At 73.5% G+C, this 113,798-nt stretch carries 96 protein-coding genes and 3 pseudogenes (1 of these 99 running past the window's edge); 61 read left to right on the forward strand and 38 right to left on the reverse strand.

The features are described 5' to 3' along the window. Positions 1-687 (forward strand): annotated as a pseudogene (locus tag AB0I68_RS15405) (RNA helicase); the annotation flags it as partial. A 138-nt stretch (positions 688-825) separates the two neighbouring features. Beyond that, positions 826-1,692, forward strand: coding sequence for a hypothetical protein (locus AB0I68_RS15410; protein WP_363177960.1), 867 nt, complete (start codon positions 826-828; stop codon positions 1,690-1,692). Between the two features lie 60 nt (positions 1,693-1,752). On the opposite strand, the gene AB0I68_RS15415 is transcribed toward AB0I68_RS15410, so the two are convergent. Further along, positions 1,753-3,024 carry a DUF1015 domain-containing protein gene (locus AB0I68_RS15415; protein WP_363177791.1) on the reverse strand — a complete coding sequence of 424 codons (1,272 nt, stop codon included), beginning with the start codon at positions 3,022-3,024 and terminating at the stop codon, positions 1,753-1,755. Positions 3,025-3,133: 109 nt separating this feature from the next. Here AB0I68_RS15415 and AB0I68_RS15420 point away from each other — a divergent pair, with 109 nt between their 5' ends. The 4 genes from AB0I68_RS15420 to AB0I68_RS15435 all read left to right on the forward strand — a co-directional run bounded on the left by AB0I68_RS15420 (position 3,134) and on the right by AB0I68_RS15435 (position 7,352). Next, entirely contained in the window at positions 3,134-4,165 is a 1,032-nt protein-coding gene (locus AB0I68_RS15420; protein ID WP_363177792.1) for an HAD-IIA family hydrolase, read from the forward strand. Positions 4,166-4,408: 243 nt separating this feature from the next. Then, positions 4,409-5,452 (forward strand): iron chelate uptake ABC transporter family permease subunit, encoded by a 1,044-nt coding sequence (locus AB0I68_RS15425; RefSeq protein WP_363177961.1) that lies wholly within the window; start codon positions 4,409-4,411, stop codon positions 5,450-5,452. Further along, positions 5,449-6,510, forward strand: coding sequence for an iron chelate uptake ABC transporter family permease subunit (locus AB0I68_RS15430; protein ID WP_363177793.1), 1,062 nt, complete (start codon positions 5,449-5,451; stop codon positions 6,508-6,510). Before AB0I68_RS15425 ends, AB0I68_RS15430 begins: the two co-directional genes overlap by 4 nt. Then, on the forward strand, positions 6,507-7,352 hold the full coding sequence (locus tag AB0I68_RS15435; RefSeq protein ID WP_363177794.1) for an ABC transporter ATP-binding protein: 846 nt from the start codon (positions 6,507-6,509) through the stop codon (positions 7,350-7,352). Before AB0I68_RS15430 ends, AB0I68_RS15435 begins: the two co-directional genes overlap by 4 nt. Before the next feature lie 124 nt (positions 7,353-7,476). Here the strand turns inward: AB0I68_RS15435 and AB0I68_RS15440 are convergent, their stop codons facing one another. After that, on the reverse strand, positions 7,477-7,824 hold the full coding sequence (locus tag AB0I68_RS15440) for an SCP2 sterol-binding domain-containing protein (protein WP_363177795.1): 348 nt from the start codon (positions 7,822-7,824) through the stop codon (positions 7,477-7,479). Positions 7,825-7,889: 65 nt separating this feature from the next. Here AB0I68_RS15440 and AB0I68_RS15445 point away from each other — a divergent pair, with 65 nt between their 5' ends. From AB0I68_RS15445 to AB0I68_RS15465, 5 genes are all read left to right on the forward strand, one after another. Further along, positions 7,890-8,237 (forward strand): hypothetical protein, encoded by a 348-nt coding sequence (locus AB0I68_RS15445; RefSeq protein WP_363177796.1) that lies wholly within the window; start codon positions 7,890-7,892, stop codon positions 8,235-8,237. Positions 8,238-8,244: 7 nt separating this feature from the next. Then, positions 8,245-9,060, forward strand: a complete 816-nt coding sequence (locus AB0I68_RS15450; protein WP_363177797.1) for a TlyA family RNA methyltransferase — start codon at positions 8,245-8,247, stop codon at positions 9,058-9,060. Beyond that, positions 9,057-10,004 (forward strand): NAD kinase, encoded by a 948-nt coding sequence (locus tag AB0I68_RS15455; protein WP_363177798.1) that lies wholly within the window; start codon positions 9,057-9,059, stop codon positions 10,002-10,004. Before AB0I68_RS15450 ends, AB0I68_RS15455 begins: the two co-directional genes overlap by 4 nt. An 82-nt stretch (positions 10,005-10,086) precedes the next feature. Beyond that, positions 10,087-11,805, forward strand: a complete 1,719-nt coding sequence (recN, locus tag AB0I68_RS15460) for a DNA repair protein RecN (RefSeq protein WP_363177962.1) — start codon at positions 10,087-10,089, stop codon at positions 11,803-11,805. A 247-nt stretch (positions 11,806-12,052) separates the two neighbouring features. Further along, entirely contained in the window at positions 12,053-13,183 is a 1,131-nt protein-coding gene (locus AB0I68_RS15465; protein ID WP_363177799.1) for a glycosyltransferase family 4 protein, read from the forward strand. Positions 13,184-13,328: 145 nt separating this feature from the next. Here the strand turns inward: AB0I68_RS15465 and AB0I68_RS15470 are convergent, their stop codons facing one another. Further along, positions 13,329-14,948, reverse strand: coding sequence for a PucR family transcriptional regulator (locus AB0I68_RS15470; protein ID WP_363177800.1), 1,620 nt, complete (start codon positions 14,946-14,948; stop codon positions 13,329-13,331). A 341-nt stretch (positions 14,949-15,289) separates the two neighbouring features. Between AB0I68_RS15470 and AB0I68_RS15475 the strand changes: the two genes are divergently transcribed. Both AB0I68_RS15475 and AB0I68_RS15480 read left to right on the forward strand, forming a co-directional pair. Then, positions 15,290-16,768 carry an APC family permease gene (locus tag AB0I68_RS15475; RefSeq protein ID WP_363177963.1) on the forward strand — a complete coding sequence of 493 codons (1,479 nt, stop codon included), beginning with the start codon at positions 15,290-15,292 and terminating at the stop codon, positions 16,766-16,768. A gap of 15 nt (positions 16,769-16,783) precedes the next feature. Then, entirely contained in the window at positions 16,784-18,415 is a 1,632-nt protein-coding gene (locus tag AB0I68_RS15480; RefSeq protein ID WP_363177802.1) for an NAD(P)/FAD-dependent oxidoreductase, read from the forward strand. A 7-nt stretch (positions 18,416-18,422) separates the two neighbouring features. Here AB0I68_RS15480 and AB0I68_RS15485 read toward each other — a convergent pair whose 3' ends face one another. After that, positions 18,423-19,805: an FAD-binding oxidoreductase gene (locus AB0I68_RS15485; protein ID WP_363177803.1), complete on the reverse strand. Its 1,383-nt coding sequence runs from the start codon at positions 19,803-19,805 to the stop codon at positions 18,423-18,425. 120 nt (positions 19,806-19,925) lie between these two features. Next, a complete protein-coding gene (locus AB0I68_RS15490) occupies positions 19,926-21,755 on the reverse strand; it encodes a glycoside hydrolase family 15 protein (RefSeq protein WP_363177804.1) in 1,830 nt (609 codons plus the stop codon). A 491-nt stretch (positions 21,756-22,246) separates the two neighbouring features. On the opposite strand from AB0I68_RS15490, the gene AB0I68_RS15495 reads away from it, so the two are divergent. From AB0I68_RS15495 to AB0I68_RS15560, 14 genes and pseudogenes are all read left to right on the forward strand, one after another. Further along, the gene (locus AB0I68_RS15495; protein ID WP_363177805.1) at positions 22,247-23,884 is read left to right on the forward strand and encodes a CTP synthase; all 1,638 of its coding nucleotides are present in this window, start codon (positions 22,247-22,249) and stop codon (positions 23,882-23,884) included. An 82-nt stretch (positions 23,885-23,966) separates the two neighbouring features. Continuing rightward, a complete protein-coding gene (locus AB0I68_RS15500; RefSeq protein ID WP_363177964.1) occupies positions 23,967-24,596 on the forward strand; it encodes an NUDIX hydrolase in 630 nt (209 codons plus the stop codon). 330 nt (positions 24,597-24,926) lie between these two features. Beyond that, positions 24,927-26,972 (forward strand): tetratricopeptide repeat protein, encoded by a 2,046-nt coding sequence (locus AB0I68_RS15505; protein ID WP_363177806.1) that lies wholly within the window; start codon positions 24,927-24,929, stop codon positions 26,970-26,972. Positions 26,973-27,123: 151 nt separating this feature from the next. Further along, positions 27,124-28,239 (forward strand): alanine dehydrogenase, encoded by a 1,116-nt coding sequence (gene ald, locus AB0I68_RS15510; protein ID WP_363177807.1) that lies wholly within the window; start codon positions 27,124-27,126, stop codon positions 28,237-28,239. A 326-nt stretch (positions 28,240-28,565) separates the two neighbouring features. Beyond that, positions 28,566-29,726 carry a ParA family protein gene (locus tag AB0I68_RS15515; protein WP_363177808.1) on the forward strand — a complete coding sequence of 387 codons (1,161 nt, stop codon included), beginning with the start codon at positions 28,566-28,568 and terminating at the stop codon, positions 29,724-29,726. Continuing rightward, on the forward strand, positions 29,711-30,202 hold the full coding sequence (locus AB0I68_RS15520; protein WP_363177809.1) for a hypothetical protein: 492 nt from the start codon (positions 29,711-29,713) through the stop codon (positions 30,200-30,202). The genes AB0I68_RS15515 and AB0I68_RS15520 overlap by 16 nt, the downstream gene beginning before the upstream one ends. Positions 30,203-30,968: 766 nt before the next feature. Beyond that, positions 30,969-32,024 carry a segregation/condensation protein A gene (locus AB0I68_RS15525; RefSeq protein ID WP_363177810.1) on the forward strand — a complete coding sequence of 352 codons (1,056 nt, stop codon included), beginning with the start codon at positions 30,969-30,971 and terminating at the stop codon, positions 32,022-32,024. Then, positions 32,021-32,641 (forward strand): SMC-Scp complex subunit ScpB, encoded by a 621-nt coding sequence (gene scpB, locus AB0I68_RS15530; protein ID WP_363177811.1) that lies wholly within the window; start codon positions 32,021-32,023, stop codon positions 32,639-32,641. The genes AB0I68_RS15525 and scpB overlap by 4 nt, the downstream gene beginning before the upstream one ends. After that, positions 32,641-33,960 (forward strand): pseudouridine synthase, encoded by a 1,320-nt coding sequence (locus AB0I68_RS15535; RefSeq protein ID WP_363177812.1) that lies wholly within the window; start codon positions 32,641-32,643, stop codon positions 33,958-33,960. Before scpB ends, AB0I68_RS15535 begins: the two co-directional genes overlap by 1 nt. 128 nt (positions 33,961-34,088) lie before the next feature. After that, positions 34,089-34,685: a nicotinamide riboside transporter PnuC gene (pnuC, locus tag AB0I68_RS15540; RefSeq protein ID WP_363177813.1), complete on the forward strand. Its 597-nt coding sequence runs from the start codon at positions 34,089-34,091 to the stop codon at positions 34,683-34,685. Beyond that, positions 34,682-35,770, forward strand: a complete 1,089-nt coding sequence (locus AB0I68_RS15545; protein WP_363177814.1) for an AAA family ATPase — start codon at positions 34,682-34,684, stop codon at positions 35,768-35,770. The genes pnuC and AB0I68_RS15545 overlap by 4 nt, the downstream gene beginning before the upstream one ends. Beyond that, positions 35,767-36,498, forward strand: coding sequence for an NUDIX domain-containing protein (locus AB0I68_RS15550; protein ID WP_363177815.1), 732 nt, complete (start codon positions 35,767-35,769; stop codon positions 36,496-36,498). The genes AB0I68_RS15545 and AB0I68_RS15550 overlap by 4 nt, the downstream gene beginning before the upstream one ends. After that, positions 36,495-37,517: an ADP-ribosylglycohydrolase family protein gene (locus AB0I68_RS15555; RefSeq protein WP_363177816.1), complete on the forward strand. Its 1,023-nt coding sequence runs from the start codon at positions 36,495-36,497 to the stop codon at positions 37,515-37,517. The genes AB0I68_RS15550 and AB0I68_RS15555 overlap by 4 nt, the downstream gene beginning before the upstream one ends. A 3-nt stretch (positions 37,518-37,520) precedes the next feature. Beyond that, positions 37,521-37,909, forward strand: a pseudogene (locus AB0I68_RS15560) (nucleotidyltransferase domain-containing protein). On the opposite strand, the gene AB0I68_RS15565 reads toward AB0I68_RS15560, so the two are convergent. The 3 genes from AB0I68_RS15565 to AB0I68_RS15575 form a co-directional block, all read right to left on the reverse strand. Next, the gene (locus AB0I68_RS15565) at positions 37,898-38,605 is read right to left on the reverse strand and encodes a nucleotidyltransferase domain-containing protein (protein ID WP_363177817.1); all 708 of its coding nucleotides are present in this window, start codon (positions 38,603-38,605) and stop codon (positions 37,898-37,900) included. The pseudogene AB0I68_RS15560 and the gene AB0I68_RS15565 overlap by 12 nt on opposite strands. 28 nt (positions 38,606-38,633) lie before the next feature. Next, positions 38,634-39,125: a Rieske (2Fe-2S) protein gene (locus AB0I68_RS15570; protein WP_363177818.1), complete on the reverse strand. Its 492-nt coding sequence runs from the start codon at positions 39,123-39,125 to the stop codon at positions 38,634-38,636. Positions 39,126-39,209: 84 nt separating this feature from the next. After that, the gene (locus AB0I68_RS15575) at positions 39,210-39,551 is read right to left on the reverse strand and encodes a DUF952 domain-containing protein (RefSeq protein WP_363177819.1); all 342 of its coding nucleotides are present in this window, start codon (positions 39,549-39,551) and stop codon (positions 39,210-39,212) included. 345 nt (positions 39,552-39,896) lie between these two features. On the opposite strand from AB0I68_RS15575, the gene AB0I68_RS15580 reads away from it, so the two are divergent. From AB0I68_RS15580 to der, 4 genes are all read left to right on the forward strand, one after another. Then, complete coding sequence (locus tag AB0I68_RS15580; RefSeq protein WP_363177820.1) at positions 39,897-40,985, forward strand: prephenate dehydrogenase; 1,089 nt, start codon at positions 39,897-39,899, stop codon at positions 40,983-40,985. A gap of 116 nt (positions 40,986-41,101) precedes the next feature. After that, complete coding sequence (cmk, locus tag AB0I68_RS15585) at positions 41,102-41,800, forward strand: (d)CMP kinase (protein ID WP_363177821.1); 699 nt, start codon at positions 41,102-41,104, stop codon at positions 41,798-41,800. A 56-nt stretch (positions 41,801-41,856) separates the two neighbouring features. Further along, complete coding sequence (locus tag AB0I68_RS15590) at positions 41,857-42,444, forward strand: lysophospholipid acyltransferase family protein (protein WP_363177966.1); 588 nt, start codon at positions 41,857-41,859, stop codon at positions 42,442-42,444. Between the two features lie 75 nt (positions 42,445-42,519). Further along, complete coding sequence (der, locus tag AB0I68_RS15595; protein ID WP_363177822.1) at positions 42,520-43,980, forward strand: ribosome biogenesis GTPase Der; 1,461 nt, start codon at positions 42,520-42,522, stop codon at positions 43,978-43,980. A 16-nt stretch (positions 43,981-43,996) separates the two neighbouring features. Here the strand turns inward: der and AB0I68_RS15600 are convergent, their stop codons facing one another. Further along, positions 43,997-44,428 carry a hypothetical protein gene (locus AB0I68_RS15600; RefSeq protein ID WP_363177823.1) on the reverse strand — a complete coding sequence of 144 codons (432 nt, stop codon included), beginning with the start codon at positions 44,426-44,428 and terminating at the stop codon, positions 43,997-43,999. A 234-nt stretch (positions 44,429-44,662) separates the two neighbouring features. Then, positions 44,663-45,472, reverse strand: coding sequence for a hypothetical protein (locus tag AB0I68_RS15605; RefSeq protein ID WP_363177824.1), 810 nt, complete (start codon positions 45,470-45,472; stop codon positions 44,663-44,665). Between the two features lie 295 nt (positions 45,473-45,767). Between AB0I68_RS15605 and AB0I68_RS15610 the strand changes: the two genes are divergently transcribed. Both AB0I68_RS15610 and AB0I68_RS15615 read left to right on the forward strand, forming a co-directional pair. Then, positions 45,768-46,625, forward strand: coding sequence for a transglycosylase family protein (locus AB0I68_RS15610; RefSeq protein ID WP_363177826.1), 858 nt, complete (start codon positions 45,768-45,770; stop codon positions 46,623-46,625). Between the two features lie 69 nt (positions 46,626-46,694). Beyond that, the gene (locus AB0I68_RS15615; RefSeq protein WP_363177827.1) at positions 46,695-47,660 is read left to right on the forward strand and encodes a YafY family protein; all 966 of its coding nucleotides are present in this window, start codon (positions 46,695-46,697) and stop codon (positions 47,658-47,660) included. 368 nt (positions 47,661-48,028) lie between these two features. On the opposite strand, the gene AB0I68_RS15620 is transcribed toward AB0I68_RS15615, so the two are convergent. Together AB0I68_RS15620 and AB0I68_RS15625 are read right to left on the reverse strand one after the other, a co-directional pair. After that, positions 48,029-49,105 (reverse strand): phosphatase PAP2 family protein, encoded by a 1,077-nt coding sequence (locus tag AB0I68_RS15620; RefSeq protein WP_363177828.1) that lies wholly within the window; start codon positions 49,103-49,105, stop codon positions 48,029-48,031. A gap of 258 nt (positions 49,106-49,363) precedes the next feature. Next, positions 49,364-50,473 carry a hypothetical protein gene (locus AB0I68_RS15625; protein ID WP_363177829.1) on the reverse strand — a complete coding sequence of 370 codons (1,110 nt, stop codon included), beginning with the start codon at positions 50,471-50,473 and terminating at the stop codon, positions 49,364-49,366. Positions 50,474-50,772: 299 nt separating this feature from the next. Here AB0I68_RS15625 and AB0I68_RS15630 point away from each other — a divergent pair, with 299 nt between their 5' ends. Both AB0I68_RS15630 and AB0I68_RS15635 read left to right on the forward strand, forming a co-directional pair. Beyond that, positions 50,773-52,431, forward strand: a complete 1,659-nt coding sequence (locus tag AB0I68_RS15630; RefSeq protein ID WP_363177830.1) for an MFS transporter — start codon at positions 50,773-50,775, stop codon at positions 52,429-52,431. A 93-nt stretch (positions 52,432-52,524) separates the two neighbouring features. Further along, positions 52,525-53,730, forward strand: a complete 1,206-nt coding sequence (locus tag AB0I68_RS15635; RefSeq protein ID WP_363177831.1) for an acyl-CoA dehydrogenase family protein — start codon at positions 52,525-52,527, stop codon at positions 53,728-53,730. A 60-nt stretch (positions 53,731-53,790) separates the two neighbouring features. On the opposite strand, the gene sepF is transcribed toward AB0I68_RS15635, so the two are convergent. Then, positions 53,791-54,240, reverse strand: a complete 450-nt coding sequence (gene sepF / locus AB0I68_RS15640) for a cell division protein SepF (protein ID WP_363177832.1) — start codon at positions 54,238-54,240, stop codon at positions 53,791-53,793. A gap of 282 nt (positions 54,241-54,522) precedes the next feature. On the opposite strand from sepF, the gene AB0I68_RS15645 reads away from it, so the two are divergent. The 5 genes and pseudogenes from AB0I68_RS15645 (at position 54,523) to AB0I68_RS15665 (ending at position 62,750) form a co-directional block, all read left to right on the forward strand. Next, positions 54,523-55,860 carry a DUF5685 family protein gene (locus tag AB0I68_RS15645; RefSeq protein WP_363177833.1) on the forward strand — a complete coding sequence of 446 codons (1,338 nt, stop codon included), beginning with the start codon at positions 54,523-54,525 and terminating at the stop codon, positions 55,858-55,860. Positions 55,861-55,974: 114 nt separating this feature from the next. Beyond that, a pseudogene (locus AB0I68_RS15650) lies at positions 55,975-56,803 on the forward strand (DUF1684 domain-containing protein); the annotation flags it as partial. A 166-nt stretch (positions 56,804-56,969) separates the two neighbouring features. Continuing rightward, complete coding sequence (locus AB0I68_RS15655; protein WP_363177835.1) at positions 56,970-57,845, forward strand: S1 family peptidase; 876 nt, start codon at positions 56,970-56,972, stop codon at positions 57,843-57,845. Positions 57,846-58,239: 394 nt separating this feature from the next. Beyond that, on the forward strand, positions 58,240-61,764 hold the full coding sequence (locus AB0I68_RS15660) for a DNA polymerase III subunit alpha (protein WP_363177836.1): 3,525 nt from the start codon (positions 58,240-58,242) through the stop codon (positions 61,762-61,764). Beyond that, positions 61,761-62,750, forward strand: coding sequence for a hypothetical protein (locus AB0I68_RS15665; protein WP_363177837.1), 990 nt, complete (start codon positions 61,761-61,763; stop codon positions 62,748-62,750). The genes AB0I68_RS15660 and AB0I68_RS15665 overlap by 4 nt, the downstream gene beginning before the upstream one ends. A 33-nt stretch (positions 62,751-62,783) precedes the next feature. On the opposite strand, the gene AB0I68_RS15670 is transcribed toward AB0I68_RS15665, so the two are convergent. Continuing rightward, positions 62,784-63,899, reverse strand: a complete 1,116-nt coding sequence (locus AB0I68_RS15670) for an acyl-CoA dehydrogenase family protein (protein WP_363177838.1) — start codon at positions 63,897-63,899, stop codon at positions 62,784-62,786. Positions 63,900-64,131: 232 nt separating this feature from the next. On the opposite strand from AB0I68_RS15670, the gene AB0I68_RS15675 reads away from it, so the two are divergent. Then, positions 64,132-64,998, forward strand: coding sequence for an alpha/beta fold hydrolase (locus AB0I68_RS15675; RefSeq protein WP_363177839.1), 867 nt, complete (start codon positions 64,132-64,134; stop codon positions 64,996-64,998). A 51-nt stretch (positions 64,999-65,049) separates the two neighbouring features. On the opposite strand, the gene AB0I68_RS15680 is transcribed toward AB0I68_RS15675, so the two are convergent. The 3 genes from AB0I68_RS15680 to AB0I68_RS15690 all read right to left on the reverse strand — a co-directional run bounded on the left by AB0I68_RS15680 (position 65,050) and on the right by AB0I68_RS15690 (position 67,245). Beyond that, positions 65,050-66,075 (reverse strand): lytic polysaccharide monooxygenase, encoded by a 1,026-nt coding sequence (locus AB0I68_RS15680; protein WP_363177840.1) that lies wholly within the window; start codon positions 66,073-66,075, stop codon positions 65,050-65,052. Positions 66,076-66,301: 226 nt separating this feature from the next. Then, complete coding sequence (locus tag AB0I68_RS15685; RefSeq protein ID WP_363177841.1) at positions 66,302-66,787, reverse strand: DUF402 domain-containing protein; 486 nt, start codon at positions 66,785-66,787, stop codon at positions 66,302-66,304. Continuing rightward, positions 66,784-67,245: a hypothetical protein gene (locus tag AB0I68_RS15690; protein ID WP_363177842.1), complete on the reverse strand. Its 462-nt coding sequence runs from the start codon at positions 67,243-67,245 to the stop codon at positions 66,784-66,786. Before AB0I68_RS15690 ends, AB0I68_RS15685 begins: the two co-directional genes overlap by 4 nt. Positions 67,246-67,317: 72 nt before the next feature. Between AB0I68_RS15690 and AB0I68_RS15695 the strand changes: the two genes are divergently transcribed. Continuing rightward, positions 67,318-67,704 carry a GntR family transcriptional regulator gene (locus AB0I68_RS15695; RefSeq protein WP_363177843.1) on the forward strand — a complete coding sequence of 129 codons (387 nt, stop codon included), beginning with the start codon at positions 67,318-67,320 and terminating at the stop codon, positions 67,702-67,704. 248 nt (positions 67,705-67,952) lie between these two features. On the opposite strand, the gene AB0I68_RS15700 is transcribed toward AB0I68_RS15695, so the two are convergent. Both AB0I68_RS15700 and AB0I68_RS15705 read right to left on the reverse strand, forming a co-directional pair. Next, a complete protein-coding gene (locus AB0I68_RS15700; RefSeq protein WP_363177844.1) occupies positions 67,953-68,495 on the reverse strand; it encodes an FABP family protein in 543 nt (180 codons plus the stop codon). Between the two features lie 96 nt (positions 68,496-68,591). After that, complete coding sequence (locus AB0I68_RS15705; RefSeq protein ID WP_363177846.1) at positions 68,592-69,701, reverse strand: DUF5925 domain-containing protein; 1,110 nt, start codon at positions 69,699-69,701, stop codon at positions 68,592-68,594. A gap of 197 nt (positions 69,702-69,898) precedes the next feature. On the opposite strand from AB0I68_RS15705, the gene AB0I68_RS15710 reads away from it, so the two are divergent. Further along, entirely contained in the window at positions 69,899-70,702 is an 804-nt protein-coding gene (locus tag AB0I68_RS15710; protein ID WP_363177967.1) for an SGNH/GDSL hydrolase family protein, read from the forward strand. Here AB0I68_RS15710 and AB0I68_RS15715 read toward each other — a convergent pair. Then, entirely contained in the window at positions 70,686-72,401 is a 1,716-nt protein-coding gene (locus AB0I68_RS15715) for a protein kinase (protein ID WP_363177968.1), read from the reverse strand. The two genes, AB0I68_RS15710 and AB0I68_RS15715, sit on opposite strands and share 17 nt — an antisense overlap. A gap of 366 nt (positions 72,402-72,767) precedes the next feature. Between AB0I68_RS15715 and AB0I68_RS15720 the strand changes: the two genes are divergently transcribed. Beyond that, positions 72,768-73,037, forward strand: a complete 270-nt coding sequence (locus AB0I68_RS15720) for a hypothetical protein (protein ID WP_172671376.1) — start codon at positions 72,768-72,770, stop codon at positions 73,035-73,037. 37 nt (positions 73,038-73,074) lie between these two features. On the opposite strand, the gene AB0I68_RS15725 is transcribed toward AB0I68_RS15720, so the two are convergent. The 3 genes from AB0I68_RS15725 to AB0I68_RS15735 all read right to left on the reverse strand — a co-directional run bounded on the left by AB0I68_RS15725 (position 73,075) and on the right by AB0I68_RS15735 (position 76,143). Beyond that, positions 73,075-74,298, reverse strand: coding sequence for a CaiB/BaiF CoA-transferase family protein (locus AB0I68_RS15725; RefSeq protein WP_363177847.1), 1,224 nt, complete (start codon positions 74,296-74,298; stop codon positions 73,075-73,077). A gap of 94 nt (positions 74,299-74,392) precedes the next feature. Further along, positions 74,393-75,181: an ABC transporter permease gene (locus AB0I68_RS15730; protein WP_363177848.1), complete on the reverse strand. Its 789-nt coding sequence runs from the start codon at positions 75,179-75,181 to the stop codon at positions 74,393-74,395. Then, positions 75,178-76,143: an ATP-binding cassette domain-containing protein gene (locus tag AB0I68_RS15735; protein ID WP_363177849.1), complete on the reverse strand. Its 966-nt coding sequence runs from the start codon at positions 76,141-76,143 to the stop codon at positions 75,178-75,180. Before AB0I68_RS15735 ends, AB0I68_RS15730 begins: the two co-directional genes overlap by 4 nt. A gap of 63 nt (positions 76,144-76,206) precedes the next feature. On the opposite strand from AB0I68_RS15735, the gene AB0I68_RS15740 reads away from it, so the two are divergent. Further along, complete coding sequence (locus AB0I68_RS15740; protein ID WP_363177850.1) at positions 76,207-76,941, forward strand: TetR/AcrR family transcriptional regulator C-terminal domain-containing protein; 735 nt, start codon at positions 76,207-76,209, stop codon at positions 76,939-76,941. 349 nt (positions 76,942-77,290) lie between these two features. On the opposite strand, the gene AB0I68_RS15745 is transcribed toward AB0I68_RS15740, so the two are convergent. Continuing rightward, complete coding sequence (locus AB0I68_RS15745; RefSeq protein WP_363177969.1) at positions 77,291-78,418, reverse strand: type ISP restriction/modification enzyme; 1,128 nt, start codon at positions 78,416-78,418, stop codon at positions 77,291-77,293. Positions 78,419-78,563: 145 nt separating this feature from the next. On the opposite strand from AB0I68_RS15745, the gene AB0I68_RS15750 reads away from it, so the two are divergent. Further along, positions 78,564-78,725, forward strand: coding sequence for a hypothetical protein (locus tag AB0I68_RS15750; protein WP_363177851.1), 162 nt, complete (start codon positions 78,564-78,566; stop codon positions 78,723-78,725). 111 nt (positions 78,726-78,836) lie between these two features. Here the strand turns inward: AB0I68_RS15750 and AB0I68_RS15755 are convergent, their stop codons facing one another. Continuing rightward, on the reverse strand, positions 78,837-79,586 hold the full coding sequence (locus tag AB0I68_RS15755; protein ID WP_030161804.1) for a GntR family transcriptional regulator: 750 nt from the start codon (positions 79,584-79,586) through the stop codon (positions 78,837-78,839). 50 nt (positions 79,587-79,636) lie between these two features. Next, positions 79,637-80,950, reverse strand: coding sequence for a homogentisate 1,2-dioxygenase (gene hmgA / locus AB0I68_RS15760; protein ID WP_363177852.1), 1,314 nt, complete (start codon positions 80,948-80,950; stop codon positions 79,637-79,639). Positions 80,951-81,181: 231 nt separating this feature from the next. On the opposite strand from hmgA, the gene AB0I68_RS15765 reads away from it, so the two are divergent. The 8 genes from AB0I68_RS15765 (at position 81,182) to AB0I68_RS15800 (ending at position 93,363) form a co-directional block, all read left to right on the forward strand. Further along, entirely contained in the window at positions 81,182-83,305 is a 2,124-nt protein-coding gene (locus AB0I68_RS15765) for a right-handed parallel beta-helix repeat-containing protein (RefSeq protein WP_363177853.1), read from the forward strand. Positions 83,306-83,378: 73 nt separating this feature from the next. Continuing rightward, on the forward strand, positions 83,379-84,305 hold the full coding sequence (locus AB0I68_RS15770; protein WP_363177854.1) for a hypothetical protein: 927 nt from the start codon (positions 83,379-83,381) through the stop codon (positions 84,303-84,305). A 145-nt stretch (positions 84,306-84,450) separates the two neighbouring features. Continuing rightward, complete coding sequence (locus tag AB0I68_RS15775) at positions 84,451-85,746, forward strand: hypothetical protein (protein ID WP_363177855.1); 1,296 nt, start codon at positions 84,451-84,453, stop codon at positions 85,744-85,746. Between the two features lie 35 nt (positions 85,747-85,781). Continuing rightward, entirely contained in the window at positions 85,782-86,402 is a 621-nt protein-coding gene (locus tag AB0I68_RS15780; RefSeq protein WP_363177970.1) for a TetR/AcrR family transcriptional regulator, read from the forward strand. 461 nt (positions 86,403-86,863) lie between these two features. Continuing rightward, on the forward strand, positions 86,864-89,119 hold the full coding sequence (locus AB0I68_RS15785) for a molybdopterin-dependent oxidoreductase (protein WP_363177856.1): 2,256 nt from the start codon (positions 86,864-86,866) through the stop codon (positions 89,117-89,119). A 73-nt stretch (positions 89,120-89,192) separates the two neighbouring features. Continuing rightward, a complete protein-coding gene (locus tag AB0I68_RS15790; RefSeq protein WP_363177857.1) occupies positions 89,193-90,704 on the forward strand; it encodes a citrate:proton symporter in 1,512 nt (503 codons plus the stop codon). Positions 90,705-90,806: 102 nt separating this feature from the next. Next, positions 90,807-92,219 (forward strand): aldehyde dehydrogenase family protein, encoded by a 1,413-nt coding sequence (locus AB0I68_RS15795; RefSeq protein ID WP_363177858.1) that lies wholly within the window; start codon positions 90,807-90,809, stop codon positions 92,217-92,219. Between the two features lie 58 nt (positions 92,220-92,277). After that, on the forward strand, positions 92,278-93,363 hold the full coding sequence (locus AB0I68_RS15800) for a Zn-dependent alcohol dehydrogenase (RefSeq protein WP_363177859.1): 1,086 nt from the start codon (positions 92,278-92,280) through the stop codon (positions 93,361-93,363). Between the two features lie 29 nt (positions 93,364-93,392). Here the strand turns inward: AB0I68_RS15800 and AB0I68_RS15805 are convergent, their stop codons facing one another. The 4 genes from AB0I68_RS15805 to AB0I68_RS15820 form a co-directional block, all read right to left on the reverse strand. Next, positions 93,393-94,640: an FAD-dependent monooxygenase gene (locus tag AB0I68_RS15805; RefSeq protein ID WP_363177860.1), complete on the reverse strand. Its 1,248-nt coding sequence runs from the start codon at positions 94,638-94,640 to the stop codon at positions 93,393-93,395. Positions 94,641-94,694: 54 nt separating this feature from the next. After that, on the reverse strand, positions 94,695-97,664 hold the full coding sequence (locus AB0I68_RS15810; RefSeq protein WP_363177861.1) for a BTAD domain-containing putative transcriptional regulator: 2,970 nt from the start codon (positions 97,662-97,664) through the stop codon (positions 94,695-94,697). A gap of 25 nt (positions 97,665-97,689) precedes the next feature. Further along, positions 97,690-98,460 (reverse strand): SDR family oxidoreductase, encoded by a 771-nt coding sequence (locus AB0I68_RS15815; protein ID WP_363177971.1) that lies wholly within the window; start codon positions 98,458-98,460, stop codon positions 97,690-97,692. Positions 98,461-98,780: 320 nt separating this feature from the next. Further along, entirely contained in the window at positions 98,781-99,425 is a 645-nt protein-coding gene (locus tag AB0I68_RS15820) for a TetR/AcrR family transcriptional regulator C-terminal domain-containing protein (protein WP_363177862.1), read from the reverse strand. 84 nt (positions 99,426-99,509) lie between these two features. On the opposite strand from AB0I68_RS15820, the gene AB0I68_RS15825 reads away from it, so the two are divergent. The 3 genes from AB0I68_RS15825 (at position 99,510) to AB0I68_RS15835 (ending at position 101,779) form a co-directional block, all read left to right on the forward strand. Beyond that, positions 99,510-100,661: an acyl-CoA dehydrogenase family protein gene (locus AB0I68_RS15825; protein ID WP_363177863.1), complete on the forward strand. Its 1,152-nt coding sequence runs from the start codon at positions 99,510-99,512 to the stop codon at positions 100,659-100,661. A gap of 70 nt (positions 100,662-100,731) precedes the next feature. Next, positions 100,732-101,022 carry a YiaA/YiaB family inner membrane protein gene (locus AB0I68_RS15830; RefSeq protein ID WP_352214464.1) on the forward strand — a complete coding sequence of 97 codons (291 nt, stop codon included), beginning with the start codon at positions 100,732-100,734 and terminating at the stop codon, positions 101,020-101,022. Positions 101,023-101,113: 91 nt separating this feature from the next. Continuing rightward, on the forward strand, positions 101,114-101,779 hold the full coding sequence (locus AB0I68_RS15835) for a TetR/AcrR family transcriptional regulator (protein ID WP_363177864.1): 666 nt from the start codon (positions 101,114-101,116) through the stop codon (positions 101,777-101,779). Here the strand turns inward: AB0I68_RS15835 and AB0I68_RS15840 are convergent. After that, positions 101,770-102,231, reverse strand: coding sequence for a MaoC family dehydratase (locus tag AB0I68_RS15840; RefSeq protein ID WP_363177865.1), 462 nt, complete (start codon positions 102,229-102,231; stop codon positions 101,770-101,772). The two genes, AB0I68_RS15835 and AB0I68_RS15840, sit on opposite strands and share 10 nt — an antisense overlap. A gap of 112 nt (positions 102,232-102,343) precedes the next feature. Here AB0I68_RS15840 and soxR point away from each other — a divergent pair, with 112 nt between their 5' ends. After that, complete coding sequence (gene soxR / locus AB0I68_RS15845; protein ID WP_363177866.1) at positions 102,344-102,787, forward strand: redox-sensitive transcriptional activator SoxR; 444 nt, start codon at positions 102,344-102,346, stop codon at positions 102,785-102,787. Here the strand turns inward: soxR and AB0I68_RS15850 are convergent. The 4 genes from AB0I68_RS15850 to AB0I68_RS15865 form a co-directional block, all read right to left on the reverse strand. Beyond that, positions 102,768-103,535 (reverse strand): 3-keto-5-aminohexanoate cleavage protein, encoded by a 768-nt coding sequence (locus tag AB0I68_RS15850; protein ID WP_363177867.1) that lies wholly within the window; start codon positions 103,533-103,535, stop codon positions 102,768-102,770. The genes soxR and AB0I68_RS15850 overlap by 20 nt on opposite strands. Further along, complete coding sequence (locus tag AB0I68_RS15855; RefSeq protein WP_363177868.1) at positions 103,532-104,158, reverse strand: hypothetical protein; 627 nt, start codon at positions 104,156-104,158, stop codon at positions 103,532-103,534. The genes AB0I68_RS15850 and AB0I68_RS15855 overlap by 4 nt, the downstream gene beginning before the upstream one ends. A gap of 151 nt (positions 104,159-104,309) precedes the next feature. Beyond that, positions 104,310-105,725 (reverse strand): serine-threonine protein kinase, encoded by a 1,416-nt coding sequence (locus AB0I68_RS15860; protein WP_363177870.1) that lies wholly within the window; start codon positions 105,723-105,725, stop codon positions 104,310-104,312. An 85-nt stretch (positions 105,726-105,810) separates the two neighbouring features. Beyond that, positions 105,811-107,079 (reverse strand): DUF1343 domain-containing protein, encoded by a 1,269-nt coding sequence (locus AB0I68_RS15865; RefSeq protein ID WP_363177871.1) that lies wholly within the window; start codon positions 107,077-107,079, stop codon positions 105,811-105,813. A 77-nt stretch (positions 107,080-107,156) separates the two neighbouring features. Between AB0I68_RS15865 and AB0I68_RS15870 the strand changes: the two genes are divergently transcribed. The 3 genes from AB0I68_RS15870 to AB0I68_RS15880 all read left to right on the forward strand — a co-directional run bounded on the left by AB0I68_RS15870 (position 107,157) and on the right by AB0I68_RS15880 (position 110,454). After that, positions 107,157-107,930 (forward strand): SDR family NAD(P)-dependent oxidoreductase, encoded by a 774-nt coding sequence (locus tag AB0I68_RS15870; protein ID WP_363177872.1) that lies wholly within the window; start codon positions 107,157-107,159, stop codon positions 107,928-107,930. Further along, the gene (locus AB0I68_RS15875; protein ID WP_363177873.1) at positions 107,927-109,771 is read left to right on the forward strand and encodes an AMP-binding protein; all 1,845 of its coding nucleotides are present in this window, start codon (positions 107,927-107,929) and stop codon (positions 109,769-109,771) included. Before AB0I68_RS15870 ends, AB0I68_RS15875 begins: the two co-directional genes overlap by 4 nt. A gap of 77 nt (positions 109,772-109,848) precedes the next feature. After that, positions 109,849-110,454, forward strand: coding sequence for a TetR/AcrR family transcriptional regulator (locus AB0I68_RS15880; protein WP_363177875.1), 606 nt, complete (start codon positions 109,849-109,851; stop codon positions 110,452-110,454). A gap of 116 nt (positions 110,455-110,570) precedes the next feature. On the opposite strand, the gene AB0I68_RS15885 is transcribed toward AB0I68_RS15880, so the two are convergent. The 3 genes from AB0I68_RS15885 to AB0I68_RS15895 all read right to left on the reverse strand — a co-directional run. After that, a complete protein-coding gene (locus AB0I68_RS15885) occupies positions 110,571-111,770 on the reverse strand; it encodes a S8 family serine peptidase (protein WP_363177876.1) in 1,200 nt (399 codons plus the stop codon). A gap of 189 nt (positions 111,771-111,959) precedes the next feature. Further along, positions 111,960-113,189, reverse strand: coding sequence for an acyl-CoA dehydrogenase family protein (locus AB0I68_RS15890; protein ID WP_363177877.1), 1,230 nt, complete (start codon positions 113,187-113,189; stop codon positions 111,960-111,962). A gap of 9 nt (positions 113,190-113,198) precedes the next feature. Continuing rightward, on the reverse strand, positions 113,199-113,798 hold the 3' portion of the coding sequence (locus tag AB0I68_RS15895) for a phosphotransferase family protein (protein WP_363177878.1). The gene runs 453 nt beyond the window's last position; 600 of the gene's 1,053 nt are visible here — the last part of the coding sequence; the start codon falls outside the window, past its right edge; the stop codon is at positions 113,199-113,201.

The following is a 113,798-nucleotide window of genomic DNA, read 5'->3' on the forward strand; positions in this document are numbered from 1 at the left end:
GAGCGTCCGTCGTACCCGCGTCGCGACGACGAGCGCGGTGGTTTCCGCGGCGGTCGTGACGACCGTGGCGGGGACCGCCCGTCCTACCCGCGCCGTGACGACCGCGGTGGCGACCGTCCCGCAGGCGGCGGCTTCCGTCGCGACGACCGCGGCGACCGCCCGACCGGCGGAGGCTTCCGCGGCCGCGAGGACCGGCCCTCCTACCCGCGTCGTGACGACCGTGGCGGGGACCGTCCGTCCTACCCGCGCCGTGACGACCGTGGTGGCGAGCGTCCCGCAGGCGGCGGCTTCCGTCGCGACGACCGGGGCGAGCGTCCGTCGTACCCGCGTCGCGACGACGAGCGCGGTGGTTTCCGCGGCGGTCGTGACGACCGTGGCGGGGACCGCCCGTCCTACCCGCGCCGCGACGACCGCGGTGGCGAGCGTCCGTCCTACCCGCGTCGTGACGACCGTGGTGGCGAGCGTCCCGCAGGCGGCGGCTTCCGCCGTGACGACCGTGGTGGCGAGCGTCCGTCGTACCCGCGTCGTGATGACGAGCGCGGTGGGCGTCCGTCGTACCCGCGTCGCGACGACGAGCGCGGTGGTTTCCGCGGCGGTCGTGACGACCGTGGCGGCGACCGCCCGAGCTACCCGCGCCGTGATGACCGCGGTGGCGACCGTGGCGGGTTCCGCGGCCGTGACGACCGTGGTGGCGACCGCGGCGGCTACCGTGGCGGCCGCGATGACCGCGGTGGCGACCGCGACTACCGTGCGGACCGCGACCGGGACCCGGTCAAGCGGCTTCCGATCGACGAGGACGTCACCGGTCTCGAGATCGACGCCGATGTGCGCCAGGAGCTCCTGAGCCTGCCCAAGGGGCTGGCCGAGGAGGTCTCCCGCAACCTGGTCATGGTGGCCCGGCTGATCGACGAGGACCCGGAGCAGGCGTACGCGTACTCGCGCATCGCCCTGCGGCTGGCCTCCCGTGTCGCCGCCGTGCGCGAGGCCGCCGGCTTCGCCGCGTACGCCACGCAGAAGTACAGCGAGGCGCTCGCGGAGTTCCGCGCCGCCAAGCGCATGACCGGATCCGTCGAGCTGTGGCCCGTCATGGCCGACTGCGAACGCGGCCTCGGCCGCCCCGAGCGCGCGCTGGCCATGGCAGGCGAGCCCGAGGTGCAGAAGCTGGACAAGGCCGGCCAGGTCGAGATGCGCCTGGTCGCCGCCGGTGCGCGGCGGGACATGGGGCAGCTCGAAGCCGCCATCGTGACCCTGCAGAGCCCGGAGCTGGCGTCCAACTCCGTCCAGCCGTGGACCGCGCGTCTGCGGTACGCCTACGCCGACGCCCTGCTGGCGGCCGGTCGTGAGGACGAGGCGCGCGAGTGGTTCGCCAAGACGGTCGAGGCGGACAAGGACGGCTCGATGGATGCCTCCGACCGGCTCGCCGAGCTGGACGGGGTCGAGTTCGTCGACGCGCTCGACGCCGATGAGGCGGACGAGATCGGCGACGAGGACGACGAGCAGGACGCCGCCGAGGTCGCCGCCGCCGAGCGTGCGTCCGACCAGGCCGAGTACTACGACGAGGACGACGAGGAGTACGAGCCGCTCGAGCGGTCCGAGGCGGACGTCGACGTCGACGTCACCGACGAGGTCGTTGTCGTCGAGGACGAGGACGACGAGGACGACGAGCGGGACCAGGCCCGCGACAAGGCCTGAGTGCTGAACTGAGAAAGGGCGGTACCCCTCCGGGGGTACCGCCCTTTTTCGCGTCCGCGGTCAGTCCAGGCTGCGCAGCACCAGTCCGGTCGCCGGCTTCGGGCCGAAGGAGGTGGACTTGCGGGGCATCGTGACGCCTTGGCGGGCCAGGTCCCGGACGACTTCCTCCCGTACGGGGTGCAGCAGGACCGCGGTGCCGCCGTGGCGCTCGGCCATGGCGGCGGTGGCCGCCGCGTCGTGGATGTACGTGATCTGGTCGGGGGTGTCGGGGATCTGCCACAAGGCGTCGAGCAGGGTCGCGTGCAGTACGGTCGCGTCCAGCCGGCGCCAGGCCTCGGGGCGGTCGTGGCGTACGGTGCGCTCGAGGAGGTCCAGGTCCGGGTCGGTGACCAGGTGGAAGGTCCCGTCGCCGGTCAGGAGGAAGGCGTTGCCCCGCTCCGCGGCGTCGGCGAGGGTCTCCAGGGCGAGCGGCAGCGGGCCGTCGACCGGGCGGACCCGGAAGTGGGCCCCGACGGAGGCCAGGGCGTCCGCGAGCGGGAGGCGGCGCAGCATCCTGTGGATGGCGCGGACCTGGAGCGGGTAGCGGGCGGTGTCGACGAGGAGGACCAGGCCGAAGTCCCATGCCGTGGGGGACTGGTGCTCCTCCTGGAGGCGCAGGTACGTCGCCCAGCGGTGGTGTCCGTCGGCGATGAGTGCCTGGCGGTGGCCGAGGTCGGCGGTGACGGCGGCCTGGTCGGCGGGGTCGGTGATGGCCCAGAGCCGGTGCCGGAAGCCGTCCTCGGTGGTGGTGGCCAGCAGGGGCGCCCGCCCGGCGGTCCGCTCGACGACCTCCGCCGCGCCGGTCCCGGGGTCATCGCCGCGGTAGGTGAGGAGGAGGGGCTCCAGGTTGGCCGAGGCCGCCCGCATCAGGCCGGCCCGGTCGGTGACCACGTCCGGCATGACGTCCTCGTGCGGGAGGACGATGCCGGCGTCGGGCTTCGAGAGGGCGAGGGCGCCGATGACGCCGCGCTGGAGCAGGCCGCCCTTGCGCTGCTCGTAGACGTAGAGCGCCGGGTCGGGGTCGGTGCTGAGGACGCCCTTGGCGAGCCAGTCGTGCAGGGTGCGCGCGGCCTGTTCGTTGCGCGCGGCGGGGGTGTCGGCCTGCGGAAGGATCAGACGGACGATGTTGTGCGGGTCGGCGGACTCGAGGTGGTCGACGCCATCGGGGCGTACGACCACGTCGTACGGCGGTGAGGTGACGGCGGCCAGACTGCCGACACGCTCCGGGACGTAGCGCAGTCCATGGAAGGGGATCAGGCGCAGCCCGTCGTCCGCGGTACCAGATGTGGTCATTGCTGCATGGTAAGACGCGTCTCGCGATGCGGGATGATCGGGTGAGCAAGAGCTCAGCGCACATGTGGTCGACACCGATCGAAGACCGAGCAGACAGGGAGCCGACAGGATGACCCGGCAGAGCAGGACGAGTCCGGCGGGCAGCGAGCGCAGCCTGCACCAGGCGTACGACACGGCCCTGCTGGACCTGGACGGCGTCGTGTACGCGGGCGGCGAGGCCATCGCGTACGCCGTGGATTCGCTGGCGGCGGCGCGGGCCGACGGGATGCACCTGGCGTACGTCACGAACAACGCGCTGCGGACTCCGGACGCGGTCGCCGAGCACCTGGGCGAGCTGGGGATCCCGACCGAGGCCGCCGAGGTGATCACTTCGGCGCAGGCCGTGGCGCGGCTGATCTCGGAGCAGGTGCAGCCGGGGTCGAAGGTGCTGGTGATCGGCGGCGAGGGGCTGCGGGTCGCGCTGCGCGAGCGGGGGCTGGTGCCGGTGGAGTCCGCCGACGAGGAGGGGCTCGCGGCGGTCGTGCAGGGGTACGGGGGCCCCGATCTGCCGTGGGCGCGGTTCGCGGAGGCTTCGTACGCGATCCAGCGCGGGGTGCCGTGGTACGCGTCGAACACCGATCTGACGATTCCGGGGGCGCGTGGGATCGGGCCCGGGAACGGGGCGGCGGTGGAGGTCGTACGGATCGCCACGGGCGCGCAGCCGCAGGTCGCGGGCAAGCCGCTGCCCCCGATGCACCGGGAGACGGTGCTGCGGACCGGGGCGGAGCGGCCGCTGGTGGTCGGGGACCGGCTGGACACGGACATCGAGGGCGCGTTCAACGGGGAGGTGGACTCGCTGCTGGTGCTGACCGGGGTGACGGACGCGGCGCAACTGCTGCGGGCCGAGCCGAGGCACCGGCCGACGTACGTGGACCGGGATCTGCGCGGGCTGCTGACGGGGCAGCCGGAGGTCGGGCCGGCCGGGGAGGGCTTCCGCTGCGGGGGCTGGACCGCGGTGGTGGCGGCGGACGTACTGGAGTTGCGGGGCGAGGGCGATCCGGTCGACGGGCTGCGGGCGCTGTGCGCGGCGGCCTGGACGCAGGCGGGGGACGGCTCCTGCACGCTGGACATGGGGAAGGCGCTGGCCCGGATCGGGCTGTAGGCCGGGCGGAGGTGCCGGCGGGGCCGCCCGTAGGGGTCCACGAGTCGGCCGGAGGGTCCCGTGAGGCACCTGGAGGGTTCCACGAGGCCACTTGGAGGGTCCGTGAGGTCACTTGGAGGGTCCGTGAGGCCGTCCGAGTCGGGTTCGCGGGCCGTCCGAGGCGGTTCGGGGGGCCGTTCACCGGCGGTCCGCGGGATCCGGAAGACAAGATCAGAAGCAGGGTAGGCTAACCTAACCTTCGTGTTGGTCGAGAGTCCCCCTGAACAGAGCGCGGCGCCGGTCGCCGCCATCCGCCCGCGCCATGCGGCGCGCGCCGCCGGTCTGCTCGGCGCCCTCGCTGTGCTGGCCCTGATCGTGGTGGCGAGCATCGCCGTGGGCGCCCGGCAGATGCCCCTCGACCAGGTCTGGCACGGCCTGTTCCACTACGCGGGGACGCCCTCCGACGTGGTGGTGCGCGATCTGCGGGTCCCGCGCACCCTCCTCGGGCTGATGGTCGGGCTCGGGCTCGGCCTGTCCGGTGCGGTGATGCAGGCGCTGACCCGCAATCCGCTGGCCGAGCCGGGCATCCTCGGCGTCAACGCGGGCGCCGCGGCCGCCGTGGTCTCGGCGATCACCTTCCTCGGGGCCTCCTCAATCGGCGAGTTCGTGTGGTGGGCCTTCCTCGGCGCCGCCGTCGTCTCCGTCGTGGTCTACGTGCTCGGCGGCAGCCGCAGCGCGACCCCGGTGCGCCTCGCGCTCGCCGGTACGGCGGCCAGCGCGGCCCTGGCCGGCTACATCAACGCCGTGCAGCTGATGGACAGCAAGGCGCTGGACAAGCTCCGCTTCTGGACCGTGGGCTCGCTGGCCTCCGCGAACATGGACACCGTCCGCCAGGTGGCGCCCTTCCTGCTGGTGGGCGCGGTGATCGCGCTGTCGCTGGGCCGGCCGCTCAATGCCATGGCCATGGGCGACGACACCGCGCGGGCCCTCGGCGCCCACCTGACGCGGACCCGGATCGGCGCCATGGCGGCCATCACGCTCCTGTGCGGGGCGGCGACCGCCGCCTGCGGGCCGATCGTCTTCATCGGGCTGATGATCCCGCACCTGGCGCGGCTCCTCACCGGTCCCGACATGCGGTGGGTGCTCGCCTACTCGGCGGTCCTCTCACCGGTGCTGCTGCTGGGCGCGGACGTCATCGGCCGGGTCGTCACCCGGCCCGCCGAGCTCCAGGTCGGCATCGTCACCGCGCTGATCGGCGGACCCGTCTTCATCCACCTCGTCCGGCGCAAGAGGATGGCCCAGCTGTGACCGTCGACCTTCGGGCGGACAAGCCCGGCTCCCGTGCCCTGCGCGGCCCCGGCGGGCTGTCCCTGCGGACGGAGCCGCGTGCCCTGGCGGTCGGGCTGCTGCTCGCCCTGGCCGCGGCGGTGATGGCCGTCGTGCTCATCGGCACCGGGGACTTCGAGATCGCGCCGTGGGACGTCGTACAGACCCTGCTCGGCAACGGGACGCCGGCGCACGACTTCATCGTCAACGACCTGCGGCTGCCGCGGGTGCTGGTCGCCCTGCTGGTGGGCGCCGCCCTCGGCATGTCCGGCGCGGTCTTCCAGTCCGTCTCCCGCAACCCGCTCGGCTCCCCGGACCTGCTCGGATTCGGGTACGGCTCGGCGGTCGGCGCGCTCACCGTGATCGTCCTGTTCAAGGGCGGCGCGACCGCGGTGGCGGCGGGCGCGCTGGTGGGCGGGCTGCTCGCCGGCATCCTCGTCTACCTGCTGTCGTACAAGCGCGGCATCCACGGCTACCGGCTGGTGCTGGTCGGCATCGGCACCTCCGCGATGCTCGTCGCGGTCATCAACTACCTGCTGACCAAGGCCCAGCTCGCCGAGGCCACCCGCGCGATGGTCTGGCTGACCGGCTCGCTCGCCGGCCGGGACTGGAACCAGGTCTGGCCCCTGCTGGGAACCTGCGCGGTGCTGTTCCCGCTGGTCCTCGGGCAGGGCCGGGCCCTGCGGATGATGGAGATGGGCGACGACGCCGCGTACGCCCTCGGGGTACGGGTGGAACGTACGCGGATGCTGCTGATGCCGGCGGCCGTTCTGCTGACCGCCGCGGCCACCGCGGCCGCCGGGCCCATCGCCTTCGTCGCCCTGGCCGCGCCCCAGCTGGCCCGGCGCCTGACCCGCTCGCCCGGATCGAACCTGCTCACCGGCGCGCTGATGGGCTCCGTCCTGCTGCTCGTGTCCGACTGGGCCTCGCAGCGCGCCTTCGGCGCCGACCAGCTGCCGGTGGGCGTGGTGACCGGGCTGGTCGGCGGTGTCTATCTGCTCTGGCTGCTCGTCACCGAGCGCAGGGCGGGACGTATATGAGCAACTCAAGGAGTACGCCCGTGCAGCGGCTGACCGCGCAGAACGTGACCCTCGGCTACGAGCAGCGGGTCATCGCCGAGAACCTGTCGGTGGAGATCCCCGACCACTCCTTCACGGTGATCGTCGGACCCAACGCCTGCGGCAAGTCCACGCTGCTGCGCGCCCTGTCGCGGATGCTGAAGCCGTCCGCCGGGCGGGTGCTGCTGGACGGGCACGCCATCGGGTCGCTGCCGGCCAAGAAGGTCGCCAAGACCCTGGGCCTGCTGCCGCAGTCCTCGATCGCGCCGGACGGGATCACCGTCGCCGACCTGGTCTCCCGGGGCCGGTACCCGCACCAGGGGCTGCTGCGGCAGTGGTCGCAGGAGGACGAGCGGATCGTCCTCGAGTCCATGGCCGCGACCGGGGTCGCCGAGCTCGCGGACCGGTCGGTGGACGAGCTGTCGGGCGGACAGCGCCAGCGCGTGTGGATCGCGATGGCGCTGGCGCAGCAGACGCCGCTGCTGCTGCTGGACGAGCCGACCACCTACCTGGACATCCAGCACCAGATCGACGTGCTGGACCTGTGCGCCGAACTGCACGAGAACCAGGGGCGGACCCTGGTCGCCGTGCTGCACGACCTCAACCACGCGGCCCGCTACGCCACGCACCTGATCGCCATGCGCGGCGGCCAGGTCGTCGCCGAAGGGCCGCCGGCCGAGGTGGTCACGGCGGAGCTGGTGGAGAAGGTGTTCGGGCTGCGCTGCCAGATCATCGACGACCCGGAGACGGGGACGCCGCTGGTGATCCCGGCCGCGCGCAAGCCACTGCCCGGGCGGTTGACGGATTCTGCCGCTGCGGGCTGACCCCCGGGTGTCCGTGAGGGGCCGTTGCGGGGGCCCTGACCCCGGGCCCCGCGCCTGGAACGCCGGCGGGGCCGGATCTGCCCCGGCGGCACCGGTTGTGCCGGCGGGGCTGGATTTGCCCCGGTTACAGGAGGTTTTTGAGGCGGAGCAGATCGCGGAAGCCGGCTTCCAGGCGGACTCGGCCGGAGGCCCAGGCCTTGGCGAACCTGAGCTCGCCCGCGACCATCGCCACCAGGTCGTCGCCGGTCATCGCGAGCCGGATCTCGGCCTTGGCGGCGGGCGGGCCGGGGGAGACCGTGTCCACCCGGATCCGGCCGCCGTCGAGGCGGCCGGTGAAGGTCTGGTCCAGGTCGGTGATGTGGCAGCTCAGGGAGCGGTCCAGCGCGGCAGCGCCGCGCACGCTGCCGTCGGCCTGCGCAAGGTTGCCGGAGAGTTGGTCGAGTGCGGCTCGGCACTCATCGATCGTAGCCATCGTGATCTCGACCGTACCGCAGAGCCGTGCGTGGCCGCCCGGGTGCTTCGGGGTAGCGTCGGGGCATGACCGACGACTTGGCCGACGCGGTGGCGGACGTACCGGATGTACCGGGCGGACCGGGTGTATCCGACGTGCCGGATGCGCCGGATGCGCCGGACGCAGTGGGCGCGCCGGGGGGAACGGCGCCGGAGCCCTCCGCCGGGCCCGCCGGGCCCGAGCCCCTCGGCCTCCTCCGTACGCCCACCGGCCATGCCGGGGTGGACGCGCACCTGGAGCGGCTGGCCGACGCCGACCACCTCACGGCGGACGGACACGTCGCGGTGTACGAGGATGTGCACAGGGGGTTGCGCGACGCGCTGACCGCGCTGGACGCACCGCCCGTCCCCGGACCGTACGAAAACAGGAGCTGAACCGAACGTGGCAGGAGTGGCACGCCGCCGCCTGGACGCCGAACTGGTACGCCGCAGCATGGCCCGCTCGCGCGAGCACGCCGCCCAGCTGATCGCCGCGGGCCGGGTGACCGTCGGCGGCGCCACCGCGACCAAGGCGGCCACCCAGGTCGAGACCAGCGCGGCCCTGGTGGTCCTCAAGGACGACAGCGACCCCGACTACGTCTCCCGGGGCGGCCACAAGCTGGCCGGCGCGCTGGCGGTCTTCCAGCCGCAGGGGCTGGCCGTCGAGGGCCGCCGGGCGCTGGACGCCGGTGCCTCCACCGGCGGTTTCACCGACGTGCTGCTGCGCGCGGGCGTGGCCCACGTCATGGCCGTCGACGTCGGGTACGGGCAGCTCGCCTGGTCGCTGCAGAGCGACGACCGGGTCACCGTCAAGGACCGTACGAACGTCCGCGAGCTGACGGTCGAACAGCTCGACGGCGTCCCCGTCGACCTCGTCGTCGGCGACCTGTCCTTCATCTCCATCGGCCTGGTGCTGCCCGCACTGGTGAGCTGCTGCGTGCCGGACGCGGACCTGGTGCTGATGGTCAAGCCGCAGTTCGAGGTCGGCAAGGACCGGCTCGGCAGCGGCGGCGTGGTGCGCAGCCCGGAGCTGCGGGCGGAGGCCGTGCGCGAGGTGGCGGCCCGGGCGGCGAAGCTGGGACTCGGCGTTCTCGGGGTGACCGCGAGCCCGCTGCCCGGTCCGTCGGGGAACGTGGAGTACTTTCTGTGGCTGCGGGCGGGGGCACCGGCACTCGACCCGGCGGATGTTGACCGTGCAGTGGCGGAGGGGCCGCAGTGACTGAATCAGCGGATAGGTCGGACAGCTCGGACACATCGTCTCCGACGGCGGGGCGGACCGTCTTCCTGCTCGCGCACACCGGGCGGCCGGCGGCCATCCGCAGCGCCGAGCTGGTCGTGCAGGGGCTGTTGAAGAGCGGGCTGGGCGTACGGGTCCTGGAGTACGAGGCGAGAGACCTGCCGCTGCCGCCCGAGGTGGAGCTGGTCGCCGAGTGCACCCCCGCGGTGCTCGAGGGCTGTGAGCTGCTGATCGTGCTGGGCGGCGACGGGACCCTGCTGCGCGGCGCGGAGTTCGCGCGCGGCTCGGGGGTGCCGATGCTGGGCGTGAACCTGGGCCGGGTCGGCTTCCTCGCGGAGGCCGAGCGGGACGACCTGGACAAGGTCGTGGACCGGGTCGTGACGCGTGCGTACGAGGTCGAGGAGCGGATGACCCTCGACGTGCTCGTACGGACGAACGGCGACGTGGTCCACCGGGACTGGGCGCTGAACGAGGCCGCGGTCCAGAAGGTGTCCCCCGAGCGGATGCTCGAGGTGGTCCTGGAGATCGACGGGCGTCCGGTGTCGGGCTTCGGCTGTGACGGGATCGTCTGCGCGACGCCGACGGGTTCGACGGCGTACGCCTTCTCCGCGGGCGGGCCGGTGGTCTGGCCGGAGGTGGAGGCGCTGCTGATGGTGCCGATCAGCGCCCACGCGCTCTTCGCGAAGCCGCTGGTGACCTCGCCGGACTCGGTGCTGGCGGTGGAGGTGCAGACGGGGGTCCCGCACGGGGTGCTGTGGTGCGACGGGCGCCGGATGCTGGAGCTGCCCGCCGGGGCCCGGGTGGAGGTCCGCAGGGGAGCGGTGCCGGTGCGGCTCGCCCGGCTGCACCACGCGTCGTTCACGGACCGGCTCGTCGCGAAGTTCGCGCTGCCGGTGTCGGGGTGGCGCGGAGCGCCCCATCAATAGCACATTCGTTCGGGAAGCTCTCGACGGGTGACGTCACATGGCACCGGTGAAACCTCGGTATCGTCGTCCCGTGCTTGAGGAGATGCGGATACGGTCGCTCGGGGTCATCGACGACGCGGTGGTCGAGCTGTCGCCCGGTTTCACCGCGGTGACCGGCGAGACCGGCGCGGGCAAGACGATGGTCGTCACCAGCCTCGGCCTGCTGCTCGGCGGGCGCGCCGACCCGGCCCTGGTGCGGATCGGGGCCAAGGCGGCGGTCGTGGAGGGCCGGATCGTCATGCGCCCCGACGCGCCTGCCGCCGTACGCGCGGAGGAGGCCGGGGCCGAGCTCGACGACGGCGCCCTGCTGATCAGCCGGACCGTGTCCGCCGAGGGGCGCTCACGCGCCCACGTCGGCGGCCGCTCCGTGCCCGTCGGCCTGCTGAGCGAGCTCGCGGACGACCTGGTCGCCGTACACGGGCAGACGGACCAGCAGGGGCTGCTGCGGCCGGCCCGGCAGCGGCAGGCCCTCGACCGGTACGCCGGCGACGCGGTCGCCGTCCCGCTCGAGAAGTACGGGGCCGCCTACCGGCGGCTGCGTGCGGTGGCCGTCGAACTCGACGAGATCACCACCCGGGCCCGGGAACGGGCCCAGGAGGCCGATCTGCTGCGCTTCGGCCTGGAGGAGATCGCGGCCGTGGAGCCGCTGGCCGGCGAGGACGTGGAGCTGGCGGCGGAGGCCGAACGGCTCGGCCACGCCGAGTCGCTGGCCTCCGCGGCGCAGATCGCGCACGCGGCGCTCGCAGGCGATGTCGAGGACCCGGAGGGCGTCGACGCGAACACGCTCGTCGCGGGCGCGCACCGGGCCCTGGAAGCCGTACGGTCGCACGACGCGGCACTCGGCGCGCTCGCGGAGCGGATCGGAGAGCTCGGGATCCTGCTGGCCGATGTGGCCGGTGAGCTGGCGGGGTACGCCGACGACCTCGACGCCGATCCGCTGCGGCTGGCCGCCGTGGAGGAGCGCCGGGCGGCCCTGACCCAGCTGACGCGCAAGTACGGCGACTCGATCGACTCCGTACTGGAGTGGGCCGAGCGGGGTTCGGCGCGGCTGCTGGAGCTGGACGGCGACGACGAGCGGATCACGGAGCTGACCGCCGAGCGGGACGGACTGCGGGCCGAACTGTCGCTGCTGGCACAGGCGCTGACGGACGCGCGGAGGGAGGCGGCGACGCGGTTCGGGTCGGCCGTCACGGAGGAGCTGGCGTCGCTGGCGATGCCGCACGCGCGGGTGACGATCGACATCCGGCAGGTGGAGGACCCCGAGGGGGTGGAAGTCGACGGCCGCCCCGTCGCCTACGGGCCCTCGGGCACGGACGAGGTCGAACTGCTGCTGGCCCCCCACCCGGGCGCCCAGCCGCGGCCGATCGCCAAGGGCGCCTCGGGCGGTGAGCTGTCGCGCGTGATGCTGGCGGTGGAGGTCGTGTTCGCGGGCTCCGACCCGGTGCCGACGTACCTCTTCGACGAGGTCGACGCGGGCGTCGGCGGCAAGGCGGCCGTCGAGGTCGGGCGGCGGCTCGCGAAGCTGGCCAGGTCGGCGCAGGTCGTGGTCGTCACGCACCTGCCGCAGGTGGCGGCCTTCGCGGACCGGCAGCTGCTGGTGGAGAAGACCAACGACGGGTCGGTGACGAGGAGCGGTGTCACCGTCCTGGAGGGCGAGGACCGCGTCCGCGAGCTCTCGCGCATGCTGGCGGGCCACGAGGATTCGGTGTCCGCGCGGGCGCACGCCGAGGAACTGCTGGCGGCGGCGCGCGCGGACGCATAGCTGTTGCGCGCGCGCTGCGGAGGCCCGGGACGGATGTCGGCCGGATGCCGTTCCGGGCCCCCGGCATGCGCCGCTGCACGGGCCCGGGGTGGTGCGCAGGGGTGACGGGCGCTACGCCGTGTGGGTGAGGCTCGGCGGTGTGTGGCGGTATCTCCTGCGGGATCCGCACCCGTATGGTCCCGGAACGCGCGTGCGGACTGGCATCCTGGGCGACGTCTCTGCCTCCCTCACCCTGGAGCTTCGGCCCGTGAGCAGCTCCCCGGTCTCGACCCCGGTCCCCGCGCAGCCGTACGGGCTGCCACCGCTTCGTACCGTCCAAGTACTCGGCGGCGCGGGCGCGGGCAGCAGCGCGCACGTACGGTCGCTCACGACCGGGCTCGCCGCGCGCGGGGTACGGGTCACGGTGTGCGCGTCCGTGGAAGCGGAGGGGGAGTACGACTTCACCGGCGCCGGGGCGCAGTTCACCCCGGACGCGGCGAGTGCGCTGCGGGCCGTGTGCGCCGGGGCGGACGTGGTGCACGCGCACGGAGTGCGGGCCGGGATGCGCGCCGCGCTGGCGCTGCGCGGGCGCCGGGTGCCGCTGGTGGTGACCTGGCAGAGCGGCGGGCCCGCGGCCGAGGGGCCCTTCGGGCGGCTGGGCCGGGTGCTGGAGCGGCATGTGGCGCGGGCCGCGGCGGTGGTGCTGGGCGCCTCCTCGGACCAGGTGGACCTGGCCCGGGAACGGGGCGCGCGGGACGCACGGCTGGCACCGGTGGCCGTGCCGATGGGCCCGGCGGGGCCGGCCGGCCCGGACGCCGGGGCGGACCCGGGCAAGGTGCGGGCGGAACTGGGGGCGATGGAGCGGCCGTTGCTGATCGCGGTCGGCAGCCTGGTGGAGCGCCGGGGGTACTCCGTACTGCTGGACGCGGCGCGGGCATGGCGGGTGCTGGAGCCGCTGCCGCTGGTGGTGATCGCGGGGGAGGGCCCGCAGCGGGCGGAGCTGGCCCGGCGGATCGAGGCCGAGGGACTGCCGGTGCGGTTGCTGGGGCGGCGCCGGGATGCTGCGCAGCTGCTGGCGGCGGCGGACGTGGCGGTGCTGCCGAGCCGGTGGGAGGCGCGGTCGCTGCTGGCGCAGGAGGCGCTGCGGGCGGGCGTCCCGCTGGTCGCGACGCCGGTCGGGGGCGTGCCGGAGCTGGTCGGGGACGCGGGCGTGCTCGTGCCGTACGGGGACGCGGCCGCGCTGGCATCGGCGGTGACGGACCTGCTGTCGGACCCGGCGCGGCGCGCTGCGCTGGCCGCGGCAGGACGGGCCCAGGCGGCGACGTGGCCGTCGGAGGACGACACCGTCGCGCAGATCCTGTCGGTGTACGACGAGCTGATGGACCGCCGCCGTCCCTGACCCCACCGGCTCCCGCGCCTCAACTGCCGGTGGGGCGGTTCGTCCCGGCCCCGGTCTGCCGGGCGGAGTCCGGCGCAGCGGGCCGAAGCCGGGGAGGCCCGCCGGGGCCGAGCCGTGCGAGGGGCGCGTCAAAAAGGGAGACGCGTCAGGACGGAGTGTGGCGGCGGGCGCGGAGGGCCAGGCTGAGGGAGAGGACCGTCTCCGGGTCGTCCAGGTCGGTGCCCAGGAGCTCCGAGATGCGGGCCAGGCGGTTGTACAGCGTCTGGCGGTTGAGGTGGAGCTCGCGCGCCGTCTCCGCCTTGCGGCCCGCGTGGGCCAGGTACGTCTCCAGGGTGGGCAGGAGCGGCGGGCGGGAGCTGGCGTCGTGTACGCGCAGTGGGCCGATCGCCCGGTCCACGAACGCCGCCAGGTCGGGGTGCTCGCGCAGCCGCCACAGCAGCAGGTCGATGTCCAGCCGCCGTGCGTCGTACCAGGGGCGGGCCGGCAGGCCGTGCGCCGCCGTGGCCGTCTCGGCGGCATGGCGCAGGCCCGAGGAGGCCGCCGCCCAGCCGCCCGCCACGCCCACGACCACCGCCGGAGGAGCCGCCGCGCGGTCCAGGCCGGCCCGCTCCACCCCCGCCCGCAGCGCCGCCGCGACCCGGTCCGCCACCGCCGGGCGTTCCGACTCGGCCCGGAGGGAGACGAGCAGCGGGACCCGGCCCTCCACGGGCCGCACGCCCAGCAGGACCGGTACGCCGACCGAGGACAGCTCCTCGAGGACCGCCCGGGCCAGTACCGCCCAGTTGCCGGAGGGACCCAGGTCGGACGACAGCCGCATGACGACCGGGAGCAGCGGACCCGCCCCCGGCTTGAAGCCCAGGACGCGCGCCTGCCCCGGGGCGTCGTCGGCGCTGATGCGGCCCTCCGCGAGGTCCGTCAGGAAGTCGCCGCGGCCGCGTGCCGCCAGTTCCTCCTCCTGGCGGGCCTGCATCAGGACCACGGCCAGTACGCCCGCCGTCCGTTCCGCCGCCATCCGGTGGACGGGGAGCAGCGGCGCCGAGACGCCCAGGAGGACCACCCGCGCGCGGACCGAGCCCGTGCCGTGGCCGCCGCCGGGGACGTCGATCAGCACCGCGTTGGCCGACGGCTCCGCCTCGCGCTGGCCCCGCAGCCCCTCCCAGACCTGGAGCGGGTCCGCCGCGGCCTCCCCGGAGACCGGGCCCGCCGCGTACAGGAGTTGGCCGTCGGGGGTCTCCAGGAACACCGGGTTCCCGGTGAAGTCGGCCAGGATGCGCAGCACCTGCGGGATCCCGCCGCCGCCCAGCAGCGCCTCGGTGCACCGCCGGTGGACCTCCTCGGCCCGCTGGAGCAGGGCGTAGTGGTGGTTGACGATCTCGGTGTGGATCTCCTCCGTCACCGCCACGAAGGGGACTTCGCGGTGGAGCTGGACGAGCGGGAGGCCGGCCGCCCGCGCCGTCTCGACCAGAGTGGCCGGGAGCCGGGTGAAGCGCGGGCCCAGTTCGACCACCAGCGCGGCGATCCCCCGGTCCGCGAGGCGGCGTACGAAGGCCCGCTGCTCGGCGGGCCGGGTGCCGAGGCCCAGCCCCGTGGTCAGCAGCAGCTCCCCGCCCTTGAGCAGGGACGCGATGTTCGGCACCTCGCCCGCGTGCACCCAGCGGACGGTGCGGCCGAGGCGGTCGGCGCAGGCCACCACCTCCGGCAGTCCGCTGCGCAGTCCGGGCAGCTCCAGTGCCCGCTGAACGGTGATCCCGCCCTGGTTGTCCATATCGCGGGACGCTACCGGCCGCTCCGTTCCCGGCACATCACCGGGCGGTTACAGAGCCCGATATGCCCCCGTCCGGCCCGACAACTCGTCGTCCCTGCAAGGAGATTATCGGACCTCGTGCCGGTTGTGGCGTGCGTCACGCAGGGGGAGAGTGGCGCCCCTCCCGACAGGAACCATGAACCAGGAACGAGGTCGCCATGAGCGCAGGTACCACCGGCGGAACCCCCGACGCCGCCCAAGCACCACAAGCACCACAAGAGCCACAGACCCCTCCGGGCTCTGGCGCCCCACAGGTCCAGCGGCTCAAGGCCAACTCCGTCGGCCTCGTCGGCGTCGTGTTCATGGCAGTCGCCACCGCCGCGCCCATCACCGCCATGACCGGCAACCTCCCCATCGCGGTCGGGTTCGGCAACGGCACCGGCGCCCCGGCCGGCTATCTCTTCGCCACCGTCGTCCTGACCGTCTTCGCCGTCGGCTACGTCGCCATGGCCAAGCGGATCACCGCCGCCGGCGCGTTCTACGGGTACGTCTCGCACGGCCTCGGCCGGATCGCCGGCATGGCCTCCGGCATGCTCGCCGTTCTCGCCTACATCGTCTTCGAGGCCTCGATCGTCGGCGTCTTCTCCTACTTCGCCAAGACCACCGTCCACGACCAACTCGGCGTCGACCTGCCCTGGATCGTCTACGCGGCCGGCATGCTCGCCGTCACCGCGGCCCTCGCGCACTTCGACATCAACCTCACCGCCAAGGCCCTCGGCGTGATGCTCGTCGCCGAGATCGCCGTCCTGTTCGCCGTCGCCACCGCCGTCCTGATCGCGGGCGGCGGCCCCGACGGGATCCCGCTCGAACCCGTCAACCCCCGGCACGCGTTCACCGGAACCTCCGCCGGGCTCGGGCTCTTCTTCGCCTTCTGGTCCTGGGTCGGCTTCGAGTCCACCGCGATGTACGGGGAGGAGTCCCGCAATCCGAAGCGGGTGATCCCCCGGGCCACCCTGATCTCCGTCGTCGGCGTCGGCCTCTTCTACATCTACGTCTCCTGGATGACCATCGCAGGCAACGGGCTCTCGAAGTCGGTGGAGCTGTCCGCCTCCACCAGCCCCCTCGACCTGTTCTTCGACCCGACCCGGACCTTCATCGGCGCCTGGGCCGTGGACGCCTTCCAGTGGCTGCTGCTCACCGGCTCCTTCGCCTGCGGCATGGCCTTCCACCAGTGCGCCGCCCGCTACCTGTACGCCATCGGCCGCGAGGGCTTCCTGCACCCGGGGCTCGGCCGCACGCACGCCAGGCACGGCTCCCCGTACGTCTCCTCCGTCGTGCAGACCGCCATCGCCACCGGCCTCGTCGCGCTGTTCTGGCTGACCGGGCAGGACCCGTACGTCCACCTGTACACGCTGCTCGCGATCCTCGGCACCATGGCGATCCTCATCGTCCAGACCCTGTGCTCCTTCGCGGTGATCGGCTACTTCCGCAAGAACCACCCGGAAGACCGGCACTGGTTCCGCACCTTCACGGCCCCGCTGCTCGGCGGGATCGGCATGACCGCCGTGGTCGTCCTCCTGCTGGTCAACATGCGGACCGCGGCCGGGCTCGCAGCCGACTCCTTCTTCTTCACGCTGATCCCGTGGATCGTCGGGGCCGTGTTCTTCGGCGGACTCGGACTCGGCCTCTGGCTGAAGTACAGGGCCCCCGAACGCTACGAGATCATCGGCCGCGTCGTCCTGGAGGACTCCGCCGAACGCACCGACGCCCCCGCTCCGACCCCTCCGGCCCCTCCGACCGCTCCGTCCGCGCCGCCCGCCCCGCCCGCCGCGAACGTCTGAGAAGGAGCCGCCGCCATGGCCCGTACCCCCCTGATGCACGCGCTCCGCACCCTGGCCGCCGAGCACGCCGCTGCCCGCCGGCTCGCCCTGCCGGTCGCCGAGGTCCGGGGCCTCGGCCGCCGGCAACTGCTCGGCCGCGCCGCCGCCCTCGGTCTCGGCCTCGGCGGCGCCCTGGCCTCCTCCCGGGCCGCACACGCCGCCGAAGCGGTCCCGGACAAGAAGCCCGTCGCCCCAGCCCGCGTCGCCGTCGTCGGCGCCGGCATCTCCGGGCTGACCGCAGCCCTCACCCTCCAGGACGCCGGAGTCGACTGCACGCTGTACGAAGCCAATCCGAGCCGGGTCGGCGGCCGCATGTGGTCCCAGCGCACGCACTGGGCGTACGGGCAGACCTCCGAGATCGGCGGCGAGCTGATCGACACCGGCCACAAGAAGATCCTGGAGCTGTGCCGCCGCTTCAGCCTGCCCACCGAGGACTTCCTCGGCGGCGGCCCGAACGGAGCCGAGGAAGTCCTGTGGTTCAACGGCACCTACTACCCGCGCGCCCAGGCCGACGAGGACTTCAAGGCCGTCTACCAGGCGCTGCGCCGCGACCTCCAGGAGGCCGGCGAGGTCTCCTGGAACTCCTCGACCCCGGCGGGCACCGCCCTCGACAACATGACGCTGTACGAGTGGATCGAGACCCGGATCCCCGGCGGCCACGGCTCGCGGCTCGGCCGCTTCATCGACGTCGCGTACAACGTCGAGTACGGGGCCGACACCGATCAGCAGTCCGCGCTCGCGCTGGTCCTGCTGATGGGGTACCAGCCCAACCCGGGCAACTTCAACGTCTGGGGCCTGTCCAACGAGCGCTACCACATCACCGGCGGCAACGACCTGCTGCCGAACGCCATCGCCCAGGCCCTGCCCGCCGGTTCGCTCGTGATGGGCCGCGAGCTCGTCGCCGTACGCGTCGGCTCCGACGGCACCCAGACGCTGACCTTCAACGACTCCGGAGCGACGCGCACGGTCGTCGCCGACCACACGGTCCTGTGCCTGCCGCTGCCGATCCTCCAGCGGATCGACCTCTCCGGCGCCGGCTTCGACCCGCTGATGAAGAACCTGCTGCGCGACGCCCGGATGGGCCACTGCACCAAGCTCAACATGCAGTTCACCGCCCGGCCCTGGCGCGGCACCGGACCCTGGCCGGGCATCTCCGCCGGGGACTGCTTCACCGACTCCGACGTCCAGCAGACCTGGGACACCACCAAGGTCCAGCCGGGCAACGGGGGCATCCTGCTCCAGTACGGCGGCGGCAGCCTGGCCGGGGCGCTCACCCCGGCCACGCCGTTCGCCACCGAGACCGACCCGTACGTCAGCACCCTCGCGGACCGGGTGCTGACGGGGGTCGACGCCTTCTTCCCGGGCACCAAGGCCGTCTGGAACGGGCGGGCGCAGCTGTCCGCCTGGCACCGCAACCCGTACTCGCTGGGCGCGTACTCGTACTGGCCGGTGGGCTATCTGCACCGGTACGCCAGGTACGAGGGCACCGCGCAGGGCCGGGTCCACATCGGCGGCGAGCACTGCAGCTACGACTTCCAGGGCTTCATGGAGGGCGGGGCGACCGAGGGGGAGCGGGCGGCGCGCGAGGTGATCGCCGCCCTCACCTGACCTACGGCTACGCCGGCTTGATGTTGTGGTTGAAGCGGAAGACGTTGTCCGGGTCGTACATCCGCTTCACCGCGGCCAGCCTGGCCAGGTTCTCCGCGCCGAGACCCGCCGCCACGCGCTCGGGCCCCTCGTCGCCGGTGAAGTTGAGGTAGACCGCGCCGGTGCTCCACGGCTGCACGTGGCCGCGTACGTCGTGGACCCACTGCCGGCAGCGGTCGTCCTCGGCCGGGTCCTCCCAGATGCCGAAGGGGTGCGCGGCCCACTGCGCGTCCCGGTACGGAACCGGGAACTCCGGGGGCCCGTCCGCGATGGCCCCGCCCAGCGGGAACAACACGTGCTGGGTTCCGCCCGGCGACGGCATCACGTCGCCGAGGGCGCAGAAGACGCTGACGAGCTCGTCCGGCAGGCCGGCCAGGTACTCCGCGGACCAGTAGTTCCGCAGGCCGGGCGGGTCGTCCATCATGCACTGGAAGTCCGCGTACGGGAGGGCGGTGAGCACCTCCACCTCGTGCGGCAGCGCGAGCAGCGGCCCGGCGAGCTCGCGCACCGCCTCCTCGCCGCCCGCGTACGTGAGCAGCGCGCCCGCCATCCGGGTTCCGACCAGGTGTTCCGGTACGAAGGGATCCGGCGGGGCGGTCAGGTAGAGCACGCCGCCGCCCGCCTCGACCGGGCCGTTCGCGAGGACCTCGCGGTAGGTGCGCACCACCTCGGGCCCGGCTTCCGGCGGGTACAGCAGCATGCAGATCGCGAACTCGGGCAGCTCGTGCAGGCGCAGGGTCACCGAGGTCGCGACCCCGAAGTTGCCGCCGCCGCCGTGCAGGGCCCAGAACAGCTCGGGGTTGTCCTCGGCGGTCGCCGTCATGATGCTGCCGTCGGAGGTGACCAGATCCACGCCGAGCAGGTTGTCGACGGCCAGCCCGAACTTCCGGTCCAGCCAGCCCGAGCCGCCGCCGAGCACGAAACCGGTGACTCCGGTGGTGGAGACCCGGCCGCCGGTGGTGGCGAGCCCGTACGGCTGGCAGGCGCGGTCCAGTACGCTCATCAGCGCGCCGCCCCCGACGCGTACGGCCTTCGCCGCGGGATGGACCGTGACCTCCTGCATCCGGCGCATGTCGACGACCACGCCGCCGTCGTTGAGGGACATCCCGGCGACGCTGTGGCCGCCGCCGCGCACCGCGACGGGCAGGTCCAGCTCACGGGCGAAACGGACGGTGGTGACCACGTCCGCCTCGCTCTCGCACCGGGCGATCACGGCGGGCCTGCGGTCGATCACCGAGTTGAAGATCGTGCGAGCCTCGCCGTATCCCGGATCGCCGGGCGCGAGGACCTCACCGGCCAGATCCTCACGGAGCACGGTCAGGGCCGTGCCCGCCTTGGAGAGGGGCGCCATGGCTCACCCCTCCTTTCGGAGGAGGCATAGGGCCACTCCAGCGTAGGCGGGCACGACGCGGAGGGCGCGGCGAGGCCGGAGGGCCGGCCGTGCGCATCCGGGCTCAGGCCGGGGCCGGCCTCACCCCCCGTACGCCCCACTGGCGGTGAGACGCAGGGCCGTGTCGATCAGGGGGACGTGGCTGAACGCCTGCGGGAAGTTGCCGACCTGGCGCTGGAGTCGCGGATCCCACTCCTCCGCCAGCAGCCCCAGGTCGTTGCGCAGCGCCAGCAGCCGCTCGAAGAGGTGGCGGGCCTCGTCGACCCGGCCGATCATCGCCAGGTCGTCGGCCATCCAGAACGAGCACGCGAGGAAGGCCCCCTCGTCGCCCTCGAGACCGTCCACGCCGGCCTCGTCGCCGGTCGTCGGGTAGCGCAGGATGAACCCGTCGGGCGTGGACAGCTCGCGCTGGATCGCCTCGATGGTGCCGATGACCCGCTTGTCGTCCGGCGGCAGGAAGCCCATCTGCGGAATCAGCAGCAGGGAGGCGTCCAGCTCCTTCGACCCGTACGACTGGGTGAAGGTGTTGCGCTCCTTGTCGTAGCCCTTCTCGCACACGTCCTCGTGGATCTCGTCGCGCAGCTCGCGCCACCGCTCCAGCGGGCCGTCCGCATCCCCGCTCTCGATCAGCTTGATCGTGCGGTCCACCGCCACCCAGGCCATCACCTTCGAGTGCACGAAGTGGCGGCGCGGGCCGCGGACTTCCCAGATTCCCTCGTCAGGCTGGTCCCAGTGGGTCTCCAGGTAGCGGATCAGCTTCAGCTGGAGCACCGAGGCGTAGTCGTTGCGCGCCAGGCCCGTCATGTGGCCCAGGTGCAGGGCCTCGGTGACCTCGCCGTACACGTCCAGCTGGAGCTGGTGCGCGGCGCCGTTGCCGACCCGGACCGGGCGGGAGTTCTCGTACCCGGGCAGCCAGTCCAGTTCGGTCTCGCCGAGTTCCCGCTCGCCCGCGATCCCGTACATGATCTGCAGGTTCTCCGGGTCGCCGGCGACCGCGCGCAGCAGCCACTCGCGCCAGGCCTGGGCCTCCTCGCGGTAGCCGGTGCGCAGCAGCGAGGAGAGGGTGATGGCGGCGTCGCGCAGCCACGTGTAGCGGTAGTCCCAGTTGCGGACGCCGCCGATCTCCTCCGGGAGGGAGGTGGTGGGCGCGGCGACGATGCCGCCGGTGGGGCCGTACGTGAGCGCCTTGAGGGTGATCAGGGAGCGGATCACGGCCTCGCGGTAGGGGCCGTGGTACGTGCAGTGGTCGACCCATTCGCGCCAGAACGCGGAGGTGGCCGCCAGGGCCTCCTGCGCGTCGGGGGCGTCCGGGGCGCCCTTGTGGGAGGGCTGCCAGCTGATGCAGAAGGCCTTCCGGTCGCCGGGGCCGACGGTGAAGTCGGAGTACGTCGTCAGGTCCTTGCCGTACGTCTGCGCGTCGGCGTCCAGCCAGACCGAGTCCGGGCCGGCGACGGCGACGGTGCGCCCGTCCACCTTGTGCACCCAGGGCACGACCCGCCCGTAGCTGAACCGCATGCGCAGTGCGGAGCTCATCGGGACGCGTCCGCTGACGCCCTCCACGATGCGCACCAGCTGCGGCGCGTGGTCCTCGCGGGGCGGCATGAAGTCGATCACGCGGACCGTGCCGCGCGGCGTGTCCCACTCCGATTCCAGGATCAGCGAGTCGCCCTGGTAGCGGCGCCGGGTCGCGGAAGGGGCCTCGGCGCCCCCCGGGAACGCCGGGCCGATGCGCCAGAAGCCGTGATCCTCGGTGCCGAGAATGCTCGCGAAGATGGCATGGGAGTCGAAACGTGGCAGACACAGCCAGTCCACCGATCCGTCCCGGCAGACCAGCGCGGCGGTCTGCATGTCCCCGATCAGTGCGTAATCCTCGATGCGCCCGGACACGTGCATCTCCAGTCGAACGGCCATGTCCGCCCCGAAGGGCGCTTGCATTGCGCGGTTGCGCGGTCTCCCGTGGGTGTGGATCCCCGCACTGAGCTCATGATTCCGGATGCGGCCGGGTTACGCCGTCTGCCGGACTGCTCGGCGGCGATGTGAAGCGATATCCGAGCAGGATATGACGGCACCCTAGTGATCTCGTGAAGTCCGGGGACAATGTGACTGGACCAAATGGGTGACCTGCGTGAACGGTGGCGTGACCGGCCACGGGACGGATGGTGGCGCTCGGTCGAGCGGCCGTAGCGGCGCGTGGCCGGAGGCGGACGGGGCTGGGCGCTGATAGGCTGGTACCCCGTGGACCGGTGGTCTGCCTGTGCGAATCAGGAGCCCCGAAACCGCAGCTTCGGCGCCCCCTGAGACCCTCCGGTTCGATGGTGGCCGGCGCCGGACGCACCTCACTTCGCGACCACGGGAGCCCCCTCTTGGCGACGCCGCCCGCTGCTTTTCGAAACAGCACAGCCATGACGACCAAGCACATCTTCGTCACCGGAGGTGTCGCTTCCTCCCTCGGCAAGGGCCTGACGGCCTCCAGCCTGGGTGCGCTGCTCAAGGCGCGCGGCCTGCGGGTCACGATGCAGAAGCTCGACCCGTACCTGAACGTCGACCCGGGCACGATGAACCCGTTCCAGCACGGCGAGGTGTTCGTCACCAACGACGGTGCCGAGACCGACCTGGACATCGGCCACTACGAGCGCTTCCTCGACGTCGACCTCGACGGCTCGGCCAACGTCACCACCGGCCAGGTCTACTCGCAGGTCATCGCCAAGGAGCGGCGCGGCGAGTACCTCGGTGACACCGTGCAGGTCATCCCGCACATCACCAACGAGATCAAGCACCGCATCCGCCGCATGGCGACCGAGGACGTCGACGTCGTCATCACCGAGGTCGGCGGCACCGTCGGCGACATCGAGTCGCTTCCGTTCCTGGAGACCGTCCGCCAGGTCCGCCACGAGGTCGGCCGCGACAACGTCTTCGTCGTGCACATCTCGCTGCTGCCCTACATCGGCCCCTCCGGCGAGCTGAAGACCAAGCCGACCCAGCACTCGGTCGCGGCCCTGCGCAACATCGGCATCCAGCCCGACGCGATCGTGCTGCGCGCCGACCGGGACGTCCCCACCTCCATCAAGCGCAAGATCTCGCTGATGTGCGACGTGGACGAGGCGGCCGTCGTCGCGGCGATCGACGCCAAGTCGATCTACGACATCCCGAAGGTGCTGCACACCGAGGGCCTCGACGCGTACGTCGTGCGCAAGCTCGACCTGCCGTTCCGCGACGTGGACTGGACGGTCTGGGAGGACCTGCTGGACCGCGTCCACAACCCCGACCACGAGGTCAAGGTCGCGCTCGTCGGCAAGTACATCGACCTGCCCGACGCGTACCTGTCGGTGACCGAGGCGCTGCGCGCCGGCGGCTTCGCCAACAAGGCCCGCGTCCAGATCAAGTGGGTCACCTCCGACGACTGCAAGACCCCGGCCGGTGCCGCGGCGCAGCTCGGCGACGTGGACGCGATCTGCGTGCCCGGCGGCTTCGGCGACCGCGGGGTCAACGGCAAGGTCGGCGCGATCACCTACGCCCGCGAGAACAAGATCCCGCTGCTCGGCCTGTGCCTGGGTCTGCAGTGCGTGGTCATCGAGGCGGCGCGGAACCTGGCGGGCATCGAGGACGCCAACTCCACCGAGTTCGACGCCTCCACCCCGCACCCGGTCATCTCCACGATGGAGGAGCAGCTGGCCTTCGTCGAGGGCGCGGGCGACCTGGGCGGCACCATGCGCCTGGGCATGTACCCGGCGAAGCTCGCCGAGGGTTCGATCGTGCGCGAGGTCTACGGCGACCAGGCGTACGTGGACGAGCGCCACCGCCACCGCTACGAGGTCAACAACGCGTACCGCGGCGAGCTGGAGAAGAAGGCGGGCATCGTCTTCTCCGGCACTTCCCCGGACAACAAGCTCGTCGAGTACGTCGAGTACCCGCGCGAGGTGCACCCCTACCTGGTGGCCACCCAGGCCCACCCGGAGCTGCGCTCGCGCCCGACGCGCCCGCACCCGCTCTTCGCCGGCCTGGTCAAGGCCGCGGTGGAGCGCCAGCAGTCGGCCAAGTGACGGCCTGAGCGCATAACGTAGACAGCCGGGGCAAGGATCTTGCCCCGGCTGTCGCGTTTTCGGAAAGGTACCGGGCATGACCATGGGCATTGCAGACACCGCCGAGTCGTGGGAGGTCGTCGCCTCCCGGACGCCGTTCGAGGGAGCGAAGACGGCGGTCCGCTCCGAGCAGGTACGCATGCCGGACCACGCGGTGGTGCGCCGGGACTACCAGGTGCACCCGGGATCGGTGTGCGTGCTGGCGCTCGACGAGGACGGCAGCGTGCTCGTGCTGCGCCAGTACCGGCACCCGGTACGGCACAAGCTGTGGGAGCTCCCGGCCGGGCTGCTCGACGTACCCGGTGAGAACCCGCTGCACGCGGCCCAGCGGGAGCTGTACGAGGAGGCGCACGTCAAGGCGGAGGACTGGCGGGTGCTCGCGGACTTCTTCGCGTCCCCCGGCGGGTCGGACGAGGCGATCCGGATCTTCCTCGCGCGGGGCCTCTCCGAGGCGGAGGGGGAGCGGTACAAGGTGTCGGAGGAGGAGGCGGACATGGAGGTCGCCCGCGTTCCGCTGGGGGACCTGGTCCGGGGGATCCTGGCGGGCCGGCTGGGCAATCCGGGCCTGGTGACGGGGGCGCTGGCGCTGTCCGCGGCACTCGCCGCCCCGGGCGGCGTCGACGCCCTCCGCCCGGCCCAGGCCCCGTGGCCGCCCCGCCCGTACGAGTCCTAGGGGTCCGGCCCGCCCGTGCGAGGCCTGGCCCTCGGGGTCCGGCCCGCGCGTGCGAGGCCTGGCCCTCGGGGGGCCGCTGCGCGGGGCCCTCTCCGGCAGGGGACGGGCCTGTGCAGCGGCCCCGCCGGCGAGCCGCCGGACCGGGGGAGGGCCCGCGCAGGGAGACCCCGACCGTGGGAAGCGGTCCGCGCAGGCGGTGGCGGCTTCCGGTGGCCGGGGCGGGCCCAACGGCCGGGCAGGAGCCCTGCCTCGGCGGGGGTGGCAGCGCGCTCGCGCAGGCGACCGCCGGGGCCGAGAGCTGGTGTGACCATCGGCTGATCCGATTGGGTGATGTGTCCGCCGCGCTCCACACGGGTCGTCGCTCTGCGTGAACTACGCTCGCAACCCGAAGGCAGGGAGAGGAGCGGATCCGTGACGGATTTCGTCGGGCGGCGGCGTGAGCTCAAGGAGCTGCGCGAGGACATCGCACGGACCGGGCTCGACACCCTCTCGGGGCGCAAGGCCAAGGCGCCCAGGGCGCGCGTGCTGCTCGTCGCCGGGCGCCCGGGGTCGGGGCGCACCGCCCTCGCCGAGGCGTTCGTCCGCGAGGTCGGCGACGACTACCCCGACGGGGTGATCAAGGTACGCCTCACCGCCCCCGGCGGGGAGACCGTGGCCACCGAGCGGGCGATCCGGACCCTGCTGGAGGGGCTGGGGGAGGCCACACCGCCCGGCGCCGCCGAGGACGAGCTCAGCTCCACCCTGCGCACCGCCCTCGCCGGGCGGCGGATGATCATCCTGGTCGACGACGCCGTCGACCCGTACCAGGTCGACGCCCTGCTGCCGGACACCCCCGAGTGCCTCGTCGTCATCACCGCCGAGGGGCCCCTCACCGGCATTCCGGATGTCCGTCCCTGCACCCTCGGCGGACTGGACACCCCCTCCGCCGTCGCCCTGCTCGCCCAGCGCATCGGGGACACCCGCGTCACCGCCGACCCCCGCGCCGCCGAGGCCCTCGCCGAGGAGTGCGGAGGCCAGCCCGCCGCGCTGGCCCTGGTCGGCGGCTGGCTCGCCGCGCGCCCCAAGGCCGCCGTCGCCGACGTGGCCAAGCAGCTCCACGACATGCCCCCCGGCACCAGCGGCCCGCTCGGCCGCGGCTTCCGGCTCGTCTACGAGTCCCTGCCGCAGCCCGCCCAGCGGACCCTCCGGTTGCTGCCGCTCGCCCCCGCCGGCATCGTCGACTCGCACACCGCTTCCGCCCTCGCCGGCTGCTCCGTGGCCGCCGCCCAGTCCACGCTGGAGGACTTCGCCGGGCTGGGCCTCGTCCGCCACGCCCCCAACGGGCTCTTCCTGCTGCCCGGCTGCCTCGCACCGCTGCTCCGGGCCCTGTTGGAGACCAAGGAGCGCGCCGCCGAGGTCCAGCTGGCCCGGGCCCGGATGCTGGAGCGCACCGTACGCCTGCTGCACTCCTGCCGGGTCATGGCGGAGACCGACGAGGGTGACGTACGGGAGAGGCTGGACGGGCTGCCGCGCGCGCTGCGGTTCCCCGACCGGCCGGCCGCCGCCACCTGGCTCGACACCCGGCTGCCCGCGCTGTCCGCGGCCGCCGCCCTGGCCGTGGCCGACGGCGGGCTGGACACCCTGGCCCGCCGGCTGGTCGCAGCCCTCGTACGGGCCCTCGCGGAGCACCGCGGCACCGCCGGGGCCGCCTCCGAGCTGTACGGGCTGCACCGCCTGGTCCTGGACGTGGCCGAGCGCCGGAGCCTGCACCGGGAGCAGGCCGCGGCCCTGCTGAACCTGGCCGACCTGGACGCCGAGACGGGCCGCACCCAGGAGGCGCTGGAGCGCTACCGGGCCGCGCTGGACGCGGGACGGGCCGCGAACGACCCGTACGCGACCGGCCGCGCGATGGAATCCGTAGGCGGCGCCTACCAGGAGCTCGCGGACTGGCACCGGGCCGCCGACTGGTTCGGCCGGGCGCTGTCGCAGGCCCTCGCGCGCGGGGAGCGGGCGGACGAGGCCCGGCTGTACGGACGGCTCGGCAATGTGCACATGTACGCGGGCCGCTACGGGGACGCGCTGCGCAGCTGGCGGGCCGCCGCCGCGGGGTACCGAAAACTGGCAGATGTGCCGGGCCAGGCAAAGGCGTTGAGCGAGATGGCGCGAATCCAGGAGTACGCCGGCCGGCCCGAGGAATCACTGCACACCTGCCGGGAGGCGGTGGAGCTCGCGCGCAAGGCCGCAGACCTGCGGCTTCAGGCCGCGCTCCAGGTGAGGCTGGCCGACACCCTCGACCGGCTGGGTGACCCGGCCGCCGCAAGGCTGCACCGCTCGGCGGCCGACAGATTGCTGGGAGACGACCCCGCAGCCTGCGAAATCCGTAGTGGTTCCGACTGAGATTATTGGTTTGCAAGGCTAGACAGCGCGTCGTCCTTCATTAGACTGGCTTCACCACGACATCCCGTGGTGCATCCCGTTGCGCGTTCTTGTGGGCGGGTATGTATGGAAGTGCCCCCGTTATCCCCTGAGCCAAGGACCGTGATCGACGATGAAGGTCGGCATCCCCCGCGAGGTCAAGAACAACGAGTTCCGGGTCGCCATCACGCCCGCCGGCGTGCATGAGCTGGTCCGAGGCGGCCACCAGGTCTTCATCGAGCAGAACGCCGGTGTCGGCTCCTCGATCACGGACGCGGAGTACGTCGCCGCCGGCGCCGAGATCCTCGGCACCGCCGACGAGGTCTGGGCGACCGCCGACCTGCTGCTGAAGGTCAAGGAGCCCATCGCGGAGGAGTACCACCGCCTCCGCAAGGACCAGACCCTCTTCACCTACCTGCACCTGGCGGCCTCCCGCGAGTGCACGGACGCCCTCCTGGAGTCCGGCACCACCGCCATCGCGTACGAGACGGTCGAGCTCGCCAACCGCGCGCTCCCGCTGCTCGCCCCGATGTCCGAGGTCGCGGGCCGCCTGGCCCCGCAGGTCGGCGCCTACCACCTGATGCGCTCGGCCGGCGGCCGCGGCGTGCTCCCCGGCGGCGTCCCCGGCACCCACGCCGGCGAGTGCGTGGTCATCGGCGGCGGCGTCTCCGGCTGGAACGCCGCGCAGATCGCCATCGGCATGGGCTTCCACGTGACCCTGCTCGACCGGGACATCAACAAGCTCCGCGAGGCCGACAAGGTCTTCGGCACGAGGATCAAGACGATCGTCTCCAACGCCTACGAGCTGGAGAAGGCCGTCGTCGAGGCCGACCTCGTCATCGGCGCGGTGCTGATCCCGGGTGCGAAGGCCCCGAAGCTGGTCACCAACGAGCTCGTCGCCAAGATGAAGCCCGGAAGTGTCCTTGTCGACATTGCGATCGACCAGGGCGGCTGCTTCGAGGACTCCCGTCCGACCACCCACGCCGAGCCGACCTTCCAGGTCCACAACTCGGTCTTCTACTGCGTCGCCAACATGCCGGGCGCGGTGCCGAACACCTCCACCTACGCGCTGACCAATGCCACGCTGCCCTACATCGTGCAGCTCGCGAACCTCGGCTGGGTCGAGGCGCTGCGTCGTGACCCCGCGCTCGCGCTGGGCCTCAACACCCATGACGGCCAGGTCGTTTACGGCCCGGTGGCCGAGGCCCACGGCCTCGAGACCCTCGAGCTGAGCACGCTGCTCGGCTGAAGCGTCAACGACTGACGTCAATCTCACGTATCCGGCCGGACCTTGCCCGCAAGGTCCGGCCGGACGCGTTTGCGGGGTACGGACCGGCACGGCTCAACTCGCCTCGAACGTAACCCTTTAACCCTTTCGCGCACCCGCGAAACTTCGCGGCGACAGCCCGGACGCCCTTGACAGAGTGGTGTTCGGTTGCCGACACATCGTTGCCGGTCCGACGGATTGTGTTGCCGCTGAGTGGTGACACGCCATAGAGTCGCCAACCGTCGGCATGGTGCCACGCTGACCTATCGATAAGTGTCCTGGTCACGTCCGAGGAGGTAAGACGACTTGTGAATGAGTCGACATTTGCTCCCGGAGGTGGTCGAGCAGGGACGCCTGACCGGGGCCAAGGACCCGCCGGGCTCGAAGCGGTCGGCTCCGTCGCAGTCCGCACCTTCGCAAACCACCAGCACATGACGACGCCCCAAAAGAGCATGGACGGCCTAGACGTGAACTCCAGGGCCGGCGACCTGAGCGGCGAAAAGCCCGCGGGTTTCGCCGACTACGACAATGTGCCCGAGGGGCACTTCTACGACCCGGACGCGGAGTACGAGCCCGACCCCGAGTACGCGGCCACCCTCGCCCCCGACGCTGCCCGCCAGCGCCGTGAGCGGATCGGCCCGACCGGACGGCCGCTGCCGTACTTCCCGATCCCGGGTCCGCTGACCGACCACGGTCCGGCGAAGATCATCGCGATGTGCAACCAGAAGGGCGGCGTGGGCAAGACCACGTCGACCATCAACCTGGGCGCCGCACTCGCCGAGTACGGGCGCCGCGTGCTGCTCGTCGACTTCGACCCGCAGGGCGCGCTGTCCGTGGGCCTCGGCGTGAATCCGATGGAACTCGACCTGACGGTCTACAACCTGCTCATGGAGCGGGGCATGTCGGCCGACGAGGTGCTGCTCAAGACGGCGGTCCCCAACATGGACCTGCTGCCGAGCAACATCGACCTGTCCGCTGCAGAGGTGCAGCTGGTCAGCGAGGTCGCGCGAGAGTCGACGCTGCAGCGGGCGCTGAAGCCCCTGATGGCCGACTACGACTACATCGTGATCGACTGTCAGCCCTCGCTCGGTCTGCTGACCGTGAACGCCCTGACGGCGGCTCACAAGGTCATCGTCCCGCTGGAGTGCGAGTTCTTCGCACTGCGCGGCGTGGCGCTGCTGACCGAGACCATCGAGAAGGTGCAGGAGCGGCTCAACCCCGAGCTGGAGCTCGACGGCATCCTCGCCACCATGTACGACTCCCGTACGGTGCACAGCCGTGAGGTGCTGGCGCGCGTCGTCGAGGCCTTCGACGACCACGTCTACCACACGGTCATCGGCCGGACGGTGCGCTTCCCGGAGACCACGGTCGCCGGCGAGCCGATCACCACGTACGCCTCCAACTCCGTCGGGGCCGCCGCCTATCGCCAGCTGGCCAGGGAGGTGCTCGCCCGGTGTCACGCCGAGTGAGTCTGCCCGGAGCCGACGAACTGTTCCGTACGACCGGGGGGATGGCGCTGCAGTCGTCCTCGCCGAGGCGGGGCCCGGAGGAGACGCCCGCCGGGGAGCACGCGGCGGCTTCGGCGGAGGGCACGGCGGGGGAGGGCCGCAGCCGGGAGGCCGCGGCCGGTACGGAGCCGGTGGTGGGTGCACCCCGGCGCTCGCAGGAAGGTTCGGTCAGTCCGGAACCCCGGCGGGGCAAGGGCCAGGGCCGCGGGGCGAACCGCCGGCCCAGCGGGCGTGAGCGGCACGACGAGAAGATCACGGTCTACGTCTCCGCCGAGGAGCTCATGGACCTGGAGCACGCGCGGCTGGTGCTGCGCGGGGAGCACGGGCTGGCGGTCGACCGCGGGCGCATCGTCCGCGAGGCGGTGGCCGTGGTCCTGGCGGACCTGGAGTCCCGCGGCGACGCGAGCATCCTGGTCCGCAGACTCCGCGGCCGCTGACCGTGCCCGGCCGCCCGGCCGACTCCGGCGGGGCTGCATCCGGTGCGTGGGTGGGCGGGGCGGTGGGGCGGCGGGTTTGCGGGCGTTGCCGATCCTGCTGGCGGATCGTTGCCGGGCCGGTGGCCCGTTGCCGCGGGGCGGTGATGGCGGTGGTTCCGGCGGGGCGGTGCCGGTGGGATGCGGGGCATGCCCCGCGGGCAGGCCCGCAGCCGCCCCTGCCCGCCGCGCCCGATGCCGGATGCGGCCTGCGGCCCGTCGTTCCCACAGCTCAAGACGCCCCCACCACCGTCCCGCCCCACATACCCGCCCACCCGTCACATCCATCCGCTGCCCGACGGCGGTAGTGACCGACACCCCGGTCGGCGGCTCGTCGTGACCGGTGTCGATGTCGACCGGATGGGGTTTTCCGGCCGGTGGGCCCTTGTGCCGGTTGTGACCGGTGTCGATGTCGGCCTGATGGGGTTTTCCGGCCGGTGGGCCCTCCTGCCCGTCGTGACCGGTGTCCCACTCGGCGTGAGGGCCCGTGACGAGCGGTCGGGAGGCGGGGAGGGCCGGCCACTGGGCCTGCCTTGACTGCATCCCCGGTGGGGATCTCGCGCTCCCGGCTGCTCGGCTTCCGCCCTCCCTCCCGGTGGGGCTGGTGCCCTCCCTCCCGGTGGGGGCGGTGGGCGGGTTCTGCGGGAGTGTGCCGGGGAAACCGTGGCAGCCTTGGGGCTGGCCCCGGCCGAACCTCCACTTCTTTCCTTACGCACCGCCTTGGACCGCAATGCCCCTTCCCGCCGAACCCGGCCGCCCCGCCCGCCGCAGCCTGGGCCGCGGACCGGGTGCCCAGGCCGCGCCTCCGTCCGTACCGGCGGACGGGCCCGGCCTCCGAGCCCCTCACGCGCCCCCTGAGGGGCCCGTGGCGGCCGGGCCGGACGTGGACCCCGCCGGGCCCACCGCGCCCGCTGACGCCCTCGTGGGGGCCCCGCAGGGGTCCGCGGAGGGCGGAGCGGGAGGACCCGCCGTCGTACCCGGCCCGGCCGGCGACGGGCGGTTCACCCTGCGGCTCGCCAACTTCGAGGGGCCCTTCGATCTGCTGCTCCAGCTGATCTCCCGGCACAAGCTCGACGTCACCGAGGTCGCCCTCTCCAAGGTCACCGACGAGTTCATGGCGCACATCCGCGCCATGGGACCCGACTGGGACCTCGACCAGACCACCGAGTTCCTCGTGGTCGCAGCCACCCTGCTCGACCTGAAGGCCGCCCGCCTGCTGCCCGCCGCCGAGGTCGAGGACGAGGCCGACCTCGCCCTGCTCGAAGCCCGCGACCTGCTCTTCGCCCGCCTGCTCCAGTACCGCGCGTACAAGCAGATCGCCGAGATCTTCGAGCAGCGTGCCGAGAGCGAGGGCCGCCGCCACCCCCGTACCGTCGGCCTCGAGGACCACCACGCCGAGCTGCTCCCCGAGGTCGTCATCAGCATCGGCGCCGAGGGGTTCGCCCGGCTGGCGGTCAAGGCCATGCAGCCCAAGGCCAAGCCCCAGGTCTACGTCGACCACATCCACGCACCGCTCGTCAGCGTGCGGGAGCAGGCCGCCGTGGTGGTCGCGCTGCTCAAGGCGCGCGGCGAGGCCACCTTCCAGGAACTCACCGAGGACGCCGACGACACCCTCACCGTCGTCGCGCGCTTCCTGGCCCTCCTGGAGCTCTACCGCGAGAAGGCGGTGGTCCTCGACCAGGAGGAGGCCCTGCGGACGCTCACCGTCCGCTGGAGCGGCGGGGACGGCGACGGGATGCCGAAGGTGACCGACGAGTTCGATCAGATCGTGGAGGCCAAGGAATGAGCGACGTGGCGGTGGCGGCGCTGAAGCCCGCCCTGGAGGCCGTCCTCATGGTCGTGGACGAACCCGCGACCGAGGCGCACCTGGCGAAGGTGCTCGACCGCAGCCCGCGCGAGGTCGCGGACGCCCTGCGCGAGCTGGCCGACGAGTACACCGTCCAGGGGCGGGGCTTCGAGCTGCGACTGGTCGCCGGCGGCTGGCGTTTCTACAGCCGGGCGGAGTACTCCGACGCCGTCGAGCGCTTCGTACTGGACGGTCAGCAGGCCCGGCTGACACAGGCCGCACTGGAGACCCTGGCGGTGGTCGCGTACCGCCAGCCGGTGAGCCGCTCGCGGGTCTCGGCGGTCCGCGGAGTGAACTGCGACGGGGTCATGCGGACCCTGCTCCAGCGCGGTCTGGTGGCCGAGGCGGGCACGGAACCCGAAACAGGTGCGATCCTGTACAGGACGACGAACTACTTTCTGGAGCGGATGGGCCTGCGCGGCCTGGACGAGCTCCCGGAGCTCGCGCCCTTCCTCCCCGAGGCGGACGCGATCGAAGCCGAGACGCAAGAGGGTGTTCCGTCGTTCGATCCGGACGCACCGGACACCGATGAAGACGACAAGACGACGGAACTTTGATGCGAAGCAGCGGCAACGGCAACGGCGGCGGCAACAGGAACAGCGGCGGCAGTGGTGGCGGGCGCGGTAACACCCGCGGCGGCTCCTCCTCCGGCGGCGGTGGCTACCGCGGAGGCAGCTCCTCGGGTGGAGGCGGCTACCGCGGAGGCAGCTCCTCGGGTGGGGGCGGCTACCGCGGTGGCTCCTCCTCCGGCGGCGGCTACCAGGGCGGCGGCTCCGACTCACGCGACCGTGACCGCGACCAGGGACCCCAGCGTCCCCGCAACCCCCGCCCCGAGGAGCGCCGCTACGACGTCGGCCCCGAAGGCGAGCGCAGCCGCGGTGGCGCCAAGGCCGGCGGCGGCGGTGCCCGCGGCGCGGGCGACGGCAACCGTGGCGGCGGTGCCCGCGGCGACGCGGCGCGCGGCGGCGCCAAGGGCGGACCCCGCACCTCCAAGACCCCCGGCATCGGCGGGGCCGGCGGCCCGCGCCGCGGCCCCGGCAGCCGCAGCGGCCAGTCCCGGCCCCGCGAGCTGGACGCGCGGATCGAGGAGCGCGTGCGCGACCGGTACGCCGACAAGCCCGTGATCAAGACCCCGAAGACCTTCCCGGGCGCCGAGCAGGAAGGCGAGCGCCTGCAGAAGGTGCTCGCCCGCGCCGGCATGGGCTCGCGCCGCGCGTGCGAGGAGCTCATCGAGCAGGCCCGCGTCGAGGTCAACGGCGAGATCGTGCTGGAGCAGGGCAAGCGCGTCCTGCCGAAGGACGAGATCAAGGTGGACGGCCTGACGGTCGCCACCCAGTCGTACCTGTTCTTCGCGCTGAACAAGCCCGCCGGTGTCGTCTCCACCATGGAGGACCCGGACGGCCGCCAGTGCCTCGGCGACTACGTCACCAACCGCGAGACCCGTCTCTTCCACGTCGGCCGGCTCGACACCGAGACCGAGGGCATCATCCTGCTCACCAACCACGGTGAGCTGGCCCACCGCCTCACGCACCCGAAGTACGGCGTGAAGAAGACGTACGTCGCCGCCATCACCGGCCCGCTGCCGCGTGAGATCGGCAAGCGGCTCAAGGACGGCATCGAGCTGGAGGACGGGTACGCCCGCGCCGACCACTTCCGCGTCGTCGACCAGGTCGGCAAGAACTACCTGGTCGAGGTGACCCTCCACGAGGGCCGCAAGCACATCGTCCGCCGCATGATGGCGGAGGCCGGCTTCCCGGTCGAGAAGCTCGTCCGGACCTCCTTCGGCCCGATCGAGCTGGGCGACCAGAAGTCCGGCTGGCTGCGCCGCCTGACGAACACCGAGGTCGGCATGCTCATGCGCGAGGTCGGTCTGTAAACCCTCCGCCCCAGGCTGGAACAAGCCCGCAGTGCCCCCGTGGCACTGCGGGCTTTTCGCTTGTCAGGGACCCGGCCTCCTGTTTATAGTCAATCTGACTATTAAAGAAACGAGGAGGGCCGGCCGTCATGAGCTGGACCGAAATACTGGGGTTCGCCACCGGAGCCCTGTGCGTCTGGCTCGTGGCCCGGCAGCACGTCGCGAACTGGCCCATCGGCATCGCCAACGACATCTTCTTCGTCGTGCTCTTCGCCCAGTCCGGCCTGTACGCCGACGCCGGGCTCCAGATCGTCTTCATCGCCCTCGCCGCGTACGGCTGGTGGTCCTGGACCCACGGGGGTGGACCAGGAACCGCGGAAGCCCTGCCGGTGCGCCGCACCACGCGCACCGAATGGGCCGTGCTGGCCGCGGCGGGGGCGGTGGGGGTGCTCGGGCTCACGCTCCTGCTCGGCCGGTTCAGCGACTCCACCGTCCCGTTCTGGGACGCGCTGACCACGGGGCTCTCGCTCATGGCAACGTACGGCCAGTGCCGCAAGCTCGTCGAGTCGTGGTGGCTGTGGATCGCCGCCGACCTCGTCTACATCCCGCTCTACGCCTACAAGGGCCTGTACCTGACCTCGGCCCTGTACGCCGGCTTCCTCGCGCTCTGCGTGGTCGGCCTGCTCGGCTGGCGGCGCACGCTGCCGGCGCGGGGCGCCCGTACGGTCGCGCAGGCGGCGGCGTGAGCGGCGCGAAGCGGTTCGGGCACGGGCTGGTGCTCGGGAAGTTCTACCCGCCGCACGCCGGGCACCACCACCTGGTGCGCACTGCCGAGGAGCAGTGCGAGCGGCTGACCGTGCTCGTGTGCGCGGCCTCGGTGGAGTCGGTGCCGCTCGCCGACCGGGTGGCCTGGATGCGCGAGGCCCACCCGGGGGCGGAGGTCGTCGGCGCGGTCGACGACGTCCCGGTCGACCTGCACGACCCGGCGGTCTGGGAGGCGCACATGGAGGTCTTCCGCGGCGCCGTGCCCGGGCCGGTCGAGGCCGTCTTCACCTCGGAGGAGTACGGGACGGAGCTCGCCCGGCGGTTCGGGGCCGAGGAGGTCTGCGTGGACCCGGGGCGGACCCGCTTCCCCGTCTCCGGCACGGTCGTACGGGCGGAGCCGGTCGGGAACTGGGAGTTCCTGGGGCCGGGCGTACGGGCCGCCCTGACCCGGCGGGTCGTCGTACTCGGCGCCGAGTCCACGGGCACGACCACGCTGTCGCAGGCACTGGCGGCCCACTACCGGGCGCGCGGCGGGGTCTGGGCCGGGACGGGCTGGGTCGCCGAGTACGGGCGCACGTACAGCGAGGAGAAGCTCGCGGCGGCGCGTGCGGCGGACCCGGCGGCGAGCTGGGAGGACGTGTCCTTCACCTCGGCGGAGTTCCCGGTGATCGCGCGGCGGCAGGACGCGGAGGAGGAGCGGGCGGCGCGCGCCGGATCCCCGGTGCTGTTCTGCGACACGGACTCCTTCGCCACCGGCATCTGGCACGAGCGGTACATGGGATCGCGGAGCGAGGAGGTCGAGAAGACCGCCGCCCTGACGCACCGGCACTTGTACCTGCTGACGGACCACGCGGACGTGCCCTTCGAGGACGACGGGCTGCGCGACGGACCGCAGCTGAGGCCCTGGATGACGGACCGCTTCCGGGAGGAACTCGACAGGACCGGGAAGCGTTTCCTGACCATGAGCGGGGACCGCGAGGCACGGCTGGCGGCGGCCGTCGCGGCGGTCGACGAACTGCTCGCCGAGGGATGGCACTTCGCGGACCCCCTCCCGGAGAACCGATGACGACGGCTTACGACCCGCACGCCTTCGAACCCTTCGCGGTGACGGTCGACCTGGCGGTGTTCACCGTACGGGGCGGGGCGCTGCACGTACTGCTGATCCGGCGCGGGCAGGAGCCGTACGAGGGGGCCTGGGCGCTCCCCGGCGGCTTCGTCCTGCCGAGGGAGGCCGCGGAGACGGCGGCCCGCCGGGAACTGGCCGAGGAGACCGGCCTGCCGGAGGCGGTCGTCGCCGCGCTCCACCTGGAGCAGCTGCGCACGTACAGCGAACCGGACCGCGATCCCCGGATGCGGGTCGTCTCGGTGGCCTTCACCGCCCTGGTCCCGGACATGCCGGAGCCGGCGGCGGACGGCGGCGGCGACGCGGACCGGGCGCGCTGGGTACCGGTGGGGGAGGCCGCGGACCTGGCCTTCGACCACGCGGTGATCCTGGCGGACGCCCGCTCCCGGGTCGGCGCGAAGCTGGAGTACAGCTGCCTGGCCACGGGGTTCTGCCCGCCCGAATTCACCCTCGGGGAGCTCCAGTCCGTCTACGAGACCGTCTGGGGCACCGCCCTGGACCGTCCCAACTTCCGCCGCAAGGTCCTGGCCACGCCCGGCTTCGTCGAGGCCGTGCCGGGAGCCGCCCGCCTGACCGGCGGCCGCGGCAAACCGGCCGCGCTGTACCGGGCGGGTCCGGCGACCGCCCTCCATCCCCCGCTGCTCCGCCCCACGGAAGGACACGCGAAATGACTGCGACGCCCACGAAACGCGCGGCGACGGGCGCCCTGCTCGGCTTGGCCCTCGGCGACGCGCTGGGCTTCCCGACGGAGTTCAACGACGTCCCGTCGATCCTGGCGAAGACCGGCCCGTGGCGGGAGATGGCCCTGCCCCGCCCGGCGATCGTCACGGACGACACCCAGATGACGCTGGCCCTGGCACGCGGCATGAGGACGGCCGCGGAGCGCGGGCCGGTGGACCCCGGGCTGCTCACGGGCCCGGTCCGTGACGAATTCGTGGACTGGTACCACTCCCCGGAGAACAACCGCGCCCCGGGCAACACCTGCCTGCGCGCGTGCCAGCTGTTGGATTCGCCGGAACGGGACTGGCGGGACGCGAGCCAGATCGGCTCGAAGGGCTGCGGGGCGAACATGAGGGTGGCCCCGGTGGGCCTGGTCCCCGGCTGGACGGAGGAGGAGCGCGCAGGTGCGGCCCAGCTCCAGTCGGCCCTGACCCACGGCCACCCGACGGCGCTCGCCGCCTCCGACCTGACGGCGCGGGCGGTGCATCTCCTGGCCCAGGGCACGGAGGTGACGGGCCTGGTCGGCCAACTCCGGTCGTACGCCCTGCACCACCGCACGCACTACCACGAGCGCTGGCTGGGCGACCTCTGGATGCGCACGGCGTCGGACGCCTCCCCGGAGTCCTTCATCGCCCGCGGCTGGGACGAATGCCTGGCCGTACTGGACCGCCTGTCGGCGGCCCTGCGCACCCCGTCCCCGGAAACGGACCCCTGCCTGACGACGGGCGACGGCTGGATCGCGGAGGAGGCCCTGGCGACGGCCCTCCAGTGCTTCCTCCTCTTCCCGGAGGACCCGTTGACGGCCCTGCGCCGCGCGGCCTGCACGAAGGGCGACTCGGACTCGATCGCCTGCCTGGCGGGTGCCTTCGCCGGAGCCCACCTCGGCGCGGACGTCTGGCCCCGCGACTGGGAGGGCCGCATCGAATACCGCGCGGAACTCCTCGCCTTCGGCACCCTCTGGGACGCGTGACCCGTGCTCGATGCCATGAGTGTCGACCTGTCCCCGGTCGTGGCGGACCAGCCGGATCCGCTGCTCTTCGCCACGGTCTCGGGCGCCCACCTCTACGGCTTCCCGTCCCGGACTCGGACATCGACCTGCGCGGTGCCCACCTCCTGCCGGCGTCGGCCCTGCTGGGCGACGTACGGGAGTCCCCGGCGTACCTGGCCGACCTGATCGAGGCCAAGGCCCCGGCCGAGCACGGCCCGGCCGCGGGCAAGGACCAATCCCGCGTCCAGCGGGACTTCGAGGCGCTGCACGCGGCCCTGGACGCGGCGCAGGCCGCGTCCGCGCTGCCCGCGCACGTATCGGCGTACGACGCTCTGGACGACCTCGTCGTCCGGCGCCGGAGCCTAGAAGGCTGACGCCCGGCGGGTGCGGGTCAGGAAGTCCTCCACGCGGGCGTGGTCCGGGGCGTCGGGGAGCGGGGTGGTGGCGAGGGCCGCCTCGGACTGGGCCGTCAGGCGGGTCATCCAGGCGTCGGCCTCGGACCAGGTGAGTTCGCCGCGCTTGACCGCCAGGAGGCGGTCGCGGTGCGGGGTGGCGTCGATCGTCAGGCGGCCCGTGCGCAGGAGGTCGCGGACGGACAGGAGCAGGCGCAGCAGGTGCATGGCGTGCTTCCAGCGCGGGGCGCCGTGGATGCGGACGTCCGCGATGAGTTTGGCGTGCTGGGACGCCGCATACCGGGTGAAGGTGGTGTGTGCCCGGCGGGAGAGGAAGGACTCCCGGAGGGAGAGGAGTTCCTCGCCCACCGGGGTCAGCCGTTCCACCAGTGGGGAGTGCAGGCACTCGAGGATGTTCGGGTTGGCGCGCAGGGCGAGTTCGCAGAAGCGTTCCAGCTCCCAGGAGAACTCCTCCTCCCGCGGGCCCTCCACGTGCGTCGGCGGCTTCTCGAAGCGCCAGAACAGCGGTGTCGGGGCGAGGTAGACGCCGCGCCGGTCGGTGTCGCTCGCCTCCGTCGCCAGGCCGAACGCCCGGGAGCCCATGACGCACGCGTAGACCGTGTGGTCGCGTACCAGGGTGAGGTTCAGGGCTTCCGCGTGCGTCGTCGGCTCGTTCATCCGGGGAGCGTAGGCGGACGCGGCTCCGCTACGCGAGCGAGATATTGCCGTCCGGGGCCACCGTGATCTGCTGCTCCGCCAGGGGTCGGGAGGCCGGGCCGTGGGCCACCGCGCCGTCCGCGATCTGGAACTTGCTGCCGTGGCAGGGGCAGTCGATGGTGCCGTTCTCCACCTTGGACACGATGCAGCCCTGGTGCGTGCACACCGCCGTGAAGCAGCGGAAGGACCCGGTCGTGGGCTGGGTGACCACCAGCTTGTCCTCCTTGAGGACCATGCCGCCGCCCACCGGTACCGCAGACGACTTCATCAGGACCTTCCCGGTCCCCGCCCCGGACGAGGGCGAGGAGGACGGCGTGGCCGCCGCCTCGGGGGACTGGGCCGTCTGCGGGGCGGAGGCGCTGCCCGGCTCGCTCTGCGACTTCTTCTCCGCGCCGCACGCGGTGAGCGTGCCGCCGGCCAGCGCGACGGCGGCTCCTGCCGCCAGTACCGTGCGGCGTGCGGTCGGCGTGCTGTCGCTCATGGGTTGCTCCTCGATCGGGTCCGGGATGGCGAGCAGCATCCTGGCGCGTCCCGGCCCGCAGGAGAAGCCCCCTCGCCGCCGGGATCAGGAGCCCTGCTCCCACGGGGCCAGCTCCGCCTGGCCGCCCGGTGGACGGACGACCTCCCAGACGTGAACCACGGCCGCCCGGTCCAGCGGGCCGTGGACGTGCGGGTAGCGGCCGCCGGATTCACCCTCGCGGCTGACCTCCGAGGTCAGGGCCCGTTCGTCGAGCTCGATCGCCAGCAGGGGACCCGGTACGTCGCGGTAGTGCGCGTCCGCGATCGCGAGCGCCGTCGGGCGGTCCGCCGAACAGTGCACGAATCCCTCCGAGTCGAGCGAGGAGGGGGCGTAGGGGAGTTCGGGCGCGGCGGTCCAGTCGGCGAGCGGCACGATGTGGAAGATCATGCCGATCGTTCTACCGCAGCGCCGGTCGACTGCCCGCACCAAGTGGCGGATTGAGACGGATTGGGTGACATTGTCCGTGTCTCGAAGCCGGGCGCGCCGCCGCAACGGAGCGGCGGACGCCCGGTACCCCATCGAAAGGCGCGGACCATGGCGGGCAACGGCCTCGGCTCCCCGGAGGACGCCATCAGGCAGCAGAGCCTCTAGGACCGCCCCGTACCCACCGCCGGCCAGGGCCCGGTCGCCGTCCCGCGGGAGGGCCGCCGGGCCCTCGTGCCGTGCGGCCGTCCCCGCTGGCTACCCTGACCCTGACTTGCCGTTAGACACCCGCATCCCCTGGAGCGCCCCGTGAGAACCGCCGTCGTCATCGGAACCGGACTGATCGGCACCTCGGCGGCGCTCGCCCTGGCCGGCCGCGGGATCACCGTCCACCTGGCCGACCACGATCCCGCGCAGGCCCGTACGGCCGCAGCGCTCGGCGCCGGCACGGACGAGGCCCCCGACGGCCAGGTCGACCTCGTGATCGTCGCCGTACCGCCCGCCCACGTGGCCGCGACCCTGGCCGAGGCGATCGGCCGCGGAGTGGCCCGGGCGTACGTGGACGTGGCCAGCGTCAAGGGCGGGCCGCGCCGGGAGCTGGCGGCCCTCGGCGTGGACGTCAGCGCGTACATCGGGACCCACCCGATGGCCGGCAAGGAGCAGTCGGGGCCGCTGGCCGCGACGGCCGACCTCTTCGAGGGCCGGCCCTGGGTGCTGACCCCGACCCGGGACACCGACCACGAGGTGCTCAACCTGGCGCTCGAGCTGGTGGCCCTGTGCAAGGCCGTACCGGTGGTCATGGACGCCGACGCGCACGACCGGGCGGTGGCGCTGGTCTCGCACACCCCCCAGCTCGTGTCCAGCATGGTCGCGGCGCGGCTCGAGGAGGCCGACGAGACGGCGGTACGGCTGTGCGGGCAGGGGATCCGGGACGTGACGCGGATCGCCGCCTCCGATCCGCGGATGTGGGTGGAGATCCTCTCGGCGAACCCGGGCCCGGTGGCGGACGTCCTGGCCGGGATCGCCTCCGACCTGGAGGCGACGGTCGACGCGCTGCGGGGGCTCCAGTCGGCGGACGTCGAGAAGCGGCGCGGGGGCGCGGCCGGCATCGAGGACGTGCTGAAGCGGGGCAACGCGGGCCGGGTCCGGGTGCCGGGCAAGCACGGCGCGGCGCCCATGGCGTACGAGACGGTCGCCGTACTGATCAGCGACCAGCCGGGCGAGCTCGCGCGGATCTTCGCCGACGCCGGGCGGGCCGGGGTCAACATCGAGGACGTGCGGATCGAGCACGCCACGGGCCAGCAGGCCGGTCTGGTCCAGCTGATGGTCGACCCGAGGGCGGCCGCCTCCCTCACCGCGGAGCTGCGCGAACGGGGCTGGGCGCTGCGCCAGCAGTAGTCCCGAGGGCCGCCTCGCCGGTACTGGGCGGCGCCCGCGCCGGGGGCCGGTAACCTTGGGGAGGGGCGCTTTGGCGCGCCCGGACACGTACGCGCAACCAGGAAGGTGCCCGCACCGTGGAAACCGCAGCTCCGTCCGCCGTGATCGTCGCCATCGACGGTCCCTCCGGCACGGGCAAGTCCAGCACCTCCAAGGCCGTGGCCGCCAAGCTCGGGCTGCGCTACCTGGACACCGGTGCCCAGTACCGGGCCATCACCTGGTGGATGATCACCAACGGGATCGACACCGACGACCCGCACGCCATCGCCGTGGCCGCCGGCAAGCCCGGCATCGTCTCCGGTACGGACCCGGCCGCGCCGACCATCACGGTCGACGGCCTGGACGCCTCCGGCCCGATCCGCACGCAGGAGGTCACCTCCAAGGTCAGCGCCGTCAGCGCCGTCCCCGAGGTGCGCACCCTGATCACCGAGCTCCAGCGCAGCATCGCCGCCGCGGCCGAGGGCGGGATCGTCGTCGAGGGGCGGGACATCGGCACCACCGTCCTGCCCGACGCCGACCTCAAGATCTTCCTCACCGCGTCCCCCGAGGCCCGCGCCGCGCGCCGCAGCGGTGAACTGCGCGGCAAGGAGGCCACGAACCTCGCGGCCACCAAGGAAGCCCTGATCAAGCGCGACGCCGCCGACTCGGGCCGCAAGACCTCCCCGCTGGCCAAGGCCGACGACGCCGTCGAGGTGGACACCACCGAGCTCACGCTCGACCAGGTGATCGAGTGCGTCGTGACCCTCGTCGAGGAGAAGCGGGCGGGGCGCAAGTGAGCGGAACGCCCTCCCTCAAGGGTGCGGCGGTCGGTCGGCGGATCGGCATAGGCCTCATGTACGGGCTGTGGAAGCCGCGCGTACTGGGCGCCTGGCGCGTGCCCGCCTCGGGGCCTGTCATCCTTGCCGTGAATCACGCACACAACATCGACGGGCCCATGGTCATGGGCACCGCCCCGCGGCCGCTGCACTTCCTCATCAAGAAGGAGGCGTACGTCGGCCCGCTCGGCCCGTTCCTGGACGGGATCGGGCAGGTCAAGGTCGACCGTGCGGGCACGGACCGGGGTGCGATCACGAAGGCGCTCGCGGTGCTCGAGAACGGCGGGGCCCTGGGGATCTTCCCCGAGGGCACCCGGGGCGGAGGCGACTTCGCCTCGCTGCGCGCCGGGCTCGCGTACTTCGCGGTCCGCAGCGGCGCGCCCGTCGTGCCCGTGGCCGTGCTGGGGAGCACCGAGCGCCAAGGGCGGCTGGTCCGCGGACTGCCGCCGTTCAAGAGCCGGGTCGACGTCGTCTTCGGCTCCGCATTCGACGCGGGCGACGGCACCGGCCGCCGCACGCGTACGGCCCTGGACGAGGCCACCGTACGCATCCAGAGCAGGCTGGCCGCCCATCTGGCCGATGCCAAGCGCCTCACCGGGCGCTGAGCGAGACTTGACCTAGTAGTGGAACCGCGCTGCGCGGGGACCACCGATCACCACGAACGACGAGGAACGGACTTCATGAACGACCAGCACGACCACGGAGCGCTCGGCGATGCCGAGTACGCGGAGTTCATGGAGCTCGCCGCGGAGGAAGGGTTCGACGTCGAGGACGTCGAAGGCGCGATCGCGGAGGCGGGCCACGGGCCGCTGCCCGTGCTCGCCGTCGTCGGCCGCCCCAACGTCGGCAAGTCGACCTTGGTGAACCGCATCATCGGCCGCCGCGAGGCGGTCGTCGAGGACAAGCCCGGCGTCACCCGCGACCGCGTCACGTACGAGGCCGAGTGGGCCGGCCGCCGGTTCAAGGTCGTCGACACCGGCGGCTGGGAGCAGGACGTCCTCGGCATCGACGCCTCCGTCGCCGCCCAGGCCGAGTACGCCATCGAGACCGCCGACGCGGTCGTCTTCGTGGTCGACGCCAAGGTCGGCGCCACCGACACCGACGAGGCCGTCGTCAAGCTGCTGCGCCGGGCCGGCAAGCCCGTCGTCCTGTGCGCGAACAAGGTCGACGGCCAGAGCGGCGAGTCCGACGCGGCCTCCCTGTGGTCCCTGGGCCTCGGCCTGCCGCACCCGGTCTCCTCGCTGCACGGCCGCGGTACGGGCGACATGCTCGACGCCGTCCTCGAGGCGCTGCCCGAGGCTCCCGAGCAGACCTTCGGCGGCGCCCCGGTGGGCGGGCCCCGGCGCATCGCCCTCATCGGGCGCCCGAACGTCGGCAAGTCCTCGCTGCTCAACAAGGTCGCGAAGGAGGACCGGGTCGTCGTCAACGAGCTGGCCGGCACCACCCGCGACCCGGTCGACGAGCTGATCGAGCTCGGCGGCGTCACCTGGAAGTTCGTGGACACCGCGGGCATCCGCAAGAAGGTGCACCTCCAGCAGGGCGCCGACTACTACGCCTCCCTGCGCACGGCCGCCGCCGTCGAGAAGGCGGAGGTCGCGGTCATCCTGATCGACACCACCGAGACGATCAGCGTCCAGGACCAGCGCATCATCACCATGGCCGTCGAGGCCGGGCGCGCGATCGTGATCGCGTACAACAAGTGGGACGAGCTCGACGAGGAGCGCCGCTACTACCTCGAGCGCGAGATCGAGACCGAGATGCAGCAGGTCGCCTGGGCGCCCCGCGTCAACGTCTCGGCGCTCACCGGCCGCCACATGGAGAAGCTGGTCCCGGCGATCGAGACGGCCCTCGCGGGCTGGGAGACGCGCGTTCCGACCGGCCGGCTGAACGCCTTCCTCGGCGAGGTCGTCGCGGCCCACCCGCACCCGATCCGCGGCGGCAAGCAGCCCCGCATCCTGTTCGGCACCCAGGCGGGGAGCAAGCCGCCGCGGTTCGTCCTCTTCGCCTCCGGCTTCCTGGAGCACGGCTACCGGCGCTTCATCGAGCGCCGCCTGCGCGAGGAGTTCGGCTTCGAGGGCACCCCGATCCACATCTCCGTGCGGGTGCGCGAGAAGCGCGGCGCGCAGTACAAGAAGAAGTAGCAGCGGCGGTCCGGGGTCAGTAGCCCCGGCGCGGAGCGGGCGGCAGGGCCGCCGGGATGTGGTGCATCCCGGCCTGGTGCTGCCGCCCGTTGGCGTATGCGGACCCGGTGCCGCCGTGGTCGCCGCTGCCGGCCGAGGAGGACCCGGCGTACGCGTACGAGGGCTGCGGCGCCGGGGCGTACGAGACCGGCCACGGGTCCGACTGCCACGCGGAACCGTTCCAGCCGCTCCCGTACGAGCCTCCTCCGTACGGGGAGTCGCCGCCGTACGCCGGGCCGCCCGTGTACGAGCCGCCGTACGAGAACGCCGTGAACCCGAGGTCCTCCTCGCCCGTGCGGTCGCCCGGCAGGGCCCGGAAGGCACGCAAGTACTCCGAGTACAGGGTGTCGTAGATCGGGGTGTGCGAGAGGGCGGCCGGAGCGCTGTCCCGGTCCCTTGCGGGGCGCATCGGGGAGACGGTGCTCGCGTGGGCATGGACGCGGGAGGGGTCGTATGAGTGCACGTAACAGCCAACGAACCCGGAGCCCTGCGGATGCGGGCGAGGGGGCGGAAAACGCAGATCGCCGGGGGGTGCGCGGGATGGACCGCACACCCCCCGGCCACCGCCGGGATCATCCCCCGCACACGGCTGCGCCGCCCCTGGTGAGGGGCGGCGCAGCCGTGTGCGGGATTCCTGCCGGCGTCAGGCGCCCGGGGTGCCGGCCAGCGGCATCGACGCCGCCACGAGCTTGCCGCCGGCGGCGGCCTTGTCCAGCGCGTCGCGGAGCAGGTCCTCGCGGGGCTGCTGGCCGATGGAGCCGACCGGGGCGGCGTAGACGAGGACGCGCTGGGTCTTGTTCACGGCGGCCCGCCAGCCGTCGGTGACCGACAGCGCCTGGTGCGCCTGCCACCAGGCGACCTGGCCGGCGCCCTCGGTGCCGGGCTGCAGTACGGCGTGCAGCTGGCCCGCGGCGAGCAGCACCGACCAGCCGGCGAGCGGGGAGGGCAGCTCGGCGGTGTCGGTGACCGGGATGAACCCCTGCTCGATGAGGAGCGGCAGGAAGTCGTCGCCGGGCCCGATGGTGCCGGGGCGGGCGATCGGCGCGGTCGGCTCGACGACGAGGGCGGGGTGCAGCTCGCCGCCGATCAGGATCAGGCCGCTGGTGATGCCGAGGACGGCCTGGCCGCCGGGCACGTTCTGCGGTGCGGCCTCGGCGGACCCGCCGCCGGCCGGGCTGTCGCCGGTGATGCTGCGGACCGCGCCCTGGAGCTGTTCCTCGGAGACGGTGACCACCTGCGAGGGGATGCAGCCGGCGTGGGCGAAGGCGAGGACGGCCGTCTCCTCGCCGACGAACAGCACCGTGCTGGTGCGGTCGGTCTCGGGGTCCCCGGGAGTGCGGCAGGAGGTGCAGTCGTAGCTGCGCGGTGCGTCGTCGCCGGTGAGCAGCCTCTCGGCTTCTTCGTCACCGATCTCGGCACGTACCTCATCACTGACGTCGAGCATGCGGGGCACGGGCTGGCTCCTCGGACTAGGCGAGCGGGGGCCGGGCGGTTCCCGGCTCGCCGGGCTCAACGGCTGAGTGGCTGCCGGGGTCACGCCATTGGAGGGAACGGAATCGAACCTGGCCCCCGGAGGGGTGAACGGTCGGACCGGGGCTTTGTTTTCGTGCCAACTGTTTTTTGGATGTGCGCAGTTGGTGGTCGGTCCTGGCCGTTTGGGGAGGGGGCGGATCGGCCGACCGGGTGGGGTGCGGAACGGGCCGCGTGGCGGGCCGGGCTGGCGGCGCGGGGCTGCGTAGCGTGACGCGATGCCCGACCTCCGGATCCGGCGGGCCGCCCCGGCGGCTGCTGCCGCTGCCGCGCTGGCTCTCGTCCTCGTACTCCCGTCGAGGGCCGGCGCGGCCCCGCCGCCCCCCGCGCCCGGGCCCGCGGGGGCGGGCCACCCCGGGTCGCCCGGGATCATCGGGAACGGGCCGGGGGACTGCGGGCCGGGCGGGCAATGGCCCTGGGACTGCGTGGCCGACTGCGAGAGCAGCGGGCGCTGGGCGGTCAACACCGGCAACGGCTTCTACGGGGGCCTGCAGTTCTGGCAGCCGACGTGGGAGGAGTACGGCGGGCCGGTGTTCGCGGCGCGGGCCGATCTGGCGAGCCGGGAGCAGCAGATCCGGGTGGCGGAGGACGTGTTGGGGTCCCAGGGGTGGGACGCGTGGCCGGTGTGCTCGAAGCGGTACGGGCTGGCGGGCCGGATGCACGTGGTCCGGAACGGGGACACGCTGGACCTGATCGCCCGGCGGTACCGGGTGAAGGGCGGCCGGCAGACGCTGTACGAGGCGAACCGGGCGGTGATCGGGCCGAAGCCGCAGGCGCTGGCGGTCGGCACGCTGCTGGCCTTGCCGGCCTCGGACCCGCCGCAGACGGCTCCGCCGACTCCGGTGGGCCCGACGGCTCCGGCGGCCAAGCCCCCGGCCCCGGCGGCCCGGCCTCCGGCTGCGGCGGCTCCGGCCGTCACCCCGGCGCCGGTGGCTACGGCCGCACCGCCGGCTGCGGCGGGGAAGCCCCCGGCTGCGACCAAGCCTGCGGCTGCGGCGGCCAAGCCTGCGGCTGCGGCGGGGAAGCGTCCGGCTCCGGCCTCCGCGCCGCGGCCAGCGCCGTCACCGGTTCCCTGACGGGGTTTCGGCTCAGCGGCCCGCGGGGGCGATTCGGAAGGCGGCCGGGCTACCGGCAGACTGCTCGGCATGCTGGAGACCTCCGCACGACTGCTGCGCCTGCTGTCCCTGTTGCAGGCCCACCGCGAATGGACCGGGGCCGATCTCGCGGAGCGCCTCGGCGTGACCCCGAGGACGGTGCGGCGCGATGTGGACCGGCTCCGGGAGCTCGGCTACCCGGTGAACGCCAGCCCCGGCACCGGCGGCGGGTACCAGCTGGGCGCCGGGGCCGAGCTGCCGCCGCTGCTGCTCGACGACGACGAGGCCGTCGCCGTCGCGGTGGGCCTGCGGACGGCCGCGGGCAACGGCGTCGAGGGCATCGGGGAGGCCTCCGTACGGGCGCTCGCCAAGCTCGAGCAGGTGCTGCCGGGGCGGCTGCGGCGGCGGGTGTCGGCGCTCAACGAGTTCACCGTGCCGATGCTGCGCGGGCCGTCCCGGGCCACCGTCGACCCGTCCGTGCTGACGGAGCTCGCCGCCGCGTGCCGGGACAGCGAGCGGCTGCGCTTCGGATACCGGGACCACGAGGGCAGCGCCAGCCGCCGCGTGGTGGAGCCGCACCGGCTGGTGTGCACCGAGCGGCGCTGGTACCTGGTCGCCTGGGACCTGGACCGGGAGGGCTGGCGGACCTTCCGCGCCGACCGGATCGAGCCCAGACCGCCGCACGGCCCGCGTTTCACCCCGCGTCCGGCGCCCGCCGAGGACCTCGCCGCGTACGTGTCGCGCGGCGTGGCGCAGGCTGCGTACGCGGCCAGGGCGGTGCTGAGGCTGAAGATGCCGGCGGAGGCCGCGGCCCGGATCGTGGGGCCGAGCGACGGGGCCCTGGAGCCGCTCGACGCCGAGAGCTGCCTGCTGCGCACCGGGGCCGTGAACCTCGACGTACTCGTCATTCACGTCATGCTGCTCGGCTGTGAGTTCGAGGTGCTCGAGCCGCCGGAGCTGACGGACCGGATCAGAGCGGCCCGGGACCTTCTCGGGCGAGCCGTGGAGAAGACGTAAGGAAACGGAGGAGTGTTCACCCGGCCGAACCGGGTGGGCTGTGGCAATCCCCGGGGAAATTCCGGGGCTCTCGGGCGGAATGCGAAACGGGTTGTGCGGAGGGCGTGTCGCGCGTCGGAAAAAGAATGGCGCGCACGCACTCCCGCGGCTCTTCGGATGAAGCCGGCTCCGTCAAAAAACTGTCGACATTCCGTGACACAAGCGTGACCCGGTACGGACGAACGTCCGGGCGCGGTGCTGACGTTCCGGACATCCGTACGGCGGGGACCACCGGAATGGCCGAGGCGGGCCGGGTGTGACCCGGCCCGCCTCGGTGGTGCGGGGTGAGGTGGTGCGTACCGTCCCGCGAAGTCCCGTACGGGGGTGGTTCAGCCGCCGGCGGCCGGACGGGCCGCGGTCCGTCCCGCGGCGGCGGGCCGCTCGGTGTGCGCCGGGCGGCGGCTGCCCGCCGGCGTGACCGGGGTCCGCTCGGACCGGATCAGGTGCGGCCGGCCGGACACGTGCGCGGCGGGCCGGGGCACCGGGGCGTGCACCGGACCGGAGGCCGCCTGCACGGTTGCCGGGGTGGTCGCGGCGGGGTCCTGCGGGCCGGCGGCCTCGGTGGTGAGCCGGAGCTGCCACTTGCCGCCCGCGGAGAGCATCGGGGTGAGCGCGGTGGCGACCGGTACGGGCACGCTTCCGGTCTCCAGCCGGCGGCGCAGCCGCTCCCGCAGCGCGAAGACCCGGGCCTCGGCCCCGGCGATCAGCGGCTCGAACCAGGGCAGCGCCAGCATGATCAGCAGACCTGCGGACCAGCCGAGCAGCACATCGCTGACCCAGTGGGTGCCGAGGTACACGGTGGTGGCGCCGACGCTCAGCGAGACGGTGGCGGACACCACGGACAGCACCCGCCGGGTGACCGTGGTCGAGGCCAGGTAGGCCAGGATCCCCCAGGTCACGACGGCATTGGCGGTGTGGCCGGAAGGAAATATATCGCCGCCGGCGAAGAGTTCGGCGGAGCCGATCTGCGTGGCGTAGTGCGGGCCGAGCCGGCCGAGGCCGAGCTTGACGGCGCCGACGGTGATGTTGAGCAGGAGCAGTGCCACGCCGAGGGTGATCAGCGGGCGGAGGGTGTGCTGCCGCCAGGAGCGCCAGCCGAGCCACGCGGCGACCATGACCGCGGTGGGGCCGCGCTGGCCCAGGACCACGAGGTAGTCGAGGAAGGCGTGCAGCTGCGGCCACTGCTCGTAGGGCCGGAAGAACATGACCTGCCAGTCCAGGCGGACGAGCCAGGACGTGGTCAGGACGGCCACCACGATCGCGAGGTAGAACGCGAGGGTCGACCCGAGGAGCACGATGCGGTGCCGGCTCATCTGCGGTGTCTGCAGATGAGCCGGTCGCTCTGGTTCCCGGTCCAGCCGGGCGAACACCCGCTCCAGACGGGTCAGGATTTGGTCGGTACGCACTCAATCGACGTTACCGCGCGCCGCTGGGCGGCCCGGTCGAATCACGGGCTTTGTGATGACCATGTGATGTGGAGTTGGTCTCACGCGGAGCTTAATTCCTCGGATTTAGACATTAGTTGGAGCCGCCTGAATCCATTGGCCTGGCCATTATTTCGCACACTTAGCCGGGCTTTATCGGCACGGCTCAATGACTTTGCTCAAAGATGGATCGGAATGATCCATTCCGTGATGCGCGCCTCCGGCGCGCCGCGCGAAGTCCTACGGTGGCCCGGAGCCGTTCAGCCAGAAGGCCCCGTACGCCGCCGAGGCCAGCGCCACCGCGCCGAGCACCGCGACCGCCCGCCCGGTCCGCCACCGGGCCAGTGCCACCGCCGCCGGCAGCAGCAGCGGGAACGCCGGCAGCAGCAACCGCGGCTTGGAGCCGAAGTACCCCGACGCGCACAGCGCCAGCGCCACGACGATCCCGCAGTACACCAGCAGCGCGGCCGGCTGCCGCTGCTTCACGCACAGCCGGTACAGCCACAGCACCAGCACGACGCCCGCGATCAGTCCGACCCCGGCCGGGGCGGCGGACGACGCCAGCTTCGCCCCGATGAACCGGGCGAAGGCCCATCCGCCGTCGAAGCCGTTGCCCCAGCCGCCCTGCACGTCCAGGTATCCGAGCAGCCCGTCGCCGGTGCGCGCCCCGACCCACAGCACGTACGCGGCCGCCCCCATCGGGGCCAGCGCCACCCCCGCCGCCATCCGCCAGGACCGCTCCCCGCTCCGCCAGGCCAGGGCGGCCGCCACCCACACCGCCGCCACCACCGCGGCGCCGACCGGGCGGGTCAGCCCCGCCCCGGCCGCGAGGAGGCCGGCGGTCAGCCACCGGCCGCGCAGGGCCCCGTACAGCGCCCAGGCGGCCAGCGCCGTGAACAGCGACTCGCTGTACGCCATCGACTGCACGATGCCCACGGGCAGCGCGGCCCAGACCCCGGCGGCGAACACCCCCGCCCGCCGGCCGTGGAGGAGGTCCGCGACCGCGAAGATCCCCCAGGCCGCCGCGAGCCCGGCCACCACCGAGACCACCAGGCCCGCGGAGCCGTACGACAGCCCGGTCGGCGCCGCGACCAGCCGCTCCAGCCAGGGCAGCAGCGGGAAGAAGGCCAGGTTCGAGTGCACGTCCCCGTTCGGGAGGGCCACCTCGTACCCGTAGCCCTCGGCGGCGATGCGGGCGTACCAGAGCGAGTCCCAGCGCGCCGACAGCAGCGTGTGCGGACTGCTGCCGACGGCCGAGCCCCAGGCCGCGAGCACGGCCAGCCCGAGGAGCCGGACCGCCGCGAAGACGGCCAGCGCGGGCGCGGCCCGACGAAATCCAAGATCTTCCACGGGCATGATTATCGATGGCGCCCGTGCCTGCCGTCGGCGCAGAACCACAGGTCGTGACCGCGCGTGTACGCGGTGGAGGGGCGAGGGGGAGGGCGGGGTGATCCGAGTGGCGCACACCACACCGCGGCCGCCGCCGCTGTGAGAGCTTGACCACGTGCCGGACAGGCGAACTCGCGTACGCTGACGCTTCACTCGCCTGTCGATGCCGGACCCCGTAGGACGCCGCACAGTGCACCGCCACCGCGGCTCCGCAGAACGCTGGTCCGCCGAGTGCGAGCGATCATCTGGGAGGTACATGCATGTCGGGGACGAACGCGGCCGCCTTCCGGCTGCGGCTGCGCGCAGCCTCCGGCGGCTCCAACCGCTGGCTCGTCCTCGCGGTCCTCTGCGTCAGCCTGGTCCTCGTCGCGCTCGACGCGACGATCCTGCACGTCGCCGTCCCCTCCGTCACCGCGGACCTGCGCCCCGGCTCGGTCGAGCTGCTGTGGATCGTCGACGCCTACCCGCTGGTCTGCGCCGCCCTGCTGATCCTCTTCGGCACCCTCGGCGACCGGGTCGGCCGCCGCCGGATACTCCTCCTCGGCTACGGGCTCTTCGGCGCGGCCTCCGCCCTGGCGGCCCTCGCGGACAGTGCCCAGATCCTGATCGCCGCCCGCGCCCTGCTGGGCGTCGGCGGCGCGATGATCATGCCCGCCACCCTGTCGATCCTGCGGCAGGTCTTCCCCGACCGGCGCGAGCGGGCCCTCGCCATCGGCATCTGGACCGCCGTCGCCGCCATCGGCGCGGCCAGCGGGCCGGTCCTCGGCGGCTTCCTGGTCCAGCACTTCTGGTGGGGCTCGGTCTTCCTGATCAACATCCCGCTGATGGCCCTGATCCTGCCGCTCGGGCGCTGGCTGCTGCCCGAGTCCAAGGGGTCCTGCGACGGCCCCTGGGACGTGCTCGGCGCGCTGACCGCCGCCGGCGGTGTGCTCGGCGTGGTCCTCGGGGTCAAGCGGATCGGCGCGGAGCGCGAGTTCCTCGACGCCCGGGCGCTGGTGCCGCTGGTGCTGGGCGCGGTGCTGCTGATCCTGTTCGTACGGCGGCAGAAGCGGCGCACGCACCCGCTCATCGACATGCGGATGTTCTCGCGCGCCGCCTTCTCGACGTCCGTCGGGTGCATCGTGCTCGCCATGCTGGCGCTGGTCGGGCTGGAGCTGATCGCGGTCCAGTACCTCCAGCTGGTGCTGCACCTCAGCCCGCTGGAGACCGGGCTGCGGCTGCTGCCGCTCACCTTCGCCGCGATGGCCGCCGGTGCCACCGGGTCGTACACGCTGGCCCGGATCGGGCCGCGCACGATGGTGTCGCTCGGCTTCGTGCTGACGGCCTTCGCCGTGCTGCTGCTGACGTTCATGGGGCAGCACGACCGGCCCACCCTGCTCACCGTCGGGTTCATCCTGCTCGGCTTCGGGCTGCAGACCACGCTGTTCGCGGCGTACGAGTCGATGCTCAGCGAGGCGCCCGCGGCCACGGCCGGCGGGGCGGCCTCCATAGGCGAGACCTCGTACCAGCTGGGCGCGGGGATGGGCATCGCGCTGCTCGGCAGTGTCATGAACGCGGCCTATGCGCCGGGACTGCTGCACGTGCCGGGGGTGTCGCCCTCGGACGCGGCGGACGCGGCGAACTCCCTGGGCGAGGCCTACCAGATCGCGGGATCCCTCGGGGGTGCTGCGGGTGAGTCGCTGTACGCGGCGGCGCGGCACTCGTTCGTGCACGGGCTGCACGTCACGCTCGTGGTCAGTGCCGGGCTGCTGTTGGCGGGTGCCGTGATGGCGCTGAAACTGCCGCGGGTCATGGAGTGCCAGGACTCCGCCGAGTGCGAGCCGGAGCCCGCACGCCTCCCGGCCCAGGCGGGCCCCGACGCCCCCCGCATCCCGGCCCCGGCGCAGCCGGACCGCGACACGGTCGTCCGGCCCGCCTGACGCCGGCGCCCCGCGCAGCGCCGCCCGCAGGGGCAGTCGGGGGTGGACCCGGGGCGGCGGCGGCGACAAACTAGCACCGCTAGCTACGCCCTCATGGCCGCCGGGAGGCCCTTCGTGTCCGCGTCGAGAACCCCCTTCGTACCCACCGATCCGCTCGGGCTCGACGAGCTCCTCGCCCCCGAGGACCTCGCCGTCCGCGACACCGTCCGCAACTGGGCCGCCGACCGCGTGCTCCCGCACATCGCCGACTGGTACGAGAGCGGCGAGCTGCCCGGGATCCGGGAGCTCGCCCGCGAGCTCGGCGCGCTGGGCGCGCTCGGGATGTCCCTCCAGGGGTACGGGTGCGCCGGCGCCAGCGCCGTGCAGTACGGGCTCGCCTGCCTCGAGCTGGAGGCCGCCGACTCCGGGATCCGGTCCCTCGTCTCCGTACAGGGCTCCCTCGCCATGTACGCGATCTGGAAGTACGGCTCCGAGGAGCAGAAGCAGCGCTGGCTCCCCGGCATGGCCGCCGGCGAGCTGATCGGCTGCTTCGGGCTGACCGAGCCCGACGTCGGCTCCGACCCGGCCGCCATGCGGACGTACGCGAAGCGCGACGGGACCGACTGGGTGCTGAACGGGCGCAAGATGTGGATCACCAACGGCAGCGTGGCGGCCGTGGCCGTCGTCTGGGCGCAGACCGACGAGGGGATCCGCGGCTTCGCCGTGCCCACCGATGCCGCCGGGTTCTCGGCGCCCGAGATCAAGCACAAGTGGTCGCTGCGCGCCTCCGTCACCAGCGAGCTGGTCATGGACGACGTACGCCTGCCCGCGGACGCGGTGCTTCCGGGCGTCACCGGGCTCAAGGGGCCGCTGGGCTGCCTCAGCCACGCGCGGTACGGGATCATCTGGGGAGCCATGGGCGCGGCGCGCGCCAGCTTCGAGGCCGCGCTCGACTACGCGCGGACGCGCGAGCAGTTCGGCAAGCCCATCGGCGGTTTCCAGCTCACCCAGGCGAAGCTCGCCGACATGGCGCTGGAACTCCACAAGGGCATCCTGCTCGCCCACCACCTGGGCCGGCGGATGGACGCGGGCACCCTGCGGCCGGAGCAGATCAGCTTCGGGAAGCTCAACAACGTCCGCGAGGCCATCGAGATCTGCCGCACCGCGCGGACCATCCTCGGCGCCAACGGGATCTCGCTCGAATACCCCGTCATGCGGCACGCCACGAACCTCGAGTCGGTGCTCACCTACGAGGGCACCGTCGAGATGCACCAGTTGGTGCTGGGCAAGGCGCTCACCGGGCTCGACGCCTTCCGGTGAGGATCCCCGGCCACCTCCCCCAGACTCCGTCCGGGGGTACCCCCAGAGGTGCCCCCGGGCTCAGCTCTGGTTGAAGAAGTCGCGCGAGCGGCCGGCGGACTCGCCGTTCACGATCTGGGTGTCGGCCGGGGTCAGCAGGAAGACCCTGGTCGCCACCCGCTCGATCGAGCCGCGCAGGCCGAAGGTCAGGCCGGCCGCGAAGTCGACCACGCGCTTGGCGTCGGCCGGGTCCATCGACGACAGGTTCACGATCACCGGGACGCCCTCGCGGAACAGCTCGCCGATGCCGCGCGCGTCACGGAAGCCGTCCGGGGTGACCGTCGCGATCCGCCGGCCCTGCTCGACGGCCGACTCCGACGCGACCTTGACCCGGGGGTCGGTGACCCACTGGTCCCCGGGGCCCGAGACGGAACCCTGCGCGGCCTCCGTGTAGTCGTCGTCGTAGTAACGCTCGTCGTCGTTGTCCTCCACGAGACCCAACCAGGCACTCGCCTTGCGTACCGAACCCATGGACGCCTCCTTTCACCGCGGTCAGTTGTCTTCTCTCCGCTGCCCCTATGGTCGTCCATGATGCTGACAACGCGCCAAGTGGATAGGCGCCGCGCAGGGGTTTCGTGACGGTACTGGTGCAGAACATCCGTTGCACCGTCAAGGATCCCGGTGGGTACCGCTGCTGTCTGAGTGAAAATACGACTGCCGCCGCCGTGTGGGTGACCGACAGGGGCGTACGAGTGAACGATCCGGCTCGATACGATGCGCATCACGCACGCGCATGACACACGGGGGACCGGTTTGTTCGGCATCGTCAGACCCTGCACGCACCGGCTCGGGGAGCGGTTCAAGACGGAGTGGATGGCCCATCTCTGCGGGCTGTGCCTGGCACTTCGCGGAGACCACGGCCAGTTCGCCCGGATCGTGACCAACTACGACGGGCTGCTCGTCTCCGTTCTGACGGAGGCTCAGTCGGGACCGGCGCCCGGCTCCCGGCGCACCGCCGGTCCCTGCCCGCTGCGCGGGATGCGCACCGCCGCGGTGGCCAACGGGGAGGGTGCGCGGCTCGCGGCCGCCGTCTCGCTCGTACTCGCCTCGGCGAAGGTACGGGACCACGTGGCGGACCGGGACGGGCTGTTGGCCCGCGCGCCGATCGCCGCCGCCGCGCGCAAGGTGGCCCGCGGCTGGGACCGGGCCGGCGCCCGCACCGGGGCCTCGCTCGGCTTCGACACGGCGGTCCTCGTCGACGCCGTGGACCGGCAGGCCGGCATCGAGACGCTGGCCGGCCTCGGCACGCCGGTGCTCGTGGTGACCGAGCCCACGGAGACCGCGACGGCCGCGGCCTTCGCCCATACCGCGCAGCTGGCCGGACGGCCAGGCAACGCCCCCGCGCTCGCCGAGGCGGGCCGCTACTTCGGGCGCCTCGCGCACCTGCTGGACGCCGTCGAGGACCAGGCCGCGGACACCGCCGCGGGCGCCTGGAACCCGCTGACGGCCACCGGGACCTCGCTCACCGAGGCCCGGCGGCTGGCCGACGACGCCCTGCACGGCATCAGGCTGGCCCTGCGCGAGGTCGAGTTCGCGGACGCCGGGCTGGCCCACCGGCTGCTCGTGCACGAGCTGAAGACCTCGGTGGACCGGGCCTTCGGGGTCACGGGCTGCGCGCACACGGGCGGGCGCGCAGACATGAACGCCGCGGGTCAGGGCGGCTACGGCGCGCCGCCGCAGGGCTACGGCCCGGGCCAGGGCGCCCCGTACGGCAGCGGCCCGTACGGCGGCACCCCGTACGGCGGCCAGGGCGGCACCCCGTACGGCGGGAATCCTTACGGCGGCGGCGGCGGCGCGGGCGGCCCCGGCGGCCCCTGGATACCCGGACCGCCCATGGGTCCCGGCGGCGGTCTTCCCCCGCAGAAGCCGCGCCGCGGGCTGCTCGCCGGCTGCGCGGTGGCCCTGGGGCTGTTCTGCACCTGCCAGCTGTGCTGCTCCGAGCACGAGGGCCCGTGGTCCCGCAAGAAGCGGGACGCGTGGTGCGATGACTGCGACTGCGGCGACTGCTGCCCCGACTGCAGCGGCTGCAGCGGCTGTGACTGCTGCAGCTGTGACGGCTGTGACTGCTGCTGTCCCTGCGACGGCTGCTGAGGCTGCGACGGCTGCTGGAGCTGCTGAGACTGCTGAGAACCCGTCAGACACGCACGGGGCCGGACGGCGTACAGGGAGATTCCCGTCCGGGCCCGTGTGGAAGGGGTGAGCGGCATGAGCGATGACGCAGATGATCCGAAGGCCGCCTGGCGCACATGGCACGAGCATCGGGTGGCTTCCGTGTCCGCCCCCTACGGCCCCCTCGCCCTCATCGGCAGCCTCCCCCGGACTCCGTCCGGGAGGACCCCCACGCGCTCCGACTACCCGGAAGGTCGAATTCCGGCCGTTCCGGGGCGCCGGCGCGCCACCGGGGGCGGGATGGCGCCGACCGCCTCCGCCGGGGACGGACTCGGCCTCGGCGGCGAGCCCTTCACCGGTGACGCCGTCCTGGCCGCCGGCGAGGCCCCGCCCGCGCACTCCCGGATCGCCGCCGCCCGGGACGTCCGGATCACCGCGATCCGGCGCGAGGGCGAGTGGGCGGTACGGGTGTTCGACCCCGCCTCCGCGGCGCGCCGGGCCTTCGCCGGCATCGAGGCCACCGCGTACGACCCGGACTTGGTGCCGCCGGGGCGCTTGCGGCCGTACGGCGAGGACCGGATCGTCCAGGTGGCGAACGCCGACGGGCGGGCGCGCGGGCTCGGCCTCGGCGGCGAGCCGGGCTTCGCCCACCGGAGTGCCGAGCACACCCTCCGGGCCGCCGTCGACGAGGACGACGCCAGTCTCCGGGCCGTCGTCGGCAATGCCACCGGGGAGCTCCGGCCACCGCTTCCGCTTCCTCGGGCCGGGTGCCCCGGATCCGGCGGACGGCTCGATCACCGTCGGCTTCAACCGGACCGTGCTGCCGCCCCGCGCCGTCGCGGACCACTTCATCCGCCCGTTCCCGCCACTCGGGAGCACCCTGCCCTCCGAGGTCGCGGCGGGCGAGCGGAGGCCGAAAGATGCCCTTGCCGCCCGAATCCGGCGCCGGGACACTCCCGACAGCGCCTTCCGGGGGCTTGTCAGGGGCACGACGAAATCCTGTGCGCCCGCCGTACCCCCGGCTGCGCCTCACGGGCTCCGGCGCCCCCCACTGTCCGCCGGGCCCCCGATCCCTCCCGGGAGGACGAGAAGTGAGGATCAAGAGCATCACGCGTACCCGGCTGCTCGCGGTGGCCGCCGGCCTGGCAGCCGTCGCCGGGCTCGCCGCCCCCACCGCGGCGAGCGCGGACACCGGCTTCAGCGCAGCGCGGCTCGCTGCGGCCGGAGCCTCCGTCCAGCGCGCCGACGTCGCCGGCACCGCCTGGTACACCGACCCCGCCAGCGGGACCCTCGTGGTCACCGCCGACTCCACCGTCACCGCCGCGGACCTCGCCAAGATCCGCACCGAGGCCGGAGCCGACGCCGCGGCCCTGCGCATCGAGCGCACCCCCGGCAAGCTGCGGAAGCTGATCTCCGGCGGCGATGCCATCTACACGTCCGGCTGGCGCTGCTCGCTCGGCTTCAACGTGCGCAGCGGGAGCACGTACTACGTCCTGACCGCCGGGCACTGCACCGACGGCGCCGGCACCTGGTGGACCGACTCCTCGCACAGCACCACGATCGGCGCGACCGTCGGCTCGAGCTTCCCGACCAACGACTACGGCCTCGTGCGCTACGACAACACCTCCCTGGCCCATGCGGGGACCGTCGGCAGCCAGGACATCACCAGCGCCGTCGACGCCACGGTCGGGATGTCCGTGACCCGGCGCGGCTCCACCACCGGCACCCACGGCGGCTCGGTGACCGGCCTCAACGCCACCGTCAACTACGGCGGCGGCGACATCGTCTACGGCATGATCCGCACCAACGTCTGCGCCGAGCCCGGCGACAGCGGCGGCCCGCTCTACTCCGGCACCCGCGCGGTCGGCCTCACCTCCGGTGGCAGCGGCGACTGCACCTCGGGCGGAACCACCTACTTCCAGCCCGTCGTCGAGGCCCTCAACGCCTACGGGGTGAGCGTCTACTGACGGCAACGGGCGGGTACGGCCCGCCCGAACGCGGCACAACCCTGTGCCTCCGCCCGAACTCACGGGCGGGGGCACAGGGTTGTGGAGTGGGGCGGCACGCATGAGCAATGCACCATCCGGCCGGGGCGGCCCCGTCTCCGATGCGCGGCGACGCGAGCCTGCCGGCCGTGCCGGCCGGCGCCGTGCCGGCCGCGCCCAGTACGCCCGTACGGTCCGGCCGATGCTGGGGTGGCGCTCCGAGTGCGTGGCGGGGGAGCTGCCGGGCGAGCGCCGCCAAGGCCGCGGATGGATGATCGAACAAACGTTTCGCACGGATATTCGAATTGCTCTATGGTGGAGACAGGGGAGGCCAAAGGAGTTCTAGAGGCGAATCGAGCGAAGCAGGAGGCCGCGGATGCCTGGTTTTACGCATCTGCACACCGTTTCGGGGTTCTCCATGCGCTACGGAGGCTCGCACCCCGAACGGCTGGCGGAGCGTGCCGCCGAGCGGGGCATGGATGCCCTCGCCCTGACCGACCGCGACACCCTCGCGGGCGCGGTGCGGTTCGCGAAGGCATGCGCGAAGGCCGGGATCCGGCCGCTGTTCGGGGCCGACCTGGCCGTGTCGCACGCCACTGCGCCTGTGGCGGGCACGGCCGGGCCCACCGGATCCGGGGAGGCGTCCTACCGGCGGCGGACCCCCGTCACGGGCGGCGCCTTCGTCGACGAGTCCATGCCCCGGGCCACCTTCCTGGCCCGCGACGGCGCCACCGGCTGGGCCGAACTGTGCCGGATGGTCACGGCGGCCCATGCGGGCGCCGGTGGCACCGCCCGGCCCGTCGTGCCCTGGGGAGAGCTGCGGGGCGAAGGGGTGTACGTACTGCTCGGGCCCGGGTCCGAAGTGGGGCGGGCACTGGCCGCCGGGCGGCCGGACCGGGCCGCGCGGCTGCTCGCGCCCTGGCGGGAGGTCTACGGCGGATCCCTCCGCCTGGAGGCCGTCCACCACGGCCGCACCGGCACCGGCCCCGGCTCGCTGCGCCTGGCCGCCCGTACGGTCGGCTTCGCCGCCGAGCAGGGCGTCCCGGCCGTGCTCACCAACGCCGTCCGGTACGCCGACCCCGGCCAGGGCCCGGTCGCCGACATCCTCGACGCGGCCCGCCGCCTCGTCCCCATAGACCCCCGCGGCCCCCTCGACAGCGGCGAACGCTGGCTCAAGGACCCCGCCGCCATGGCCGAGGCCGCCGACCGGATCGCCCGGGCCGCCGGCCTGCGTCCCGCCGACGCGCGCCGGCTGCTCGCGGAGACCCGGCGCACCGCCGAGGCCTGCTCGGTGGACCCCGAGGACGACCTCGGCATGGGCTCCGTGCACTTCCCCGAGGCCCACCTCGTCGGCGCGGCCCACCGCACCGCCCAGCGGGTCCTCACCTCCAGGGCCTCCGCCGGCATGGTGCTGCGCGGCTACGCCGACGACCGTGCGTACTGGGAGCGGATGCACCACGAGCTGGACATCATCGCCTACCACGGGTTCGCCTCGTACTTCCTGACAGTCGCCCAAGTCGTGGACGACGTACGTGCGATGGGCATCCGGGTGGCCGCCCGCGGCTCCGGCGCCGGCTCCCTCGTCAACCACCTCCTCGGCATCGCCCACGCCGACCCCGTCGAGCAGGGCCTGCTGATGGAGCGCTTCCTGTCCAAGCGCCGCCACGTCCTGCCCGACATCGACATCGACGTGGAGTCCGCCCGCAGGCTGGAGGTCTACCGGCGGATCATCGACCGCTTCGGCACCGAGCGCGTCGCCACCGTCTCCATGTCCGAGACCTACCGGGTCCGGCACGCCGTCCGCGACGTCGGCGCCGCCCTGTCCATGGACCCGGCCGTCGTCGACCGGCTCGCCAAGGCCTTCCCGCACATCCGGGCCCGCGACGCCCGCGCGGCCCTGGCCGAACTGCCGGAACTGCGCGACGTACGCGGGGAGGAGCACGGGCGGCTGTGGGAGCTCGTCGAGGCGCTGGACGCGCTGCCGCGCGGGATCGCCATGCACCCGTGCGGGGTGCTGCTCTCCGACGCCTCGCTGCTCGCCCGCACCCCCGTGGTGCCGACCAGCGGCGAAGTCCCCCTAGGCCCTGCGGGCCGGGGAGGTGCCCCCATCCCGATGTCCCAGTTCGACAAGGACGATGTGGAGGAGCTCGGGCTGCTCAAGCTCGACGTGCTGGGCGTGCGGATGCAGTCCGCGATGGCGCACGCCGTCGCGGAGATCCGGCGCGGTACGGGGGAGGAGCTCGACCTGGACGACCCGGCGCAGGTCCCGCCGGGCGACGGGGCGACGTACGAGCTCATCCGCTCGGCCGAGACGCTGGGCTGCTTCCAGATCGAGTCGCCGGGCCAGCGCGACCTGGTGGGGCGGCTCCAGCCGTCGACCTTCCACGACCTGGTCGTCGACATCTCGCTGTTCCGGCCCGGTCCGGTCGCCGCTGACATGGTGCGCCCGTTCATCGAGGCGCGGCACGGGCGGGCCCCGGTCCGCTTCCCGCACCCGGACCTGGCGGACGCGCTGCGCGAGACGTACGGGGTGGTGGTCTTCCACGAGCAGATCATCGAGATCGTGCACGTCATGACCGGCTGCGGGCGCGACGAGGCGGACCGGGTGCGGCGCGGGCTCTCCGACCCGGAGTCGCAGGCGCGGATCAAGGTGTGGTTCGCGGCGAAGGCGGGCGAACGGGGCTACTCGGCCGAGGTGATCGGCCGGACCTGGGAGATCGTGGAGGCGTTCGGCTCGTACGGCTTCTGCAAGGCGCACGCGGTGGCCTTCGCCGTGCCGACGTACCAGTCGGCGTGGCTGAAGGCGCACCATCCGGCCGCGTTCTACGCCGGGCTGCTCACGCACGACCCGGGGATGTACCCGAAGCGGCTGCTGCTGGCGGACGCGCGGCGGCGGGGTGTGCCGGTGCTGCCGCTGGACGTGAACCGGTCGGCGGTGACCCATCGCATCGAACTGGTGTCCGAGGCCGGGGCTCCTCCGGTGTGGGGGCTCCGGCTGGCCCTGGCCGACGTCCACGGCATCAGCGAGGCGGAGGCGCTCCGGATCGAGGACGGACAGCCGTACGGATCGCTGCGCGACTTCTGGGACCGGGCCCACCCGGGGCGGCCGGTCGCGGGGCGGCTCGCGCAGGTCGGGGCGCTGGACGCCTTCGGCGCCAACCGGCGCGACCTGCTGCTGCACGTGGCCGAACTGCACGGCGCGCAGCGCACGGCGGGGGCCCGGCCGGGCAGCGTCCAACTCCCGCTGGACGGCGGGCGGTCGACGGCCCCGGTCGGCCTGCCCGATCTGAACGAGGCGGAGCGGCTCAGCGCGGAGCTCGGCGTGCTCGGCATGGACGCCTCGCGGCACCTGATGGGGGACCACCACGCCTTCCTGGCGGAGCTGGGGGCGGTCCCGGCCCGCAGGCTGCGCGAGGTCGGGCACGGCCGGACGGTACTGGTCGCGGGGGCCAAGGCGGCCACCCAGACCCCGCCGATCCGGTCCGGGAAGAGGGTCATCTTCACGACGCTGGACGACGGGACGGGCCTGGTCGACCTGGCCTTCTTCGACGACAGCCACGAGGCGTGCGCGCACACCGTCTTCCACTCGTTCCTGCTGCTGGTACGGGGTGTCGTGCAGCGGCGCGGACCGCAGAGCCTGAGCGTGGTCGGCGCGGCGGCCTGGGACCTGGCGGAGCTGGTGGAACTGCGGGCGGCGGGCGGCCTGGACGCGGTCGCGGCCCGCCTGGCGGAGCCGCTGCCGTGTGCGGGGGCGCCGTCGGCGGACGCCGCCGGCTCCGGGCGCCGCATCCACCTGCCCACCGGGTACGAGATGAACCCGTGGGCCGACCTCCAGCCGGCCGGCGACCGCGCCGCGACCGGCCGCAAGCTGTGGCACTCCAGCCCGGGGAGCGCGGGATGACCCCGGCGAACGGCGTCCTGCACGTACGGTGCGCTCCGGCGGTGTCCGAGGAGGGGTACCGCGAAGTCCTCGAACTCCTGCGGGAGTTCTCCCCGACGGTCCAGGCCCTGCCGCCCCGGGCGGCGCTGGTGCACGTACGCGGCGCCCGGCGGTACTTCGGCGCGGACGCCCGCCGGATCGCCGAGCTGGTGCGGCTGCGCGCGGTCGCCCGGCTCGGCACGGACGTACGGATCGGGGTCGCCGGGACCTGGGCGGTGGCGGCGACGGCCTCCGCCCGGGTGCCCGGGCCCGGCGGCGTCCTGGTCGTGCCCGAGGGCGCGGCGGACGCCTTCCTGGGACCGCTTCCGGTGGAGGCCCTCCACGGCATCGGCCCCAAGCAGGCGGAGGCGCTGCGCGGGTACGGCCTGCACACGGTGGGCGCGGTCGCGGCCGTCTCCCCGGGCACCGTCGAACGGATCCTGGGGCAGCGGGCGGGCCGGCTGGCCGCGGAGCGCGCCCGCGGGATCGACCCGCGCCCCGTCACCCCGAAGGACCTGCCCGCATCGGCCGCCGTCCGCAGCGGCTTCACCCGGCACGAGCTCGACGGCCCGCACGCCCGGGCCGTGCTCCTCGGCCTGGTGGTCCGGCTGGGCACGGTGCTGCGCGGCCGCCGCCAGGCCGCCCGGGCCCTGTCGCTGACCCTGCAGTTCGCCGGCGGCACCCGCTGGGAGCGGACCCGGCGGCTCACGGAGGCGTCCGCGCACGACGAGGACCTGCGGGCGGCGGCGTACCGCCTGCTGGACGCGGCCGGACTGCAACGGGCCCGGCTGACCGGCATGGTGCTGCGCGCCGAGGACCTCACGGGCGCCGAGCGGGTGTCCCGGCAGATCTCGCTGGACCCGGTCCGCGAAGCCCGCCTGACGGTGGAGGCGGCGATCGACCGCGCGAACGCCCGCTTCGGCCCGGGCACGGTCCGCCCTGCCGCCACCTTCCACAGAGCGGCCTGAGGGGGTGTCCGGCCCCGATCCGCCGGACGCCCCCTACGGGGTGTTCCGCTCCTGCGGCCCGCCCAGCAGGAGCCGGGCCATTTCGGTGCGGAGCTGTGAGGTCTGGGCCTGGATCAGGTGGAACTGGGCCTCGCGGGCGAGGCGGCCGGCGGTGTTCCCGTACGACATCGCCCGGCCGCCCGTCGCGGCGACGCAGGCGGTGGCCGCCCGCACGCCCAGCTCCAGGGCGGCCGCCCGGAGCGCCAGCCGGTCCTCGACCCGTTCCTCCGGCGGGAGTTCGTCGCGCAGGGCGTAGGCCTCCGTGCGCAGCCGGGCCGCCTCCTGCGCCACCCGGTGGCCGAGCTCCTCGTACGCGGAGCCGGCGGCGGGGGCAGACCGTACGAGGAGATCGGCTGCGGCGCGCACATGGCCGAAGACGGCGGGGTGGGCGTTCGCGTTCTCGAGATCGTATGCACGGGCCCACTCCGCCCGGGGCCGTACGGAGATCACCGCGCTCCGCGGGACGAGGACATCGCGTACCTCCACCGCCACCGTGCGGGTGCCGTTCATCGCCCACAGCGGCGCCGGTCCGGCCGCGACCAGCCCCGGGTCGCCGTCCGGCCCGCAGGCCACCGCGGCGAACAGCACCCGGTCGTCCGGGGCGAGGGCGCCGAGGTACACCACGTCGGAGAGGCCCCAGCCGGTCATCCACGGCACCCGGCCGCGCAGCCGCCACCCGTCGGCGACCGGTTCGGCGGTGACGGGCGGCCGGGCGTGCCGCAGGAAGGCGAAACCGGCCGTGCCGCGCCGCTCTCCCGAGGCGAGGGCGGACGACCACTGTTCGCGCAGCGCGGCCGCTTCCGTCCCGGTGGCCGCGTGGAGCGCCTTCACCAGGGCGAAGTGCTGGGTGTGGACGAACCAGGTGGACGGATCCGCCGCCGACAGCAACTCATTGACCTCGCGGACCACTTGACGTGTGGTCAGCCCGCTCTCGGGGCGGGGCGTGTGGCCGAGGGCTCCGTACGCGCCGCAGCGGGCGAGGGCGTTGAGGTGCGAACGCGGCACGCCCTCCTGGGCGGTCTCCTCCACGACGGGCCCCAGCGTGCCCACGGCGACCTCGGTGACCGCGCGAACGAGCGGGTCGGCGGCCAGATCGGGTGGGGTGGCCAAGGCCGTTCCTGCACCGGGAGCCCACTGCATCTGAGCACTCACCTCACGCGGAGTAGGGGGCTCCATTGTCCCGGGGGCGTGCGGGGGCGGGGGGCGACACGCATTTTTTACTGACGCGTAACTTCCAAGTTTTGCTACTCGCCCGTAATTTGGCCGAAGCAGCACCCCCTTGTGATCCGGATCACGGGACGAACCCCCACGTCTTTCCCTGACCCAGCAAGGAGATCACTCGATGCTGCCCTGGCGACGCCTGCTCCGCCCGCTGGCCGTCCTCACCCTCGCCGCTGCCGCCCTCGTCGCCCCCACCGGCGCCGCGCAGGCCGCGTCCGCACCCAGCAGCGGCTGGAACGACTGGTCCTGCAAGCCCTCGGCCGCCCATCCCCGCCCCGTCGTTCTCGTACACGGCACGTTCGGGAACTCCGTGGACAACTGGCTCGGATTCGCTCCGTACCTCGTCCACCGCGGCTACTGCGTCTACTCGCTCGACTACGGGCAACTGCCCGGCGTGCCCTTCTTCAACGGGCTCGGCCCCATCGACAAGTCGGCCGGCCAGCTCGACGTCTTCGTGGACAGGGTGCTGGCCTCCACCGGAGCCGCGAAGACCGACATCGTCGGCCACTCGCAGGGCGGCATGATGCCGAACTACTACCTCAAGTTCCTCGGCGGAGGCCCCAAGGTCAACGCCCTGATCGGGCTCGCGCCCGACAACCACGGAACCACCCTGGACGGGCTCACCCAGCTGCTCCCGTACTTCCCCGGCGCCCAGGACCTGATCAGCTCCGCGACCCCGGGGCTGGCCGACCAGATCGCCGGATCCGCCTTCGTCACCAAGCTGAACGCGGGCGGGGACACCGTCCCCGGGGTCCAGTACACGGTCATCGCGACCAAGTACGACGAGGTCGTCACGCCGTACCGGACCGGGTTCCTCCAGGGGACGGGCTCCAACGTACGGAACGTCGTGCTCCAGGACCTGTGCCCCCTGGACCTCTCCGAGCACGTCGCCATCGGGCTCACCGACCGGATCGCCTGGCACGAGGCGCTCAACGCCCTCGACCCGGCGCACGCCAACCGGACCACCTGCGCATCGGTCTTCGAGTGACGGCGACGCACGGGCGGTCCGGACGGTGAACCGGTCGGACCGGCGGCCGGACTAGCGGCCGCGGCGGCCCGGCGCCGTCGCACGGCGTCGGGCCACAGCGAACAGCACGGCCGCACCGAGGGCCAGCACGCCCGCCCCGGCGATCGCGATCGCCGGGGTGGCGCCGCTGCCACCCGTCTCGGCCAGGTTGGTGGTGCCCACCGGGGACTCCGACGGGACCGGCGCGAGGGCGGTGCTGCCGTTCGTCCTCGGGTCGTTGTCGCCGTGGCCGTTGTGCTCCACCGTGGACTTGCTCTCGCCGTCGGCGATCTGCTGGTCCGTCGGGGCCTTGGGCACGTCCGAGGGGTGGCCGGCGGAAGGCTTGGCGCTCGGCTTCGCGCTCGGCTTCGTGCCCGGGGTGGTTCCGGTGCCGCCGCCGGTGCCTCCGCTCCCGCCGCCGTCCTTGCCGAACACCACATCCGAGCAGGTGTAGAAGGCCTCCGGGCTGTCCGAGCGCTGCCAGATGCTGTAGATCAGATGCCGCCCGGACTTGTTCGGCACGCTGCCGGAGAAGACGTAGTCCCCGTTCTGCATGCCCGGGTCGGTGGCCTTCGCGAACGGCGCCGGCTCCAGGTCGGACCACTTCAGCGGCTTCGTCGGGTCGTAGCCGTCCTTCGTGATGTACAGCTCGAAGGAGCCCTTGTGCGGGGCGGTCCCCTTGTACCGGAAGGTGTGCTCGCCCGCGGACATCGGGCCGGCCGGCCAGTCGGCGCGGGCCAGGTCCAGGCCCCGGTACTTGTCGTTGCCGGCGGAGCAGAGCTGGCCGTTCGGGATCAACGAGCGGTGGTTGCCGGCCGCGTTGGCGATGTTGACCGCGTTCCAGTCGTAGAACGGCTGCGTGCCACCGGCCGCCACCGCAGCCTTGCAGGCCGCCGACTTCGGAGACTCCGGCCCCTCCGCGTAGCAGGCCGCCACCCGGCTGACCGGGTCCGTCATCGAGCCGTGGGCGGCCGCCGGCGCGGCGGCGTACGCGGCCACCGCGAGCGGGGCGAGACCGACTGCGGCGATACGGGTCACGGTGCGGCGGCGTACGGGCATGGGTGGATCTCCTTCGGAGCGGCGATGCGGGCACCACGGTCGTGGGTGCGCCGGGAACCGGGCTGCGCGGCGCCGCCCCCCGTGGGATCCGACGCCGCCTCAGGCCTCCCTGGCCCCGCCAAGCTAGCCCCCCGCACCAGCGGTTCCACCCGTTTCGGAGCCCTCCCGAAGATCCTTAGGCTCCCCTTAAGGCAGCGGTAAGCGGCCCCTCAGGAACCGGGCGTGCTCAGGTGAGGAGGGCGGTCAGTCCGGCCGGCGCGTGGGCCTGGGCGGCCAGGGCGTCGAGGGCGCGGACGGCCTCGGCCGCCGCCTCCGGGTCGGTCTCCGCGAGGCCGCTCGCCGCGAACTCGTCCTCGTCCAGGCGCAGGACCGCGGTCCCGTCCGCCGAGACCCACAGGTCCAGGTCCAGGTCCTCGACGAGGATCTCGCCGCCCTGCACCACCGCCGGGCGCGTGACGTCGCAGTACCAGCCCTTGAGGACGCCCTCGCCCGTGCGCACCTCCTTGACCGCGTACCAGCGCGTCCGCCAGAAGTGCTCGGTGAACAGGTCGCCCGGTTCGAAGCGCACGAAGCCGAAGTCCCGTACGCCGTCGGCCGCCCAGGGAGCGCGTACGGAGATCCGGTCGCCCGTGTCGGCGACCAGGGCGGCGGGGTAGCGGATCTTGGTGCGGCCCGCCTTGGTGAGGGCGACGGTCAACTCGGTCCTGCTCATGACTGGTCCGGTCCCTTCAGCTGTTTCGCGTAGCGCGTCTCGGTCGCGCAGACCTCGTATCCGAACGACGTGTTGATGGCGAGCATCGGCTCGTTCCCGGTGTCGTTGCCCGTGAAGGCCTCGGTGCAGCCGGCGGCGCGGGCCCGGCGTGGGGAATCCGTCTTGGCGAGCCTGGCCAGGCCGCGGCCGCGGAAGGCGCGCCGGGTGCCGGTCATCGCCGAGCGTCCGGGCTCCGGGCTGTCGTACGCGAGGCCGGCCTCGGCGGTTCCCGCGACGAGGCCGTCCGCGGTCTCGGCGACGAGGAGGCGATGGCGCTTGGCCGCAGGGGCGGAGGACAGCTCGAAGGCAACGCCGTCGGTGGTGGCGATCATGAAGGGCAGCGCGGCGCGGCGCACCCGTACGACGGACTCCGCGTCCCAGGGGTCGCCCGGGCGGAGGTCGCGGATCGAAACGGTCATGGCACCGACCGTAGGCGCAGGGAGGTGGCGGATGCCTCCGAATTTTCCCGGGAGATGGGGGAGAATCGCCGGGTGACCTCGACGAACCTGAAGATCCGGATCGACGGCTCGGCCGGCGCGGCCGCCCCGTACGAGCAACTGCGCGCGCAGATCTCGCAGGCGGCGCGGGCGGGAGACCTGCCGGTCGGGTACAAGCTGCCGACGGTGCGCGGGCTCGCGGAGGAGCTGGGGCTGGCGGCGAACACGGTCGCGAAGGCCTACCGCGCCCTCGAGGGCGACGGGGTGATCGAGACCCGCGGCCGGAACGGGACCTTCGTCGCGGCGGCCGGCGACGGGGCCGCCCGGGAGGCGGCCACGGCCGCGCAGGCGTACGCAGAGCGCGCGAAGCGGCTGGGCCTGACCTTCGACGAGGCGACGGCGGCCGCCCTGGACGCCCTGCGCGCCCGGTACGGCCACTAGGGGGTGTCCGGGCGCCCGTTCTCAAACAGCGCTAGGGGGTGTCCGGCGGATCAGGGCCGGATAGTCCGGGTCGTCTGGTGCCGTGGATTGCAAGGCGGAGGAGGGAGCCACTGCGGTGGGGGCACCTCCCAGCGGTAGCTGGGGGATATTGGCGACCGACGACAACGCGGCAAGGCGCGGTGCCTGGGGGTCCCCCCGGACGGAGTCTGGGGGAGGCCCGGGCCCGGCCATGATCCGCCGGACACCCCCTAGTCCCGGTACGGGCGCAGCTGCGCCCGGAGGTGGTGCTGCATGGGCTGTCCCATCGCCGCCATGTCCTGCTCGATCGTCAGCTCCCCGTCGCGGAGGGTGTACCGGCGCCGCATGCCGGTGACCTCCTTGGCCCGGGGCGTGCACGCCACCGTGTCGGTCGCCATCTCGATCTCCGTGCCGGACACCCGGCCGACGTACGTCTCCACGATGCCGGTGGGGTGCGCGAGGACGACCTCCAGGGAGGCGTCGGGCAGGATCCGCCACCATCCGGACTCCCGCCCCGAGGGGCGCAGGGCCGTGCCGGACTCGTCGATGAGCCATGCGCGCGACTCGTAGCGCAGGAACGGCCGGCCGTCGTGGCTGAAGGTGATCTCCTGCTCGTACCGGAAGCCCTGCTCCAGGGTCGGGTACTCGCCGCGGCCCCGGCCGTGCCAGCGCCCGAGCAGGGACAGCACCGGCCGGAGCTGCGGGTGCGGCTCGGGGCCCTCGCCGAGGACGTGGCTGTCGGGGTACGGATTCTCCTGCGCCGGCTCGGGCACGTGCACGCTCCTGTTCGGTGTGTCCCCCGGGGGGCTTCGCCCGGGGGACACACGACATTGTCGTCGGCGCGCGGGTCCGGCCCGCGCACGCCCCGCCTACAGGTAAAGGCCCGCTTCCGCACCGTGCTGGCCCTGCGGCGGCAGCAGCGACGCGGGGCCCGTGCCCCGCCGCAGCGCGAACAGTTCGGCCAGCGTGGCGCCCTCGCGCGGAACGCCCTCGTCCGTGCCCAGCCAGTCCACCGCCTCGCCGTGCGTCAGACGGCCGACCTCGATCCGGGCCAGGCAGCGGCCCGGCCGGACCACCGCCGGATGGAGCCGTTCCAGGTCCTCGTTCGTGGTCACGCCGACCAGTACGTTGCGGCCCTGCCCCAGCAGCCCGTCCGTCAGGTTCAGCAGCCGCGACAGCGCCTGGCCCGCCGTGTGCCGGGCCTCGCCGCGGATCAGCTCGTCGCAGTCCTCCAGCAGCAGCAGCCGCCACCGGCCCTTCGCCGTGCCCTCGTCCTCGCCGATCGCGATGTCCATCAGGTAGCCCACGTCGTTGAACAACCGCTCAGGGTCCAGGACGCAGTCCACCTGGCACCAGTCCCGCCACGACCGGGCCAGCGTCCGCAGCGCCGAGGTCTTGCCGGTGCCGGGCGGGCCGTGCAGCAGGAGCAGCCGCCCCGCGATGTCGTCCGGGGTCACCTTCATCAGCCGGTCCATCGCCCCGGCCACCGGCGCCGTGTAGTTGGGCCGCACCTCCGGCCAGGTCCCGGCCGCGATCTGGCGGGTCGTCCGGTACGGGCCGCGCCGCGGGGAGACGTACCAGAACCCCATCGTGACGTTCTCCGGCTGCGGTTCGGGCTCGTCCTGCACCCCCTCCGTGGCCTCGCTGAGCACGCTGGAGGCGAGTTCGTCGCTGACCGCCGTCACCGTCACGTCCGCGCCCCGGCTCCAGCGCGAGACGAGCATCGTCCAGCCCTCGCCCTCCGCGAGGGTGGCGCTTCGGTCGGAGTCGCGCGCCGAACGCAGCACGGTGGCCTCGGGCGGCAGCAGGGTCGCCTCCGCCTTCACCCGCTCGATCGTCACGCTGTGCGAGTACGGCTGCTCGCCGGACGCGAACCGGCCGAGGAACAGCGCGTCCACGACATCCGACGGTGAATCGCTGTCGTCGACGTTGAGCCGGATCGGCAGCGCGTCATGCGGGTTGGCTGGCATGGCGCCCATGATCCGGCACGAAGTGGCCTCGTGCACCCGTGTTTCGCTGGATCGGGTGCCCAAGCTCCCTCCTCAAACGCGCCGGTGGTGAAGATTCGGGTCGCAACTCTGCCCCGAAAATTCTTGGCATGAACACTTCCAACCAACCCCGGCTCCTTGTACCACGGACTCAGGAGTAACCCCCACAAGGAGCCGCACACATGAGCATGAAGATGTCGCGCTTCGCTGCCCTGACCTCCTCCCTGTTACTCGCCGCGGGCGCCGCCCTGTTCGGCGCGGGACAGGCGGCCGCCGCCACGGCCGACTTCGGCTACGTCGCCCTCGGCGACTCGTACTCCTCCGGCGTCGGCGCCGGCAACTACGACAGCGGGAGCGGCGACTGCAAGCGCACCTCCCGCGCCTATCCGGCCCTGTGGGCCGCCGCCCATTCCCCGCAGACCTTCTCCTTCACCGCCTGCTCGGGCGCTCGTACGGGTGACGTCCTCTCCGGCCAGCTCGGCCCGCTGAACTCCGGCACCGACCTGGTCAGCATCACCATCGGCGGCAACGACGCCGGATTCTCCGACGTCATGACGACCTGTGTGCTCCAGTCCGAGTCCACCTGCATCAGCCGCGTCAACCAGGCCAAGGCGTACGTCGACTCCACCCTCCCCGGCCGGCTCGACCAGGTCTACGACGCGATCCACGGCCGGGCGCCCGGCGCCCACGTCGTCGTCCTCGGCTATCCCCGCTTCTACCAGCTGAACGGCACCTGCGCCACCGGGCTCACGGAGGGCGAGCGCTCCGCCATCGACGGCGCGGCCGACTACCTGAACGCCGCGATCGCCAAACGCGCCGCCGACCACGGGTTCACCTTCGCCTCGGTCGCAGGCGCCTTCACCGGCCACGAGATCTGCTCCGGCGACACCTGGCTGCACAGCGTCAACTGGCTCAACATCGGCGAGTCCTACCACCCCACCGCCGCCGGACAGTCCGGCGGCTACCTGCCCGTCCTCACCAACGCCGCCTGACCGCGGCGGCTACGGAGCGGCGGCCTTTCGGCCCCGCTGACACCGGCTCCGCGGCCTCCGGCCCCGCAGACGCCGGCTCCGCAGTCTCCGGCCCCGCCGCCACAGGGGCCGGGGACACCGGGGCCGGCGAACCGCTCGCGCCGGGGGAGGGGGAGGTGGTCCCGCCCGTCGGGGTCTCCCCCTCCTCGCACGTCACGGAGAACTCCACCCACTCCGAGGCCCCCGGGGCGGGCCCCCGCACCTCCAGCCGGATCGCGTCGTCGAAGGTCGCGTTCGGGTAGTACGTGAGCTCGGTGTGGTCCAGCTGCCGGCTCCGGGGGCCGTCCGCCGCGTACGTGACGGACTGCCAGCGGGGATCGGAGGTGACCCCGCTGCGCGTCGCCCAGCGGTACTCCAGCACGGCGGGCGTACGGTCCGCCTCGACGGTCGCCGTGAAGGCGGGCGCCTGCGCGGCGGGCGGCGGGCAGGACCCGCGGTAGCCCGCCCGTACGGCGCGTACCGACACGGCGAACTGGGGCCCGGGCGTGGCCGGCGGCGAAGCGGACGGCGACGGGGAGGAGGACGCGGACGGCGACCCCGATCCGGACGGGCTCGCGGACGCCGCGGCCGAGGTGGCGGCCGGGCCCGTCGGGCCGGTACCCCCGCTCCCGCCCGGCTCCTTGCGGTCCTTGAGCAGCAGCCACCCCAGGGCGACCACCGCCAGCAGCAGCACCACGATCCCGGCGATCAGCACCAGCCCGGCCCGCCCCTCGCGCGGCGGCGCCCCGCCGCCCGCAGCCCCCACCGGGGCGGGACCCGGCACCGGCACCGGCGCGGGCATCGGCATCGGCATCGGCGGGGTGGGCCCGTCGTGGCGGCCCGGCCCCTCCTGGCGGCCCTGTCCGTGGTGCGCCGTGGCCGTCGGCGAGTCCGGACCCGACACCGCCCCGCCCGAGCCCCGTACGATCCCGCCCGCCCCGATGATCCGCAGCATCCGGGCCGCCTCCGCCGCGGGCAGCCGCTCCGCCGGGTCCTTGCGCAGCAGCCCCTCCAGTACGGGCGTCAGGGGCCCGGCCCGGCGCGGCGGCGGCAACTCCTCGTCCACCACCGCCCGCAGCGTGGACAGCGGGGTGTCCTGCCGGAAGGGCGAGACCCCCTCGACGGCGACGTACAGCATCACCCCGAGCGACCACAGGTCCGATTCGGGCCCCGGATCGCGCCCCAGCGCCCGCTCCGGCGCCAGGAACTCGGGGGAGCCCACCACCTCGCCCGTCATCGTGATCGCCGACGAGCCCTCCAGGCTGGCGATCCCGAAGTCGCTCAGCACCATCCGGCCGTCGTTGGCGATCAGCACGTTGGAGGGCTTGACGTCCCGGTGCAGCACCCCGGCCTCGTGCGCGGAGCGCAGCGCGGCCAGCACCTGCTCCCCGAGGTGCGCGGCCCGCTGCGGGGTGAGCGGCCCCTCGGCCTCCAGTACGTCGGCCAGGGAGAGCCCGCGGACCAGCTCCATCACGATCCAGGGCCGGCCGTCCTCGGAGGCCACGTCATAGACCGTGACGACCCCGCGGTGCGAGACCCGGGCCGCCGCCCAGGCCTCCCGCTCGAGCCGCCGGTACATCCGCCCGATCTCGGCGCCGTCCAGCCCGGTCGGCGGCCGTACCTCCTTGACGGCCACCTCGCGGCCCAGGACCTCGTCGCGGGCCCGCCACACGATGCCCATGCCGCCCCGGCCCAGCAGGTCGAGCAGCCGGTACCGGCCCGAGATGACACGGCCGGCGGCGGATTCCCCGCCCGCCTCACCGATGTTGTCACTCACGCGAGCCCCCAGGTGTGTCCGTGTGTCGGCGGGCGATCACTCCAAGTTAGCGCAGTGTGCGCGATGTGGCCCCGGTCCGGGCGGGACTCGCCCGGGGACCCGCCGAACGGCCACCTCCCCTGCGGAGAGTGACGGTCGACTCCATTGAGTGACCGTCAACTCCCCGTCGCTATAGGGGTAATTCACACCACCGGGATACCCGAGCACGACGCGGGGGCGATAGGGTTACCCTGCCCGGGCCGGGTGCCCTCGTACGGGTGGGGAGAGAACATGGAACAGATAGCAATGCGCAGCAGGCCGCCTCGCGTGCCTGCCATCACCTGCGGCAGCAGTGCGACCAGCTCGCGCCTCGACCGCCACCTCGCCGTGCTGGGCGGACCCGCCGTCCCGCACCGCGAGGCAGCCGAGGCGACGCTGCTGATGCGCGAACTCACTTCTCGCGACCACACGCACCGACTGCGGAGCCGGAGCGCGCGCGTCTCGCTCTTCGCGCCGCTGCGCCGTCTGCGTCGCACGCTCTTCGGCAGCCGCCGCTCGTAACAACCGTCCCCGACTCCTTCTGGTTTCGCCCCCGGCCCTACGCAACCACACCATCCCGGCGCAGTGTCGTGATCTGTGCGCCCGTCATCCCCAGGGCGCGCAGCAGGGCCCCGGTGTGTTCGCCGAGCGCGGGCACCGCACCCATGTGCGGTGCCGCGCCTCCCGGCAGTCCGATCGGCGGCAGCAAGGCCCGCAGCGGACCGGCCGGTGATCCCACTTCCCGCCAGCGGTCCCGTGCCGCCAGCTGCGGGTGCTGCGCGAGCCGGGCCACCGAGTTCAGCCGCGCACACGCGATGCCCGCCGCCTCCAGCCGCCCGATCGCCTCGTCCGCGCCCAGCCGGGCCAGCGCCTCGGCGACCACGGCGTCGGTCTTCTCCCGGCCCCGGGTGCGCGCCGTGTTCGTCGCGTACGCCGGATCCTCGGCCAACTCGGGCCGCTCCAGCACCTGTTCGGCGAGCCGCCGCCACTCGCGGTCGTTCTGCACCGACAGCAGCACCCGGTCCCCGTCGGCCGTCGGGTAGGCGTCGTACGGGGCGATGACGGCGTGCGCGAGGCCTGTGCGCACGGGCTGCTCCCCGCCGTGCATCGTGTGGTGCAGCGGATGCCCCATCCACTCGGCCAGCGCGTCGAGCATCGAAACCTCCACCCGGCCGCCGCGCCCGGTGGTCCCGCGGCGCAGCAGGGCCGCGAGAACCCCGGAGAAGGCGTACATGGCCGCCGCGATGTCAGCGGCCGGGATGCCCGCCTTGACGGGCTGCTCCGGGGTGCCGGTCACCGAGACCAGCCCCGCCTCGCACTGCACGAGCATGTCGTAGGCGCGCTTGTGGGCGTACGGGCCCTCGGCCCCGTACCCGGAGATGTCGACGGCGACCAGCCGCGGGTACCGCTCGCACAGCGAGGCCGAGTCGAGCCCGAGCCGGGCGGCGGCCCCCTGCGCGAGGTTCTGGACGAAGACGTCGGCCCCGTCGAGCAGCCCGTGCAGGACCTCCCGGCCGCGCGGGTCCTTCAGGTCGAGCGCGATGGACTCCTTGCCGCGGTTGGCCCAGACGAAATGCGAGGCCAGTCCGTGTGCCGCCGTGTCGTAGGCGCGCGCGAAGTCGCCGCCGTCGGGCCGTTCGACCTTGATCACCCGGGCTCCGAGGTCGGCGAGCTGGCGGGTGGCGAAGGGGGCCGAGACGGCCTGTTCGACGGCGACGACGGTGACGCCTTCGAGGGGCAGGGGTTCCACGGGGCGCGCGGGCGCGGGCGAGTCGGGTGTCATGACAGCCTGCCTACCGGCTGGGACCCCGGCCTGTCACCACACAGGGCGTCGACATCCTGTGCTTTGCGCGGTTCGTCTGTGTATGACGCCGGTCTCAGTCCCGGCCGCGCGCGAACCTGCGGGTGGCCGGCGGTGCGAAGACGGCCAGGAGGAGCAGCGACCAGGCGACGGCCCCCGCGACCGGGTGCGCCGCCGGCCAGGCGGCGCCCGCCGCGGCCTCGCCGCCCGCGTTTCCGCACAGCGCGCGCACCGCCGTGGCGACGGCGCTGATCGGGTTCCACTCGGCGGCCGTGCGCAGCCACCCGGGCAGTGGGGCGGTCGGCAGGTAGGCGCTGGACAGCATCGGCAGCACGAAGGTGGCGCTGCCGAGCTGGCCCGCCGCCTCCTCGCTCCGGCTCAGCAGGCCGAGGTACGTCCCCACCCACGCCGTGGCGAAGCGGAACAGCAGCAGCACGCCGAGCGCCCCCAGCGCGCCCGGGAGGCCGTTCTCGATCCGCCAGCCCATCGCGAGCCCCACCAGCATCACCGGCACCATGGAGGCCGCCGTGGTCAGCAGGTCGGCGGCGGTCTGCCCGAGCGGTACGGCCGCGCGGCTCATCGGCAGGGTGCGGAAGCGGTCCGTCACCCCGCGGTGGGCGTCCTGCGCGGCCGTGAACATGCCGGTCATCAGGCCGTTCGCGGCGGTGGCGGCGAGCAGCCCGGGTACCAGGAACTCGCGGTACTCGGAGCCCGGCATGGCGAGCGCGCTGCCGAAGACGTAGCCGAAGAAGAGCAGCAGCGCGATCGGCATGGTCTGGGTGAGGACCAGCAGCGCGGGCGCGTGCCGGGCCTTCTGCAGCTGGCGGGTGAGGACGGCGCCGCCGTCCGACAGCAGGGTGCTCATGCCGCGTGCTCCTTCGGGGTGGCGGTGCGGACCCGGGTGAGGCGCAGGAACACCTCGTCGAGGGTGGGCGGGCGCAGGCTCGCGTCGGTGACCGGAACCCCGGCGTGGTCGAGCGCGCGGATGATCCGGGGCAGGGTGAGCCCCTGGTCCAGGACCGTCGCCCCGGCGGTGAGGCGCTGCCGGTCGAGTACGGGCCGGCCGCCGGTCAGCTGGTCGAGTACGACGGCCGCGCCGGCGAGCGCCTCGGCCTCGGAGACGGTCACCTCCGCGTACGCGCCGATCCGGGACTTGAGCTCGGCCGGGGTGCCCGTGGCGGCGGCCCGGCCGCGGTCGACGACCACGATGTCGTCGGCGAGGCGGTCGGCCTCCTCGAGGTACTGGGTGGTGAGCAGGACCGTCGTGCCCTCCTCGGCGAGCGCCCGCACCGCCGTCCAGATCTGCTCGCGGGCCGCCGGATCGAGGCCCGTGGTGGGCTCGTCGAGGAAGAGCACCCGGGGCCGGGTGACCAGCCCGGCGGCCAGGTCGAGGCGCCTGCGCATCCCGCCGGACCAGGTGGCGGCCACCCGGTCGGCGGCCTCGCCCAGACCGAAGCGCTCCAGCAGCTCATCGGCGCGGGCCCGCCCGGCCGGCCCGCGCAGTCCGGCGAGGCGGGCGAACAGCCGCAGGTTCTCGCGGCCCGTCAGATCCCCGTCGACCGAGGCGTACTGGCCGGTGACCCCGATGGCGCGGCGGACGACGGCCGGATCGCGCGTGACGTCGTGGCCGGCGACGAGGGCACGGCCGCCGGTGGGCCGGGTGAGCGTGGTGAGGATCCGAACGGCCGTGGTCTTGCCCGCGCCGTTGGGGCCGAGGAGCCCGCAGACCGAGCCCTCCGGCACCGCCAGATCGAGGCCGCGCAGCGCATGCACCTCGCCGAAACGCTTCTCCAGGCCTTCACTAAGTACAGCGTACGTAGTTGTCATGCGGGGGACCCTACCTCACTGCGTACGCTGTACGTAACTAGGATGGCGGCGAGGTGATGAGTGATGGCAGCCAGCGGGCGACCTGCCCAACCCGAAGTGATCTGGGCCCGCCCGGGGCGCGCAGGCCGCGGTCCCCGGCCCGCGCACACCCGCGAGTCGATCGCGGCCGAGGCCGTGCGGATCGCGGACGCGGAGGGGATCGAGGCCGTCTCCATGCGGCGCGTGGCCGCCGGGATCGGCGCCGGGACGATGTCCCTGTACAACTACGTGCCGCGCAAGGAGGACCTGTACGAGCTGATGGTCGACGTGGTCAGCGGGGAGTACGAGCTGACCCCGCCGACCCGCGACTGGCGGGCCGACCTGCTCGCGCTCGCCCGCCAGACGCGGGAGCTGATGCACCGGCACCCGTGGCTGCCCCGGCTGCTGTCCCCGGTCCACGGCTTCAGCCCGAACGCCCTGCGCTACCTCGAGCACAGCCTGGACTGCCTGCTTCCGCTGGAGGTCTCCGGTCCGGAGAAGCTGGAGCTCGTCGCCGCGGTCAACGGCACGGTGGCCGCGTTCGTGGCGAGCGAGCTGGCCCTGGCCGAACGGGCCCGGTCGCTGCCGTGGAGCGAGGAGGCCGAGGAGGGCGTGCGGATGGCCTGGCTGGGCTCACGGCTGGCGACCGGGCAGTACCCGCTGCTGACGGCGGCGCTGGCCGGCGGGCATCCGGTGGCGGAGGCGGCGTCCGACCTGGGCGCGGTGTTCGACCGCTCGGTGTCCCGGCTGCTCGGGGCCTGGGAGCCCGCGGAGGGCTGACCCGGGGGCGGATTCGGGGCGGCCCTGGGTTGAGGTGTGGCTGACCCGGGGGTGGGGTGCGGCTGACCCCCGGGCTGACGCGGGGTTGCCCCTGGGGTGACGCGGTGGAGGCGGGGCCGAAGTGGTCCGACGCGGTCCGACGTGGGGCCGGCCGGGGCTGAGGCGGTCCGAGGCCCTGTCGGCCCGGGGGCAACCTGGGTCCGGGGCAGGGCGGATGCGGAGCCGGCCCGCGGTCTGCCGGGGCGGCCGGGGCTGCGGCGGTCCGAGGGCCTGCCGGTCCGGGGGCGAGGCGGGGCGGACGCGGGGCCGGCGCGGGGCTGAGTCGGATCGGCCGGGTCGGCCGGGTTGGTCAGAGCAGTGCGAACTGTCCGTCCGGGCCCTCCTCGTGGTGGTCCAGTACGGAGGCCGGGCGCCGGGCCCAGCGCGGCGGCGGCAGCACTCCTGCGGCCGTCAGCTCGGCGGCCGGCAGCAGCGGTCCGGGGGTGAACGCCGCCCGCTCCGGGGCCAGATCGGCCAGCAGCGCCAGGGTGGTCACCAGCGCCAGCAGCTCCGAGGTCCAGGCCTGCGGCCACTCGGCCGGCCCGAGCGACTCCAGCCCGTCGGCCTGCGGATCCCGGTGGGCGGTGCGGGCGGCGAACCAGGCCTCGAGCACCCGCGTACCGCCCTGCACCGCGTACTCCCAGGCGCCCGGCGGCACGGGGGAGACCGTCCCGGAGCCGAGGCTCAGGGTCTCGGTCTCCGGGTCGTACGCCAGCCCGTCCGGCCAGGCCGGGACCGCCGAGCGGACGTACGGGCGCCGCCCGCCCGGCAGCCGGGGCGGCTCGGCCCCGGGCCCGCCGCGCAGCTGGACGGTGAGCAGGCGGTGCCCCAGCTCCAGCCCGGCCCGCCAGCGCCCGGGGTCGCCGGGGAGCGGGACCTCGTACCCCCGGGGCCCGGGGCGGCCCGCCGCGAGGATCCAGCACAGCACGTCCTGCGGGGTGACCCGGCCGCCGTAGCGCTCGCCCAGCAGCGGCAGCAGGCCCGGCGCGAGATTGGGCTCGGCGCCGCCGGGGCGCCGGTGCAGCGGGCGGATCCGGCCCAGGCGGCCGGCCGGCAGGTGCGCGGTGACCAGCAGCTCGGGGGTCTCGACGGCGAAGAGCTGGTGCTCGTCGAGGACCCGCCACAGCTCCGGGCGGGCCATGTCGATGAGCCGTTGGTCGGGCAGCAGCCACTGCTCGTCGAAGGGATCGCGCAGCACCCGTACGGGGTCGGGGCAGGCGCCCGGCGCATCGGCGAAGCGGGCGGTCGACGGCGAGCGCCGGCCGGGCAGCGCGGCCGCCCCGGTGGTGGGCGTACGGGACCGGGTCGGGCGGAACAGCCGGTCCCGCTCGGCCCCTTCGGCGCCGGTCAGGGCCGCCCAGCGGGCGCGCAGGGCCGCGGGGTCGGGGGCCGCCACCCAGGCCCGGCCCAGGCGCAGGCCGCCCACGGCCCAGGGCATCAGATCGTCCAGCAGCGGTACGTCTTCGCTCACCCGGCAGATGGTAGCGACGGGAAGCGGGGGCCGGGGGTGCGGCCAGGCTGGGTACGGGCCGAAGAGATACGCTCCCTATGTATGGATATGTTCCGATGTCGAGGAGGCGGTCATGAGTCAGTACGACGAATACTCGACTCCGTCGCAGGCCGAGGGCGAGCGGCTCGACGAGGACATGGACGAGAAGGAGAAGATGCAGCGGCACCCGCAGACGATGCGGACCACGCCGTCGCAGGCGGAGGGTGAGCGCCGGCCGGACGAGGACGAGAAGTAGCGTCCTGCGGCCACAGGCGAGGCCGGGCCGGGTCAGGCCGGGCCGGGCGGGGTCAGGCCGGGCGGGGCCGGTCGGGCCGGGTCAGGTCAGGCCGGGCCGGGTCAGGCCGGGTCAGGTGGCGTCGACGGTCACCGTGAACGAGAACCTGTCACCCCGGTACCGGATCCGCGCCACGTCCACGACCCGGCCGTCCTCGTCGTACGTCACGCCCGTGTAGTGCAGGATCGGGCTGAGCAGCGGCACCTGGAGCAGCTCGGCCGTCTCCGGGTCGGCGAGGCGCGCCTCGACCGTGTCCGTGATCCGGCTGATCTTCACGCCCACCACGTCCCGCAGCACCTTGGTCATCGGCCAGCGCGCCAGATCGGCCAGGTCCACCGCCTCGGCGACCTCCGGGCGGACCGCGTTCTCCGCCCAGTTGGTCGGCTCGCCGCTCTCGCCGTCGTGGCGCAGCCGGCGGTACGTGACCACCTCGGCCGTGTCCGGGAAGTGCTCCAGCAGCTCCCCGGACACGGCCGTCCGCTCATGGCCGAGAATCGTCGTGCGGTCGCCCGACTGCTGCGCAACGATCGCGTCGACCGAACCCAGCAGCCGCACCGGGGCCCCGCGCCGCGCACCCGGCTCGATGAACGTGCCGCGCCGCCGGTGCCGGCTGATCAGCCCCTCGCCCTCCAGCTCCTTGAGCGCCTGGCGCATGGTCAGCACACTCACCCCGTAATGCTCGGCGAGCTGCTCCTCGGTGGGCAGGCGCAGCGAGGCGTCCGGGGTGCGCCCCAGTATCGAGGCGCGCAGCGACTGTGACACCTGGTACCAGAGCGGCAGCTTCCGGTTGAGCACCAGGGAGTCGGGGGCGAAGGCGGTCACGGGTGGTTCTCCGTATGGACGGGGCGTGGGGCGCGTGGCGCTTAGTGATACTAGGCGCGGAAGTGACGCTGGAGCCCCTGCCAGACGTCGTCGTATCCGCGCTGGAGGTGATCGGCGCCGGCTGCCTGGGTGGTGGTGGTGATCGGCCAGCGGGTCTCGAACATGAAGGCCAGGCCGTCGTCGATCTTCTGCGGCTTCAGCTCGGCGGCGCTCGCCCGGTCGAAGGTCTCCCGGTCCGGGCCGTGCGCGGACATCATGTTGTGCAGCGAGCCGCCGCCGGGCACGAAGCCTTCGGCCTTGGCGTCGTAGGCGCCCTCGATCAGGCCCATGTACTCGCTCATGACGTTGCGGTGGAAGTACGGCGGGCGGAAGGTGTCCTCGCCGACCAGCCAGCGCGGGGCGAAGACCACGAAGTCGACGCCCGCCAGCCCCGGGGTGTCGGAGGGCGAGGTCAGCACGGTGAAGATCGACGGGTCGGGGTGGTCGTAGCTGATCGAGCCCAGGACGTTGAAGCGGCGCAGGTCGTACACGTACGGGGTGTGCGTGCCGTACCAGGCGACCACGTCGAGCGGGGAGTGGTCGTAGGCGGCGGACCAGAGGTTGCCGCAGAACTTGTTGACCACCTCCGTCGGGCGCTCGCTGTCCTCGTACGCGGCCACCGGGGCCCGGAAGTCGCGTGCGGCGGCGAGGCCGTTGGCGCCGATGGGGCCCAGGTCCGGCAGCTCGAAGGGGCGGCCGTAGTTCTCGCAGACGTACCCGCGGGCGTCGTCGTCCAGGAGCTCCACGCGGAAGCGCACGCCGCGGGGGATCAGGGCGACCTCGCCGGGGCCGGCGCTGAGCAGGCCGAGCTCGGTGCGCAGCAGCAGGCCGCCGCGCTCGGGGACGATCAGCAGCTCGCCGTCGGAGTCGCTGAACACGCGGTCGGTCATGGAGGCGTTGGCGGCGTAGAGGTGGATGGCCATGCCGTTGCGCTGGCCGGCATCGCCGTTGCCGCCGAGGGTCCACAGGCCCGCCAGGAAGTCGGTGCCGGGGGCCGCGTCGGGGAGCGGGTTCCAGCGGAGCCGGTTGGGGTCCGCCGCGGCCTCGGTGAAGGGGGCGGAACGCAGGGCGCCGTTGTCGATCCGGGTGAAGGGCGGGTGGGCCGCCGAGGGGCGGATCCGGTAGAGCCAGGAGCGGCGGTTGTGCCCCCGCGGCTCGGTGAAGGCGCTGCCGCTGAGCTGCTCCGCGTACAGACCGAGGGGGGCGCGCTGGGGCGAGTTGCGGCCGGGCGGCAGGGCGCCGGGCACGGCCTCCGAGCTGTGCTCGTTGCCGAAGCCGGTGAGGTACTCCAGTGCCTCCGCCGTCTTCCTGGCCTGCTCGCTCATGGGTGCTCCCGCTCTCTCGAAGGAATCCTATGGTCGACAGTAGGATTCCCTGGACCGCACGTCAATGGCCCGCACGTCAATGGCCCGCCGGCCGCCTGGCCGCCTGGCCGCCTGGCCGCCTGGCCGGATCGGGCCGATGGGGGCGGGGGCGGGGGGCGCGGCCCCGCGCGATGCCGATTCGCGGCGTCGCGGGGGATCCAAAAAGATGAACATTGCTCTACTCTCACGCGCATGTCGTGGACCCGCAGGTTCCCTGCCGTGCCGGCGGCGCTCCTCGCCGCCCTCCTCGCTCTCCTGTCCCTCTTCGCCGCCGCGCCCGCCGCCCGCGCGCACGAGGAGCGCCCCGTGACCCTCCCGGACGGCTCCGGGTCCGTGCCGCAGTACCGGAAGGCCGAGCCCGACCTGCTGGTCTGCAAGACCGACCGGCCCGCCTTCGAACGCCGGATATCCGCCTTCCCGGATGAGCTGAAGCAGCGCAACCTCGCCCTGTACGAGCGGTGCGAGAAGAGCGGCTACCGGCACCTCCAGGAAGCCGTCGACGCCGTGGACCGGCCCGGAATGAACATCGCGATCCTCCCCGGCCTGTACGAGGAGGAGCCCTCGCTGCCGAAACCCACGGGGGAGTGCGCCGCGCTGAAGGCCCCCAACTCCGCGCTCGGCTACCAGATCCTGTCGTACGAGCAGCAGGTGCAGTGCCGGCACAACCAGAACCTCGTCGCCATCCTCGGCAAGACCGACCTGCAGATCGAGGGCACCGGCGCGAACCGGCTCGACGTCGTCATCGACGCCAAGTACCAGAAGCTGAACGCCATCCGCGCCGACAAGTCGAACGGCATCTACTTCCGCAACTTCACCGCGCAGCGCACCACCTTCAACTCGCTGTACGTGCTCGCGGGCGACGGGTTCGTCATCGACGACGTGCTGACCCGGTGGAACGACGAGTACGGCTTCCTGACCTTCGCCAGCGACCACGGCCTCTACAAGAACTGCGAGTCGTACGGGAACGGCGACTCCGGGATCTACCCGGGCAGCGCCTCCGACATCAACGACGGGCGCGGCTACGACGTCCCCCGCTACTCCATCGAGATCACCGGCTGCCACAGCCATCACAACATGGTCGGCTACTCCGGCACCGCGGGCGACTCGGTGTGGGTGCACGACAACGAGTTCGACCTGAACATGGGCGGCGCCTCGATGGACAGCGCCTTCCCCGGACACCCCGGACTCCCCCAGAACCACGCCAAGTTCGAGCGGAACCTGATCCACGACAACAACGCCGACTACTACCGGTACGTCGCCGACGGCACCTGCGCCAGGCCGCCGATCGAGCGCGGCTACGAGCAGGGGGTGGTCTGCCCGCAGATCTCCATGCCGCCGGGCACCGGCATCATCACCGCGGGCGGCAACTGGAACGTGTACGAGAACAACTGGGTGTACGGACACCGGCGCGCGGGCTTCTTCCTCTCGGCCGTGCCTGCCTACATCCGCGGCGAGGAGCAGTGGTCGAAGCAGGCGGACACCTCCCACCACAACCGCTACGCCGGGAACGTGCTCGGCAGGGACAAGTCCGGCGCCGCCCGCCCCAACGGCATGGACGTGTGGTGGGACGGCCAGGGCCGCGGGAACTGCTGGCAGTCCGGACCCGACGGCTCCACCCCGGGCACGCTCCCGGAGTGCGGCGAGCGCCGGGGCGCGGTGTCGGGCGGCTCGGCCCGCCTGGTGGGCGAACCGGTGAAACTCGCCCAGCTCCTGGTCTGCGCCGACTACAGCGTGCAGGCGCGCAAGCTCCCGGCCGGCTGCGACTGGTACGGCGCGCGCGGCCTGGAGCGGGTGGAGACCCAGATCGCACTGGCGGTGGCGGCGGTCCTGCTGCTCGTGGGCGGCGTGCTGTGGTGGCGCCGCCTGCGCGGCTCCCGCCTGGGCACGGCGGCCTCGCTGCTCGGCCTGGCCGGGCTGGCCCTGGACGTGGCCGGCTCCACGATGCCGCTCGCGGGCACCATGGTGCCGGCCCTGGCCCTGCTCCTGCTGGGCCTGTGGTGGACGGGCGCGGGCATCGCGCTGCGCCCCGGCCGCCCCTGGCTGGCGCGGCTGACCCTGCTGGTGGCGGCCCTCACCCTGCTGGACGCCTTCGACAAAGCCGTCCTGCTGATCCCCTGGATCCCCCTCGGCCCCTCCTGGCTCCGCGCCCTGCTGACCGTGCCCTGGGTCCTCTGGGCCACCATCGCCGCATCCCGCCCGGGCCCCGCCCCGGCCCGCCCCGCCGGCCCGGGCGGCGACCCCGCGCGCGACCGCGCCCCGGTCCCGGCGGGCCCGGCCCCGGCCCTGCACACCGAGGCCACCCCGGACCCGGCATGACCCCCCACCCCACCGGCCCCACCCGCCCCACGAACAAGCCCCTCGCGGCTGTGATGACCGAGGGAGGAATGCAATGAGCGACCGGACCCCAGACCCCATCAGGTGCGACGGCTGCGGGGTGCCGCCCGTCGGGGCGCGGCCCCGGCGGGGCGCCCGAACCGCGACCCTGCTCGCGCTCGTCCTCCTGCTCGTCGGCGGCGCGGCGACGGGCTGCGGAGGGCGGGCCACCACCCACCACAAGCCCGGCACCAGTCACGAGCAGGCCACCGGCGGCGTCGGCACCCTGCTCGATGCCCAGGACCCCACCGGCCACCGGCTCCGCGAGGTCCCGGCCGAGGGCGCGCCGGAGGTGCAGCTCGCCGCCCGCCCCGACTCCGAGGACGGCTGGAACCTCCAGCTGACGGTGAAGAACTTCCGCTTCACCCCCGACAGCACCGGCGGCGCCGCCCTCCCGGGCGCCGGCCACGCGCACCTGGAGCTCGACGGCCGCAAACTGGCCCGGCTGTACGGCCCCTGGTTCCACCTGCCCGCCGCGCAGGTCCCCGAGGGCGCGCACACCCTGACCGTCCGCCTCTACGCGGACGACCACACCGCCTGGGCCGTCGCCGGCAAGGCGATCGAGGGCACGCTCCAGCTCACCGCCACCGCCACCGCTCCGGGCCAGGCAGGCCACGGCCACACCCCGCCTTCGGCGTCGCCGCCGTCGTCGGGAACGCCACCGCCGTCGGAAGCGCAGGCCGACCGCACGGTCACCCTCACCGTCCGGGACGGCAAGGTAACCCCCGCCCCCGGCCGCACCGAGCTGCGGCGCGGCGAACGCGTCGCCCTGCGCGTTACCAGCGACCGCGCGGACACCCTGCACGTCCACGGCTACGACAAGGAACTCGCCCTGCCGGCAGGCCAGGAGGCCACCCTGGTCCTGACGGCCGACCGTACGGGCCTCTTCGAGGTCGAGACCCACGAGTCCCGCCTCGTCCTGACCCAGCTCCTCGTCCGGTGACCCCGCCCGCGCCCGCCCCGGCCCGGACCCACCCGGCCCCGCTCCCCTTCCGCGGCGGGGAACAAGGCCGCGCGGGCGGCCCGCGGTGACCCCGGTCGGGCCGGGTCCCGTCCCCGCCGCGGGCGGCGGTGGCGGGGGCCGGGGCGTGGTCCTTCACCCGGCCGATCCGCTCACCGTGCTCGCGCACGGGATCGGGTCCCAGCACGATCTGCCGATCTCTCCCTTCTACGCATTCGCCGGCGCCTTCGCCGCACTGTTCGTCTCCTTCCTCGCGCTCGGTCTCCTCTGGCCCTCCTCCCGTTTCCGCGGCAACCGGTCAGGCCTCGCCCTGCCCGACGCCCTCGAGCGGATCGCCGACGCGCCGGCCACCCGAACCGCCCTGCGCGGACTCGGCCTCGCCGCCGCGCTCGCCGTCCTCCTCTCCCTCGTCCTCGGTCCCGACGACCCCGCGCACAACCCCGCCCCCGGCGCCGTCTACGTCCTCCTCTGGGTCGGACTCGTCCCCGCCTCCCTCCTCCTCGGCCCCGTCTGGCGCCTGCTCAACCCGCTCCGCACCCTGTACCGCCTGCTGCCCCGCGCCCGGCGTCAGACGCATGCCCCCCTTCCCGCCCGGCTCGGCCAATGGCCCGCCGCCGCCGCGCTGTTCGGCTTCACCTGGCTCGAACTCGCCGCTCCGGATCCCGCATCCACCACCACCCTCCTGACCGCCCTCGCCGTCTACACCGCCGCACAACTCGCGCTCGCCGCCCGCTTCGGAGAGCGCTGGTTCGCCGACGCTGACGCCTTCGAGGTGTACTCCTCCCTCCTGGCCCGGCTCTCGCCCCTCGGCCGCCGCAGCGACGGCCGCCTGGTACTCCGCAACCCCTTCCACGGACTCGACGAGACGCCCGAGCGGCCCGGACTCGTCGCCACCGTCTGCGTCCTGCTCGGCTCCACCGCCTACGACGGCTACTCCGACAACCCGTCGTGGATCAACACCCTCCAGACCTCCCCCCTCGGCCGCACCCCCACGGCCACACTCGGACTGCTCGCTTCCGTCGCCCTCGTCGCCACCCTGTACTGCCTCTGCGCAGCGGCCACCCGCCTCGTCTGCGGCCCGCACCCGGGCCCGCTGACCGCCTTCGCGCACTCACTCGTGCCGATCGCCCTCGGCTATCTCGTCGCCCACTACTTCTCCCTTCTCGTAATCGAAGGGCCACGCACAGTAAGCATGGCACTCGGCACTGACAACGCCCCAGAACCCTTGTCGCCACTGGGTCCCGGCGGTCTCGCCGCCCTCCAGGTCGTTGCCGTCGTCACCGGCCACGTGCTCGGAGTGATCGCGGCCCACGACCGCTCCGTACGCCTCTTCCCGCCCGCCAGGGCCGTCGCCGGCCAGCTGCCGCTGCTCGCGCTCATGATCACTTACACGATCGGGGGGATAGGCCTCCTGCTGAACTGAGACTGCCGGTGAACCGAGAAGCCAGGAGCGGCATGATGGACCCCGTGCCCCCAGCCCACCCCTTGCGCCGTACGCCGATCCAGCAGCGCAGCGCCGACCGGCTCGCCCGGATCCTCGACGCCTGCGCCGAACTGCTGGACGAGACCGGTTACGAGAACCTCAGCACCCGGGCCGTCGCCCTGCGCGCCGGCGTGCCCATCGGTTCGGTCTACCGCTTCTTCGGCAACAAGCGGGCCATGGCCATCGCCCTCGCCCACCGCAACCTGGACCGGTACACCGAAGGCATCGCGGAACGCCTCGCCGCCCTCCCGGCCGGCGACTGGCGGCCCGTCGTGGACGCCGTGCTCGACGAATACCTGGCCATGAAGCGCACCGTCCCCGGTTTCGCTCTCGTCGACTTCGGGGTGCCCGCGCCGCCTGCCGAAGGACCGGCCGCCGACCCCAACCGGCTGGTCGCCGTACGCCTCACCGAACTGCTCGGTGCGCACCTCGGTCTGACCCCGGACGACACACTGGAACGGGCGGTCCTGGTCGCCGTCGAGGCCACGGACGCGCTGACGAAGCTGGCCTTCCGGGCCGACCCGGCCGGCGATCCCGGCATCGTGGCCGAGACCCGGGCGATGATGCACGCCTACCTCGCCGGCGTACTGGACTGACTCCGCCCGGCAGGCCCGCCGACACCCCGCGAACGGCCCCCGCCGCCCGTCCCCTGAGCCCACCCCCGTCGCCGAGGCGGGCCCGCCCGGGGCCCGCCTTTTCCGGTGCCTGTCCGCCCCGGGCCCGCCCTCTCCGGTGTCTGCCCGCCCGCGGCCACCCTTCCGATGTCTACCCGTTTCCGGCCCTGCCCCTTTGCGGCGCCCTCTCCGGCCATCCCCCTCCACCCCTCCGGGGCGCCCACCGTGTCCAGCGCCCTCGCAAGTCCGCCCTCCGGGGCCCGCCGCCCGCGTCCGGCGCCCCCTCCGGGTCCGGCGCCCCCTCCGGGTCCGGCGTTCGCCCGGGGTGCCGCCCCGACGCCGGGCCCTCCGCCCTGGCCGCACCTCTCCCCACCGTGCCTACCGGTCGGTATGCTCGGCTCACCCGCGTGTCCGTGCCGCAGCCTGCCGTCCCTGGAGGGCCCATGTCCCGCACCGCCCTGCGCATCTGCCCCCTGTGCGAAGCCACCTGCGGCCTCACCCTCACCATCGAGGGCGCCACCGTCACCGGCGCCCGCGGCGACCGCGAAGACGTCTTCAGCCGCGGCTTCATCTGCCCCAAGGGCGCGGCCTTCGGCGCGCTCGACGCCGACCCCGACCGTTTGCGCACCCCCCTCGTCCGCCGCGACGGACGGCTCCGCGAGGCCACCTGGGAGGAGGCGTACGAGGCCATCGCCACCGCGATCCCGGCCCTCGTGCAGGAATACGGCGCCCAGTCGGTCGGCGTAGTCCTCGGCAACCCGAACGTGCACACCATGGCGGGCGCCCTCTACCCGCCACTCCTGCTCAAGGCCCTCGGCACCCGCAACCTGTTCACCGCCAGCACCCTCGACCAGATGCCCAAGCACGTGTCCAGCGGACTCCTCTTCGGCGACCCCTTCGCCATCCCGGTCCCCGACCTCGACCGCACCGACTTCCTGCTGCTCCTCGGCGCCAACCCGGTCGAGTCCAACGGCTCCCTGTGCACCGCCCCCGACTTCCCCGGCCGGCTCAAGGCGCTGCGCGCCCGCGGCGGCACCCTGGTCGTCGTCGACCCGCGCCGCACCCGCACGGCCAAGCTCGCCGACCGGCACCTCGCGCCGCGTCCCGGCAGCGACGCCCTGCTGCTGGCCGCCCTCGCGCACACCCTCCTCGCGGAGAAACTCGCCCGCCCCGGCGGGCTGGAGGAATGGACCGACGGTCTCGGGGAACTTGCCGAGGTGCTCGGGAGTTTCACTCCTGAGGCCGTGGCCCCCGCCTGCGACCTCACGGCCGCCGAGATCCGCGACCTCGCCCGCGATCTCGCGGCCGCGCCCACCGCCGCCGTCTACGGGCGGATCGGCAGCTGCACCGTCGAGTACGGCACGCTCGCCAGCTGGCTGGTCGACGTACTGAACATCCTCACCGGCAACCTCGACCGGCCCGGGGGAGTCCTCTTCCCGCTCCCAGCCGCCGGACCGCGGCCGCGCCCCGCCGGTCCCGGTAAGGGCTTCACCCTCGGCCGCTGGCGCAGCCGGGTCAGCGGCCACCCCGAGGCCAAGGCCGAACTGCCCATGGCCGCCCTGGCCGAGGAGATCGAGACGCCGGGGGACGGGCGGATCCGTGCCCTGGTCGTCATCGCCGCCAACCCGGTGCTGTCCGCCCCCGACGGGCAGCGCCTCGACGCGGCCCTGGCCGGGCTCGACTTCATGGTCAGCATCGATCCGTACCTCAACGAGACCTCCCGCCACGCCCACGTCGTGCTGCCCCCGCCGCCGCCCTCGCAGAGCGCGCACCACGACTTCGCGTTCAACGGGTTCGCGATCCGCAACCAGGCGCGCTACACCCGGCCTGCCGTCCCGCTCGAAGCCGGCCGGCTCGACGAGTGCGAGATCCATGCCCGCCTGGTCCTGGCCGTCTCCGGCATGCATGGCTCCGCCGCCCCGGCTGCCGTCGACGACGTGGTCATCCAGGGCGTCCTCGCCAAGGAGAGCGCCGATCCGCGCTCCCCGCTGCACGGACAGGACCCGGCGCATCTGGCCGGGCTGCTCACCGGCGAGAGCGGTCCCGAGCGGCGGCTCGACCTGATGCTCCGACTCGGGCCGTACGGAGACCAGTTCGGCTCCGGCTCCGCCACAGAGGCGGGCGCGGGCGCGGACGCGGGGCTCAGCCTGGAGCGGCTGCTCGCGCACCCGCACGGCATCGACCTGGGCCCGCTGCGGCCCCGGCTCCCGGGCGTGCTGAGGACGCGCAGCGGCAGGATCGAGCTGCTCCCGGACCCGATCGCGGCCGAGCTCCCCAGGCTGCGCGCGGCGCTCGCCGACCGCCCCGCCGCCCTGGTGCTCGTGGGCCGCCGCCATCTGCGGTCCAACAACAGCTGGTTGCACAACGTCCCGGCCCTCACCGGAGGTTCCAATCGCTGCACCCTCCAGGTGCATCCGGAGGATGCCGGCCGGCTCGGCCTCACCGAGGGCGGCCTGGCCCGGATCACCGCCGACGGCGGCAGTCTGGAGGTCCCGGTCGAGGTCACCGATGCCGTCCGTACCGGGGTGGTGAGCCTGCCGCACGGCTGGGGCCACGACCGCGACGGGGCCCGGCTCACCGTCGCCTCCGCCGTGCCCGGCGCCAACGTCAACCAGCTCCTCGACGGCTCCCGGCTCGACCCGCTGTCCGGCACGGCGGTGCTCAACGGTTTCCCGGTCGAACTGACACCCCTGCCCTGAGCTGGGGTTTTGCTCGTATTGCTCACGCGCGGACGTCTTGTTGGCATAAGGAGGAGGCACCTACGTTCCCTGCATGCTGACCTTCCTCGGCTTCGCCATGATCGCCACCTTCCTGGTCCTGATCATGATGAAGAAAATGTCGCCCATCGCGGCGCTCGTCCTCATCCCCGCGCTTTTCTGCGTGTTCGCAGGAAAGGGGGCCCACCTCGGCGACTACGTCATCGACGGCGTCGGCAAACTCGCGCCGACCGCCGCGATGCTGATGTTCGCGATCGTCTACTTCGGCGTGATGATCGACGTCGGCCTGTTCGACCCGGTCGTGCGCGGCATCCTGCGCTTCTGCAAGGCGGACCCGGTGCGGGTCGTGGTCGGCACCGCGGTCCTCGCCGCGATCGTCTCGCTCGACGGTGACGGCTCGACCACCTTCATGATCACCGTCTCGGCCATGTACCCGCTCTACAAGCGGCTCGGCCTCAGCCTGGTGGTCATGACGGGCGTCGCCGCCACCGCCAACGGCGTCATGAACACCCTGCCCTGGGGCGGCCCCACGGCCCGCGCCGCCACCGCCCTCAAGCTCGACGCCTCCGACATCTTCGTCCCGATGATCCCCGCCCTCGCGGTCGGCCTGGTGTTCGTGTTCGGCCTCGCGTACGTCCTCGGGCTCAAGGAACGCCGCCGGATCGGCACGCTGGTCCTCCCCGGCGACGCGGACCAGGCGCCCGAGCAGGCGCCCGAGCGGGTGTCCGGGCAGGTGTCCGGGCAGGCTCCGGAGCCCGCCGCGGAGCGTCTGCTCGTCGTCGCCGCCGGGTCCGCCGAGGGCGGGGCCGCGGCTCCGGCCGAGCCGTCCGCCGCCTCCGCAGGTGCGGGCGCCGGGTCCGGTTCCGGCTCCGGTTCCGGGTCCGGCCCGGAGTCCGCCTCCGCCTCCGCCGCGCAGCAGGAAGGCTTCCAGGGCCTCGACCCCCGCCGTCCCACCCTCCGCCCGCGCCTGTACTGGTTCAACGCCGGCCTCACCGTCGCCCTGCTCACCGCGATGATCATGGAGCTGCTGCCCATCCCGGTGCTCTTCCTCCTCGGCGCCGCCCTCGCCCTCACCGTCAACTTCCCGCACATGCCCGACCAGAAGGCCCGGATCGCCGCCCACGCCGACAACGTCCTCAACGTCGCCGGCATGGTCTTCGCCGCCGCCGTCTTCACCGGCGTCCTCAGTGGCACCGGCATGGTCAAGCACATGGCCGACTGGCTCGTCGGCGCCATCCCCGAGGGCATGGGTCCGCACATGGCCCTGGTCACCGGCCTGCTCAGCCTGCCGCTCACCTACTTCATGTCCAACGACGGCTTCTACTTCGGCGTCCTGCCGGTCCTGGCCGAGGCCGGCGCCGCGCACGGGGTCTCCCCGCTCGAGATCGCCCGCGCCTCGCTGGTCGGCCAGGCCCTGCACATGTCCAGCCCGCTGGTTCCCGCCGTCTACGTCCTCGTCGGCATGGCCAAGGTCGAGTTCGGCGACCACACCCGCTTCACCGTGAAGTGGGCGGCGCTCACCTCCCTCGTCGTCCTCGGGGCAGGGATGCTTTTCGGCATCATCTGACCCCCGACACCCCTGGCGCCCCGAAAACTACCGACGCTAGTTTGTAGGCTGGTCGAACGAGGTCAGGTCTCAACGCGCTCGTGCGTGCTCGGGAGGAATGCCATGAAGGCCCACGACGGGATGTACATCGGCGGCGTCTGGCGGCCCGCCGCCGGACGCGACCGGATCGAGGTGGTCAACCCGGCCGACGAGCAGGTCATAGGCGGGGTCCCGGCCGGCAATGCCGAGGACGTGGACGCGGCCGTACGCGCCGCACGTGCCGCCTTCCCCGGCTGGGCGGCCACGGCCCCGGCCGAGCGGGCCGCCCTGATCGCGGCGCTCCGTGATGTGCTGGTCGCCCGCAAGAGCGAGTTCGCCGAGATCATCACCGCCGAACTCGGCTCTCCGGCGGGCTTCTCGGAGATGGTCCACGTGGGGGCGCCGATCGCGGTGTCCTCCTCGTTCGCCGAGCTGGGGGCCTCGTACGCCTTCGAGGAGCGGATCGGCAACTCCACGGTGCTGCTCGAGCCGGTCGGCGTCGTCGGGGCCATCACGCCCTGGAACTACCCGCTGCACCAGATCGTTGCCAAGGTGGCGCCCGCTCTCGCCGCCGGCTGCACCCTCGTCCTCAAGCCGGCCGAGGACACCCCGCTGACCGCACAGCTCTTCGCCGAGGCCGTGCACGAGGCGGGCATCCCGGCCGGAGTGTTCAACCTGGTGACCGGGACCGGCCCGGTCGCCGGGCAGGCGCTGGCCGCACACGAAGGAGTCGACCTCGTCTCCTTCACGGGCTCCACCGCGGTCGGCAAGCAGATCGGCGCCACGGCCGGCGCCGCCGTCAAGCGCGTCGCCCTCGAGCTCGGCGGAAAATCGGCCAATGTCATCCTGCCCGGGGCCGACCTCGCCAAGGCCGTCGCGACGGGCGTCGGCCACGTCATGAACAACTCCGGCCAGAGCTGCAACGCGCTCACGCGGATGCTCGTCCACCGGGACCAGTACGAGGAGGCCGTCTCCCTCGCGGCCGCCGCCGTCGCCGCGTACCCCTGCGGCGATCCCCGCGACCCGGGCACCCGCCTCGGCCCGGTCATCAACGCCAAGCAGCGTGACCGCGTGCGCGGTTACATCACCAAGGGTGTCGAGGAAGGCGCGCGCCTCGTCGCCGGAGGCCCCGACGCGCCGCACGAGCACGGGTACTTCATCGCCCCTACCGTGTTCGCCGACGTCACGCCCGAGATGACCATCGCGCAGGAGGAGATCTTCGGCCCGGTGCTGTCGATCCTCCCGTACGAGGACCAGGACGAGGCCCTGCGCATCGCCAACGGCACTGTGTACGGGCTGGGCGGCGCGGTCTGGGCGGCGGACGATGAGACCGCCGTCGCCTTCGCCCGGCGCATGGACACCGGCCAGGTGGACATCAACGGCGGCCGCTTCAACCCGCTCGCACCCTTCGGCGGGTACAAGCAGTCGGGCGTCGGCCGCGAGCTCGGCCCGCACGGCCTGGCCGAGTACCTCCAGACCAAGTCTTTGCAGTTCTGAGCCTTCCTGCAGTTCCAAAACGCCCTGCAGTTCCGAGCCCCGAGAGACGGAATCGACCATGGTCCGCGCCGCCATCCTGCCCGCCGTCGGATCCCCGCTGGAGATACGGGAGATCGTCCTGCCCGAGCCTGGCCCCGGTCAGGTCCGGGTGCGGCTTGCCGCAGCCGGTGTCTGCCACTCCGATCTCTCCCTCACCGACGGCACCATGAGGGTGCCCGTGCCCGCCGTCCTCGGCCACGAGGGCTCGGGCACGGTCCTCGCCGTCGGCGAGGGCGTCACGCATGTCGCCCCCGGCGACGGCGTGGTGCTCAACTGGTCCCCGTCCTGCGGGGAGTGCCACCACTGCTCGATCGGCGAGGTCTGGCTCTGCGCCAACGCGCTCACCGGGGTCGGGGCGGTCTACGCCCACGACGCCGAGGGCACGCCGCTGCACCCGGGGCTGAACGTGGCCGCGTTCGCCGAGGAGACGGTCGTCGCGGCCAACTGCGTGCTGCCGGCACCCGCCGGGATCCCGCTGGCCGAGGCCGCCCTGCTCGGCTGCGCGGTCCTCACCGGCTACGGCGCCGTCCGCAACAGCGCCCGGGTCCGCCCCGGCGAGTCCGTCGCCGTCTTCGGCGTCGGCGGAGTCGGCCTGGCCGCCCTCCAGGCCGCGCGGATCGCCGAAGCGGGCCCGATCGTGGCCGTCGACATCTCCCCGGCCAAGGAGGAGCTGGCCCGCGCGGCCGGGGCCACCGACTTCGTGCTCGCCTCCGACACCACCGCCCGGCAGATCCGCGCCCTCACCGGCGGCCAGGGCGCCGACGTCGCCGTCGAGTGCGTCGGCCGGGCGGAGTCCATCCGTGGAGCCTGGGACTCCACCCGCCGCGGCGGCCGCACCACGGTCGTCGGCATCGGCGGCAAGGAGCAGCAGGTCGGCTTCCACGCCCTGGAGATCTTCCACTTCGCCCGCACCCTCACCGGTTGCGTGTACGGGAACAGCGACCCCGCCCGCGATCTCCCGGTGATAGCCGACCACGTCCGCGCGGGCCGCCTCGACCTCGGCTCCCTGGTCACCGACCGCATCACCCTCGACGGCATCCCGGCCGCCTTCGAAGCGATGCTGGCCGGCAAGGGAGGCCGCTCGCTGATCGTCTTCCAGCCGTAAGGCGCGCGCGGGGCGTTGCCGCGGGGCGTTCACCCGCCCGCCTTCGGGAGGGCGGGGTTCCGCGGCCGGAGCCGGTCCAGCCCGCTGTAGTCCCGCAGCGTGATGTTCTCGGCGGTCCTGCGGGCGATCTTGGCCGCCATGTCCTTCCCCGGCAGGTACGGCATGACCTTGTAGTAGCGGTTGAGGAGCGTGGCCATGAGGCGGCTCCCGGGAACCATGAGCCTGGCGACGCCATCGCCCATCTTCTGGCAGCCCGCCGCGTATTCCCGCAGCTCGCCCTCGTAGCGGGCGAACGCGACACGGTGGTCTCCGCGCGCCGCGGCCAGCTCGCCGGCCAGGACGTACGCGCCGACCAGGGCGAGTCCCGTACCCATGCCGGACAGCGACGAGGGGCAGGAGGCGGCGTCGCCGACGAGGGCGATCCGGCCGCGGCTCCAGGAGTCCATGCGGACCTGGCCGACCGAATCGAAGTAGAAGTCGGGCGCGTACCGCATGTCCTCCAGCAGCCGGTCGCTCTCCCAGCCGGTGCCCGCGAACTGCTCGGCGAGGACGGCCTGCTGCCGCGCGACCTCCCTCCGGTCGAGGTCCAGGAGCGGGGAGGCGAAGTAGAAGACGGCCTTGGCCTCGGTGTTGTGGCGGGCGCTGTACATCGCGACGAGCCTGCCCGCGGTGCGGTACGCGTGTCCGGTGTGGTCGAGCCCGAGGCGGTTGACCGTGGTGAAGATCGCGCAGTGGACGCCGAGGTGCCGTACGAACTGCTCCTCCGGCCCGAACGCCAGGCGGCGGGTGGTGGAGTGCAGCCCGTCGGCGCCGATCACCAGGTCGAACCGGCGCGGCGCGCCCCGCTCGAAGGTGACGGTCACCCCCTCGGCGTCCTCCGTGAGCGAGGTGATGGAGTCCCCGAAGACGTACTCGGTGTGCTTCACGGTGGCGTCGTAGAGGATCCGCGCCAGGTCGCCCCGGAGGATCTCGACGTCTCCGGCGAACAGATCGGCGGGCAGTTCGGCCTGCGGCTTGCCCGCGCTGTTGACGTACGACATGGAGCCCATGCCGGTCCGGGCCCGTTCGATGTCGTCCAGGATGTCCATGCCGCGCAGGACCGACAGATGGGCCTCGCCCCGGAAGTCGACGGCGTAGCCTCCGTCGCGGAGCGCGGGCGCACGCTCCACGATCGTGGTGGTGAAGCCGTACCGGTGGAGCCAGTAGGCGAGCGCGGGGCCGGCGACGGAGGCGCCGGAGATCAGTACGCTGAGCTTCTTCGTCTCGCTGTTGTCCATGTCGGTGAGCTTCCACGGCAGGGCTCACCGCTCGCTCACCGCTCGCTCACCGCTTCACCGCTTCACCGACTCGACGACGGGCCCGGCGACGCTCGCGGGCAGGCCCAGCAGGCGGAGCGCGTCCGGGGTGTCGGCCCCCGTCGCCATCGCTGCCTCGGCGGCTTCCCGGTAGCGGGTCCGGGCCGCCGCGCGGTCGCCGCGCGCCTCGGCGATGCGGCCGAGGCCCGCGAGGGTACGGACCCGCGTGCCGACGCTCTTGACCCAGTGCGGGTCGGCCCGCTCCAGAGCCTGCGCGTACAGCCGCTCCGCGTCGGCCGGGTCCCCGTCGAGCAGGGCCATGTCGGCGAGCCCGCGCAGTGCCGCCGCCAGGCAGGTGGAGCTGCCGGATCGGCGGGCGAGCGCGGCGGCCTCGACGTAGTCGGCGCGGGCCAGCGCCGTGTTCTCTCCGACGCGGTGGTCGGCCCGGTTGACCAGCAGGTCGGCGCTGTCCTCCAGGGCGCCGAGCTGCTCGGTGAGCGCGAGGGCCTCGTCGGTGAGCGCGATGGCCCGCGCGTGGTCGCCGCGTCCGCCCGCCAGGCCGGCGAGGGTGTCCAGGGCCAGGGCGGTGCCCCAGCGGTCACCGAGCGAGCGGAAGCCCTCGACGGCGGTGCCGAAGGTCCGCTCGGCCAGGGCGGTGTCCCCGTCGCCGAGGAGCCCGAAGCCCGACACGTACCGGGCCGCGGCCCGCGCCCACGGTTCGGGGCAGTCGCGCTGGGCCGAGACGAGCGCGAAGGCGCTCTGCGAGTCGGCCTCGCCCGCGTTCCGCATCATCCACAGGAACAGGCCGACGGGGTAACGGCCCGGCCGGGCACCCGACCATGCGGCGGCCAGCGCCTTCCCGGCCGCCGCCCGGTGCCGCTGCCACACCGGCCGCCCGGCGGCGCCCCACGCCGCAAGCAGCACGCACAGGACGTACTCCTCGCCGAGCCCGGCAGGCGGCTCGCCGCCCATGGCGTCGCCCGTCCCATCGTCCGTCGCGTCGTCCGTCGCTTCACGCTCTTCGAGCTCTTCGAGGGCTTCGAGGAGCGCGATCGCCTGCGGCGCGACCGAGGCCGACACACCCCGGATCCACAGGTAGGCGGAGGACGAGGCGAGCAGTTCGAGGCCCGTCTCCACATCTTGCGCCTCGGCCGCCCAGCGCAGGGCCGCCAGGAAGTTGCCGTGCTCGGCCGTGAGGAGGGGCAGCCACTCCAACTGCTCCGCCCGCCGCAGATGCGGGTCGGCGGTCTCTGCCAGCTCCAGGAACCACCGGGCGTGGGCCCGCTGTACGGCATCGCGCTCGACCGCCGCGTCGAGCTGCTCGCCGCCGTAGGCGCCGATCGTCTCCAGCATCCGGTAGCGGCCGCCCGCGACCTCCAGGAGCGACTTGTCGACCAGCGACTCCAGCGTCTCGTCGTCGGCGCCGCACACCCTGCGCGCGGACTCGGCCGTCGCGCCACCGGCGAAGACCGTGAACCGCCGCGCGGCCCGCTGCTCCGGCTCGGAGAGCAGCTCCCAGCTCCACGCGACGACCGAGCGCAGCGTCCGGTGGCGCTCGTCGGCGGTACGGCTGCCGCGGGCCGCGACCCCGAGCCGGTCGTCCAGCCGTCCCGCGAGTTCGTCGACGTCCAGCGTCCGGATGCGCGCCGCCGCGAGCTCGATGGCCAGGGGCAGGTCGTCGAGGGCCGCGCAGATCCGCCGGACGACCTCGGGGTCGGCGGTGAAACCGCGTCGTACGGCGCCGGCCCGGTCGGTGAAGAGCCGTACGGCCGCACCGCCGTCGAGCGGCCGCACCGGCCAGAGGCTCTCGCCGATGATGCCGAGCGGCTCCCGGCTCGTGGCCAGGACCCGCAGCCGAGGGCAGGCCGCCAGCAGCCGCGCCGTCAGCGCCGCGATCTCGTCGACGACGTGCTCGCAGTTGTCCAGGACGAGCAGGACCATCCGGTCCGACAACGCCGCGATCAGGCGGTCGACCGGCGTCTGCCCGCTGTCGCCCATGCTCAGCCCGTTCTCGCGCAGGCCGAACGCGCTCAGCAGCGCCTGCGGCAGTCCGGCGCCGTCGCGCAGCGGGGCCAGCTCCACGAAGCACACCTCGTCGGCACCGGCACCGGCACCGGCCCCCGCGACCTCCACGGACAGCCGGGTCTTGCCGACGCCGCCGGGGCCGGTGAGCGTGACCAGCCGGGCCACCCGCAGCAGACCCGCGACCTCGGCCACCTCGCCGGCGCGGCCGACGAACGCCGTCAGCTGCGCGGGCGGCGCGGTGGGCGCCGGCGCCGGATCGGCGCTCAGCAACTCCCGGTGCAGCGCCATCAGCTCGGGGGAGGGGTCGGTGCCCAGCTCGTCGGCCAGATGCCGCCGGGTCTCCTCGTACGCCACCAGCGCGGCGGCGGGCCCGCCCTCGGCGAACAGCGCCCGTATCAGCAGCCCCGCCAGCCGTTCCCGGAGCGGATGGCGGCCGACGAGCTCGCGCAGCTCGGGTACGGCGGTGGGATGCCCGCCGAGCAGGCACTCGGCCTCGATCCGGTCTTCGAGCGCCCCGAGGCGGCGCTCTTCCAGGCGTACGGCGGCAGGTCGGGCGGTCTCGCTCTCGGCGAGGCCGGCCAGTGCCGGGCCCCGCCACAGCGCCAGCGCCTCGCGCAGCAGTGTGACCGCCCGCTCGGCTTCGCCGCCGCGCAGCGCGGCCCGCCCCTCCTGCGCCAGCCGCTCGAACCGGCAGGCGTCCACGTCGTCCCGCTGAACCACGATCCGGTAGCCGGCCCCGGCCTGCTCGATCGCGGCCCCCGAACCGAGGGCCTTGCGCAGCCGGGACACCTGGGACTGGAGGGCGTGCGCCGACAGCGCGCCGTCCGGGTCGACGGCGTCGGCCAGCCGGTCCGCGGACACGACCTCTCCCGGGTGGGTCAGCAGCAGGGCCAGCAGCGCGCGGCGGGCCGGTCCGCCCAGCGGAACCTCCGCCCCGTCGTTGTGCCAAGCCTGGGTCTCACCGAGGATTCCGAACAGCATGACGGTGATTATCCACCGGAGTTGATCACGCGTGGGCGATCGGGCCGAGATAGGTCCCGCCCGAGACGTCGATGGTCTGGCCGGTCACCCAGCGGCCCTGCGGGCCCGCCAGGAAGCCGACGACATCGGCGACGTCCTCGGGTTCGCCGAGCCGGCCGAGCGCGGTGATCGATTCGAGTCCGGCGACCACCTCGGGGATGGCGGTGTAGCCGGCGGTCATGTCGGTCCGCACCGCGCCGGGCGCGACGGTGTTCACCGTGATGCCCCGGCCGCCGAGCTCATTGGCCAGCGACGGGGTCATCGATTCCAGCGCCGCCTTGCTGATGGTGTAGCCGATCTGCGTGGAGACGGCGAACCGGCTGGCCGTCGAGCCCATGTTGACGATGCGGCCGCCGTCGTTCAGCAGCGGCAGCGCGCGCTGGACGACGAAGAACGGCGCGCTGACGTTGACGGCGAGCAGCCTGTCGAGCTCCTCGGGGGTGACGTGCGCGATCGGGTTGCCCGAGATGATGCCCGCGTTGTTGACCAGGATGTCCAGCCCACGCCCCGCCAGCCCCGCGGTCAGGCCCTCGAACAGCCGCTCCACGGCGCCGTCCTCGCCGAACCGGGCCCGGACGGCGAACGCCCGGCCGCCCGCCTCCTCGATCTGCGCCACGGTCTCCTTGGCCGCCGCGTCGTTGCCCCCGTAGTGGACGGCGACCAGCGCGCCCTCGGCGGCGAGCCGGAGCGCGACCGCCCGGCCGATCCCGCGCGAACCGCCCGTCACCAGTGCCGTCTTGCCGTTCAACATGCCCATGCCCATGCCCATGGCCCCGCTCCTCGCGCAGCGGCCGGTCCTCGGTGGATCCGGCGTTGGGGCAACAGTGGCGGGGGCGGCTCACCGCGCGCTCACCGCCGGCTCACCGGGCTCACCGCCGGGCCGACCGGGCTCACCGGCGGGGCTCGTCGGCTCGCCGCTGGCCGACCCGGCTCGCCGCTGGCCGACCCGGCTCGCCGCTGGCCGACCCGGCTCGCCGCTGGCCGACCCGGCTCGCCGGCTCACCGCCGGCCGATCCGCCTCATCGCCGAACGACCCGGCTCACCGGCTCGTCGCAGGCGCGCCGCCGGCCGGCCCGTTCAGGCCTTGGGCAGCGCCTCGTACTGGAGGGCCAGCCCGTCCAGCAGGGCGGCCAGGCCCGTCTCGAAGGCACCCTCGTCCACCTCGCGCTGACGCTCGGCCAGCAGGTGGGCCTGGCCCAGGTGGGGGTAGTCCGACGGGTCGTACGCCGCCTCGTCGTCCACGAAACCCCGGGCGAAGGAGCCCACCGCCGAGCCCAGGATGAAATACCGCATCAGCGCGCCGATCCGGGTCGCCTGCGCCGGGGGCCACCCGGCGGCCGTCATCGCGCCGAACACCGCGTCCGCCAGCCGCAGGCCGGCCGGCCGCCGGCCCGGGCCGCGCGCCAGCACCGGCACGATGTTCGGATGGTCGGACAGTGCGTCCCGGTACGAGTGCGCCCAGTCGTGCAGGGCGCCCTGCCAGTCCCGGCCCGCCCCCGGCTCGAACATCGACAAGTCGACCCGCGAGCTCACCGCATCCGCGACGGCGTCCAGGATCTCGTCCTTCGTGCGGAAGTGGTTGTAGAGGGAGGGGCCGCTGACCCCCAGCGCGGCTGCCAGCCGCCGCGTCGAGACCGCCTCCAGCCCCTCCGCGTCCACCAGCGCGCCCGCCGCCTCGACGATGCGGTCTCTGCTGAGGAGGGGCTTGCGCGGTCTGGCCATGCGCCACATAGTAGGGCCTGCCCGCCATAAACTACCGGTGCTAGTTAACGTGCCGGTCCACGCCGTCACGCCCGGAGGTGCCCGGTGAATCTGGAGCTCAGCGAGGAGCAGACCGCCGTGCGCCGCCTCGCGCGCGAGTTCACCGAGCGCGAGATCGTCCCGTACGCCGCCGCGTGGGACCGCGCCGAGAGCGTGGACCGGGCCATCGTGAAGAAGCTCGGCGCGCTCGGATTCCTCGGCCTGACCGTCCCCGAGGAGTACGGCGGCTCCGGCGGCGACCACCTCGCCTACGTCCTCGTCACCGAGGAGCTCGGTCGGGGCGACTCGGCCGTGCGCGGCATCGTCTCCGTCTCGCTCGGCCTGGTCGCCAAGACCCTCGCCGCCTGGGGGACCGAGGAGCAGAAGCGCGCCTGGCTGCCCCGCCTCTGCTCCGGCGACGCGCTCGGCTGCTTCGGCCTGACCGAGCCCGGCACCGGCTCCGACGCCGGCAACCTCACCACCCGCGCCGTGCGCGAGGGGGACGCGTACGTCATCAGCGGCAGCAAGATGTTCATCACCAACGGCACCTGGGCCGACGTGGTCCTCCTCTTCGCCCGTACGGGGGAAGAGCCCGGCCACCGCGGGGTCTCCGCGTTCCTCGTCCCCACCGACACCCCCGGGCTCACCCGCCGCGAGATCCACGGCAAGCTCGGCCTGCGCGGCCAGGCCACCGCCGAACTCGCCCTCGACGGCGTCCGCGTCCCCGCCTCCGCGATGCTCGGCCCCGAGGGCAAGGGCTTCTCCGTGGCCATGTCCGCACTGGCCAAGGGGCGGATGTCAGTCGCCGCCGGGTGCGTCGGCATCGCGCAGGCCGCGCTGGACGCGGCCGTCTCGTACGCCGCCCGGCGCGAGCAGTTCGGCAAGCCCATCGCCCGGCACCAGCTGGTCCAGGAGCTCATCGCCGACATCTCCGTCGACGTGGACGCGGCCCGGCTGCTGACCTGGCGGGTGGCCGACCTCGTCGACCGCGGGCGGCCCTTCGCCACCGAGTCCTCCACCGCCAAGCTCTTCGCCTCCGAAGCCGCCGTACGCGCCGCGGGCAACGCCCTCCAGGTGCACGGCGGTTACGGCTACATCGACGAGTACCCGGCCGGCAAGCTGCTGCGCGACGCCCGCGTGATGACCCTGTACGAGGGCACCAGTCAGATCCAGAAGCTGCTGATCGGCCGCGCCCGCACCGGGGTCTCCGCCTTCTGACCGCGTTCTGAGTACACATCTGAGTACGTGCGCGGATGTGGCCCCGGTCACCCCGCCCGATGCTGGGCCCATGAACGAGACACCGGTCAAGCAGCGCAATTCGGCGGCGTACTACGGCCAGGCCGTCGCGTCCTTCGGCATCGCCATCTGTGCCGTGGCCCTGGGGATCTACCACCTCCAGGTGGACGGCTGGGTCCGCGCCTTCCTCGGCATCGCGGTCCTCTACCTCACCACCTCGGCCTTCACCCTCGCCAAGGTGATCCGCGACCGCCAGGAACTCACCCAGATCGTCAGCCGGGTCGACCAGGCCAGGATGGAGAAGATCATGGCCGACTACGATCCCTTCCAGCCGAAGGTCTGAGTGGCGGCCGCCATGTCGCCCAAGCCCGCTAAGCGCTTGCTCACCCTCCGGTAGGGTGTTCCTTCCACGGGACGAAGAGGGTGAGCGAGCGATGGACAGCGCGGAGGAGACGACCGGCGGCTACCGGCCGTGGTCGGAGGTCACCCCCGATGCCGCGCGGCGGCTGCTCGTCGCCGCCGTCGAAGCGTTCGCGGAGCGCGGGTACCACGCCACCACCACGCGAGACATCGCGGGGCGGGCCGGGATGAGTCCGGCCGCGCTCTACATCCACTACAAGACCAAGGAAGAGCTGCTCCACCGGATCAGCCGGATCGGCCACGACAAGGCCCTGGAGATCCTGGAGACCGCCGCTTCCGCCCCGGGCTCGGCCGCCGAGCGGCTCGACGCCGCCGTACGATCCTTCGTGCTGTGGCACGCCGCGCACCACACCACCGCGCGCGTGGTCCAGTACGAGCTCGACGCCCTCGCTCCGGAGCACCGCTCCGAGATCGTGGAGCTGCGCCGGCAGAGCGATGCCGCCGTACGCCGGATCCTCGCCGACGGCGTCGCGGCGGGGGAGTTCGACGTGCCGGACGTCCCCGGCACCACGCTCGCCGTCCTGTCCCTGTGCATCGACGTGGCCCGCTGGTTCAACGCGGCCGGCCGCCGCACGCCCGACGAGGTCGGCGCGCTCTACGCCGACCTCGTCCTGCGCATGGTGGGCGCCGCTCCCGGTGCGGCCGGCGCGCCCGCCACGCCCGGCGCGCCTCAGAAGTAGTAGCGGGACACCGACTCCGCCACGCACACCGGCTTGTCGCCGCCGTCGCGCTCGACCGTGACCGTCGCCGCGACCTGGACGCCGCCGCCCGCCTCCGTGACCTCCGTGATCACGGCGGTGGCGCGCAGCCGCGAGCCGACCGGCACCGGCGCCGGGAAGCGCACCTTGTTCGCACCGTAGTTGATGCCCATCTTCATGCCCTCGACCCGCATGATCTGCGGTACCAGGCTCGGCAGCAGCGACAGGGTGAGGTAGCCGTGGGCGATGGTGGAACCGAAGGGTCCGTCCGCTGCCCGCTCCGGGTCCACGTGGATCCACTGGTGGTCACCGGTGGCATCGGCGAACAGGTCGATCCGCTTCTGGTCCACCTCCAGCCACCCGCTCGGGCCGAGCGGTTCCCCGATCCCTGCGTGCAGCTCCTCGGCGGACGTGAAGATCCTCGGCTCGGCCATGCCTCTCCCTCTCCCTGGCGAATAAGCGCTTGCTCAGCATGCTCGGGACGTATGTATCTGTCAACGATTCGTCTGTCAACGAATGTCGGACCGGCCGACTACCCTCGGCGTCGTGCCGCAGATTCCCGAGAAAATCCACGAGCTCACCGTCGGCCAGCTGTCCGCCCGCAGCGGCGCGGCCGTATCCGCGCTGCACTTCTACGAGACCAAGGGCCTGATCAGCAGCCGCCGCACCTCCGGCAACCAGCGCCGCTACAGCCGCGACACACTGCGCCGGTTGGCCTTCGTACGCGCCGCCCAGCGCGTCGGCATCCCGCTCGCCGCCATCCGCGACGCACTCGCCCAGCTCCCCGAGGAGCGCACCCCCAACCGCGAGGACTGGGCCCGGCTTTCGGAGGCCTGGCGCGCCGAGCTCGATCAGCGGATCACCCATCTGATGCGGCTGCGCGACCACTTGACCGACTGCATCGGCTGTGGCTGCCTCTCGCTGAAGAACTGCGCCCTGTCCAACCCGGACGACGTCATCGGCGACCAGCTCACCGGCTCCAGGCTGTAGCGGCGGCCCCCGAACCGAGCACCTCACGGGCCGCCGCCACCAGCTCGGCGTTCGACCGCGCCGGCCGCCCGTCCGGCAGGTGCAGTACGTCGCCCACGCCGGTCCGGGCGCCCGCACCGCAGCGCGCGGCCAGCCGCAGCACCGGCCAGGCGGCGGCCTCCCGCCCGAACAGCAGCAGTGGCACCGGCGGCAGCCACCGCAGCCCCGCCACCAGCGCCGGATCGGCCACGGCGAGCTCCACCACCAGCCGGATCCGCGCCGGGTCCCGTACCGGCCACGCCAGGAACCGGGCCAGCGGATCCGCCCCGGGCCCGGCGTCCTCCCCGCCGAGCGGAACCACCGCGTCCACCGCCACGCCCCGCGCCAGCAGGGCCTGCGCCAGCTCCTCGGCCCCCGGCTCCGCGAAGTGCACCGCCGCCCGGTCCGGAAGCACCGTCCACGACCGGACCCGCTCCAGCCGCCGTGCCGGACCGGGCTCGGCCCCGATGCCCGCGGACACCGAAAGCGGTACGGAGACCCCCGCGCCCCGCAACGCCTCCAGCAGCGGCCCGACGACCCGGGGCGACAGGCTCTCCCGGCCGCACGGGGTCCGCGGATGGACCAGCACCTCCCCGGCCCCGGCGGCGACCGCCCCCAGGACCGACTCCACCACGTCCTGCGGGGACAGCGGTACGGCAACGCCGTCGGCGGCATTGCGCGCGCCGTTCACCGACACCGACACCGGCACCTGAAGTCCCCGCGGGCTCATGCCGCCCCGGTCGAAGCCGGATCCGCGGCCGAGGCCGAGGCCGCCAGCGCCGGCCTGGGCACGACGATCCCGCAGCCCGCGCACACCGGCCCGTCCCAGGCCCACGCCCCCTCCCAGTCGCGATGCCCCGAGCGGGGCCCCCGTCTCTGCCGGGGCATGTGCGCGGGCCAGCGCAGCTCCTGCTCCCCGCAGACCGGGCAACCCGTCCCCGGCTGCGACTCCAGCGCCGTGACCAGCCGCCGCAGCACCTCGCCCAGCGCCCCCTCCGGCCGCACCCCCGGATCGGCGCACCGCACCACCGCATCCCCGCTGCCGCCCCACGCCCACTCCGGACGGCGCAGCCCGTGGTGCTTCTCCCGCCGGCGCCGCTCCGCGAACTGGCGCTCGTACTCCAGCCAGACCGCCCGCGCCTCCTCCAGCTCCTCCAACGCCGCGACCAGCCGCAGCGGATCGGCCGCCCGGTCCTCGGGGGCGATCCCGTGCCGGTCGCACAGATGCCACCACGTCGCCCGGTGCCCGTACGGAGCGAACCGCTCCAGGCAGCGGCGCAGCGAATGGCGCCGCAGGGCGCGGTCATTGCGTGCGTCCCGCACCTGGTACGCCAGACTTCGGAATCCCGCCATCACACCTTCACCTCCGTCGCGCCCACGCCCGCACCGGGGGGCGTCGTACTACGTCGAACGACGACGCACCGTGAGATGTGCCCAACATGCCCGGTCAGGTGCGGGCGCATGCGGGGGCGGTCGAGGCGTGCGGGTGGCACATGGCCGGAACTCAGCGCCCCATGCGCCCCGCAGCAACCACGAGCCGGGCCAGCTCCTCGTGACAGATGTCGCTGTGCGCCCCCGAAGGCGGACCGCCGCGCCGCACCACCGACCCGGTGTCCACACTGACGCAACCGGCCTCCGGGACCCCCTCGCGCAGGGCCGTGTCGAGGGTGAGCCGCGGCGCGCCCGGCACGGCCTGCACCCCGTCGTGACCGATCGCGCCCCACCGCTCGTCGAAGCCGAGGAGACCGGCCGAATCCCCTGCCATCCGGGAGGCCAGCGGGTAGAAGACCTTGAGGGCGGAGTCGTACGGGGAGTGGCAGGCGAGCACCGGGCCGTCGATCCTGTGCTGCATGCCGCGCAGGGCGCCGCCGCTGCCCTTGTCGTGGGGGAGCCGGTCGGCGAAAGCGTAGTGGGAGAAGGCCCCCTGGAGCAGGGTCGCGGATTTCACGTACCGGGCCCCGTCCGGCACCGCGCGCAGTGAGAAGGACACCACGCGGGCCCCGAAGCTGTGGCCGATCAGATGGATCCGCAGGGCCGGGCGGCGGCCTGCCAGTTCGGCCAGCACCGGGCCGAGGCCGCGCTCGCCGACGACTCCGGCCCGCTTCTTCATCTCGTAGTACGTGGCCTGCCGCAGCAGCTCCTTGGCGCCGTTCCACAGCGCGTGCAGGCCGCCGCCGAGGGAGAAGCCGGGCTCGGCGGCGCCCCCGGGCAGTGCGCCCGCCGCGATCAGCCCTTCGGTGAAGGCCCGGCACACCTCGAGCACGTCCTGCGTGAAGACGGCGGGCACCTCCCGCACGTCCGGGCCCGCGCCGGCCGGGCCTGCCGCCTCACCCGCGCCTGCCGCCTCGGCCGCGCCTGCCGCCACGCCCGCGCCTGCCGCCTCGGCCGGAGCCACCGGATCGACCGTGTCCACACCCGCCAGCTCCCGTACCAGCGCTCCGAACTCGGTGAACGCCGCCACCGACTCCGGCCGGTCCTCCAGCAGTTCGGCGACCCGGTCCAGCTCCGCCACCCGCCCCGGCCAGAACTCCCCGAGCGCCCGCAGTGTGGCGGGGTCCAGCGCCGTCCCGTGGCCCGGCTCGGCGAGCGCGCCGTGGGGGTCGAAGTCCGGAATCGGCTCGTCCGAGAACCGCATCGAGGGCCATACGACACCCACGTACCCCAGCCGCACCCCCGGCCCCACCAGCCCCGGGAAGGCTGCGTAGAAGCGGTCGAAGAGCCGGGTCGACGTCGACCGGTCGCTGTTCCAGCCGTGCGCGAAGACCAGGAGGTCGGTGGCCTCCAAGGCGGCCACCGCGTCCTGCGTGCTCTGGTCCACGTCCCCGTCGGCGTCGAAGGTCAGCTCCGCGTACGGGCCGACCCCGATCCCGATCGCGTCCCGCGTACCCGCACCGACACCTCTGCTCGTTCCGTCCGACATGGGGTCTCCCTCCGCGCCGCCTCTCCGGTGCCGTCCAGCATCCTGCTGCGGCCCCCGCCCGGCCAGACCCCCGGCGCCCACGGATTCACGGGTAGAGCAGGTACCGCCCCCGCACCGCCGCGAACCGCTCCAGCCCCGCCGCCCAGTCGGCCGCGATCTCCTCGGCCCCGGCCCCCGCGTCCACCATCCGCCGGACCCGGTCCGAGCCGGTCAGCTGGTCGATCCAGTGGTCCGTGCGCCACGCGAAGCCGCTCCACGTCCGCTTCGCCGTCACCAGCAGCCCGATCCCGGCCCGTACCGGATCGAAGGCCTCCCGGTCGTGCACGATCAGCCGGACCCCGCCGCACACCTTCCCGGCGTGCTTGGAGAAGGCCGGCGTGAAATAGGCCTCCCGGAACCACACCCCGGGCAGCCCCAGCGCCTGCGCCGCCTCCGCCCACCGCCGGTCCACGCCCTCCGCCCCGACCGCCTCGAACGGCGTGGTCGTCCCGCGCCCCTCCGACAGGTTGGTGCCCTCGAACAGGCAGGTCCCGGCGTACGCGAGGGCCGTGTCCGGCGTCGGCATGTTGGGGCTCGGCGGCACCCAGGGCAGTCCGGTCGCCCCGAAGAAGGAGTCCCGCCGCCACCCGGACATCCGCACCGTGCGCAGCCTGGCCGGTTGCGCGGCCAGGAACTCCCCGTTGAACAGCAGGGCCAGCTCGGCCACCGTCATCCCGTGCGCGAGCGCGATCGGCTCCCGGCCCACCCCGCTCGCGTACGGGCGCTCCAGCACCGGCCCGGCGGCCCGCCTGCCGCCGACCGGGTTCGGCCGGTCCAGTACGACCACCGCCTTGCCGGCCAGCGCGGCCGCGCGCATGCAGTCGTACAGGGTCCAGATGTAGGTGTAGAAGCGCGCCCCGACGTCCTGGATGTCGAAGACGATCGTGTCGATTCCGGCCGCCGTGAACACGTCCGCGAGCTTCTGCCCGCTCCTGTCGTACGTGTCGTACACCGGCAGCCCGGTCGCCGGATCCCGCCCGGCCGCTTCGGAGCCGCCCGCCTGCGCCGTACCGCGGAACCCGTGTTCCGGCCCGAACACCGCCACCAGGTCCACCCGGGCGTCCGCGTGCAGTACGTCGACCAGGTGGCGGGCGTCGGCGGTGATCCCGGTGGGGTTGGTGACCACGCCGACCCGCTGGCCGGCGAGCTCCGCGTAGCCGTCCGCGGCGAGCTGTTCGAAGCCGGTGCGCACCCGGTCGGCGGCTGCCGCCGCCGGGTCCGGCGCCCGGCCGGGCGCCGCGCCCACCGTCCCGAGGGCCCCCAGGGCCCCCGTCATACCCGCCAGTCCCAGCAGCCCCCGTCGTGACAGCTTCATCCGGCAACGCTAGGGGCCGAGCCCCTTCCACACCGACATACCGACCGGTTAGTCTGCCCGGCATCCGGCCATGAAAGGTGATCCCCGTGAGCGCGTACCAGGACCAGCGAGTCGTCGTCACCGGCGCGGGCGGCGGCATCGGCGCCGCCCTCGCCCACCGCTTCGCCGCCGAGGGGGCCACCGTGGTGGTCAACGACCTCGACGCCGCCAAGACCGCCGCCGTGGCGGGCGAGATCGGCGCCCGGGCGATCCCGGTCGCGGGCGATGCGTCGGCCGTCGTGACGGAGGCCCGCGAGGCCCTCGGCGGACGGGTGGACGTCTACTGCGCGAACGCGGGACTCGCCTCGGGCGGCGACGCGTTCGCCGACGAAGCCGTGTGGGAGGCGGCCTGGGACACCAACGTGATGGCGCACGTCCGCGCGGCCCGGCTGCTGCTGCCCGACTGGCTGGAGCGCGGGAGCGGGCGCTTCGTGTCCACCGTCTCGGCCGCAGGACTGCTGACCATGATCGGAGCGGCGCCGTACAGTGTCACCAAGCACGGTGCGCTCGCCTTCGCGGAGTGGCTCTCGCTGACCTACCGCCACCGCGGCGTGCAGGTCCACGCCATCTGCCCGCAGGGGGTCCGCACCGACATGCTGACGGCCGCGGGCTCGGCGGGCGAACTCGTCCTCGCGCCGACCGCGATCGAGCCGGCAGCGGTTGCGGACGCACTGTTCGACGGCATGGAGAAGGGCCGGTTCTTGATCCTCCCGCACCCCGAGGTCGCCGACTACTACGCCGCCCGAGCCACCGAACCCGACCGCTGGCTCGGCAGCATGAACCACCTCCAGCAGAAGTGGGAGACCAGGTGACCCGGCCCTGCGGCTACGCCGCCAAGCCGTGGCTCGGACTGCTCAGCCCGGCCCAGCGCGCCCCCGTCTCCCCGCCGCCCAGCGTGCTGCACGCCTTCCGCGACGCCGTCGCCCGGGCTCCGGAGCGCACCGCGCTGGCCTACTTCGACGGCCGCATCGGCTACGCGGAGACCGACGCACTCTCCGATTCCGTCGCCGGCCACCTCGCCGCGCACGGCATCCGCCGCGGGGACCGGGTCGCCGTCATGCTGCAGAACACCCCGCACTTCGTGCTCGCCGTCCTGGGCGCCTGGAAGGCCGGGGCGGTGGTCGTCCCGCTCAACCCCATGTACAAATCGGGCGAGATCGGGCACATCTTGCGCGACTCCGGGGCCGCCGCGCTGGTCTGCGACGGCCCCGCGTGGTCGGCGTACGCCGCCGAGGCCGTCCGCGGCACGGCCGTGCGGGTCGCCCTGACCGCCTCGGACCGGGACTTCCAGACCCGGAACGACCCGCGCGTCTTCCGCCCGGCACATCCGGACCCCGTAGGTCCCGCCCCCGCCCCACCGGCCCCCGCCCCACCGGCCCCCGCCGCGCCGGGCTCTGCCCCACCCGCCCCCGCCCCGCCGGCCCCCGCCGCGCCCGGCTCCGCCGCGGCGTCGGCAGGCGCAGCCGGATCGGTCCCGCAGCCGCGTGCCCCGCGGACCGAGCCCGTCCGCCCCGACGCCGAGGCCCCGGCCCACGCCGACCTGGGTGTCGTGGCCCGCCAGGGCCACCCCGCCCCGCCGGACCCCGGTTTCACCGCCGCCGACACCGCGCTCATCAGCTACACCTCCGGCACCAGCGGCACCCCCAAGGGCGCCATGAACCCGCACGGCGCGCTCACCCACAACGCCGTCCGGCAGGTCACCGGGCACCCGCTCCCCGAGGGCGCCACGTACTTCGCCCTCGCGCCCCTCTTCCACATCACCGGCATGGTCTGCGAGCTCGGCGCCTGCTTCGCCAACGCCGGAACCCTCGTCCTCGCCCACCGCTTCGACGCGGGCGCCGTCCTCGACGCCTTCCTCGAGCACCGCCCCGCCTACACCGTCGGCCCGGCCACCGCCTTCATGGCCCTCGCCGCCCACCCCGACGCCACCCCGGACCACTTCGCCTCGTTCCAGGTGGTCTCCTCCGGCGGCGCCCCGCTCCCGCCCGCCCTCGTCGAACGCCTCCGCGCCGCCTTCGGCTTCTACCTGCGCAACGGCTACGGCCTCACCGAATGCACCGCTCCCTGCGCCTCCGTGCCCGTGCACCTCGAAGCCCCGGTGGACCCCGCCTCCGGCACCCTCTCCGTGGGCCTGCCCGGCGCCGACACCGTCGTACGGATCCTGGACGAGCGCGGCGGCGAGGTGCCCTTCGGCGAGACCGGCGAGATAGCCGTCCGCGGGCCCCAGGTGGTCCCCGGCTACTGGCGGCTTCCGGCGGACACCGCCAAGGCCTTCCCGGACGGCGAGCTGCGCACCGGGGACGTCGGCTTCATGGACGCGGACGGCTGGCTGTACGTCGTCGACCGCAAGAAGGACGTGATCAACGCATCCGGGTTCAAGGTCTGGCCGCGCGAGGTCGAGGACGTGCTCTACACCCACCCCGCCGTGTGCGAGGCGGCCGTGGTCGGCATCCCGGACCCGTACCGCGGCGAGACCGTGAAGGCGTACGTCAGCCTCCGCCCCGGCACCTCGGCCGAACCGGAGGACCTGTCCGCGTACTGCGCCGCCCGCATCGCCGCGTACAAATACCCGCGGCAAGTGGAGATCCTGCCTGTTCTGCCGAAGACGACGAGTGGCAAGATCCTGCGACGGGAACTGCGCGACCGCGGCTGAAAACAGCCGTACGGTCATACAGCTGCTCGCACAGCTGGTCGTACCGACCAGGGAACAGGGAAGGGAAGGTCAGCGCCATGGCTGCCAGGACCACGGAGCCCGAAGGCACGTACGAAGCCCCGGTGCCGCAGCGGCTGCTGGCCGTCGCGACCCGGATGTTCGCCGAGCGCGGCTACGACCGCACCTCCGTACAGGAGATCGTCGAGGCGGCCGGGGTCACCAAGGGTGCCCTCTACCACTACTTCGGATCCAAGGACGACCTGCTGCACGAGGTGTACGCGCGGATGCTGCGCCTCCAGCAGCAGCGCCTGGACGCGGTGGCCGATTCCGACGCCCCCGTCGAGGAGCGGCTGCGCGCCGCGGCCGCCGACGTGGTGGTCACCACCATCGAGAACCTCGACGACGCGGCCATCTTCTTCCGGTCGATGCACCAGCTCAGCCCGGAGAAGTTCAAGCAGGTGCGGGCGGAGCGCCGGCGCTACCACGAGCGCTTCCGGGCGCTGGTCGAGGAAGGCCAGCGCACCGGGGTGTTCTCCACCGCCACCCCCGCGGACCTGGTGGTGGACTACCACTTCGGCTCCGTCCACCACCTGTCCACCTGGTACCGGGCGGACGGCCCGCTCACGCCGCAGCAGGTCGCCGACCACCTCGCGGACCTGCTGCTGCGCGCGCTGCGCCCGTAGGCAGGTCCCTCGCCCACGGCCGGCCGGCCCGCCCCCCGGCGCGCCCCTGGCAGGGGCGGACGGAGAGCGGGCCGGTCCGGTACGGTCGCTCACCCGCTACCGGGTCAGGACACCCGCTACGGGGTCACCTTCAGCAGCTTGTTCGGGGTGCCCGCCGACGGGTTGGTCACCGCCCCCGACGTGGCCGCCGCCGTCAGCGCCGCGGCTGCCTGCGCCGGGGTCGCGGACGGGTGTCCGGCCAGGTAGACGGCCGCGGCGCCCGCCACGTGCGGGGTGGCCATGGACGTGCCGGAGATGGTCTTGGTCCCGGAGTCGCTGTCGTTCCAGTCCGACGTGATGTCCGAGCCCGGCGCGTACAGGTCCACCACGGATCCGAAGTTGGAGAACGGGGACTGCGCGTCGTCGATGGTGCTCGACGCCACGGTGATCGCCTCGGGGACCCGGCCGGGTGAGCCCTTCCCGGCGTCCCCCGCGTCGTTGCCCGCCGCGACGGCGAAGGTGACACCCGAGGCGATCGCCCGGCGCACCGCCTCGTCGAGCGCCTCGTCCGCGCCGCCGCCCAGGCTCATGTTGGCCACCGAGGGCCCCGAGTGGTGCTGCGCGACCCAGTCGATCCCGGCGACCACCTGTTCCGTGGTGCCGGAGCCCTTGTCGTCCAGCACCCGCACCGCGACCAGCTTCGCCTTCTTGGCGACGCCGTGCGCGGTCCCCGCGATGGTGCCCGCCACGTGCGTGCCGTGGCCGTTGCCGTCGTCGGCGCTGTCGTCGTTGTCCACCGCGTCGAAGCCGGACGTCGCGCGGCCGCCGAAGTCCTTGTGGGTCGTGCGTATGCCGGTGTCGATGACGTACGCCGTCACCCCCTCGCCGGCGCTGTCGGGGTAGCTGTACTTCTTGTCGCCCGCCTTGGCCGTCTGGTCGATCCGGTCCAGTCCCCATGAGGGCGGGTTGTCCTGAGTGGCGTTGATGGTGAACTTCTTGTTCTGCACGACCTTGCCGACGGCCGGGTCCGCGGCGAGCCGCTTGGCCCCGGTCTCGCTCAGGCCCGAGGCCGAGAAGCCGTTGACCCCGGAGCTGTAGGTGCGCTTCAGCTCGCCTCCGTACTTCTTGGCCAGCTGTTCCTTGTTCGCGGATGCGTCGAGTATGACGACGTAACTACCGCTGATCGCGCCGGGAGCGCCCAGTCCGTACACCGTGCCTTCGGACGGTGTCGCCGCCCCTGCTAAGGGGGTGGCGATCAGGGCCACGGCGGCCGCGGCGGCGGCTCCCGTGCCGACCGCCGCGTACCGGAAAGTGCGCGAGCGCTTGTGAGTTGCCATCTGGAGAGTTCTCCTCATGCTGACGTGTGGGGCGTCAAACCTTCTGGAGAACCCTGTTCCGATTGACAGGCGCAAATCAAGAACGCCTCGGCGTTGCGGGGCTGTTCAACAAGGTTTCTTAAAAGGCTCCCCGCATCGCCTTCACCTCGTACATGGGTTCACACGAACTCCTGCACGATTTCAACACGTTCACGAGCGACCCGCGTACTTCTTCAACTCCCGGTGGGCCAGCGAGCGCTGGTGCACCTCGTCCGGTCCGTCCGCCAGCCGCAGCGTCCGCGCCGCCGCCCACAGCTCGGCCAGCGGGAAGTCCTGGCTCACCCCGCCCGCGCCGTGCAGCTGCACCGCGTCGTCCAGGATCCGCACCACCGCCCGCGGGGTCGCGATCTTGATGGCCTGGATCTCGGTGTGCGCACCCCGGTTGCCGACCGTGTCCATCAGCCAGGCCGTCTTCAGCACGAGCAGCCGCAGCTGCTCCACCGTGACCCGGGCGTCCGCGATCCAGTTCTGTACGACACCCTGCGCGGCCAGCTCCTTGCCGAAGGCCGTACGGCCCACAGCGCGCCGGCACATCAGCTCGATGGCCCGCTCCGCCATGCCGATCAGCCGCATGCAGTGGTGGATCCGGCCCGGGCCGAGCCGGGCCTGGGCGATCGCGAAGCCGGTGCCCTCCTCGCCGATCAGGTTCGCGGCCGGGACCCGGGCCCCGTCGAAGACCACCTCGGCGTGGCCGCCGTGGTCGTGGTCCTCGTACCCGTACACCGTCATCGCCCGGCGCACCTCGACGCCCGGGGTGTCGCGCGGGACCAGGATCATCGACTGCTGGCGGCGCGGATCGGCGCCTTCCGGATCGGTCTTGCCCATGACGATGAAGATCGCGCAGTCCGGGTTCATGGCCCCGGAGATGAACCACTTGCGCCCGGTGACGACGTACTCGTCACCGCTCGCGGAGCGCTCGATCCGGGTCTCGATGTTCGTCGCGTCCGAGGAGGCCACCTCGGGCTCGGTCATCGCGAAGGCGGACCGGATCTCGCCTGCCAGCAGCGGCTGGAGCCACTGCTTCTTCTGCTCCTCGTTGCCGAACTGCGCCAGCAGTTCCATGTTCCCGGTGTCCGGGGCCGCGCAGTTGGTCGCCATCGGCGCCAGGTGGGGGCTGCGGCCGGTGATCTCGGCGAGCGGGGCGTACTGGAGGTTGGTCAGCCCCGCGCCGTGCTCGGGATCAGGAAGGAAGAGGTTCCAGAGGCCCTGACGGCGTGCCTCGGCCTTCAGTTCACCGAAGACGGCCGGGGTGTCCCAGGGCGAGGCCAGCCGCGCGCGCTGCTCGGCGGCGACGGGTTCCGCCGGGTAGACGTACTCCTCCATGAACGCGAGCAGCCGTTCGCGGAGTTCCTCGGTGCGGGCGTCGAATGCGAAATCCATGGGTGTGTCTCAGCCTTCCTGGAGTTCCTGGAGGGTGGTCAGGCCGTGCTCGATGAAGACCGGGACCAGTTCGCCGATCCGGTCGAAGCCCGCGCCCACCGTCTGCCCGAGCGTGTAGCGGTAGTGGATGCCCTCGAGGATCACCGCGAGCTTGAACCAGGCGAACGCGGTGTACCAGGCGATCGCGCCGGTGTCCCGGCCGGAGCGGGCGGCGTACCGCTCGATCAGCTCGGCCGGCGCCGGATGGCCGGGCGCGCCGCTCGTCGTGCTGACCGGGGAGTCGGTCAGCCCCAGGTCCGAGCTGTACATCACGAGCAGCCCGAGGTCGGTCAGGGGATCGCCGAGCGTGGACATCTCCCAGTCCAGCACCGCCCGGATCGTGTCGTCCGGACCGCCGATCAGCACGTTGTCCAGGCGGAAGTCGCCGTGCACCACGGTCGGGGCGGGGGAGTCGGGCAGGGCGCGGCCGAGCGCGCCGTGCAGCTCGTCGATCCCCGCGAGCTCCCGCCCCCGGGAGGCCGCGAGCTGCTTGCCCCAGCGGCGCAGCTGCCGGTCGAGGAAGCCCTCGGGCCGGCCGAAGTCGCCCAGGCCCACCGACTCCGGATCCAC

The sequence above is a fragment of the Streptomyces sp. NPDC050448 genome (genome assembly GCF_040655295.1).
In the GTDB taxonomy this organism is placed as follows: domain Bacteria; phylum Actinomycetota; class Actinomycetes; order Streptomycetales; family Streptomycetaceae; genus Streptomyces.

Coding starts and splice junctions, on each gene's coding strand:
- AB0I68_RS15745 (WP_363177969.1), bottom strand. CDS start 78,418: ATGCCCTGGGCCGTGGGCGGCCTGCGCCTGGGCCGGGCCTGGGTGGCG.
- AB0I68_RS15565 (WP_363177817.1), bottom strand. CDS start 38,605: ATGAACGAGCCGACGACGCACGCGGAAGCCCTGAACCTCACCCTGGTA.
- AB0I68_RS15550 (WP_363177815.1), top strand. CDS start 35,767: ATGACGACGGCTTACGACCCGCACGCCTTCGAACCCTTCGCGGTGACG.
- AB0I68_RS15505 (WP_363177806.1), top strand. CDS start 24,927: ATGTGTCCGCCGCGCTCCACACGGGTCGTCGCTCTGCGTGAACTACGC.
- AB0I68_RS15710 (WP_363177967.1), top strand. CDS start 69,899: ATGAAGATGTCGCGCTTCGCTGCCCTGACCTCCTCCCTGTTACTCGCC.
- AB0I68_RS15890 (WP_363177877.1), bottom strand. CDS start 113,189: ATGGATTTCGCATTCGACGCCCGCACCGAGGAACTCCGCGAACGGCTG.
- AB0I68_RS15685 (WP_363177841.1), bottom strand. CDS start 66,787: ATGAGCAGGACCGAGTTGACCGTCGCCCTCACCAAGGCGGGCCGCACC.
- AB0I68_RS15590 (WP_363177966.1), top strand. CDS start 41,857: ATGTACGGGCTGTGGAAGCCGCGCGTACTGGGCGCCTGGCGCGTGCCC.
- AB0I68_RS15835 (WP_363177864.1), top strand. CDS start 101,114: ATGGACAGCGCGGAGGAGACGACCGGCGGCTACCGGCCGTGGTCGGAG.
- AB0I68_RS15440 (WP_363177795.1), bottom strand. CDS start 7,824: ATGGCTACGATCGATGAGTGCCGAGCCGCACTCGACCAACTCTCCGGC.
- AB0I68_RS15885 (WP_363177876.1), bottom strand. CDS start 111,770: ATGGCAACTCACAAGCGCTCGCGCACTTTCCGGTACGCGGCGGTCGGC.
- AB0I68_RS15860 (WP_363177870.1), bottom strand. CDS start 105,725: ATGTCGGACGGAACGAGCAGAGGTGTCGGTGCGGGTACGCGGGACGCG.
- sepF (WP_363177832.1), bottom strand. CDS start 54,240: ATGGGTTCGGTACGCAAGGCGAGTGCCTGGTTGGGTCTCGTGGAGGAC.
- AB0I68_RS15680 (WP_363177840.1), bottom strand. CDS start 66,075: ATGCCCGTACGCCGCCGCACCGTGACCCGTATCGCCGCAGTCGGTCTC.
- AB0I68_RS15525 (WP_363177810.1), top strand. CDS start 30,969: ATGCCCCTTCCCGCCGAACCCGGCCGCCCCGCCCGCCGCAGCCTGGGC.
- AB0I68_RS15570 (WP_363177818.1), bottom strand. CDS start 39,125: ATGAGCGACAGCACGCCGACCGCACGCCGCACGGTACTGGCGGCAGGA.
- AB0I68_RS15780 (WP_363177970.1), top strand. CDS start 85,782: ATGGACCCCGTGCCCCCAGCCCACCCCTTGCGCCGTACGCCGATCCAG.
- der (WP_363177822.1), top strand. CDS start 42,520: ATGAACGACCAGCACGACCACGGAGCGCTCGGCGATGCCGAGTACGCG.
- AB0I68_RS15675 (WP_363177839.1), top strand. CDS start 64,132: ATGCTGCCCTGGCGACGCCTGCTCCGCCCGCTGGCCGTCCTCACCCTC.
- AB0I68_RS15790 (WP_363177857.1), top strand. CDS start 89,193: ATGCTGACCTTCCTCGGCTTCGCCATGATCGCCACCTTCCTGGTCCTG.
- AB0I68_RS15715 (WP_363177968.1), bottom strand. CDS start 72,401: ATGGGCATCGTGTGGCGGGCCCGCGACGAGGTCCTGGGCCGCGAGGTG.
- AB0I68_RS15855 (WP_363177868.1), bottom strand. CDS start 104,158: ATGGCGGGATTCCGAAGTCTGGCGTACCAGGTGCGGGACGCACGCAAT.
- AB0I68_RS15815 (WP_363177971.1), bottom strand. CDS start 98,460: ATGGGCATGTTGAACGGCAAGACGGCACTGGTGACGGGCGGTTCGCGC.
- AB0I68_RS15575 (WP_363177819.1), bottom strand. CDS start 39,551: ATGATCTTCCACATCGTGCCGCTCGCCGACTGGACCGCCGCGCCCGAA.
- AB0I68_RS15735 (WP_363177849.1), bottom strand. CDS start 76,143: ATGACAACTACGTACGCTGTACTTAGTGAAGGCCTGGAGAAGCGTTTC.
- AB0I68_RS15470 (WP_363177800.1), bottom strand. CDS start 14,948: ATGGACAACCAGGGCGGGATCACCGTTCAGCGGGCACTGGAGCTGCCC.
- AB0I68_RS15740 (WP_363177850.1), top strand. CDS start 76,207: ATGGCAGCCAGCGGGCGACCTGCCCAACCCGAAGTGATCTGGGCCCGC.
- AB0I68_RS15810 (WP_363177861.1), bottom strand. CDS start 97,664: ATGCTGTTCGGAATCCTCGGTGAGACCCAGGCTTGGCACAACGACGGG.
- AB0I68_RS15600 (WP_363177823.1), bottom strand. CDS start 44,428: ATGCGCCCCGCAAGGGACCGGGACAGCGCTCCGGCCGCCCTCTCGCAC.
- AB0I68_RS15485 (WP_363177803.1), bottom strand. CDS start 19,805: ATGGCGCCCCTCTCCAAGGCGGGCACGGCCCTGACCGTGCTCCGTGAG.
- AB0I68_RS15475 (WP_363177963.1), top strand. CDS start 15,290: ATGGCAGTCGCCACCGCCGCGCCCATCACCGCCATGACCGGCAACCTC.
- recN (WP_363177962.1), top strand. CDS start 10,087: ATGCGGATACGGTCGCTCGGGGTCATCGACGACGCGGTGGTCGAGCTG.
- AB0I68_RS15435 (WP_363177794.1), top strand. CDS start 6,507: ATGAGCAACTCAAGGAGTACGCCCGTGCAGCGGCTGACCGCGCAGAAC.
- AB0I68_RS15610 (WP_363177826.1), top strand. CDS start 45,768: ATGCCCGACCTCCGGATCCGGCGGGCCGCCCCGGCGGCTGCTGCCGCT.
- AB0I68_RS15690 (WP_363177842.1), bottom strand. CDS start 67,245: ATGACCGTTTCGATCCGCGACCTCCGCCCGGGCGACCCCTGGGACGCG.
- AB0I68_RS15480 (WP_363177802.1), top strand. CDS start 16,784: ATGGCCCGTACCCCCCTGATGCACGCGCTCCGCACCCTGGCCGCCGAG.
- AB0I68_RS15665 (WP_363177837.1), top strand. CDS start 61,761: ATGACCCCGGCGAACGGCGTCCTGCACGTACGGTGCGCTCCGGCGGTG.
- AB0I68_RS15765 (WP_363177853.1), top strand. CDS start 81,182: ATGTCGTGGACCCGCAGGTTCCCTGCCGTGCCGGCGGCGCTCCTCGCC.
- AB0I68_RS15725 (WP_363177847.1), bottom strand. CDS start 74,298: ATGACACCCGACTCGCCCGCGCCCGCGCGCCCCGTGGAACCCCTGCCC.
- AB0I68_RS15720 (WP_172671376.1), top strand. CDS start 72,768: ATGGAACAGATAGCAATGCGCAGCAGGCCGCCTCGCGTGCCTGCCATC.
- AB0I68_RS15850 (WP_363177867.1), bottom strand. CDS start 103,535: ATGAGCCCGCGGGGACTTCAGGTGCCGGTGTCGGTGTCGGTGAACGGC.
- AB0I68_RS15820 (WP_363177862.1), bottom strand. CDS start 99,425: ATGGCCAGACCGCGCAAGCCCCTCCTCAGCAGAGACCGCATCGTCGAG.
- AB0I68_RS15830 (WP_352214464.1), top strand. CDS start 100,732: ATGAACGAGACACCGGTCAAGCAGCGCAATTCGGCGGCGTACTACGGC.
- AB0I68_RS15630 (WP_363177830.1), top strand. CDS start 50,773: ATGTCGGGGACGAACGCGGCCGCCTTCCGGCTGCGGCTGCGCGCAGCC.
- AB0I68_RS15660 (WP_363177836.1), top strand. CDS start 58,240: ATGCCTGGTTTTACGCATCTGCACACCGTTTCGGGGTTCTCCATGCGC.
- AB0I68_RS15635 (WP_363177831.1), top strand. CDS start 52,525: ATGGCCGCCGGGAGGCCCTTCGTGTCCGCGTCGAGAACCCCCTTCGTA.
- pnuC (WP_363177813.1), top strand. CDS start 34,089: ATGAGCTGGACCGAAATACTGGGGTTCGCCACCGGAGCCCTGTGCGTC.
- AB0I68_RS15490 (WP_363177804.1), bottom strand. CDS start 21,755: ATGGCCGTTCGACTGGAGATGCACGTGTCCGGGCGCATCGAGGATTAC.
- AB0I68_RS15535 (WP_363177812.1), top strand. CDS start 32,641: ATGCGAAGCAGCGGCAACGGCAACGGCGGCGGCAACAGGAACAGCGGC.
- AB0I68_RS15705 (WP_363177846.1), bottom strand. CDS start 69,701: ATGGGCGCCATGCCAGCCAACCCGCATGACGCGCTGCCGATCCGGCTC.
- AB0I68_RS15420 (WP_363177792.1), top strand. CDS start 3,134: ATGACCCGGCAGAGCAGGACGAGTCCGGCGGGCAGCGAGCGCAGCCTG.
- ald (WP_363177807.1), top strand. CDS start 27,124: ATGAAGGTCGGCATCCCCCGCGAGGTCAAGAACAACGAGTTCCGGGTC.
- AB0I68_RS15800 (WP_363177859.1), top strand. CDS start 92,278: ATGGTCCGCGCCGCCATCCTGCCCGCCGTCGGATCCCCGCTGGAGATA.
- AB0I68_RS15840 (WP_363177865.1), bottom strand. CDS start 102,231: ATGGCCGAGCCGAGGATCTTCACGTCCGCCGAGGAGCTGCACGCAGGG.
- AB0I68_RS15865 (WP_363177871.1), bottom strand. CDS start 107,079: ATGAAGCTGTCACGACGGGGGCTGCTGGGACTGGCGGGTATGACGGGG.
- scpB (WP_363177811.1), top strand. CDS start 32,021: ATGAGCGACGTGGCGGTGGCGGCGCTGAAGCCCGCCCTGGAGGCCGTC.
- AB0I68_RS15770 (WP_363177854.1), top strand. CDS start 83,379: ATGAGCGACCGGACCCCAGACCCCATCAGGTGCGACGGCTGCGGGGTG.
- AB0I68_RS15730 (WP_363177848.1), bottom strand. CDS start 75,181: ATGAGCACCCTGCTGTCGGACGGCGGCGCCGTCCTCACCCGCCAGCTG.
- AB0I68_RS15750 (WP_363177851.1), top strand. CDS start 78,564: ATGAGTCAGTACGACGAATACTCGACTCCGTCGCAGGCCGAGGGCGAG.
- AB0I68_RS15795 (WP_363177858.1), top strand. CDS start 90,807: ATGAAGGCCCACGACGGGATGTACATCGGCGGCGTCTGGCGGCCCGCC.
- AB0I68_RS15415 (WP_363177791.1), bottom strand. CDS start 3,024: ATGACCACATCTGGTACCGCGGACGACGGGCTGCGCCTGATCCCCTTC.
- AB0I68_RS15880 (WP_363177875.1), top strand. CDS start 109,849: ATGGCTGCCAGGACCACGGAGCCCGAAGGCACGTACGAAGCCCCGGTG.
- AB0I68_RS15615 (WP_363177827.1), top strand. CDS start 46,695: ATGCTGGAGACCTCCGCACGACTGCTGCGCCTGCTGTCCCTGTTGCAG.
- AB0I68_RS15785 (WP_363177856.1), top strand. CDS start 86,864: ATGTCCCGCACCGCCCTGCGCATCTGCCCCCTGTGCGAAGCCACCTGC.
- AB0I68_RS15445 (WP_363177796.1), top strand. CDS start 7,890: ATGACCGACGACTTGGCCGACGCGGTGGCGGACGTACCGGATGTACCG.
- hmgA (WP_363177852.1), bottom strand. CDS start 80,950: ATGAGCGAGCAGGCCAGGAAGACGGCGGAGGCACTGGAGTACCTCACC.
- AB0I68_RS15500 (WP_363177964.1), top strand. CDS start 23,967: ATGGGCATTGCAGACACCGCCGAGTCGTGGGAGGTCGTCGCCTCCCGG.
- AB0I68_RS15555 (WP_363177816.1), top strand. CDS start 36,495: ATGACTGCGACGCCCACGAAACGCGCGGCGACGGGCGCCCTGCTCGGC.
- AB0I68_RS15495 (WP_363177805.1), top strand. CDS start 22,247: ATGACGACCAAGCACATCTTCGTCACCGGAGGTGTCGCTTCCTCCCTC.
- AB0I68_RS15805 (WP_363177860.1), bottom strand. CDS start 94,640: ATGGACAACAGCGAGACGAAGAAGCTCAGCGTACTGATCTCCGGCGCC.